The following is a 115,343-nucleotide window of genomic DNA, read 5'->3' on the forward strand; positions in this document are numbered from 1 at the left end:
AAAAACTCCTTGTTTATCCCAATTTCTTAATGTTTGCGTTGTTTTCCCTATCAATTTAGCAAATTCGCCTATTGAATAGTATTTCATTTACATCACCTCTTTGTTTTATTGTAAAACAAAGTTTATAATAAAATAAAGAGGTTTTATACACTTTTATAAACTAATTTTAACTGTTGTTTCACCCTCTGAAAAAAAGTAGAGGTCAGATTTATCCCCTTCTTTTCCTTCTATCTGAAAACATTTTGATAGACTATTTGCCATCTATCATAAAGAGAGTATTTCCAAGTGGAACCAAATTCGGGAAGGGTGATATATGTTTATAATAGATCAAAAAATCACTTTCCTTTGTTTTTTCTATTTTAAGCGTCCGGTACCTAAATACGTCCGCTACTTGCTTTCGTGATATAAATTAATATCGTATGTTTTTTTCATCATCTGAAAAATGCGATGGCGGTTTTTCCACGCTTCTCCCTTCCACAAATCCTTACTGCGGTCAATAATTTCACACCGCAGATCATGATATTCCTTTTCAGAGTCTTCACGCTTTTTATGTAAAATAGTTGTACCACTGAATAAAAAAATGGCTAAAAGCACGATTAATAAATATGATTTTTTATTTGTTAAGATAACAAGCATCTCTAATAATGAATATTGATATGGAGTCATAATAGAATAGTAAAATATATAAAAAAGCGCCAGCGTGTACAGGATGCTCGTCCATAACATGATTCGATGCGCTGCATGGTAGTAGTCCCACTTGCGTTTTTTTTCAATGACATATTGAAGCATTTGTTTCGTTGCTTGATCGGTATCACTGTTAAGTATCATAAGATTTACTTCCATAAGCGACTCCTCCTTCCATAACAATCTATTCAGTAGAAAGGTGGACTATGATCAATTCTCCGTTTTTAAAGCTTAACGATTAATAAGTAAATGGTGCGATTTTCGAGAATTTAAGTTTGACATCTATCAACATCTAAACACAGGTTCATATGTGCCGTGAAGTACATAAAAAAACAGACATCTATTATGTTATGTCTGTTCTTGTTTTCTCTTATGGCAAAGGAATCTTCAATACTTGTCCTACTTTTATATCATTTCCTGAGATTCCATTTGCTTGGCGAATCTTTTCAATTCCAGCTTGGGAATTGTAGTACTTCATTGATATTCTAAACAGCGTCTCCCCTTGCTGAACCGTGTGAGTAGTTGTTTTTCCTTCTTGTTTGTTTTCCGTTTTTTGTTCTTGCTGCGGTTGAACTGGTTTTTGCTCAGGCTGTTGTTTAGGAACTTCTTCTTTCACTGGCTCCGATTCCTTTACAGCTGGAGGCTGTTGAACTGGTGGAGGTGTAGTACTATTTTCTTTACTTGACGGTTCTTTTTCCTCTTGACTCTCCTCCTTCTGTTCGTCTTCGCTATCTTTTATAGATTCATCTTTAGCTTCTGGTTTTTTTGCTATATTATTTTCTTCCATTACGGTTACCTCTTCATTTGCCTTGGTCTCTTCTCCTTTTGCGCGATCACGATTCATATAGTTGGAGTAGAAACTATAGGCAACGATCGGCAATAATAGAAAGAATAGCAGTAGTACTTGCAATAATGGATTTTTTGTTCTTCTTCGTCTTAGCTGCTCTTGTTTTCGCTTGTGCTGGTGGATTTCACTTCTAGAAGGCAAGGATTTTTTAGTCGAAGCCTCTTTTGTATCTTCCTTATCCAGCTGACGATGTGTAAATTCTTCTTGATTTTCAGAAGGGCTCCTTTTCATGATCCATACCACCTTTACCTTTTTTAGAAAAATGTTTCTGACGAATGATCCATCCTAATAAGAAATCAATGATAAAATGCATGAAAATGGTAGCAAGCAAATTTTGATTTGATAATTGGTAGATAATTCCAATCCAGAAACTTAATACAATTATATTAACAATTAAAAACCAATGCCCCCAATAACGGATATGAACAAGTGCAAATATAACGCTTGCAGCAAAAAAGCCGAAGTGGGTTTGAATGACTCCTCTAAAAAGCAATTCTTCACAAATAGCAATAACCATAGCTAAAAAAGCAATTTCTGCAATGGAGCGATTGGAAAAAATTTTTTCGTTAATTCCGCCATCGTCATAATACTTCTCCGGCAGTATCTTCATCAGTACAACATCTATTAAAACAATGACGATACCACTGACAGCCCCTAAAGTGATAACGGAACGATCCATTCGAAAAAGATCAAAAAAAGATGCAAAATCTTTAAATAAAACAATACCAAAAATGACAAAAAGAATAAATAAGAGTAATTGAGTGACTAATAAATGAAAAGTCAGCTCTTTTGAAGACATTTTCAATATTAACTCTGCTTGTTTATTTTTTTTCATGTATGATCACTTTTTCAACAATAACTTTTGCAAGATACATTCCCACGACTCCCTCTCTTCTTTCCTAGAATGAGGAGCTATTGCCAAATAATAATCCTCTATGTTTATTTTACAATTGTCACAGCAAAAAGGAAGACTTTTCGTCATTTTTTCATCAAAATATGCCAATATATGCATTCTTCGGCAAGCAGTGTCTGAAATAAATCTTTTCATCTGGAATAATTTGTTTAATTTATGCTGTCTTCTTTCTGCTTTCGTCTTTTTTACAGCTTCAATCTCCTCTCTTTCCATTTTTGATTTAGATTGATGGAATTGCAGAAAACGAAACTGAATCTCCGTCAATTGTAACTTTTCCATTAGCAATGGAAGCTCCATTCTAGACACCGAACGATAGAAATATTCAATTTGTTCATCTGTTGGCAGTTCTGTTTCGATCATCTGCTGCGGAAGCAATTCATCACCTGCTGAATATAAGAGGAGTGCCAAAGCTTTTTCTCCATCTCTTCCAGCTCTGCCGATTTCTTGTAAATACCCCTCGATATGTTGTGGTAAATGGAAATGGATCACAAATCGAATATTCTCTTTATTAATCCCCATTCCAAAAGCATTTGTTGCACAAATCACTTGCAACTGTCCAAAAAGAAATTGCTGCTGAATTAACATTCTTTGCTCTTGTTCCATCCCGCCATGGTAGGCTGCTGTGGAAGAAATTCCTGCTTGCCATAACATCACAGCGATATCTTCTGCTGCCCGTTTACTAGAAAAATAAATAATTCCAGGCTTTTCTAGTTTTTGCACCAAGGATAGCAATCTATCAATTTTATCATGATAATGATCACATTGCTCTACTGCCATTGCAATATTAGGACGATCTATTGAGAATATCCATTCCTTCATTACTGATATTTTGAGTACTTCTTTAATGTCTTCTCGTACTTGCCTTGTAGCAGTTGCAGTTAAAGCAAGTGTTACTGGTTCATTTAATTGTTGCCTAATAGCTCCTAGCCTTAAATAATCAGGTCGAAAGTCAGGCCCCCATTGAGAAATGCAATGCGCTTCATCAATAACAAATAATGCAATTGATACTGTACGAAGTTTTTCTAGCACCTGTTCATTTGCCAGCATTTCCGGAGAAACAAAAATAAAGCGATAATTGGAAAGCATGCTTAAAGCAAGCTTCCGATCACGATAGCCTAAAAATGAATTTAACGCAATTACGCTTTTTTCACCACGAAAATGCATTTGTGCAACCTGATCCTGCATTAAAGAAAGCAAGGGAGAGACGATTACTACTGCTCCATCTAAAAGATAGCCTGGCAACTGATAGCATAAGGATTTTCCTGTTCCAGTTGGCAGCATTGCCAAAGTGTTTTGCTGCTCGAGCACCGAAGAAATGATGTCTTGTTGTCCTGTTCGGAAACAATCATAACCAAAGTATTTTTTTAAAGCACTATGTAATTCCATGTTTTACTCCTAATGCCGCCAAAACGAGGCGAATTTGAAAATAAGTAACGTTAGGAAGATGTTCTTTCAATGGCCGTAGTTTCTTCCCGCCAATCTGAGCTGCGATATTTATAATTTCTTGAGCAGTGTACTCATCAACATATGGAGTAAGTTGAAAATATGGATCACTTAATGCGATTTCGATTATATGATCTTCCACAGTGTTGATTTTTAACTTTCGATATACAGCTATATCTTGCAGCGAGTAATGCTTTTTTAGTAATCGATATGTTTGTTCCGCTGATTTAGTTAAATAAACCCCTTTGTTTAAATCAGCGAGCATCCCATATAAAAGTGGATATGTTTCTCGTTTTGAAATAATGGACTCTAACATAAAATGCAGCAAGTTTAAAAATCGGAACCAACATTCTGTTTTTTCTATGCCAAACAAATCAGCTGTTTGCTGAACTGTTTTTCCAATTTGTTCAACACCGGTAAGCTGTACAGCAATGATCCGAGGATCTTCTGGAGGATTATTCGAAAGAAGACTGAATAATTCATCATAGCAGCGTGCTGCCAATTGTTCTCTTGGCTGCTTTGCATTTGTAATAAACCGTTTCAGCCATTCTAGACGAACAGGATCGCGTTCAATCGGATAATATGCTCGCTCCTTTCTAATTAAATGCGACAACACTTGAATAAAGAAAGTAAACCTTCTCCAAAATATAGAAGCAATTTGTTGATATTGATAGCCATTCAAATATTTCGGAAAAGATATTTTTGTAAAATACTGTTTAATCGATTTTGCTCCTTCTTCCGTTACAACATAAATGGGGTGCCCCTCTGTTGTTAGGAGACCTTGCTGGAAGAGCAATTTAATTCGACGTTCATAGCTTTGCCGTTCAAAAGCAGGGAATGTTTGAAAAAAGGTTGTTAATTGATAGAAGTGAGCATCTTGTATAGTTTGCGAGGATTTTTTTCCTTTTAACAAATGATAGATGGAATAAATCGTTCTTTCACCTTTAATTTTATGTAAACAAGATAATATAACAGCATCAAGATAACAGTTCATTGATGATCACCTAAAGTCTATAATTCTTCTACGTAAACAGCTTTTAGATACTTTATTGTCTGTTAAATGTGGAATAAAATTCCGCACAACATCACCTTTAGTGTACCACATAAAGCTATCTTATTCTTGTTTTTTCGACTTATGCTTTCTTTCTCCTATAAACAACTAATGCTATTTCCAATTTGTTTCTAATTCCTTCATGTTGGTAAAAAAGTATAAGGTGAACTACTCACCACTTATCGACATTGCGGTCTGATTGAAGTGGGAGCTTCTTGGGAACTAGATACTTTTGTTAGCTATCTATATTTACCAAGCTATAAGGGTAGTCCCTATCCCTAGAGAAAATACCAACTACATGGCGAGTTTCAGCAAATTTTTACTTGCATTTACATCTCGGCTATTCTATAAACAAAACTTCCTACTAAAAAAGTTGAAATTGAGTAGAAGGAACGATAAAATAAAAAGGAAGCAACAATGTTTCAGCCATCTTTATAGGATCAATTGTGAGGAGGTACCACATGCCAAAATATACCATCGTTGATAAAGATACATGTATTGCTTGTGGCGCATGTGCTGCATCTGCTCCTGATGTCTTTGACTACGACGAAGAAGGATTAGCTTATGTCGTACTAGATGATAATCAAGGAACAGTAGAAATTCCAGAGATTTTAGAAGATGATTTGGAAGATGCATTTGAAGGTTGTCCAACGGAATCCATTAAGGTTGCTGACAATCCTTTTGATGGAGATCCTTTTAAATATGAAACACAAAAACCCTCTGTTTTAACAAAATAGAGGGTTTTCCTTTTATAAAAAGTCATTTTTTTCTATCCGTGATGCAGTAGAGGTTTTTTCAAACCTATGCATTCTTAAAGTTTGTTTGTTTATCAATCCATGCTTTCATTCTTGTGAAGAGTAGCATAAATAAACCGGTTATAATGATTCCCTTGAATATATTAAAAGGAAGAATGAGTGCAACCGCAAACTTGCGAATTTCCGCAGTTGTCATTGGATCCCAGCCAAGCAGAAAGATATATGCAGGAAGAATCGCAATATAATTTAAAAAGCTCATCAGAACAGCCATAAAGATTGTTCCAACAATAAGGGAAACAGTCATTCCCTTTTTTGTTTTTAACCGTTTATAGACAAAATAAGTTGGTAAGACAAATGAAATACCTGCTAAAAAATTCGCCAAGTTACCTATAGGAAGCCCTGCCTCACTGCCAATCATTAAATAATCGATCAGGTTTTTAATAAACTCGACAACAATAGCAGCAATTGGCCCAAATAACAAAGCAGCGATTAATGCAGGAATATCGCTAAAATCAACTGTTAAATATGCAGGAAAAGTTGGCAATGGAAATTTAATCAACATCAGTACGTAAGCTAAACTGCTCAGCATTCCTACTGCCACAAACGTCTTTAAATTCATTTTTTTCATGTTCCTCTCTCCTTTGGAGATTCATCTCTCGATTGAAGAGAGGTTAAGCCAACAGCATAAGCATAGAAACCCCAATAAAAATCCCTCAAGAAAATACTTGAGGGAGAAATAACGGGTATGCCTAAATAAGCGTTTTACATCCTGCAAATGTAAAACACTGGCCAACCTCCATCTTCTCCCATCCAGACTATACTGTCGGCTTTGGAATCTCACCAAATCCTGCCAATAACATTGGCTCGCGGGCTTAGAAATCTTGCATCATTTTCATTACCGCCGGTCGGGATTTTCACCCTGCCCCGAAGATGAACCATATGATGTTTTCAAATTACAACCAACATTATACGCAATGATGATATTTTTCGCAAATGTTTTGCCCCAAAAAGAGATGATCCAAGATTATGACGCGAGTTACGCCTTGGTTTTTCTGAACACGTTGCTATAATAAAAAAACGTTGCCCTGCGTTGGACCGTACGAAAAAGCGAATATCTTTTACTTACCTTTTAAAGGTGATAATCCACTCATGATAAAATGAATAGTTAATTCAATTTCAGCTTCATCATCCCATTCTAGGTCAGGGAAAATTAAAAATCGCATATAAAAAAAGCCGATTACTGTAGAGGCAACTATTCTAATGATCGAATAAACAGGAAGTTCAGCAATCTCACCTTTTTCTTGAAAGTATATGATGATGTCTTTTATTCGATTAAATAAGGGTTCCGCTATATACTTTTTATATTTATCTTGAAGCTCTGAATGGAATGCTATTTCTTGAACAAAAATTTTTAAAACAGGAAGATTTTTTTTCACGAATTCTATTCGGTTTTTCATGATTTCATATAGAAATTCTCTGAAGCTGTTATATGGTTTATCCAAAACTTCACCAACATCCTCCAAGATAAATGGAGCAATGAGTTTCATAATTGTAGGTGTAACAATTGATACTAAGAGTTCTTTTTTTGTTTTGTAGTGGCGGAAAATGGTTCCCTCTGCCACCCCGGCTCTTTTCGCTATTTCGCTTGTTGAAGAAGCAGCATATCCTTTTTCAGAAAAGATTTCTATAGCAGCTTGAATAATATTATTTTGTTTTTCGGTCATCTTCAAATGTGCTTCATTTAAGCGGGCAATTTCGTCAATAAGTTTTTTTTCTTGTTCAAACATTTTTTAGGTCTCCTAACAATACAATGTTCTTCTCTATTAACTAGAAAACGAGAAATATATAGTTAGTTTATCATCATTTATCATAAATGTAACTTCAACATCCCCTATTTTTCAAGGTAGGGTTTCTAAAAAACTAGGAACGCCTTTAAACCCTGTAATCATTTTTAATAGTGGTGATTTTCAGAAATCTTATGTTCTTTATATACCCTTTTATATTGAATAATAAAGTAAAGCAAACTGCCGATAATTGCAAGAACAAGGAATACAGACAACATTTTAACGGCATCCCACATAAACGGATAATCGCTGTTTGTCACAACCGCTCTAAATCCAGCTACAGAATGTGTCATTGGCAAAAATGGGCTCACCACCTGTAATGCGTCTGGAACCAACTGTGCAGGGAAAGTGCCGCCGCTTGATGTAATTTGTAAAATTAATAGAAGAATAATCAGAAAACGCCCTGCATTTCCAAGTAACGTCACAAACAGTTGAACAAGTGTTATAAAGACAATGCTAGTAAAAATACTAAAGAAAATAAAAGATGGTACACTTTCAACCTCTAATTTTAAACCCATCAAAAGGACTAAACCAGTGATTAAGGCTTGAAATACTGCAACAATCACTAGAATGGCAGATTTGCTGAAGAACCATCCAAACGCTGAACTTGGTCTTTTGGCAGGATCTCGTACAGGAAAGACAATGGCGACAATCATTGCTCCAATAAATAATCCAAGTGATAAAGAAAATGGTACAAAGCCGGAACCGTAGTTTGGAACTGCCGCAAATTTATCTTTTTCAATATTTATCGGATCAGCAAACATCCTATAAGTCTCATCATTATTGGGGTATTTTTCCAAAGCATCCCCTCCTATTTTTAAGCTCTTTACTAACTCATTTGATCCATTCGCCAGGGAATGTAGTGCTGATACCAATTGGCTCTTCTGTTCTTGAGTTACATTAGGATTAGATTCAATTACTTGTATTAATTGTGCATTTACGAGACTCGTTCCTTCGGCGTTTTTTTCAGCTCCTTCACTTAACTTTTTGATATTTTCACTTAGCATATGGATATTCTCAAAAACGGCTTTCGTATAACTTTCCGTAATACTTTTGGATATATTGCTCTCTATTTTTCCGATTGCATTTTCACCCACCATCCCAACTAAATAATTCAATCCTTCATTGGGAACAAAAAGAATTTTAGATTTAACTGGAGTTTTATCAAATACGGAAGCTACCTTTTCCGAAAAATCTTCTGGTATAACAATCATAAAAAAATATTTTCCATCTTTGAGACCTGCTTTTCCTGCTTTTTCTGAAACAAACTCCCAATTGAAGTTTTCATTATTTTTCAGATTATTGACAATATCATCTCCGATTTTCAATGACTCTCCCTGAAAATCTGTTCCTTTATCAAAATTAACAACCGCTGCTGGAAGCTGCCCCATCCTTTCATAAGGGTCCCAAAAAGCCCATAAAAATGTACCACAATACATGATCGGCATAAGAATCGCTACCATAATAGGAATAAAAAGCTTATTTTTTGGAATTGCGATTAACTCCTGCTTTAACTCTTGAAATCCCATTTTTTAAATCCTCCTGTCGACCTTAAATTTTTTTAACAAACCAAATCTAATCGACTACAACCACCTTTCTTCATTCATTAAACCAGCTTTAATTAGTATATTGGAAAGATTATAAATTGTAAAGTGATTAATCACTCATTTTTATTTGACGGAATTTTTGGAAATAAATGATGATTTTTGATGATTTTTCTTTTATTATGGATTAAAATAGTAGGTGTGACTAATCACTCACTATTCTAATCAAAAATTTACAGGAGGTTAGATTGATGTTTAAAGTAAAAATTTCAGGCATTGGTAAAGCAGTTGGTTCAAAAGTTGTAGAAAGCAAATCATTGGAAAAGCTAATGGATGTTAACCAAGGATGGATTAAAAAAGCTACTGGCATCTATTCACGTTATTATGTAGATTATGAAAATGGGGAAAATGCTTTAACTCTGGGAACAGAGGCAGCGAAAAAAGCAATTGAAAACAGTGATATATCCCTAGAAGACATCGATTGTATTATTGGCGCAAACGGGTCGCCAATGCAAGCACTTCCTTGCGCAGCCAGTCTATATCAAAGAGAAATAGGTTTATCTAAATCTGGTATCCCTTGTTTTGATGTTGATTCAACTTGCTATAGTTTTGGTAATGCATTAATCGTTGCTGCTAATTTAATAGATAAAGAAATTTACAAAAATATTTTAATTGTTAGTGCTGATGCTCCCAGCCGTACATTAGATCTCACTGATAACGAAGTTCGCGCGTTATTTGGAGATGGAGCTGCAGCAGCTGTTGTTACAAAAGCTTCGGAAAATGAAACAAGTAGAATCCATCATTTTAAAATGCATACTTACAGTGACGGAGCAGATCATACTTGTGTAAAAGGTTTAGGCTCTTTACGCTATCCCGAATATCCTGAGACAAGCCCAAAAGATTATACTTTTCAAATGAATGGAAAAGAAATTTTTAAATTTGCAGTACGTCTTTTACCTAAATTTTTTGAAGAGTTTTTCGCAGTGTCTCCGATTCAGAAAACCGATTTAAAATATATTATTCCTCATCAAACGAGTCGTCATGGGATTGATATATTTAGAAAGTATGGTTTTACAGATGAACAAATTGCATCTCATATTGAAACACACGGAAACTGCATCTCAGCCTCGATTCCTATGCTACTGCATGATGTAATTAAGGAAGAAAAAATAAAACGTGGTGATTCCATTCTTTTATTCGGTACATCAGCCGGTCTATCTTTAGGCTGTATTTCACTAACATATTAATTAATGGAGGAATAAAAAATGACTAAAGAAGAAATTTTTCAAATTGGAAAAGAAGTTATTTTAGAAAAATTAGCTATTAAAAATTCAGAAATACATTTAACCTCTTCTTTAAAAAATGATTTGGGGGCTGATTCATTGGATGTAGTAGAATTGGTAATGGAGTTAGAGGATAAATTTGAATTGGAAATTCCAGATGAAGATGCAAAAAGTTTTATTACGGTTGAAAATGTTATTGATTATATTCATCGAAACATTCAAGAAAAATCTGAAATTCCCACATAAATCAGCTAGCGAAAAACATTAAAACTTATAGATCATGGAGAAGCACTTGAGGTTTATGATCATGCGTTGCATGGTCAATTTTTTTGTCTTAACTTACTTGGCAATACAAAATGACTTATTGTGATGAGGAAATCAATTCCTATAACAGACACCATACTAAAGAAAGAATAAAAGCTAAATTGTTTCAAATGTTCCACTTGTTCTGTGAGTTTTTGGATATAGGTGAAATCCATTATAAAATAATGAAATTAGTGTATTTTTATCCATAAGATCATCCTTTACTATTGAATTGGACAGGAACCCCCTGACCATCCATTATAAAGGATTTTTTTGTTATATGGGTATTTACGTCTTCAATATTATTTGTATTTTTTAATTATCTGGTTAATCTCTTTTCCTTTATTTACTATGGAGGGATGAATACAATAAAAAAACAACTAATGAAGATTACTATAGAAAGCCATTTTTTCATCATCTACACCTTTTTCATTTATGCTTTTTCTCCTATCATTTTACAACAGATGCAAATAATATTTCATTGTTGGCTGCTTTCAAAGATTACAACTTACATTCCTTTATGATATGTAAACAAGTACTTGCATATATAATGAAGTATCGATAAAATGAATATACTTACCATGAAAGGAGAAAAATGCCATGAAATTAGTTACTTTTCAAACAAAAAATTCAACGGAAATGATGTTTGGATTTGTTTTTCGACAAAAATATGTTATCAGTTTCCATACAATGATATTAAAGACTGGCAATCCTATTCATTGTCTACATAATATGAATCTATATTTGCATCATCTTCCTATGAGCCATCAATATGCGGAAGAATTATACTCATACGCTGATGATTTCTTTGAGAATATCAACCAAGATGACATTCACTGTATTCATGATGTGAGACTGCTACCACCCATCCCTTCCGTACCAGCACTTCTTGACTTCGGTTTATCCCCCAGACATTTGAAGAATTCCGCTATCAATATGGTTCAGAAAGAGTATACTTGGCCTTTAAACGTCATTCTTAAAGCCTTTATGGCGAGAAAATTACGAGGAGAACACGCAAAGCCTAACTTCCGATATTATAAGTGCAACCATAACGCTATCATCGGGAATGGTGACACCATTCATTGGCCTTCCTTTACCTCTTATCTCGATATTGAGCCGGAGCTGGCGATTGTTATTGGGAAAGATTCCACTATTGCTGGCTATACCATTTTTAATGACAGTTCTGCACGGGATGTTCAGATAGCAGATTTTCTATCCTTAACGGGCCCAGCTAAATCTAAAGATTTCAATGCAAGTAAAGGTATTGGGCCGTACTTAGTTACTCCAGATGAGATTGACGATCCGCTAAAGTTAGAGGTGAAAGTACGTATTGGGAATCGTCTTCACTGGAAAGGAAGCACGTCTGAATATACTGCCCATCCTCTTGATGTGGTAGATTTTGTCCGTTCCATCTTCACCCCTTTGCCAGGGACGATTATTGGGATGGGGACAATCCCCGATTGCTGTGCAATTGAAACAGATGAATGGCTGCTACCTTCAGATCAGATTGAAATTTCGTTTTCCAAATTAGGGACCCTTACCCAGTATATACCTGATTGTATTGAAATAAAAAACAAAAGCCGTTGGCCAAACAGAGTGGATCTCATTAGCACTAAGAAGCGAGAGGAGATAGGCTCATGTCCATGAAATTGCCTGTTACATCGACAAATACGCCCAAATGTGACCTGACTGTTTTGAATGCAGGATTCTATCATGCATCTTTAGATGGTTTGAAGAAAGGTAGCCAGAAGGAAAAGATATGGGGACCGGCACTTTTTTACTTAATAAAGCATCCTAAACAAGGTTATTTCTTATTTGATACCGGATACTCCACCCGTTTTTTCGATGTGACTCGTTTTTTTCCGTATCGTCTCCTGCGGATTGTGACACCCGTACGAGTAACAGAAAAAGAAAATGCATCCGTTCAACTGAAAAATATGAATATTCATCCCGATGAAGTTACAGTCATTTTATCTCATATGCATGTCGATCATGTGGGAGGGATACATGATTTTCCTCGTTCTCGGATCATTGTAAGTAAAAGAGAATGGGAGTTTACCCGCCGTTCATCGTTAAGTCTAATCAAACATGGCTATATCAAAGCCCTTTTTAACCAAATAGATTCTAACAACATACAGACAATTGATTTTGAACAGTCGTCTCGGTACGGCCTTTTTCAACAGTCGAGAGATTTGTTAGGCGATGAGTCGTTGATCCTCGTTCCACTTCCGGGCCACTCCATCGGACAAATGGGATTGCTTATAAACGGCCCTGACCATAGATACTTTTTGGCAGCTGATGCCGTTTATGTGCGAGGGAACTATCGAGAGAATAAGGCAGGTAGTTGGGTAAGTAGATTCGCTCATTACAACCATATCCAATACGAAAATCTGTTTCCACTGCTTAACGGGTTAGAAAAGGAAAATAGTAATCTAATCATCTTGCCCTCGCATGATCTTGATATCTATCAACAATATGTGGAGAAAAGAAATTAGATGCATTGTATCCTTCAACTATTCCCTCTCCTGCAGGTACATTGTGCCATTCTATCATATCATCTGTATCCCAGTCATACCTTTGATATTTAGTATTGATTTCTTACTTTAATCAATTTAACGATCATTCTTGATACGATCTATAAATATAAAACGTCCTAAAGGTTTTCTTAGGACGAAATATTAATTTTCAAAATCTATTCCTTTTTAAGCGGATATATTATCATGATATGAAGCAAAACATCATTCCCTTTTTTGTTTTTAACCGTTTATAGACAAAATAAGTTGGTAAGACAAATGAAATACCTGCTAAAAAATTCGCCAAGTTACCTATAGGAAGCCCTGCTTCACTGCCAATCATTAAATAATCGATCAGGTTTTTAATAAACTCGACAACAATAGCAGCAATTGGCCCAAATAACAAAGCAGCGATTAATGCAGGAATATCGCTAAAATCAACTGTTAAATATGCAGGAAAAGTTGGCAATGGAAATTTAATCAGCATTAGTACGCAAGATTTGGATAAAAAGTTATCTTTTCTGTTTCGATCTCGTAAAATCACCTGATCTCTTTTTCGGCCTCTTCCTATGATGCTTTTTAGAGTCGAGCGAAGAGGAAGTAGTTTTTTTAAACTTAGAAGTACTATTTATTTTATTGTTATTTAGCTTTTTTGAATGCATAACAGAAGTAGATTTTTTCGGAATTTTCATATCAATTCCTTTTTCAATTATGTTCACATAATCTCTATCCTTCGGTGCTATGAAAGTGACTGCTAAACCATGTTCACCAGCACGGCCTGTTCGGCCGATTCGATGAATATAACTTTCTGCATCAAGAGGAACATCATAATTAAACACATGTGTTACACCGTCTACATCAAGTCCACGTGCAGCTACATCAGTAGCAATTAAATACTGCAACTCTGCTTTTCTAAAGCGTTCTAGTACTCGCTCACGCTTCGCTTGCGACAAGCCTCCATGCAATTCATCTACTAAAAATCCTTGCGATTGTAATGAATCATTCAATTTCGATACGCGACGCCTCGTTCGACAGAAGATCATTCCAAGAAAAGGCTGCTCTTCTAACAGCATGTGGCATAGTGTATCTTGCTTCGCCCGATCTGTCGTTTCTACAATAATCTGTTGAATTTCTTTCACAGTCACTTGCTCTGTTTTTATATAAATGTCTTTCGGATTGCTCATATACGCTCTTGCCAATCGGCGGATTTCCTTTGGCATTGTTGCTGAAAAAAGCATCGTTTGCCTGTTTTCCGAGGTTTGATGAATAATGTCCTCAACCTCTGATAAAAAACCGATATGCAGCATTTGATCTGCTTCATCTAACACAAGCATCGAAACGTTAGATAAATCGATTGTCCCTTGACGAAGATGATCCAACAATCTTCCAGGTGTTCCAATCGCAAGATGGATGTCATTTTTAAGTTTATTGATTTGTTTCACTACATCTTGTCCACCATAAATAGCTAAAACATTCGGGTCTAGCCGACCTTCTGTAAGCTTCTGAACTTCTTTTGTAATTTGCAAAGCAAGTTCACGAGTAGGTGTAATAATGAGACCTTGAATATGTAAAAGTGCAACATCGATTTTTTCTAACATCGGCAAAACAAACGCTAATGTCTTTCCCGTTCCGGTCTGCGCCTTTGCTACGATATCCTTCCCGTCTAGCACGAGCGGAATTGCTCTTGCTTGTATTTCTGTTGGCTTTTCAATTTGCATGGTAATTAATCGATCACATCGGCTTTTTGAAATTCCTAATTGTTGAAATGTCATTTACACATTCCTCTTTCTTCTTTTACTTGCCTTTCTTACTATAACCAATTTATTGAGTAATCATTGACTACGATCATAAGTATAAAACACCCTATCACATTTGAAAAAAGGTTTTTCTTAGAATGATATATATTATTTTTTTCAAATTCTATTTTCTTTTTTGTTTATCATATCTATCTGCTCATTGGATATTAACCCAAAACACCCTTTCGTCTAAATACCGCCTTCCTTCAATTCAGTGAATGAGTAGATGTAGGATAACCTCTATTTCTCCTTTTTGAACATTCATGTAATATGTATAGAAAATGTCATTGTTCTTTATAAGTATCTACTAGCATCTTATTATTTATAGGATATTGAAAATCCTTAAACATCCACTTTCAGCAATTAACTTTCTTCCTGTGTTTCTTTTATGATCAACCCTAATACTTTTGCAAAACCGATAGCTTGGTCTGGAGAAATGATACAGCCTTCTAACTTGTCAATTGATACAACTAAATTTTCGAATGAACACGTACTCAAGTCGATCCCTTTTAATGACAATCCTGCTAATTTAGCCTGATCAATATCGCAATGATTAAAAATAGCTTGTTTTAATTTTGCTTCATAGAAATCGGCTTCACGGAGGGAACAAGCATGAAACTGCAATTGCTTGCAGTTGGAGAAAACGAATGAAGCATAATTCGCTAAACAATGATCGAATATGACATTTCGGAGGGTAGAGCCTGAGAAATCAACACCTATCGCCTTACAAGTTTTCATTGCTACCCGATGAATAATGGCATCACTAAAATCAGTGTTAGATAAGTCACATTTCTCAAACAGACAATCTGTTAATTCAATGTTTTTAAATTCAACTTCTTGAAAAGAAACATTTTTAAAAACAACTTTTTCAAAGTGAACTTTTTCAGCGTAGATATCCCGTAATTCTATATTTTCTATTTTACCATGACTGATATATTGCTCATCCCCTATTGTTTCATCTAGATAGATAGTAGCTGCGTTTTTTGGAAGACGCGGCAACTGTATGTTTGACGTTTTTTTTATCATCGAGATCCCCCTTATCATTTAAGACAAAACACCAAGCTTCTTTCTGACCTATTACCAGTTAATGGAAGCCGCCCTCCATTGTTTCCTCAAGCATACCATAAGAACGATAAATGTTTATACAAACAATGATGTGCTGAGATACAATATTTTTGTGGTTCAACATCATATATTAAAAATTGTCCATCTTCCCGTTATAGTAAATTGATCGCTTTGTTGATTTCTTACGTTTATTCAACGTAACTGAATATGGAGCTTTCGTTAGTGAAATAATGGACATTACGATTGTGAATAACTGAAAACTAAATAATGTAAACTTATGTTGAAGGTAGGTTACATGGAGAAAATGCTAAATAACAAGTATGAAATACAACATTATTTAAAAAACCAAATTAAAAAAAATAGATATTTATTAGGTGTTGCTGCTGGCTCTGGAATGACAGCAAAATATGCAGAGCAAAGTGGTGCTGACCTCATTTTAGCTCTAAGTTCAGGGCGCTTCAGGCAAATGGGTGTAAGTTCATTAGCTGGTTTTTTACCTTATGCAAATAGTAATGAAGTTGTAATGGATTTTGCTTATAAAGAATTAATTCCTATGATTAAAAATATTCCTGTTTGTTTCGGTTTATGTGCAACAGATCCAACAATCAAGTTAGATAACTATATTGATTTAATTAAGGATAAAGGATTTGCTGGCATTAATAATTTTCCCAGTGTTGGTCTAGTAGATGGTCTTTTCAGAGAAGCTTTGGAGGAACAAGGAATTACATATAATAAAGAAATAGAAGCTATTCGCCTTGCTAATGAAAAAGAGTTATTTACCGTGGCCTTTGTATTTAATGAGGATCAAGCAATAAGTATGTTAGAAGCTGGTGCTGATGTTATTTGTGTTCATTTAGGTCTTACCAAAGGTGGCTCATTAGGAGCTAGAAAGATCTTATCTTTACAATCCGCTAAAAGAATGGCTGTGAACATTTTTAATCGATGTGATGAACTGAATCCAAATGCTATTAAAATGATTTATGGTGGCCCAGTTAATAAACCAATCGATGTTCAATTTATGTATGACGATACCAATATCATGGGTTACATCGGCGGTTCCGTTTTTGAAAGGATCCCTACTGAACAAGCTCTCGTGCATGTTACAAGATCATTTAAGCAAACAAATGATTTTCAGTTTGATGAATTGATCGTTAAAATAATTGATGGCATAGGAAGTCAAGATGATTATATAGATTTTATAAAAAAATATATCGCTTTACATTATATGGATGAAATAACATTAAACGAAATAGCAGAAATCTTAAATTTATCCCGCTCTTATTTAAGTACATTATTTAAAAAAGAGGTGGGTATTTCATTTACTCAATATCTTATTAATTTTCGACTTAATCGTGCAATCGAAATACTAAAATTAGAAAACTTGCCACTAAATAGCGTCGCTGAAATGGTAGGTTATCCCGACTATACTCAATTTAGTAAAATCTTTAAGAAATATAAAGGTGTATCACCTAAATATTATATAAAAAAATAACAAAAAGACAATTTTTCAAAACTTAAACACATTAACTCTCCTAAAAATAAACGTTATGATAAGGTCAAGAAACAAATGATAACGATTTCTTAAATAATGATACTAGGATAAAAAAACAAGAAGGGAGAGATTAGATTTGAAAACAATTACCTTAGCTGGAACATTTGATTCTAAAGGAAAAGAATTTTTATATGCAAAAGAGCTGATTGAATCACTAGGTTTAAATACTTTCACTATCCATACAGGTGTGTATGACCCAACATTTGAGCCAGATGTATCAAATGCTCAAGTAGCAGCTGCTGCTGGAGAAGATATGAAAGAGATTGCAGCAAAAAAAGACCGAGCAAATGCTACAGCAGTTCTTGCCAAAGGTATGGAAGTACTCTTGCCAAAATTGTATGAAGAAGGTAAATTTGATGGCGTATTATCATTTGGAGGTACTGGTGGTTCCTCTATCGTGACACCAGGAATGAGGGCATTGCCAATTGGTGTTCCTAAAGTAATGGTTTCAACAGTTGCTTCTGGTAATACAGAACCATATGTAGGTACGAGTGATATTATAATGATGCCATCGGTAGTTGACGTTGCTGGTTTAAATGTCATTTCTACTAAAATATTTACGAATGCAGTATTTGCGATTGTAGGTATGGTTAAATTTGAGAATAACACGACAGTGGAGAAAAAACCTTTAATTGCCGCAACGATGTTTGGTCTTACAACACCTTGTATCAATTATGCTAAAAGTTTTCTAGAAGATAGGGGATATGAAGTGTTAATTTTCCATGCAACTGGTGTAGGTGGTCGTACAATGGAAAGTTTAATATCTAATGGATTTATCGATGGTGTCCTTGACATAACGACTACTGAATGGGCAGATGAGTTAATGGGTGGTGTATTAGCAGCAGGACCACATCGTTTAGAAGCAGCATCAAAAAAGAAAATTCCTCAAGTTGTATCAGTTGGTGCATTAGATATGGTTAACTTTGGTCCATTTGATTCCGTCCCTAACCAATTTGAAGGACGAAAATTTTATAAACATAATCCAACTGTTACTTTAATGCGTACAACAGTTGAAGAGAACAAACGAATGGGTGAAATGATTGCTGAAAAATTATCTTTAGCTGTAGGCAACACTGCATTATTATTGCCATTAAAAGGTCTTTCAGGCCTCGATGTTGAGGGACAACCTTTCTACGGTCCAGAAGAAGACAAAATGTTATTTGATACATTAAGAGAAAATGTTGACCAAAGTAAGGTGGAAATGATCGAAATCAATGCAGATATAAATAGTCAAGCGTTTGCAATAGCTGCAGCAACGAAATTAATTGAATTATTAGATAATAAAGCGAGGGAGAATTAAAATGTTACAAAGACAAGAAATTTTAAATCGATTTAAAGAAGAAATTAATAAAGGAAATATTCTAGTAGGTGTTGGTGCTGGTACAGGAATTACAGCCAAAAGTAGTGAAAATGGCGGAGCAGACATGTTAATTGTCTATAATTCAGGTCGTTATAGAATGGCAGGTCGTGGTTCACTAGCTGGTTTACTATCATATGGTGATGCTAACCAAATCGTTGTTGAAATGGGTAGTGAAGTATTACCCGTTGTGAAAGATACCCCGGTACTAGCTGGTGTAAATGGAACAGATCCTTTTAAAGTGATGGAAGTTTTCTTAAAACAGCTAAAAGATCAAGGTTTTAGTGGTGTTCAAAATTTTCCAACAGTTGGTTTAATTGATGGTTTATTCCGTCAAAACTTAGAAGAAACAGGAATGGGCTATGATTTGGAAGTAGATATGATTAGAAAAGCGCATGAATTAGATATGTTAACGACTCCATATGTATTCAATGAAGAGCAAGCAAAGAAAATGGCTGAAGCTGGTGCCGATATTTTAGTTGCTCACATGGGATTAACAACAAAAGGAACGATTGGTGCACAAACTGCATTAACTTTAGACGACTGTGTTGATCGAATCCAAAGAATTATTAAGGCTGGCAAATCTGTAAATCCTGACATTTTAACTATTTGTCATGGAGGTCCTATTGCAGAACCAGAAGATGCTGCTTATATTATTGAAAAAGTAGATGGAATTGTTGGATTCTTTGGTGCATCTAGCATTGAAAGATTTGCAGCAGAAAAAGGGATTAGAGAGCAAACAGAGGCTTTCAAAAAAATTAAGTAATAGTATTTTCCCACAAGTATCTGAAAGTAAGCCCCCCCCCACCTCAAGATTTAGGTGGGGGTAACCTGAAAGTCAAATGTCTGATTGGTTCAGACCGACAGGATAAGGATAGCTTCTTGCATTAGCATCGCATGAAAAAGCGGTTTCCTTTTTCGAGGATGCTTGCGATTTTAGTCATGTTCTACTTCTTATCAGTGGGAGATGAGAGAAAATCCTACTTATGCAAGTTTCACATTATTTTAACCGCTCAATTATATAGATAATATGAAGAAATCCCAGTCTATTAAAGGAGGCAAACACATAGGTTAATCCATAAAATCTACCAACGGAAACGTTTGATTGGGGGAGCTATCATCAGTCTTGAAGATACTGATAGGTCGAGTGTTACCTTTGGAGAGGTAATTTTTCTTCCCGAGAAGGGGCATGATCGCCTTAACAATCCAAATTCTTAGGAGATTCTTTACGCCCTTTCTGATGAGGATAAGTAGATGGTCAACGATAAAGAAGTGGGTACTGTTCGTTATCATATTGCTGGGAACCAATAAGACTATTGGGTTACCTAATAGCAGCAATACAAAACAGTACTGCTGCTATTTACCTCGGCTTGCTTGGCCATATAAAATAGCTCACACTTATAAGCAAATCGATTCCTAATATAAGACACCATAATAAAGAGAAGGAATAAAGAGCCTCCGTTCGCTTCATATCTTGGATGATCACGATCACTAGCCAGAGAAGTCCTTGTCCAATTGCAAATGCCAATACATGCCTAAGCCAGCTTTGAAAATAATCCTTTGCATATGCCAGTCCGATCAATTTTTTAGGTTTCGGCCCCTTCAAAAAGTAATAATGAAAATAGCGATCAGCCCATTGAATCATTCGTTTTCCAAATGCAAGAGAAATACCTATATAAACCGCCGCAAGCGCATGAGGCACAGCAGCAGTTGCTCCCCCTAACAAATCAATAGATGCAGAGATTAATAAGATAAGATCTATCAATGGTGTTAGAGCAAAAAAAACAAGGCTTAAAGTTTCTTTTTTAAATACATATCGGCAAAGAAGTCCTGCGATTATAACGACCCAGAAGCCAATTTCACAGGCAATAATTAAATAAACGATATTGTTCATTCTTGTCGATTCCTTTCTTGTTTCTCATAAATATCATATGCATCATCTAAAAATTGAAGGATCTCCTGTCTGATTGGATATCCACCAAGTTTTGAAAAGCTTTGAGGTTGAGAAACCATGTCCCATACTTGATTGGCTTTTTGTTTATCGCCATTAAACAGCTCCATCGTTATCTCCGTAAGTTCATGACATATTTTTTGCATATTTGGCGAATCAGGTGGGGTTTTTGCTTCATACAGCTGTACGATCTGTTTAAAATAAGCAATCCACTGGGAGTTGACTGTTCTTAACTTCTCCATTATCTCTATTTCTTCTTTATAGTGCTTCTCTATATTACTTGCTTCATTATTTTGCATCAGATGAAAAAGCAGTTCCCACTGTAATCCTCCCTCTATCTCAATTGAAAATAATAACTGTTTAATATTACGCTTCATGTTTTTCAGTTGCTCCATTTGTTCATTCACATATTGCAGCTGATTGTGTAGGAGGCTTACCGGATCATTTTCTTGTTCTAGAAACAATTTAATGTCTTTTAGCCGCAAACCTATTGAGCGTAAAAATCTTATTTGCTGAAGCTTAATCATATTTTCTTTAGAGTAATATCTCATTCCAGCTTCATCTTTCGCTGCTGGAAGAATCAAGTTAATTTCTTCATAATAGCGCATTGTCCGTGTTGAAATTCCTGTCTTTTTCGATAATGCTTTTATCGAAATCATCCTCTCACCTCAAGAATCATTATACTAGTTGACGTTACGTCAATCACAAGTATTTTTAAATAGTCACAAAAATGGAAATATCATTCACGATCCCATTTTCAGCAATCCAGCAAAAGCCTACTTCTAAGGATTACGAAATAAAGTGAAACTTCCATGAGTGGGGGTTTTCTCTCATCCCCTACTGGACAAGAAGTAGAGCAAAGGCTAAGATCGCAACGTCCTGTTGCAACGCCTTTGTGACCTACGTCCTGTAGGCCCGAACCAATCGGACATTTACTGGCAGTTTCCCCCACCTAGACTCCTTCGATTCCTCTTACTCCCCGAGGTGGAGGTCTTACTGCCAGTTAGATGTGGGATAAAAAAACCCGAGAGAAGACGGATGTGGTTCCAGCATGCTCTCGAGTTTGATAAAAAAAAGGAACAAGAAAACTCATTCACTTTCTTTCTCTTTTTGTTTGTTTAATCTACCTGATTTTCTAGCATTTTCTCTTAATAGAAACTCTATATGCGAATTGACGCTTCTAAATTCGTCCTTTGCCCATCCCTCTAAAGCTTCGTACAAGTTAGGATCGATTCGGAGCAAAAAGCTTTTTTTCTTTGCCATTTTCTCTAATATAAACTTCCTGTATTGACAACTGGCTGAGCGCCGCGGTCAGAAATAATTGCAACCATTAAATTGTTAATCATAGCGACTTTTCGCTCTTCATCCAGATCAATTGTACCATTTTTTTCTAATTGTTCAATTGCCATTTGTGCCATTCCAACGGCGCCGTCTACTATCTTTTGGCGTGCAGATACAATAGCTGATGCTTGTTGGCGCTGCAGCATGGCACTTGCTATCTCTGTTGAATAAGCAAGATGAGTGAGACGGGCTTCCACAACATCTACACCTGCAACATTAAGTCTATCTTGTAATTCTTTTGTTATTTCATTCGATATTTCTTCAGCATTGCCACGCAACGTCATGCCAAGCTCATCTATATTGTCATAAGGATATTTCGTGGCAACATGCCTTAAGGCTGTTTCACTTTGAATCTCTACAAAATCTTCATAGTGGTCAACATCAAAAACGGCTTTTGCTGAGTCAATTACTTTAAAAACGACAACGGCTGCAATTTCAATAGGATTTCCCTCTACATCATTTACTTTTAACGTTTTACTGTTAAAATTCCGTACTCGCAAAGATACTTTTTTGCGGATACTTAATGGAACCGTTAAGAATAGACCACTTTCGCGAATTGAACCGACATATTTGCCAAAAAACGTGAGTACGTAAGCTTGATTCGGTTGGACCGTTGCAATACCTGTAATAAGCAGTGCGCCAATAACAAACAGGAACATGGCTACAAGTATATACCCTTTCATACCCATAAAGACACCTAAGCCAAGTAAACATACAATGAGTAAAATACCTAAATATCCGTTTATTTTCCAGGCTTTTTTTTCTTTCATGCCTATCCCTCCATGTATAACATCATTTCGTTATCATTATGATATCACTTTTTCATAATAATGTAAATAGGTACACAAACTTTTTTACTTGTTGTTTACTACTTCCTACTATAGTTTTGACGGAGTTGAGTTTTTTCGGGTTCTTAAATGCTGCGCTGCTCATAGCAGTGCCGCTGGGAAAAATGATCAATGGCGCAGTCTTAGAATTTGCCCAAGCGTATATCATCATGATCATCATCGGAGTTACAACGGCACTGACTTGTTTCATATCGTATTTAATCATAAAAAAAGAAGCCAAGAACTATCTTCACAAAAAAACAAGATGAATCTTTGAATTGGCTGCTGCCTAACATTGCCTCCCCTCTTATTAAGATTTTAAAACCAAGCATAAAAAGAGGGCAGGCAATAGGAACATTTATCGTCCTTTGATCCCCCTCTTTTCGTTTCATGAAGCTTTCTTATAGTTTCACCTCCTCTCTATTTTTAGCAGATAAACGCTGATCGCCATCTGGACGGCGCTTTTGCCAAAACCACATCGCTCCAATCATAACGATGCCAACAATATCAATTGCTTTTTGCGGTGTAATCAGCATGATCCCTGCTAAAAATAAAATAATTCGCTCGAACATATTCATGGTACGGACAAAAAACCCAATCATTGCACTGCTCACTGCCATCATTCCGATTAATGCAGTTGCGATTGCTATAATCAACGGTATTGGTGCAACATCTACTAAAACGAGAATAGGATTGTATACAAATATATATGGAATAATAAATGCAGCAATTGCCAGCTTGACAGCAATCACTCCCGTTTTAAATGGATTCGCTCTCGCAATCCCTGCTCCTGCGTAAGCAGCTAAACAAACTGGCGGTGTGATATCGGCTACAATTCCAAAATAGAAAACAAACATATGAACTGCAATTGCTGTTAAGCCAAATTCATTGATTAAAGCTGGTGCTGCAATCGTTGCTGTTACGACATAATTGGCTGTTGTAGGCAGTCCCATCCCAAGAACGATACAGGCAATCATCGTAAAGAACAATGCTAATATCAGTGTCTCCCCTGCTAAAGCGATGATTCCTGCCGCAAATTTTGAACCAAGTCCAGTCATACTAATAACACCTGCAATAATACCAGCAGTTGCAACAGCAGCAATGACTGGCAATGCCACTCTTGCCCCCTGCTCAAACATTTTCACTGTTTGCCTAAGATTAAGACGTGATTCTTTACGAACAAAGCTGACTAAATAGGCACTGCCAATTCCAAATAATGCTGCCCTTTGTGGTGTAAATCCGCTTAATAGCGTTACAATAATAATAATGAGCGGCAACAGCATATATCCGTAGCGAACCATTATTTTTTTTAATGGAGGTAATTGTGATTTTGGCAATCCAAAAATCCCTTGTTTCTTTGCTTCAAAATGGGTGCCCATAAAAATTCCTGTAAAATAAAGCAATGCCGGAATGAGAGCTGCGAGCATAATAGTAGAATAAGGAACGCCAATATACTCCATCATGATAAAGGCTGCTGCCCCCATTAATGGGGGCATAATTTGTCCGCCTGTTGATGCAGAAGCTTCCGTTGCAGCAGCAAATGCTGGTTTAAAACCCGCATTTTTCATCATCGGAATCGTGAACGATCCTGAAGCCACCGTATTTCCGACAGAACTTCCTGAGACCATTCCTTGTAAAGCACTTGCAGCTACTGCAGCCTTTGCCGTACCTCCAGTAAAACGGCCTGTTAAAGCGAACGCCAAATCATTAAAAAATTTTCCGATTCCAGTTTGTACGAGAACAACCCCAAAGAAAAGAAAGAGAAAAATAAATTTTGCAGAAATTTGTATAGGCGTTCCAAACACACCGCTCTCTCGATACCAAAGATAATTAGCAATTCTCTCAATAGCAAAACCTGGATGGGAAAGCAGCTGTGTCGGGATATATTTCCCAAAAATAGTATATAAGATTGCGATGCTGGCTACGATTATAATCGGGATGCCGACTGTCCTTCTCGTAGCCTCTAAAACAAGCAAGATACCAATAATGGAGACAATTGTATCGAAAAAACTATAGCCAGATATTCGATTTTGCAATAATTCATCAAAAAAGATGATTTTGTGATAAACGACATATAAAGCAATAAACGCTAACAGAATATCATACCATGGTACGGTTGTTTGCTTCCTATGCCAGCCTTTTCTCGCTGGAAATAACAAAAAGATGATGCCAAGTGCTGTTCCTAAATGAACTGCCCCTTGAATTTGTGTTTGAAACGTTCCAAAAAATCCTGTATATAGATGGAATAATGTAAGAGATACTCCTAAAAAAGCGACAATCCATCCCCATTTACCGAGTTTTTGACGGTAATGATATTCCTTATCATATTTTTCAAGCAATTCCTGTGTATTTATTTGCCGATCTTCATCCATTCCATCACCTCCATTTTCTAAATTATCAAAAAACGAACCCTTCCCCTCTAAAAAAGCTTGTTAGTTTCCTATTTCCTCTAAACTATTGATTCCCGATGCTTTGCGTGTAATAATCTGGACGACTTCGGGATAAATATGGCCAATAAATGCTAAATTCTCTACTTTGTTATCTTTAAAATCTCCTGTTCCATTTATTGCATTTAGTGCTGGAACATGGACAGTCATCCCAATATCTTGATAGCCATCACGAATACTTGCTAAGTTTTCTACGGACGCACCAGTCTCTGTATTCGTAACATTAAGCCCACTCATATACTTATTCCATAAATTCGCGATCTCGCCACCTAATGGATAATAAGTTCCACCTTGACTGCCAGTACCAAGTATAAATTCGCTCTTTCGTTTATCAGCATCAGCAGACAACTCTGCAAGAGTATTTTCAACTGTTAGCCCTTTTTCTTCATAATAGCGCTTTGCACCAGGGTGAATCGGGAGTCCTTCCGAGCCATTTAATGCATTCGCGAGTACGATATGAGCGGATTGACTATGTGTATTTTCCTCAGCATGTTCGATCATTACTTTAGCTAACTCATAGCCTAACTCTTCATCAATTGTATCCGTATTTGCCATTAAAATCGCATAGGCAGTCACCGTTTCGATATCTTTATTTAGGAATTCATATGATTCAGCTGATATTGTATATCTTCTATACTCACTATTTTTCTCAATAAATTCAATTGCTTTATTAGAAAGTTCTAGCATTTCTACATCTCCTGTTGAAGCTTGCAAACTTTCTATACTTCCAGTAGGGAGCCCTAAGATGCCAATAGAGATATCAATGTTTCCATCTTGAAGCAAATCAGCTGCATCACCAAAACCTTCTTGATATTTCTTATAATCACTATCTTTAATGCTATATGCTTCCATGATAAGCCTAGATATCGATTGCGTTTCACTTGCTGCTGGACCAATTGCTATATTCGTCTTTCCTCCTCCACAAGCCGTAAAAAATAATGCAGAAACGAACATGATTGCAAGTGGCCAAAACGATTTTCTTGTCATTTTCTTCTCCCCTTTTTTGGTAGCGCTTTCATTTGTAGTAACAGTCTTTTTCCACCAATATTTAAAGATAGCTGGATTTGATTGTTTATTCTGATAATTAAAGCGAAAGGATCTTTAATTATATATACATATGAATGACATATACTTCCTCCTTCCTTTTAAGGTAAAATGGTTCCTGAATCATCTTATTGTAGTATACGAATGTTTTTTTTGACTCTTCTATAATGTTATTCGCTGCCGAGAAATAAAATCCTTTTAAAAATATAATGAAGCCCCGATATTTAATATAGTATGAGGAGGAGATGCATCATGAGGCATCAAAATGTATATAAGAAAATTGCCAGCCAAATGCCAAACATGAGTAAATCACAAATCAAAATAGCGAATTATATGCTAAAGAACCCGTATTCTATGCCATTTTTAACAGTTAATAAATTAGCTAAAATGACTGAAGTAAGTGAGGCAACCATTATTCGTTTTGCTCATTTTTTAGGATTCTCAGGCTATCATGAGATGCAACAGCTGATGATTGTATCTGTTGAACAGCAACTAAACACTGTTGAACGGTTGGAACTGTCAAGGAAAGTATATAACAAGACAGAACAAAGCGTTTATGAGATTTTTCAAGACGATATGAAAAATATTCAAGCAACGATGGAAAATGTCAATATAGAAGATTTTAAACAGGCAGTTCAATATTTATTAGAAGCAAAAAAAATATATATTGTAGCTAACAGAAGCGTCGTATCTTTAGCAATCTTTCTTCAATATTATTTCGATATTATTTTTGGCAACAGCGAGCTGGTTCACACTACTGAATCTGCCTTTGAGCGAATCTACAATGTAAATAAGGGTGATGTTGTCATTGGCATTACTTTTGCTCGTTATACAAAAAGTACCATTGATGTTGTTTCTTACGCTCACCAAAGACAGGCAACGATTATTGCCATAACAGATAACCTACTCTCTCCTATCACATCCTATGCTGACATTTCACTTTTTTCTTCGAGTCAGATGCCCTCTTTCCTCGATTCTTTTGTTGCACCTTTAAGTTTAATCAATGCACTTATTGCCTATATCGGAAGAATAAAACACGCAGAAATTGATAAACGCTTAGAAAATTTAGAGGAAATTTGGGATCATTATGATGTATTTTACAAGAGAATGTAACGGAGCAGAACGTCTTCAGCGTTCTGCTAATCATCTTGACGTTGGAAGTGAACGGATACATTTATTTTATGAAATTTTTATTTCATTTATAACTTTATATGAAATATATAATTGCATTTTCAAATATTACCAGCATATAATGAAAGATGAAAACGGTTAAATTTTTAGTGAGGTGAAAAAAGTGAAAAATGAAGATGACGCTAGCTGGAAAAATCGAACAGAAGGATCTAGACAGTTTTTTAAAAAAGCTTGCAATGTTATTCCAGGGGGTGTCTCCGCAAATATAAAGTTTTTCCCACCTTATCCAATTGTGATGAAAAACGGCAGTGGAAGCAAGCTGATTGATGTCGATGGAAATGAGTACATTGATTATTTGCTTTGTTATGGAGCACTTATCACTGGACATGGACATCCCCGAATAATGGAAGCGGTTGAAAAACATTTCCGTCTTATTGGTACTACTATTCTAGGAACTCCACATGAGCTGGAAATAACGATGGCTGAAAAAATGATTCAGCTCTATCCTGGGATTGATATGGTTCGATTTACAAATTCCGGATTGGAGGCGGCATTATTAGCGATTAGAATGGCAACAGCATATACAAGCAAAGAAAAAATCGCTAAATTCGAAGGTCATTACCATGGCGGCTTTAATCATGTTCTCGTTAGTGTCAATCCAGACAAAAAGCTTGCAGGTGCAAAAGTTCAACCGAACGCTGTACCTGAGTCGAAGGGAATTACGAAAAGAGAACTAGATAATACAATCGTATTGCCTTTTAATGATTTGGAGGCGACGGAAACGTTGTTGCGAAATCATGCAGAACAGTTAGCTGCCGTTATCATAGAACCTGTGCAAGGCGGGTTTATTCCAGCTGATAAAGAGTTTATGATTGGATTGCGAAAAATAACAAAAGAGTTAAACATTCTGCTTATTTTTGATGAGGTAAAGACAGGGTTTAGAGCGGCTTTAGGCGGTGCCCAGAGCGTTTATGGGGTACATCCTGATTTAACTGCACTTGGAAAAGTGCTTGGCGGTGGTTATCCAATTGGTGCCGTCGGCGGGCAAAAAGATATCATGATGATAAGTGCACCGAAACTGCACAGTGATATTTTCTCAATCGGAGAGAAAAGTGCTGCTACAAATGACGTTGTTTTTCATAGTGGTACGTACAACGGCCATCCAATGGTGTTAGCGGCAGGCTTAGAAGCGATTTATCTATTAGAAGAAGCGAATACAATGAACGAAATAACATTACAAACAAATAAGCTGCGCACTGGCTTAGAAAAGATGTACAAAAGTTATGGCATTCAGATGCAAACCGTTGGCATGGGCAGCATCTTTAATATCATTTTTACTGATAAACCGATTCGGAACTATCGTGATATGTGGGAAGTAGATATTTCATTTCGTCAAGCAATTGACGAGGAACTGTTGAAATTAGGCATTTACCTGAAACCGATGAACCGCTATTCTCTATCAACCGTCCATCGTGAGGAAGATATCTTAAAAACGATTGCTGCCCATGAAAAAGCATTGAAAATAGTGTTACAGAAAAAACAAGATCACTAAATGACACGATAAAGAGGGCCCCTTTTTTTTGCATTCATTAAAACTCATACAAAGGAGACCCTCCTATTTCATAAAAAACAACCTATATTGTTAAATACTTTCGCTTGTATGCCTTGCAATACATGAATAATATTTTTATTTTTCTATCTTGTAAAGCTTTATCGTTCAAAGAAGATTTTTTTCATTCAACATTTTTTAGTACAAATGAAGTTCGCTTCAAACAAGCTTCTCTTATACTCCTCTTCCTTACTCACTTTCCACTAAAATCTTCATCGCTGTTCCAATTGGCGGCATGCTTTTCGTTGTCATTGGGCCATAGAATGCGTAGACTTTCATCCCTTTTTTCAGCTCTCCACTTCGAAGCGACTGATTTTCTTTTGTCCCAAGAATTTGTGTGTCTTTCGTCAAATTTAGAACAATCTGCTCGTAGCCTTCATTTGCTATCTTTTCGCCTTTAACAGTCACTTGCATTCCACCGTCTGATAAAGTTGTTACTTTCGTGATTTCACCAGCTGTGCCGAACATAGCTTGAGAGGAACTTTCTTTTACAATAATCTTTCTAGCATTTGTCATCGGCGGAATACTTAAAGTGGCAAATCGATCGGGCACCACTTTGATTGCCATTCCTGACATAAGATCAGAGGCTGTGAGATTGCAATTGTCCTCAGCAATGATTTCTGTTTCTTCCGTAATGTTAAGACGGAGACCGTAAATAAAGCCATTTAACTCTACTTGAGTGCCATGTTTATCTGTCGTGATATTCGTTATCGTTCCTTCTTTCATCGGTTCATCCATCTCTATGTTTTCTTGAGAAGAGATCATGACAGTTCCTGCTTCACTAATAGTGACGTTTTCCCCCATTACATCCTTGATAAATGATAACGGTACGTATGTTTTTTGATTTTGCAGCTCTGGCGCGGTTCCCAAAGTAATATACATTTTGCCAATGTTGTAGCGATTTTCGCCAATTTTGGCCATAAACCATTGATTTCCCTTAAAAAACTCAACCGTTTGTGTTCCTTCATCCCAAGTTAGTCGATAATCTAATTGTTCTGCAATCATTCGGGCTGCGATCATTATTTCATTTTGTGCATTTACGTATAGTTGATCTTTTGATAATCCATTACCGTTTACAACAAGCTGATACTCAAGTCCACCAACTGAACCAAGAGCTTGTACTTGATTTGGATTGCCCTGATTAGATGCCGCAGATACAGGATTCATCGTTGTTGCGAATATAGCAGTGAATAAGGCAGCGCTTCCTAATACTTTTGTCATTTTCATTGAAATCATTCTCCAATTTCTTTATTAAGTTTCGAGACTTTGACGGGCCGCTTAAGGAACTTTTTTCATCAATACTATTCATCTAGTAAAATAGATGAACATTTTCATTAAGATCATATACGGATAAATGGCGATTCCATATTAGAAAAAAAAGAACAGCAGCCCTTGAACTTCTCTTCTCATTTCTAGTCTATTTATTATATCATCTATTGATGCAAAGACTGCTTTTTTTGAAATGTTAAAAGCATTTCATTTGCTAAAATTGCCAGACAGCGTTAACGATACTTATCAATTGTGGGGATTTTCCCTATTTTCAACCATTATACAGATGACAAGCAACAAAATGATTCTTCTCGACCTCTCTCCATATTGGCTTTTGAAAAGCACATATGTCCATTGCTTCTGCACAACGAGTTCGGAATGCACATCCACTTGGCGGACTGATCGGACTCGGCATCTCTCCTTTTAAAATAATCCGCTCCCGTTTTTCTTCTATCTCTGGGTCTGGGATTGGAATTGCAGAAAGTAATGCTTGTGTATAAGGATGCAAAGGTTTTTTATATAGTAAATGACTTTCCGTTAGTTCAACTATATTACCTAAATACATAACGCCAATTCGATCACTAATATGTTTTACCATTGATAAGTCGTGTGCAATAAATAAGTAGGTTAACCTTTGTTCTTTTTGCAGTCTTTTCAGTAAATTAACGACCTGCGCCTGTACGGAGACATCTAAGGCTGATATTGGTTCATCAGCGATGATAAATTCCGGTTTAAGTGATAATGCGCGGGCGATTCCAATGCGCTGCCGCTGTCCGCCGCTGAATTCATGCGGGTAGCGATTAGCATGATCATGATTCAAGCCAACAATTTCTAACAGTTCATATATTCGCATTAATTGCTCTTGCTTTCTTGGATACAATGCATGTACTTCCATCGGCTCTCCTATGATTTCCCGAACCGTTGAACGCGGATTTAATGAGGCATATGGGTCTTGAAATATCATTTGCATTTTTCGATTATGGGCAAATTTTTCTTGAGCATTCATGTTGTGAACATTTTTCCCATTGTAAAGAACTTCTCCGTCTGTTGGCTGATATAAGCGCATCATTACGCGTCCTGTTGTTGATTTTCCACATCCTGACTCGCCAACGAGTCCAAATGTTTCCCCTCTATATATGTGAAACGTGACATCGTCAACTGCCTTCAATAATTTTCCTCTTCCAACTTCAAAATATTTTTTTAAGTTGTTCACTTCTAGTAATATATCTTTTTGCATCATTTAACCTCCGTCTATTGCCAATAACGTCGTACAGCACACTGTGTTTTCATGAATCGTACTTTCTAATTGATCAACCCTATCGTTTTCTAGATTTCAGCATATTGGTATCCTAATTAGCTTTTCTTATTTTGGCTAAGAAATAAGTAGAGCACCACAAACCTTTTACGTGGCACTCTGTATTCGCAGCGCTTTGCACGTTCATTACACGATTGTATATAAAATGCTTATGCTATACATCGATATCGGCCCATTTTAACTCGATATAGCCGACCGGATGACGAATGATTCCTTTTACCTTTTCATGTTGTAAATATGTTTGGTTGTAGAAGTGAACAGGAAAAATTGGCATATCTTCAAAGAGGATTTTTTCAGCTTCATGCATGATTTGAAAGCGTTTAGCTTCGTTTCCTTCTTTTTTTGCCTCGCGGATAAGCTGATCATATGTTGCATTGCTCCAGCCAGTTCGATTCATCGTGTGGCCAGTTTGAAAGTTTTCTAAGAAATTAATTGGATCTGCGTAATCAGCCAAGAAAGTTCCACGTGAGAGCTGAAGTTTTAAAGCTTTTTGTTCGTCGGTAAATACATTCCATTCCATATTAGCTAACTTGATGTCAACATCTAAAGCTGTGTTTATCATTTCTTGGAGCGTTTCTGCAATTTTCTTGTGCGCTTCACTCGTATTATACGTTAATATCATTTCAGGTAATTCCGTATAGCCCTCTTCTTTCATTCCTTTTTTTAATAGCGCTTTTGCTTCTTCTGCATCAAAAACGACAAGATCGCCTCCTACGTCACGGAATTCTTTCCCGCTTGGTTCTTGAAAACCATAGGATACAAAAGCATGAGCAGCTTTCTCCTTGCTTTTCGTAACATAATCAACAATTTGCTGCTGATTAATAGCCATTGCAAATGCTTTGCGAATCTTTCTATTTTGGAACGGTTCCATATTAACATTAAAACGATAAAAATATATGCCTGCCTGCTCTTCAAAACCAGCTTTCCCTTCTGCCAAAATTTGTTCACTTAAATCAGGCGGTATTGCCGCTGTATCCAATTCACCTCTTTGAAACATCTGATATTCTGTATTTGTTTCATCGATCATTCCCCAATGAATTTTATCTAATTTTACTTGATCAACATCCCAATATTGATCGTTTTTCTCCATTATAAAATGGCTGTCATGAACCCATTCTGTAAGCTTAAATGGACCGTTCGCAACAAATGTTTCTGCTTCGGCATACCATTGCGGATTGTTTTCCGCCGTCTTCTGATGAATTGGGAAAAAGCAAGGATTTGCAATCACACTCAAAAAGTAAGCTTGAGGACTCGTTAATGTCACGACCAATGTTTGATCGTTTACTGCCTTCACTTGAATATTATCTTTAGAACCTTCCCCATTGTAAAAATCCTCTGCACCTTCGATAAAGTAAGCTAGAAAAGCAGCTGGAGATGCAGTCTTAGGATCTAGCAATCGTTTCCAAGCAAACTCAAAGTCACCTGCAGTTACAGGCTCTCCATTTGACCATTTCGCACTTTCACGAATATAAAATGTATATGTCTTCCCATCATCTGAAACTTCCCATTTTGCAGCTGTTGCCGGCTGGGGCATATGATTCTCATCTAAACGCGTCAATCCTTCCATTATATTATTTAATGCTTGCCATGAAACTGAATCAAAACCTACCGGCGGATCAAATGAAGTTGGTTCGTTTCCATTGTTTAAGCGCAGCACTTTTTCATTCTTTTTGCTATTTTCATTGTTTTTATTATCACTATCTTCCTTTCCAGCATCCCTTGTCGTTGTACAGCCTGCAAGCGCTGCTGCAAGGAAGAGCATCGCTCCAATACGCAACAGTTTTTTCATTTTCTTCCCCCCCCATTATTTTAATGATGATGCTTAGATGCGTGCTTTCTTTGTTGTGCTCTTTCATCTTGAAGCCAGCAATCGACCTGATGTTGTAAAGAAAGTTGATTAGTGAAAGGATAAAGCCGATCACATATTTCCATTGTATAGGGACATCTAGCCGCAAACGGACAGCCTTCGGGTGGAGAAAATAAATCTGGCGGAGATCCAGGGATTGGGATTAGTTGTTCCTCTTCTAAATCAAGACGAGGCACTGAGTTTAAAAGCCCCTTCGTATATGGATGCTGAGGTTGATAAAAAATATCTTTTCTAGTTCCGATTTCCACTACTTTCCCCGCATACATAACAGCAATGCGATCCGCTGCTTGAGCAACAATACCAAGGTCATGGGTAATTAAAATAATCGATATGCCAATTTTTTGTTGAATTTCTTGAAAAAGCTCCAAAATTTGCGCTTGAATTGTCACATCTAAAGCAGTTGTCGGTTCATCCGCAATGATGATTTCTGGCTGACAAATAAGGGCCATTGCGATAACAATTCTTTGCCTCATTCCGCCGCTGAATTGGTGAGGATATTGATTTAAACGTTCTCGTGGATTAGAGATGCCAACTAGATCAAGCATGTTTACTACTTTTTGTTTTGCTTCTCGCTTAAATACAGTTTGATGTTGGATAATTGCTTCCATTAATTGATCCCCTATAGATAATGTGGGATTTAGAGCAGTCATAGGGTCTTGAAAAATCATCGATATTTCACGACCGCGGATTGACCGCATTTCTTTTTCAGATAGTTTTGTTAAATTTTTGCCCTTAAAAGTGACAGCCCCTTGCTTCACCTTTCCAGATTCCTTTGGGATGAGTCCCATAATACTTTGAGAAGTAACACTTTTTCCGCAGCCTGACTCTCCGACAATTGCTAGCGTCTCCCCCTTATATAATTTAAAATGAACGCCGCGTACTGCATGGACTTCCCCGCCATACGTAGCAAAAGAAACATGAAGATTTTCCACCTTTAACACCTCTTCCATTCCTTTCACCTCCTCCTCAACTTAGGATCAAGCGCATCCTGCAATCCATCACCTATGACATTAAAAGCAAACATTGTTAAAGAGATAAAAAAAGCTGGAAAAAATATTCGCCACCAATGTCCCGATAATATCGATGATAATCCATCATTTGCCATCACACCCCAGCTTGCAAATGGCGCTTGCACTCCTAAACCGAGAAAGCTTAAAAATGCCTCTGCAAAAATAGCGCTTGGAACGGTTAACGTCATTTGCACAATAATGGTTCCCATCAAATTAGGAAGCAAATTCTTTCGAATAATGCGAGCAGTACTCGTTCCAAATGTTTTGGAGGCTAATATAAACTCATCGTTTTTTATTTTCAGTACTTGACCGCGGACAATTCGCGCCATACCAACCCAACCTGTCACAGTTAACGCAACAATAATCGTCGTTAGTCCAGGACCCATGACAACCATTAATAGAATGACAACTAATAAATACGGCAATCCATACAACACTTCTACAATTCGCATCATGACACTATCAACTTTTCCGCCCTTGTAACCAGCTATGCCCCCATAGATTACACCAATGATAAAATCGATTAATGCGGCCATAAGACCAACGAAAAGTGATATTCTCGCACCATACCATGTTCTTGTAAAGACATCCCTTCCAAGATCGTCCGTTCCGAACCAATAGTCGCTAGATGGTGGAAGATTTTGATTGCTAAGTGTCAACTTCGTTGCATTGTGGCCTGATATAAATGGCCCAAACACAGCCATTATCACAAGAAGAATGAGAATAAATAGTCCACCCATCGCAAGTCTATTGTTTACTAATCTTCTCCAAACATCTTGCCAATAAGATAGGCTTGGACGCACGACAGCCTCTCTCTCTGATGCTGTTTTTTTCTTTGCTGCAAACCACTCATCTGGAATATGATGAAACTTAAACTCGTCCCGCTTAAAAGCCCCCAAACAGCTCACTCCTTCTTATGCAGCTTAATACGCGGATCTAGTACTCCGTATGCTAAATCAACTAAAAACAACATAAAAATTAAAAATGCACTATAAAAAACCGTCGTCCCCATGATAACAGGATAATCGCGATTATTAATGCTTTCTACGAAGTATTTTCCCATGCCAGGAATAGCAAAAATCCTTTCAATAACGAAGCTGCCAGTTAAGATGCCCGCCGTTAATGCACCTAGAATCGTGACAACTGGCATTAACGCATTTCGGAGCGCATGTTTTATGATAATTTTAGTTGGTGATAATCCTTTCGCTTTCGCTGTACGGATATAATCTTGTGTAAGAACTTCAAGCATACTCGATCTCGTTAAACGAGCAATAATAGCCATCGGTCCAGTTGCTAAGGCGACAGTCGGCAAAATCATATGCTTCACACTAGCCCATGTTGCAGTAGGAAAAATTCCCCATGTAACAGCGAATTGCTGTATCAACATCGTTGCCATAATAAAATTGGGGATCGATATTCCTAGCACTGCAATGGTCATCGCTAGATAATCGATCACACCGTTATGTCTTAAAGCTGCGATTACTCCGAGCGTTATACCCGAAATAACTGCAATGACAAGCGCAATCATTCCTAGCTCAAATGAAACAGGAAATCCTCTTCCGATCATGTCATTTACTGTTTGTGAAGGCTGCTTAATGGAAGGGCCAAAATCTAGCATGGCAATCGATTTTAAATAACGCAAATATTGAATATAAATGGGCTTATCAAGCTGATAATGCGACTCTAAGTTTTTTTGAACCGCGTCGCTCATATTGCCTTCTACATTAAATGGCGATCCTGGAACAGCGTGCATTAACATAAAAGTTAACGTCGCAATCACCCAGATTGTCATCATCATTGCCATAAATCGTTTGAAGATATAGGCAGCCATCCCCATACACATCCTAAAAATTTTTTGTTTTTTTGTTAATGATGTCCTGCTGGCTTATTCAAACAAATGATGATTGGAAAAATTCACTTTCTGTCTTGCAAGCCAAACCAATCAGATTATTTGACTTTCCATCCCAACCTAAACTCTTCGAAGCTTCTGACTATTAAAATGAGGTTCTTTTCAGTCAATTAGCTGTGGAATAAAATATAGTAGTCAAGCTTATTCTATGAATGATTTCCTCCGTACATGATCATTATTTTTTAATATTCAAACATTTACCCTGAAACATATATAATGGAGAAAGACATCACTTTTCATCTTTAGAAAATGTACCTCTCTATTCCTCATCCTTTTTACTTATTTTACTTATACTGTATAATTGAAAGTGGCTGATTTTTTTATATCTTATAAAAAATCTACCTATATCCAAATAAATAGATGTTACCCCGTCGATAATGAAAATGTGGTTATATTGTTGTAATCAGAGAAATGGAGAATCATAGTGAAATTAATTGCAAATTTACCGATTCGATGGAAAATAACTGGTTTGGCTTTTGGCATTGTTGCTTTTTCATTGATCATGATTGGGATCATCCTCTTAGGGTATGTAAAGGATGTTAAAGAAGAAGAATTATCGCAAAAAGCGATGCATACTGGTCAGCTCATCGCTCAAAATCAAATGGTGCAAATGAGCATTGAGCTCGATTATGCATCAGAAATATTACAGCCACTAGTAGAGCGTATACGGATGATCAATGGAAATGATTATATTGTCATTCTAAATATGAATCGTGAACGGCTGACACACCCGATTCCGGAACGGCTACATACAAAATTTACGGGCGGGGATGAAGATGCTGCCTTTTCTGAACATATTTATCTTTCTAAAGCAAATGCCGATAATACTCAAACTGTTCGTGCTTTTGTCCCAATACTCAATCAAAATCGTGAACAGATTGGAGTTGCAGTAGTTGGCAACGTACTTCCAAGTTTATCTAGCATTATCTATGAATTCCGCCATTCTGCTTTTGTCATCACATTGATTACAATATTATTTGGCGTCTGGGGAGCTTGGCTATTAGCAAGTCATATTAAGCGTCAAACTTTTGAAATGGAACCAGATGAGCTTGCCCGTACTCTCGTTGAACGAACAGCTACTTTTAACGCCATCCAGGAAGGGGTTGTCGCCATTGATGACCAAGAACGAATTACCGTTATAAATGAAGCAGCAAAAAAAATGTTAAATGTAAAAAAATATGCCATTGGCGAAAAAATTCAAGATGTAATACCTGATACAAGACTGCCTGAAATACTTCGTTTAGGAATGCCGCTTCTACAGCGCGAGTTTTACATTCAAAATCGTCCGATATTAAGCAACAGAATCCCTATTACAGATGGAGGAAAAACGTTAGGAGCTGTCGCCATTTTTCAAGACAAATCAGACGTAGACAGGCTAGCGCAAGAACTCACTGGTGTACAAGCATTTGTTGATGCATTGCGAGTACGCAACCATGAATATTCCAATACATTACATACGATTGCTGGACTGATCCAGCTTGATCAAAAGCAAAAAGCACTCAAATATATTTTTGATTGGACGGAAGAACAAACTGGACTTTCCCAGGAGTTAATGCAACAATTTAGAGATGATAGTCTCATTGGGTTGATACTAGGAAAAATTAGTCGAGGAAAAGAACTTGGCATCTCATTAATAGTTGATAAAACAAGTTCCTTTCTTCATTATCCTGAAGGAATTACAATTCATGATATCGTTGTCATTTTAGGAAATCTAATAGATAACAGCTTTGATGCACTCTCTACAACGAAGGTAATAGATGAAAAGAATGTTTATTTACTAGTCAAAGAGGAAAAAGAAGCGCTGCTGCTTCAAGTAAGTGATACTGGTTCAGGAATCCCCGCTGCTGTCCAAAAGCAAATGTTTACGAGAGGGTTTTCAACAAAAGCGAGTGAAGGTAGAGGCATTGGATTGTTCCTTGTTCAATCTATTGTTGACCGCGTTGAAGGCAGTCTGCATATCGATAGCAAGGAACAAGAAGGTACAACAATCTCTATTTCTTTGCCGATGACAAGGGGGATGAGTCCAAAACATGATGAAAAACAATCATCTTATTGAAATCGTATTAATTGAAGATGATCCAATGGTACAGGAAGTCAATCGCATGTTTATTGAAAAAGTAGATGGATTTGCTGTCACAGGCATCGCTGCAACAGGCGAACAGGGACTCGAAAAAATAATAGCGCTTAAACCAGATTTAGTGCTATTAGATATATTTATGCCGAAAAAAAACGGTCTAGACTTAATAAGACAATTGCGACAGGAACAGATAGATGTAGATATCATTGCCGTTACCGCTGCTAATGACATTCATACGATTAAAACATTGCTGCGAAACGGAGTAACTGATTATGTCATTAAACCGTTTACGTTTGAACGATTGCAAAAAGCATTAAATCAGTATAAAAATGTCTATCTTCAGTTCCATCAGGCAGAAGAAGTTTCCCAAGATAAACTAGATGAAGTCATGGCTAAAAATAAACAACAAAGAAAAGAAAGTCTTCCAAAAGGACTGCATACACATACGTTAAATCAAATCTACGCACACTTGGAGCAAATCGATATTGCAGAGTCAGCAGAAAAAATTGGATCTGAAGTTGGACTTGCCCGTGTAACAGTCCGACGATATTTAAACTATTTAGTTACGATTGACAAGGTTGAAATGGAATTATCTTATGGAACGATTGGGCGTCCGATTCAACGATATAAATTAAAAAAATAATATAGGTGAAGACAATGAAAGGAATCATCTCCATTATTTCATTTCTGCTTGTTGGAATCGCAACAGCTATCTATATAGGGTTCGGAAATACATACGCTCCCAAACCGATAGCAGTTGATCATGAATTGCAAGGTTTAAATGAAAAATACATACTAAAATTTAGTCATGTCGTTGCAGAAAATACACCAAAGGGCATTGCCGCTTCAAGGTTCGCACAATTAGTGAAGGAAAAAACAAACGGCTGGGTAGAAGTTCAAGTATTTCCAAACGGGGTACTTAATGATGCACAAGGGGAGTTTGAAGCGTTAAAAAAAAATGAAGTACAAATCATTGCTCCTGCCATTTCAGAAATTGCGGTGCATGATCCGAAATGGACTGTCATTGACTTGCCTTTTCTTTTTGAGAATGAAGAAATGGTAGAACGTGCATTCGACGGAAAGTTAGGAGAATTATTGTTTCAAAGTATTGCACAATATCACTATAAAGGAATCGCCTTTTGGGATAACAACTTTAAGCAATTTACAAATAATATTCGTCCCATAGTGACACCCGCTGATCTGCAAGGGCTAACCGTTCGCATCATGCCAAGCCCATTGTTAATTGACATGTATCAAACATTTGGAGCATATTCTCAAAGCTTTCCCTTTAATGAAATCTATGAATCATTAAGAAGGAAACACATTGACGGAATTGAAAATACACTTTCTAATATTTATTCTAAAGGGCTGTATCAACAACAAAAGTATATGACGGTTAGCAACCATAATTACCTTGGCTATGCTGTGTTAATGGATGATAAGGTTTGGGATACCCTTCCTGTTCATCATCAAAATAGCATCATGGAAGCGATGGAAGAAGTGACGGAATGGCTAAGGACTTATGCAAAAGAACACAACAAAGACATGTTATTGAAAGTGGAAAGCAGTGAAAGTTTGAATATACATTACCTTACTGAAAGTGAACGGAATCTTTGGAAAGAAGCGCTGTCGCCAATTTACGAAAAATATGAACCTATCATTGGAAAAGAAATCATGGCAGAAGTTTGGAAATTACAAGAAGCAATAAGGTGATGATCTGTGGAGGGGTTTTATCCCACATCTAAATGGCGCACTTCAAGGAATAAGAAGAATCAGAAGCGCTAAGTATGCTTAAATGAATTCACTCATGATCTTCAGACAAGCATCATGAGTGATTAGTACTTCTTTCTATCATTTTCTTAGATTTTCCAAATTTGAATCTAAGATTACTTTCTAAATGCATCTGGATAGACTTGCAAATCTATCCCCCATACAAGCGGCAGCAATAAGTAGACTGCACAAACAATGATGATAATCGCAATGATATTAATCCAAAACCCGATTCTAGCCATATCAACGATTCTTATTTTTCCTGAGGCAAAGACAACAGCATTTGGCGGTGTCGCAACAGGCAGCATAAATGCACAAGATGCTGCTACTGCAGCCGGAATCATTAATGCGTAAGGATGAATGTTAATCGCTAACGCTAAAGATGCCATAATTGGTAGAATCATTGTTGCCGTTGCTGTATTGGATGTAATTTCTGTTAAAAAAATGACAAGCGTCGTCACAATAGTAATAACAAAAATAAATTGAACACCTTGTACAATTGTTAATTGGTTGCCTATCCATTCTGCAAGCCCTGTTTTGCTAAATCCAGCAGCAATCGCCAAACCAGCGCCAAAAAGCAGTAAAATTCCCCATGGTACATTTTTAGCTGTTTGCCAATCTAATAAGCCTGTCCCACGTTGATTAATGGATGGAATAATAAAGAGGAGCACACCTGCTAAAATAGCTATCATCGTATCATCTAGTGCAATCCATTCCCAACTAGCAGGTACGAAAGGATAAAAAATCCATAAGGAAGCAGTTAAAAGAAAAATAGTTAAAACAGCCTTTTCTTCATAACTCGCCTTTCCTAATGCATTTTTTTGTTCCTTTATAATCTCTCCCCCACCAGGAATTTCCTTCCTTTTAAAAGGAAGTGCTTTTATTAAAAAGTACCAAGTTAATCCTAATAACACGATTGTAAGCGGCACACCAAACATCATCCAAGAAACAAAGGAAATTCTCACTCCGTAAATTTCTTGAATGACTCCCGCTAAAATTGCATTTGGAGGTGTTCCAATAATAGTAGCAAGACCGCCGATTGACGCTGCATATGCAATCCCAAGCATCAACGCTTTGCTAAAATTCTTATCCTCTTGAACAATGACATTTTTCTGGCCGCTCATAGAACTCGACATTTGATAAATGATTGCCGAACCGATAGGAACCATCATCAACGCTGTCGCTGTATTAGAAATCCACATCGATAAAAACCCCGTCGCTACCATAAATCCTAATACAATGCGTTGTGTACTCGTTCCAATCACTGCAATAATCGTTAATGCAATTCGTTTATGTAAGTTCCATCGTTCCATTGCAAGCGCAATTAAAAATCCTCCTAAAAATAAATAAATCGTCGTACCGCCATACGATGCTGTAACTTCACCGGTTCCTAAAACACCTGTCATTGGAAATAGAACGATCGGCAATAAAGAAGTGGCTGGTATGGGAATCGCTTCCGTAATCCACCAAGTTGCAATCCAAACAGTACTAGCTAAAACACTTTTAGCCTCAGAACTCATTCCTTCTGGAGAAAGAAAAAGCATGATAAAAGTAAATAGTGCAGGTCCTAAAATGAATCCGATGAGCTGTGGCTTTTTAAATATAGGCGGTTTTTGTTGAGGTGCCTCCACCTGTTTCTGCTCTTGTTGTTGCGCGCTAATAGAACTTTCTTTAGGCAGTGAAAAGGTTAAAATATGCTTTACTTTGGAATGTTGTTCCCATAAGTTCTTCCAAAGTGTTGTAAACACATGACCGCTCATTTCTATTTGTCCCCCTATTATATTTATACAATTCTAATTATAAAGCGCTATCATTTCTCATTAGTGATTTGGACATAATGGTCTTTTTGTACATTTTGGTCTTGGGAGGAACTTTGATTTTTTGGGTATTCGGATTATCGTGTGGAATACACCGTAAAATAAATATACATTAGACTACCGAACAAGATAGGTAAGGAAGCACAAATCATCGTACTATCCACTAAATTATTTTCCCGTATGTTGATAATCCTCCTTAAAATCACAACTCGGATAAGATACACAGCCTCTAAACTTTCCGTACTTCCCTGTTTTTGTTGCCATTTATTTTTGAATCATACACTAGACAGCGTTTGTGCATATCATGGCAACCATAAAATTCATCATCATGAGCAGTGTCCAATGTAACATCAACATGTAAATTTAACATTATTTACCAAAATAATCTCATCTTCACGTCATGGATCGATTGTGTAAAATTCTATTTAAACAAATATGATTAGAGTGAATTGAATTTTTTTCCGTATCTCTCGAATACCTTTAATAATTGACAAATATATAATTGTTAAGTAAACTTAACTTAACTATTCATGAATTAGGGGATGATAAATCTGTGCATGATTATTTAATAATGATAGACAAAATCAATCAAAAATTTGAGCAGTTCAAGTTGTTAGTTTTACAAGAAACCAAAGAGGTTGAGGAATTAGAGAACTTTCACTTAACTCCTCAACAAGAAATGATAATGTTTTATATCATTCGTAATAAGCCGGTAATTGCGAAAGATATTGCAAATCATTTTGGTATTTCAAATAGTGCGGTTAGCCAAGTAATTTCAAAGCTTGAAGAAATGAAAATGATATATCGTCAAGAGAATTCAATAAACCGTAGAGAGACCTTTATTTATCTTGGGGATAGGGGTCAAGAGTTTCATCAGCTTCTTAAAAAAATTGACGACATTCTTGTAGAAAAATATTACTCGAAAGTAAGCTTAACAGAGTTAAAAAATGTTCTTGATACATTAAATAAGATTGTCGGAACTTACATAAACAAAGGGAGTTAAGATAATGGGGAAAAATTTGAAACAACTAACCAATCGTATACATTATTTACCGCATGATCCTGAAACAGATCGACCAATACTGTCTGCCATATGTGGGATTCACCAATCTTTAATTGTAGATGCAGGAAATTCTGATGAACATGCTAAGTTATTTCTTGGTGAACTAGATCAATGTCAAATTACTAATTATCATTCTGTAGTATTAACACATTGGCATTGGGATCATAGCTTTGGAACAAATCAGATGAATATGTTAACCATAGCACATGAAAACACAAAAATGCATCTTGAAAAAATGATGGAATATGATTGGTCAGACGAAGCTTTAGATAATCGTGTAGAAAAAGGCTTAGAGAATCAGTTTTGTTCAGAAATGATAAAAAAAGAATTTGGAGTAGACAGAAATATCACCATCACTTTACCTAATATTACTTTTAAAGAAAAATTTGAGATTGATTTAGGTGGTATTCGGTGTGTAGTCAAACATGTAGGTGGAGATCATTCTGATGACTCATCACTCATTTTTGTAGAGGAAGAAAAAGTACTTTTCTTAGGTGACTGCTTGTATCCAAGTATTTACACACAACAACCACAATATAAGATTGATAATGTTAGACATCTCTTAGAAAATATTGAAATGTTTGATGCCGAAATCTATGTGCTTTCGCATGAACCTCCATTATTTAAAGATGATTTTATGGGTTATATAAGGTTATTGAAGTTAATTTGTGATTTAACAGAAAAACATCAAAGAAACCACTTGAGTTTGGTTAATGAGCTATCTACTCAACTAAATCGTAAATTAAGTCAGTTAGAAGAAGAAATTGTTGATTGTTTTATTAACGGATTATCATTTGGTTAAACTAGAGAACCATGAAACACCTAAAAAACGAGCTGAATATCGAAACAAAACATAGAAACAATATTCATTATTTCAATGTCTGAGAAGTGAAATGCTCAGGCGTTTTTTTATTTTTTATAAATCGGATATGTGTGGAAGCAAGATTAATCAACTGTAAAGATATCTTTACTTTAATTTGGAGGATCGATTAATGAGTAGAAAAGGCGAAAAAATGGGGAATTATTTTAACAAAGTGGACGACATTCTTTATAATTACTTGTAATTATGGTGCTGATTTTTCCACACTGACTAAGATAATGGAGGAGGGTTCTTTTTAACCCTCTTTTCACACGATAATCCGATTACTCGATTATTTTAAAATGAAAAAACCGATAGAAAAAATTATTTTCCATCGGTTTTTATTTGAGTTTTTCATTTTTGCTTCTGCACAACGGTCATCTTCACAACCTATTTAATTAGCATTTCTAATGGCAGGAACAAACAAAAACGTATAGACGCTAACAAAGATTACTGGAATAGAGCTAATCCAAATAATGGTTTGAATACTTAATCCAACCGTTATTAAAATACTTGTCAATCCGTATGACAGTGGAGTAAGTCCCATAGCTGCAACCATTAAGAAGCTCATCACTCTTCCTAGCATTTTTGTATCTGTATTTGCTTGAAGCAGTGTCATGAGTGGTGTATTTGTTAATGATATTAATAATCCTATACTTCCGATTAACCCAAGCATTACTGCAAGTGTACTCGTAAAACCAACAAAAAACAAACATATACCAGCACATGTAATCGCAATGAGCGACACTCTTCCTTTATGCTTATTAAGATTGAGAATACTTAAAGTAATCGCGCCTAATATCGTTCCACTAAGAAAAGTAGATTCCAACATGGAAAAGATAATTGTTTTACCGCCAAAAACTTGATCAGCAATAATTGGAATGCCCATCGTCATTGGTCCAGCAATAAAAAAATTAAGCAGGACAGCAAGCATAAACAATGCAACTAAGAACTTAGAGCTTTTTACGTATAAAAATCCTTCCTTCAATGAGGTGAAAAATGGTGCTTCTTTTCCGTTGCCATCCGTTGCCTTCACTTGTTCGTAGCGGATAAAAAAGGTTAAGAAAGCAGCAGTACCGGTTAGTATAATCATAAAAAGAAACGTTTGATAAAAACCGATTTGATGAATCGATAGGCCTGCCAAAAAAGCGCCTGCGATTCCAGCTCCTGAAGCATTTAAGGAGTAGATAGAATTCGCCCTTGTCAGTTGGGATTGGTCTACCAATAGCGGCAGCAGCGAAGTACGTGCTGGAATTTGCAATGCATCAGAAATTCCGAATATAAAAGCAACGATAACAAATACCCATATCGATTCAATCCCTAATCGAAGTGTTGTCATGATACTAAAAACAAGCATTACTTCGATCAGCATACAAAGAAAAATAATACGGGTTTTTTTCACCTTATCAGCAATGACACCGCCAAACACCATAAAGATAATTCTCGGCACGGAGGAAGCGATAAAAATAAAACCTAAACCAGCTTTAAAATGAAGCTGCTGTAAAACAAACCACGATTGCGTAAAAATAAACATTGAGAAACTAATACTAGCAAGGAAAGAAGTGATAATAAGTATGATAAAAGATGTTTGTTTTCTTAGTGGTACTAAAGCTTGATGATTTACTGCAACGGTTGTCGGCATATGATCAATCCTTCTTTCCTCTATTTTGATATGGAAATATTTCATATTGAATAACGTACTCTACTCCGTCTTCCTGCTCGTTAGCTTCGATATTTGCTAGCCATTCTTCTAGCTCATTTATTTTATTCATTAACTCATTTCGCTGTTCAATCGTTAAAACAATCTTCTTAAAATCAACTGCCTTTGGATATATGTCTCCCCCTTTAAATAATGCCGCATCTGCTTTTTCTAAATGTTTCATTAATTCTTTTGCTGGAAGAAGAAAACTTTCCAATTGGACGCTTTCTAGCTGTGTTTCCAGTTCTGGAGTTAAGAGACTTGAACTAACAGAGTAATTTTTTGCAATTGGTCGATAAAATTTTTGCATAATACCATTTTTTTCTTCCTCTCTCTCAATCATAATTAAACCGTTTTTTTCAAGTTCTCGTAGATGGTAATGGACTTTTGGTGCTGACAGACCAAGTTCAGTAGCAATCATTTTTCCTGTTTTCGCCTCATCAAAAATTGCCCAAATGATTTGTACTCTTAATGGATCAGCAATTGCCCTCACTTGTTCCAAATTTTCCAATTCAAATGCCTTTTTCATTTTTATTCTCCTTAACGTTAAAATTTTTTTTAATGTTTAAGAGAATAATAACACGAAGCTTGATAAAGTGCAATATCTTCTATTCATTATTTTTTCATCAAATAAAAATAATCAAAACTCCCCCCGATATTCCTGTTTTTAAACAAAAAAACAGCGGCTTGATTTTTAATCAAAACCGCTGTATGATGACTATCATCCACTGCCAATAATGAGATTTTTTTATGATGCCGCAGTTTTGGCAGCTCTCCTTTTGGTTGATATATAAGATGCTTAACATTATCTATCTTACTTTTTCCGAGATTAGGTACAGTAAAATATCTTTGCCAAATTTGATGGTAATAAGTTTAGTCTATTACAGCCGGGGAGTAGTTCACTAATCACCTATTGATTCAAATGCGATAGTGTTACTTCTCCTAGATCGCCTAGCCTCCATATTGCAATCTTGTTATATCCCGCTCGCTGTGAAGCGTCGATCCATTGAGACAAGGTGACATGATCGGCATACCAAACCGTATGTTTCGTCTCAGTATTATCCATATAATGAAAATAGATGCTGCCACTAGCGGCATCTCGGTTGGGAGCATCTAAGCTCAACTGCGACAACATTGCTGCCTGCCTTTCTGTCACTGCGTCAATTTTTCCCCCTTCCGTCCAGTCAAATCCTCCAGTTGAAAAGGCAATAAAATTGTCTCCAGGCACTAGATCCATTCTATGAGCTAATTCAACAATAAACGCATAATCGGCTTTCGGACCAGGATCACTATGGCTGCCATAAAGATTGTAAGCCATCATCACATAGACAGGTCCTTCTGGCAATGCAAGTTCCTCGATCGGAGTTCGGGGTTCCAGTACAATTCGAAGTGATTTTCCTAACGAATGAAGCCGTTGATACAATTCTCCATAAAACTTACATACATTGTTCCAATCGCCGTCGTTGATTTTCTCATAATCAATCTCCACTCCGTCAAAATCATACTTGGCAACCACATCCAATATATTATTTATATGCTTGTTTCGGCTTTCGTCAGTGGCCAAGAGTCTTGTAATCAATGCTGGATCTTTCTGAACCGCTGATCCGTCCTCGCCTATGCGGTCATTCACAACGGTTAAATCTACATGGACCTGACTGCTTTCTTTAGATGCGGCAATCATTTGGGGCATTGCCTCACGACTTGCGTCTGTCAAATAAAGATTATCTGTACTATCAAAATAAGCTGCAAACGCCTGCAAACTTGAAAGGCCTTCCGTTATTTTCTTAAAATCATCCATACCCGATTCCCACTGCCAGTCTACAATCCATGCTGATAACTCTACATTGTGTTCACCTTGTTCTTCCTTCTTTCCCTTGTCGAGATTATTCCATTTCTTCGCACCCCAAAAAAATAGTATGAAAAGGATTGTCATTGTCACAGCTATTGCAGCATGTTTACTCGTCACATTCACTTTTTAACACCTGCACTAATCTCCTTTAATTTGATTTAAAAAGCATCGATCGCCCAATCTATGGAAGCACTAATTACTTTTTCGATTTTGTTGACTAGTCCTTGAAATCCGGTCAATTTATTGCTGAATATCACGACATCAGTTTCATTTTCTTTTCCTAAAGATACAACTTCAACATCGTCGAATACACCATCGTATATATCGTCTTTTTTATTCTGTTTACTATACGATGATTCAAGTGCAATTCCCCCGCCGTTTGCATGATAGATAGTACGATTTTCGAGAATGGGTTCCTTATCTATCTTAATATTCAATTTATCGTCTTCTACCAATATTTCAATGTCCCGAGTATGTTGAATATTGAACGGATACTCCTCTTTGTTCGATTTTACGTCAGCTGCCGTTTGCTCCTTCGTATAGACGGTAGCCTTGTTAAAAGACAAATCTTCCGAATCCCATTGAATATCATTCAATTTTTTCATAAATATTTGCTCAACAGCTTGCCCTGGCTGTTTCTGATCAACAATTAGCTCGTTATCCTCAATTGTCATTCGAACAAACGAATGATTCTCTCGATCATAGCGAATATATATCGACTGTTTGCCAACAACATTCCCTGCTGCCTTTGCTGTTAACTTTATATCACCTAGGCCATCGCTATCTTTCAAATATAGCCTTCCAGCTCTAGCAGGAGGGGAAGTCAATACAATTCGATTATCTATGAACTGTGCTGCGCCGTTCATTTGCTTCCACTTATCGGCACGATGCTCATCTCCTTGTACGAATTGCATTTTTTGCCGAGTATCTTTCTGAAGCTTCATTAATAAGTGATTCGTATACCAATAAGGTTCAGGCTGAATTCTTGTCAGATCATACAGATCCTCTACACTAGAGTTGAAAGCCTTGCCTTCTCGGTTAAAATGCATCTCAAAAAGCTTCTGAATGTTTTTTGTATTTACATCCGAGACTAATGTATTCATTCCTTCATGAAGGGTATTCGCATGCATAATCATATAGACTTTCGGTACAAATCCCAAGCTCTCTGAATAAATATCCTTCATCGCCTCGTAGTCGCTATCAATACGGGCTTCCATCTCAGCGCTGTCTTCCGCTGGAATCATATTTTCGTCACGAATAAAATCCATCAAATAATGATTATAGTATTCGATATTCTTTTTATCAGGCAGTTTGTTTTCGTCCCTTACTCCAATATAACGGCCTTCTTTATCAAAGATATTAATATACGCAAGCCGATAGCCGTTGCTCCCCAACTCCCAATAACCGTTTTTCATCATCTTCAACATATCTTTAGGCTGGAGAAATTTATAGTCTTTATTCCCCATCTTGTTAGCATAAGAAAGAAAGGTTGCTTTAAAATTGTATTTCTCAAGAAGTGGTTGAGCAAATAAACTAGAGTCGTTGCGGCCATCCTCAAAAGATAGAAAGAGTGCTTTCTCTGGCAATGCCTTCCCTTTCTGATAAAAATCGAGAATATCTTGCTGTGAGATCGTTATATATCCCTGGTTATACAACGCCTTAAGCTGTTGATCCAGCTGCTTCTTATCTATCAATTTTGGGGTGCCTGATCGATCCACGCCAAAATAAGACAATGCGATAAAGCCTTTCTTATTTGTCCATCTCGTCTTATCTGGTTCATTGTATTTCTTCATATCGAATATCGTATGAACAAGTAATAAACCGATAACTAGTAAAATAATCACTTGACTGACCGTTTTCACGACTTTCACACGATTTTTTTTGCGATAATCAAGGACAGAACTTTGCTTTCCTTTCATCATCTCTGTGATCCTCACTCTATGAATCATTCTAAAGCTGCAAGTTAGAACGGCAGCCCGATTCTCTTTTTATTTTTTTTCCTTGCTTCTTTTCTACTCCTAGCTTCGATATCTTGAGGTGTTTCCCTTGTTCCCCAAGTCGACTTCCAGAAGGTCACCCAAGCAACAGGCATTTGCCACAAGAGGACAAGTTCATAAAACATACAAAATACCAGTCCAAAAACCCATAACCTACTCTTCCGAAATAACAAATGGGCAAGGCTCATGAGCATTGCCATTAGCAATAGCCCCAGTAAAAAAGTTCCGGGAAAAATACCGTAAACGAGCGGAACATAAACGAGGTTGTACAACACGATGATAGGCGCAGCAATGGGGACAATCAGACCAATATAGAAGAAAAGCGCCATAAAAGGTTCTTTCCGCCAAATAAACATTCCCGCTCTTAGTGATTCCCGCAGCCAGGAACGTTTCCACCGCATTTGCTGCTTTAAAAAAATATTCATATCTGAAGGTACTATTGTCGAACAAATCGCCTTATCCTGATACCCAGTACGATGAGTTCTCAATATAAAATTCGTCATGCTCCGGTCATCTCCAAATGTTGCTGGCTGTCCGAGAAATTTTTGATTCAACCACGCATCGGCATGTTCAATAATTAATTCCTTCCGGTAACATGACAAAGGTCCTGACAAACAAGTTACGCTATCAAAATAAGACTCAGCTGCTTTAATAATACGAAATGCGATGTAATAGCGTACAGTTTGCAATTTAGTAATCATGTTCGTGTATTTGTTCTCAACATCTGTTCGTCCAGCAACCCCGCCCATTTGTGGATCTTGGAATGGCTGCACGAGATGCTTAATTGCTGTAGGCTCTAAGAAGCTATCAGAATCAACAAACACAACCAAATCATGTTTGGCTATCTCTACACCTTTCACCAAAGCTTCCCGTTTGCCGCCATTTACCGGCATCACAATCATTTTCAGCCGCTCCTTGGCTAAATAACGTTCCGCCTCATGGTGAACTTTCGCTATTACTTTTTTCATTTTCTCAACGGATTTGTCCGTTGATTGATCATCAACGACGATAACTTCTAGTTTCTCAATCGGATAATCCTGATTTACACAACTTAATATCGTTCTATGAATCCATTCTTCTTCGTTGAAACAGGGGATGATAATGGATACACCAGGTGTGTAATCAGGATTAATAGGGACATCTCTATAAAGCGCTCCAAATAAATAACGTGTCAGCAAAAATCCTGCCGCAGAGAGACTATATAAATATAAAAAAATATTATATTTAAAATAAATAAAGCTTTCCATGCGCATGAGAATAATGAAAGAAACAGTTATAAACAACAATCCGCTTGCCGTGTAAACGGAATATCCCCATCGCTTCTTTTGAAAATACTCTGTAAGCGGCTGATCAAATTCAAAAGCCATCATTCGCTTTCCTTGTTCATCTTGCTTGCTAACATGTGACCTAACCACAGCAGCATCAATCTTTACCAATGACTCAAAGCCTTCAGGCATCGTGCCAGGAGGAATTTTCCCTCGAATCTTTACCTTATCCCCAACTTTAAAAATTTCCACGCTGCTATCAAACGCAACCAAGATGCCTGTTGAGGAAATATCTACTGCACGGGCTTTTATACTAGCTTTCTTCCTTTCTCCCTGAGCTGCAATCATGACCTCAAAATTAGCCTTATATCTTAAACCAAGCAGCCTCGACCTCTCAGCATCTACATTCCCATTGGCACTTGCTGCATCTTTTGTTCCTCTACGATCCACTGGTGCCCGAAGATTTTCAGGATCTGGCACATTGGATAACACTCGTCTATCTTCTTTTGGAACAGTCAGCACCTCTACTATTTTCTTTTTCTTACTATTCGTCACTGTTGCTGTCTCCAATCATTTTATTACAAGCTCCAGTAATAAAAACCGTTATTTTCAAAATCTAATTTCTTATAAATCCCTTTAATATCTATCATGATTTTTATTTGATCGCTGCCGTACAGCTTTTCAAAATCGAAGACATCCATTTTTGCAAATTGATGATGTGGAACTGCAACAACTACTGCATTTAAGTTTTTCAGCGAGTTCATGGAGGAAAGCTCTATATCATGTTCCTTGTATACCTCTTCTCTATCCGCTAATGGATCTACTACAAGAGGTGTAATTCCATACTCCTTTAACTCATGAATAATATCAGTTACCTTCGTATTTCGAATATCCGAACAATCTTCTTTGTACGTTAAACCTAAAAACCCGATACGAGCATTCTCAAGGTTCTGTTTCTTCCGAACTAATATTTTGATTATTTGCTGAGCAATATATTTTCCCATGCCATCGTTAATATGTCGTCCTGCGAGAATAATTTTGGAACGATACCCTGTATCCTCAGCCTTATAAGTTAAATAATACGGATCGATGCCAATGCAATGTCCGCCTACTAATCCTGGTGAAAAATCTAAAAAATTCCATTTGGTACTTGCCGCCTCCAGCACCGCCTTCGTATTAATCCCCATATTGTTAAATAGCATCGACAATTCGTTCATAAAAGCAATGTTAATATCTCTTTGGGCGTTCTCAATCACTTTAGCCGCTTCTGCAACTTTAATGCTTTCTGCCCTATATACGCCTGCTCCGATAATCATTTCATACAGCTTTGCAATTATCTCAACTGTATCGTCATCAATGCCTGATACAATTTTAACGATATTTTCGAGCCGATGAACCTTGTCTCCCGGATTAATCCGCTCAGGGGAATACCCAACCTTAAAATCTACTCCGCATGTTAATCCCGATTCTGCTTCCAGGATTGGAATACATATTTCCTCTGTGACTCCCGGATAAACTGTCGATTCGTAGACGACAATCGCACCTTTCGATAGCTTCTTGGCAATCATCCTGCTGGCGCTTTGCACATAGCCAAGATCAGGAACATTGCCGCTTTGAATGGGAGTAGGGACTGCGACAATAAAGAAAGGTACACCATTTAGCTTCTCTGCATCGCTCGTAAAATCAACCGAACAGTCTTTAATCATTACATCCCCGATATCCCCCGTCACATCGATGCCATTTTGGTAGTCTTTAATTTTTTGTCTATTAATATCGTAGCCAATGACATCTATTTTGTTCGAGAAAGCTATTGCTATAGGCAAGCCAACATAACCGAGGCCGACGACGGCAATTGGCTTTTGTCTATCGACAATTTCATCATAGATTCCAAATCCCGTATTCATTTTTTCCATCTCCATTTTCTAACTTTTAAGACCAATCATGTCTGACATTTTTACAAAGGAAAAACCTTGTTGCTTTAACCCTTCGATCACAGTCGGCAGCGCCTCAATTGTATTGATGTCATCCAATATATGAAGCAAGATGACGCTCCCGTTTTCTGTTTTCTTCATAACGCCATCTACAATATCAGCCGCACTATTGTTTACATCCCAATCAAGAGTTGTTACATCATACATCGCAATAACTGGATAACCGGCAGCGGCAACCACTTTTCCAGATTGGTCATCAATTTCACCTGTAGGCGGTCTATATAACATCGTCGGCTGTTGCTGAATTGCTTCTGTAATAACTTGATGTGCTTTTACTGTATCTTCCTGCAGTTCCTCCGGTGTTAATGTTGTAATGACTGAATGGCTGTAAGAATGATTGGCTACATCATGCCCGTCCTCAATCATTGCTCTCGCTAAATTTGGGTTGTTCTCTACACCATTTGCTCGGAGGAAAAACGTCGCTTTCACATCATTTTCTTCTAAAATATCCAATATTTTCGTTACCGTCTTGTCTCTTCCCCAATCATCGAAAGTTAAAGCTACTTGCTTTTCGTTTGTATCAGCTTTATTAACGAGCTGGTACGATGCTTCTTTCGTGTCAAGGTTGATCTTTGCGGCATCATATCCTGGAATTTGCTCTAATGGCTTGCGTTCACCACCATTTGACACCAAATCGCTAAGTGGTATAAGCGAATAGCCAATATCAGCAGCAGCTTTGGCAATGTGCTCAATGGAGGGGATGACCTCCGGATTCACATCTGTATTTAAGGAAATAATGCCGCCTCTTGATATATACTTTTCTACATACTCGCCGATAGCCTGAGCGTCCTTCATATCCCAATCCTTTGGGTTAATATTGTAGCTAATAACGGCATCCATGCCGAGTTGTGCCGCCACAAGACGAACGTCGTCATTATAATCGCCCGATTTTGTTCTGACATACCGCGGTGTGACACCTGTTTCTTTCTTAATAACCTCATTTGTCAATTGAATTTCCTTATAAATTTGCTCATAGCTAAGCTTATTTAATTCCAAACGATTCAACGTATTGTTTTCAATCTCATGACCTCTAGACATAATATCTTTGGCAATGTCCGGCTCTTCAGCCACTCTCATTCCCGGAAGAAAGAACGTAGCTTTAATCTGATATGTATCCAATTCATCCAACAAGCGCTTCATCGTTTTTTTGTCGCCCATTCCGTTAAAAGTTAGAGCCAATTCTTTTTTCGCTGTATATACATAAGAAATTGCGCTACTCTTCTCGCCTTTATATCGAACAATTTTTTGCACTGTTTCGTTTGTCCCGCTATCTTTTTCTGCTGAATGATCGTTTCCGCCGAATATCTCGCATCCTGTAAGCAGTGCCATCGTCAATAGCAACGTGATCATTTTAGGAAACAAGTTTGCACTTGCTGCACCTTTCAAGACTGCCATCTTCCTACTCCTTTTAAGAAGTCTTCATGAATGTCTTCTTTTAAAAATTTATTCTAATAACAGTTCATCCTGTCGCTATCATATAAAGATAACAACCCACCTTTCTAGCAATCGAATGTCTGTATTCCTTATAAACGAACTTATCATACCAATATAACCTGAACATTTTCTGGACATTTTCCTTAAAATGTATCGCCTCATGATTATATGTCTATAAACTTAGCTAATCAAGAACTTTTATAAATACGGAATTTTCAAGAAATATAATTCCTCGTTATAGGCACTAACCCTTAAGTCCTCCAAAAAAGTTCAATTAACTTCGGATCTCTGCGTCAGCTCGACTCGTCACATCCTCACGTACTTTTGTACGTTCCGGTGTTCCTCCTCTTCGCTTCCTTGACCTTTCTCGTTACTTGAACTTTTTACGTCTTGGAAAGGTAGGCTTTATTGTCTTACCTTATTCAAATGTCATTTAAATAACACGTAAATTTTATTAGTTAGAGGACAGTATTTAATTAAACCATAAGGTGGAAAAAAACAATAACAAAAATAAGCGTGGATATCTAGTTGATCATATCTACATTATCTCGTTCAAACAGATAGAGATGGGACATGCGGAAAAACATAGGATGTTCATTCATTTATCAGTCCCACGAACGTTTATCAATTATTTAAAAGTATGAAATATAAAAGTTGAATTTAATTGGGAGAGAGATTAGGAAGCAGCTGGCCTATATTACTGCAAAGAACTTTTATACATGAAGGAGGGTTAAATCTTTTTATAATAAATGCACCATGAAGTGAGCGAATAGATGTTATTAAATGGTTCTATGTATTATTTACGCCTAGGCTTAAAAGTAAAGAATTTCGTTAGGTTAAATGTGTTTTTAGGTGATAACATTAACTAAATCTATTAACTTTATTAAAGCTGCACTTTCATATACATTTTTTCGTCTTATGAACACAGTAATTACTTTCGAATCATTTTTTGGCAGTTTATAACAGCTTAAATCATGATGTTTTGGATCATTTTCTACAAGCGATCTCGTTAAAATAGCTGCTCCTAATCCCGCTTGAACACATCCAATAATAGACTCCAATGTACTTAATTCCATTCTCTTCTCAGGATATATACCTTCATCTTGAAGCCACTGTTCCAATCTTTTTTGATGAATACAATTTGGTCTGGCAAGCAATGTTCGCTTATTCATGTCTTTTAAAGAACGAATTGGCGGTTGCTTATTATGAGCAATGATTACTAATTCATCTTCAAATACAGCAATTTCTAATAGATCAGGATGGTTAACAGGACCAACAACGAATGCACCATCTAATTTATGATGAAGTACTAAGTGAATGAGATCTTTTGTTGTTCCAACATGTAAAGACAAATCAACTTTTGGAAATGAATTGGTATAAGCAGCCAATATATGTGGCAGTTTAACTAAAGCATTTGTTTCATTAGCACCGATATTTAATGGCCCAAGAGGAACTTCTGAATCCCTTATTGTTTTTTTTGCTTCATTCATTAAATGTAAAATTTTATCAGTATATTGTAAAAAAATCTTTCCTTTTGGGGTTAATCTTACTCCTCGGGCATGTCTATAAATTAAATCACTTCCTAATTCTGATTCTAACTTTTTTATTCTAGAAGTTACATTAGATTGAACATAATGAAGTTTTTTAGCTGTTTTTGTTATATTTAACTCCGTTGCAAGCGTTTTAAAAATGATTAAATCCTTTATATCCATTTTAACAACTCCCAGGTATCAATAATTTTGATGGAATAAATCTTATTTAATCATTTTATTTCGAATTATTCAAATGTTATCATCGAATTAGAAAAAACTAACTATTTTTGATTTCACTACAACAATAAAAGAGAGAGGATGATTAAATGGATAGTAATCACAAATACTATTCCATTACATCAAGATTATTAGAAGAAGAATTGTTAAATAATGAAATCAATCAAATTATATGGGAGTTTGCTTTAGAAAATCTAACAACTAATACAGCAAATATCGATCTGCTAGAAAATAAAAGCACAGAATTAATTGGAGAATGGTTAAAATGGAAAAAAATTTATGATCAAACAGAAAAAGTCGAAGACAAGTTCATATTAATAAATAAAATACTATCATTCTTTAATAAAATTATTAATCTATCTAGTAAAAAGGATGATTACTCATTTATTTTTTCTTGGATATCACGTGAAAGAAAAAAAAGTAAACTTCTAGCTTTGAATAAACAAGTATCAGTACTCGATGAAATCGAAACCTTCTTTTATCAGTTAAACAATTACAATTGTATTATATAGTTCAGGAGGAAAAATGATGCTATTTCAACCTAATAATGAAGAACTAAAATGGGTAGTTAAAGTGCGACAATTTTTAGAAGAAAATAATTTAGAAGAAGAATTAAAGAGTGAGTCAGAAAGATTGCCTTGGCATATTAGAAAAAAAGCTGGGGAAGCAAATCTAATAGGATTAGATATAGAAAAAAAATATGGTGGAGATGAAGTATCTGATTTAACTATGGGATTAATATATGAAGAATTAGGAAGGCATGGATTGAATGCAAGGGAAGTTGTAGGGGCAGGACATGGCAGACTAATTGGAAAATTCGGTAGTGAAAATCAAAAAAAGAAATATCTACCTGATTTACTAAAAGGTGACTTGTTAATTGGAGCAGCGCTGACGGAACCATCAGGAGGTTCTGATGTAATGTCCTTTCAAACTACCGCTGTTAAGGATGGAGATGATTATGTTATCACAGGAACTAAAGAACTAATTAATAGAGTGAATGAAGCTGATGTATTTATTGTTTTTGCAAACACTAATCCAAATTCTAGAAGTGATAAACTTAGCGCATTTATTGTTGAAATGAATAATCCAAATATAAGAAAATATGAATTTCAAACTTTAGGTTTAAAAGGATTTTCTTATGGTGGACTTGAATTCCAAGAAGTCAGGGTACCTGTAGAAAATCGCTTGGGTAAAGAAGGAGAAGGCTTTTCTATTATTAATAGACATTTTAATTTTTTGCGAAATTTAGTGGCACTCATTTCAATTGGCAGTGCTCAAAAGGCATTGGAACAAGCAATTAAATTCGCAAAAACACGCCAATCATTTGGAGGACCAATTGGACGTTTTCACTCCATAATGCACAAAATTTCTGAAGGAGAAACTTTATTAGAAGCTTCCCGATTGTTAGCATATAAATCATTATCATTATTAGATGAAGGAAAAGATAATTCTAAGGAAGCTTATATGGCTAAATGGTTTGGTACTACTTCAGCATATCAAGTGATTGATAGTGCATTGCAAATTCATGGTGCAAGAGGTTATCTGAAAGATTACGGACTTGAACAAAGACTTCGAGATGTAAGAGCTTTTTTAATCGCAGATGGTACTACTGAAGTTATGAAATCAGCAATAGGTAGAGAAATTTTAGGTAAAGACATTTATAACGCATCTTATGGAAGAAAAAAAGACTTAGGAGTAAATGTATAATGTTTTACTCAACTGACCTATCAGATGTGGTAGTAGCTCAAACAAAGTTATGCTTTATTGACAAGGATAAAGGAATTTTAAAATATAGAGGGTATCATGTAGAAGATCTAGCAAAGATGTGTCATTTTGAAGAAGTAGTTTATCTTTTGTTTTATGGTAAAAAACCAGATAATGATCAATTAATGAAGTTGAAAGAAAAAATGGCCTTTTATCGTTCTATTCCTTACTCCATAAAAAAGATAATTGATAACATTCCTAGAGAAGTTAGTATCTTAGAAGTATTAAGAACAGCTGTATCAGCACTAGGTAGCAAAGATCTGAAATTTTTAGCTCCCTTTGAACAGGTACTATATATTTGTACAAAAATACCTACAGTAATAGCTTACCGTTTTAATTTGATAAATGATAGAGAAATGATAGAACCAAGATCTGATTTAAGTCATGTAGAAAATTATCTATATATGTTATTTCACGAAGTTCCTGACAAAAATCATGTAAGAGCACTTGAATCATACTTAATTTTAACATTAGAACATGGGCTGAACCCCTCTACATTTGCAGCTAGAATTGTTTCTTCTACACATTCAGATATGGTTTCCAGCGTTTGCGCAGCTTTTGGAGCATTAAAAGGTCCGCTTCATGGAGGAGCCTTGGGTGAAATTATTAATATGATAAAAAAGATTGAAAAAGAAAAGGATGTATATAATTGGCTGGAAGAAAAGATAAAGAATAAAGAAAAATTAGCAGGATTTGGACATAGAATTTATAAATCAAGGGATCCTAGGGTCATTCCATTAAAAAATTTATCTTATGAGCTTTCAAACGAAAACAGTTTTTTGAACTTGGCAATGATGATTGAAGAACAAGCATCACTTATTTTTAAAATTTACAAGCCAGATAAAAATATTCCAATTAATATGGAATATTTTGCAGCGATTCTTCTTCACTTTATAGGGTTTTCTAATGAATTATTCATACCAACTTTTTCTGTAAGTCGGTCAATTGGATGGTGTCTTCATTCGATAGAAGCTTTTAAGGGTCCACTAATTTATCCACAATCAGAATTTCGACAGGAATTAACATGAACAAAGATATTATTGAGCATTTGTCCTTCAAAGTGAAGACTGGATAAATGCTCTCTTTATTTGAACAAAGGAGATCAAAATGAATATTACCCATATTTTACTTGTTTTAATAACAGGGTTTGTTGCAGGAATAATCAATACAATAGCAGCAGGAGGCTCCCTATTAACTTTGCCATTATTAATTTTTTTAGGATTGCCTGCAGCTGTAGCCAACGGTACAAATAGGGTAGCTATTATTGCCCAAAGTATCTCAGCAACCATATATTTTTATAGGAAAGGGCATTTGGAAAAAGGAATCGGACTAATATTAGGAATTCCTGCATGTCTAGGTGCTCTTATTGGAGCAAATATCGCGATATCTATATCTGACCATATTTTTAATTATATTCTTGCTGTAATGATGCTCGTTACAGTCATTTTTATTTCTATAAAACCCAAACATTACCATGCAGATAGGAATATCTTTGAATTTTCATTGCTTAAAAAAATATTAGGAAGTTTTCTTTTTTTTATAATAGGGTTGTATGGAGGCTTTATACAAGTTGGTGCGGGCTTTTTTATCATTAGCTCTCTGACGATATTATTTGGTTTTTCTTTGACCAAGTCGAATAGTGTTAAAGTATTTGTTGGAGGAATCTATATATTTGTGTCTCTTTTCGTTTTCATTATAAACAATCAAGTTAACTGGTCTCTAGGAATGACATTAGCTATCGGCAATGCGACAGGAGCTTGGGTCGGAAGTCGTTTAGCCATTTGGAAAGGAGATAAATTGATAAAGATTTTTCTTATTGTTACTGTAGTAATCATGGCCGCTCAACTTTTTGGGATCAACATCTTTTAAGAAAATTTTTAGATAAATTTTGGAAACACTTACGAACCGTTCTGGAATGTTGTTCTCTAGCTATGGTTCGTAAGTGTTTTTTATTTTTTGTTTCAGTCGCACATTGTTTCTTCATTGTAGATCGTTTCAAGTTTTTCTTGAATAGCTTTTTCAATCTTGCCTGCATATTCCTCAAAAACATCTTTGTCATAAGCGTATGGAGATAATACACAAGCACGTAGTATTGTGACTTTACCTTCACGATCCCATTCTTCTTTGCTAAATCCTAGGCTTTGAACATATGGCAATGGGCTGTTTCCATAGTCTGGAATCGCAAAATCAGTATGTGAAGTAATGAACTCATTGCAGTATAATCCACCTTTAACATAAGAAGCTTGTTCATAAAAATCATGGTTTAATTTATTCATTTTTCCTAAGTCAGTGTTTCCTTCTTCATTAAATACATAATCGACCATATTGAAGTCAGGCTTTGTTAGTGGATAAACATTGATCGTTTTATCGCCGACTTTAAATTGCTTTTCTTGCAAGAAGTGATAGAAACGGTAAGCTCCTTCAATACTTGCTCCGATTAATTTACCATAGCCTGTTACGTTTAATGGCAATACTTTATGTGCTGTCCAAACTGCTGCTGCAGTGGCGCCTGCTTTAGATCCTTCAAGCATATATGCACCTAGTAAAGCTGGTATGTCTGCACCTTTTTCAAATACATAAGTTGCAAAATAAGAGATAACGTCACGCATTCTAATGTCTTTAACGACAATACCACCAGCAGAATATGGGATGTAACCCATTTTATGTGGATCAATTGTAATGGTCTCTACTTCACTCATCGCTTTGAAAGAATGATAAATATCTTCTGTGAGCCATTCGTTTTTCTCAGTGAAAATATTCCATTTCTCATATACTTCCTCAATTTTATCGTAATCGATGAATTCATTGTTTTCATCTAAGAAGATAGCACGAGCATATCCACCATAAGCTGCATCTACATGAATGTAGAAGTAAATGCCTTCTTTAGCTAATTTTTCTCGTAGTGCTACCATTTTGTCGATACGGTCTACTTGACCTTCTTCAGTCGTCCCAATAACGCCAACCACACCAAGAACTGGAATGTTTTGCGCAGCCAATTCGCGAATTTTAGCTTCTAGCTTATCAATATCCATGCGGTAATGCTCGTCCACATCGATCGCTTCTACATTGTCAAGGCCTACACCGATAATATCGGCAGCTTTTAACCAAGAATAGTGTTTTGTTTGTGGGATTAACCATTTCCCTAATTCTTGAAGATGCTTACCGCTGCGTGCAGAGTGCGCTTTCACTTCATCAATTTTTTCAGGAATTTGATCTAATATGTCTAGAATTTCTTCTGTAGACATATTTAACAATTCCCATTCCGTTTTGCCTTCTACAAATTCAGGAGCTACTTCTTTAATCGCTAAAGGAAGAGACTTCATGTTTCGTGCATACCAAAGACCTTCAAAGTTGGCAATAGAACCATCTGCACAAATATGTCCCCAGCTTTCGCCTTTTTTATAGCCCATAAGCGCGGCAAATTCATGTCCAACCTCTTCTTCCATTTCTGAAGTGCCTGGTGAAGATTCATAAGCTACGTTATTACCGTTCCATAACATTGCAGCTGTATAAGCAATGATAGAAGGCATTAATGTTTCAGAGTTCATATGTCCCCAGAAACGGCCTGCTGTATGCCATGGGAGTGATTTTGCACGAAGTTTGGAAGATAACACATTAAATACACTACGTACATGATCAGCAGTATCATGGAAACTTTTTGAGCTTTTATCTTGCGGAGTAATAACTGGTAAATCTTGCGGCTGATAGTTTTGACGCCATCCCACATGTTCATCGATCATTTTTAATAATAATTCTTTAAATAAATCAACGTTTTCACCTTTACTTCCTAAAAATAAAGCTTTTAAATTTCTTTCTTGAAGTTCATTACTTATTTCTTTTTGCTCCATTAGCAGGTTCACCTTTCTTCCACTCTGGTTTTTTACATTTGTTAATAATGAGAGCGATACCAATCATCACGATTGTAGCCGCCACTTGAAAGATAATATAGCCAGTGTATTGACTTGGGTCTAAAATGTTTGGTGGTATCAGACTGACAATAAGTGTAATTACCACGCTAATCAAAGATAGCATCGAAACAAACCACATTAATCCATTTCCTCTATTACCTAATCTAAATGGCCTCTTAATTTCTGGCATTTTATATCGTAAGCGAATAGCTGAAATAGCAATTAAAGCATAAACAATACTATATAAAATAGTTGTTGTAATGGTCATAATTAAGAAGGCACTGTTCACATCTGGAACAACTACGTACAAGAAAGATACTAAAGAAATAACAATCGCTTGAATCAAAACAAATGTGATTGGAATGTTTTTTTCAGTTCTTTTTTGGAAGAATCTAGGCAAGTTTCCTTCATCAGCAACTTTGATCATCGCTTTACTTGGTCCAAGCACCCATGCACTTAGTTGTACTAACACCCCTATTAAAATCATTAAGGAAATGATATTAACGAAGATAGACGGAATACCTAAGTCTGCACAGAAAATCATGTATGGTTGTGTAATATTGGCTAGTTCTAAATTCCCTAACGGCACTGCGTTAGAAACAGATAACCCAGCCACGATATTAAATATTACCAATAAAATAACAGAAGCGATGACAGCAATTGGATAGTTGCGTTTAGGATTTTCAATATTGTTCGCATGCACGGATGAAATTTCTACCCCTGCGAAAATAAAGATAATTCCTGATAAATAAGTTAAACTGCCTAAGTCTTTAAAATTAGGAACTAGGTCGCTTGGTTTAAAATCTCCTAAGTAGCTATTTGGTTGAATGCCATTCTTGATCATATAGATGACACCTAGAATGACGAGAATAACGAATGGAATATAAACACCAATAACTGCTCCCCAATTACCGGCTACTTTAACCATGTCAAATTTAATATTTAGTATTGTGACACTCCAATAGGAGATTAAAATAACCGCAAAAATAAAGTAATTGTTGGAAGATAGTCCTGGTTGATTAATGACGTAACCAAATAGAACACCAACTGTTGAAGCAACCATTACCATACCAAAGAACATTTGAACCCATAATAACCATGAGGTAACAAATCCCCATTTTTGACCTAATGCACTTCTTACCCAAACTTGAGGTCCACCTTCTTCAGGCCATCCGGTAGAAAGTTCAGCTGACATTAATGCGATAGGCAGGGCAAATAGAACCGCGGCAATTAACATGTAGAAAATTTGAGTCCACCCTGTAATAGCAAGTGTTGGCACACTACGTACAGTACCAAAGAACGCCATCGTAATACCGATCAACCCAAAAAGTGTTAAACTTTTTGTTTTAGCCATAGATATATCCTTCTTCCCTTAGATGATCAATTTCTAAATACTGTTTCCCTCATTCTTGGCATAAGCTAAAAAGTTCGTATTTATTGTTACAAAAAATGAACTTTTATGTTGGAATAGTATTTACATCTTAAGGTTCTCTACGTAACGAATCTTATACATAAAAATATCATTGAATATATAGATATTACTTCCAGGTGATTTAAAAATAGTATTAACTTGGTTAGTAAAGAGTTTATTTAGTAAAGAGTAAAGAGTAAAGAATAATGAATAGGAAGAAAAAAGGAACATGATGGTGGTTGTTTATTTTAGGAGACACAAACAAAGTGGAATTTCCTTTCAACTTTATTGTCAGTTAAAAGAATGTTTATTTATGACAAATCTAGAAAGAACTTTAACCCTTCAAGCTAAATATCTATAATCCCATGTGATTTCTTTGAGGGGAATCGGTAATACTTCGTTCTTTATAAAGTTACATACATGAATCGCTAGTATGCTTCACTATATTTTCAATAAATGGTAAAAATTAAAAAATAAATTATTTTCGTAAGATTAAGAATTATAATTTTATAAAAAGTACATAGATAATAATATATAATAATTTTATATAGAGAAACTGATATTACGAAACTTAAACTTAACTGCAAGTAGTATAGGTTGTATTTTTTAGTGATTTAATATTAATCTCATTTTTTTATAAAATCTTAGAAGACGAAATGTTTGAATAAAAGTAGCATAAATTATCATAAACGACCTATGCATTGTAGATTATATATTTTTATATAATTTTTAGAATAATCAGTAATAAATCAATGTCAAGGAGGCACGGTATTTCAAAGCACCAGCTTGATTTGAAGTGAAATTAATAACCATGTCTAGCGAAGCCAAGTTTTAATAAGCTGGCATCCTGCTAGGAAGTCATACTCTACAGAGGCACCGTGTCAAGCAACATGGCCTTACCGTGTATCACCAAAAAAAACTAAAATAAGATACTGTGAAAACAAGTGAACTAGCTAGTTAACGTTAAAAATGTCTGTTTAATTACTATATAATAGAGGGTTGCTTTCATCAAACCTTACACCTGGGTGCCATTCTAACATACTTTCAAAGGCACAATTTGCAATTGAATCATCAGTACGTAAATTATCCATGTCAAGATAAAAGGATGTATTGGAGGGAAATTGATCTACTTCATCTTTTAATAGTCTGCTGTACCCTATTAATCTTCTTGATTCAATAATGGTATTATTTTTAGCAAGTCTTTTCCTTTCCGATACGTCAAAGATTGCTGACAACCCTTGTTCCATTTTCATCACAATAGAGTGATCATCATCTTTAGAGTGAATTACTTTCACTTTTACATATAGGTTATCTTTGGCACCTAATGCTTTACTCCATAAGGCTACCCAGTTATCATATTTTATATAATATCTACCCTGAAAATAACTTTTTATAGTTGGAAGTAGGATATGTATTCTAGGATGATACCTGTCATCCAATTTTAATATATCTAGCATCCGAAAATAACCTAATGTAGCTTGCTTTACACTCTTATACTTAAACAAACGATTAAATCCTATTAACATATTATCTAATACTTGGTTAATATTATCTTCAGCCACATTTTCTAAACCTAAATCTAATAATAGCCAATTAACTGGTTTGTTTTCATTAATTTTAGTTATGATATAGTGATTACTATATGCCAATTCTAATGATCTTTTCCAAGAAGTAAGCATCATTTAACCTCGCTTTCATCCATGATTCGATTATTTATAACAAAAAATTTTATTTAAATTGCTTTTAACTTTCTAAATATCCTTCAATTTTTTGCTCTTTAAAGGGTTCTTTGTTTGTCATTATTGATACAATATAGGCATTTAAGTATGCTGGTGCTTTACACAAAGTTTCTATCCGAAGACTTTATTTCTTCATTGTAAAATGGGGTGGATTCCCCGCCAAAAATTTGGTACTTCTTCATTTAAATTATTGATCGTATCATTTTTATTTGTTTGATATAGACACATCTTCCCTCCAGACTTTAGGAAGATGTGTCCTTGAACTATACAACCAATGTTCTTTAAAGTAATGATAATTGATTATTTTAATTTCACTAGACTGTAGTTCTTTTTACCTTTACGGATAATAATAAATCTTCCATCGAATGAGTTTTCGACTGTCACATCAGTATTTAAATCATTCACTCGTTCACCATTCATTGAAATGGCTCCGTTCGTAATATCTTCTCGAGCCTGACGTTTAGATGGTTCAATGCCTAAATCAACTAACCAATCAACGATATTTTTTGTTTCTTTGGAAGCATGGAAAGTAGGCATGTCTTTAAACCCTTGCTCTATTTCATCTGCTGTTAATGATTTAATATCCCCACTAAATAGAGCTTCAGTAATTTTTAGCGCCTGAGTAAATGCTTTCTCACCATGAACGAATTTTGTCATTTCTTCTGCCAGAACTTTTTGAGCTTCACGTTTATGCGGTTCTGTCTTCACTTTAACTTCTAATTCATCAATCACATCTTTAGTTAAGAATGTGAAGAATTTCAAGTATCTAATGACGTCAAGATCATCTGTATTAACCCAAAATTGGTAAAATTCAAACGGCGTTGTTTTCTCTGCGTCTAACCAAATTGCTCCACCTGCAGTTTTACCAAATTTTGTACCATCTGCTTTTAATAACAGTGGAATGGTTAATCCAAATACTTTTGCTTCTGGACCTTCTTTTTTACGAATTAAATCTAAACCACTTGTAATATTTCCCCACTGATCACTGCCACCAATTTGTAATTGAACGTCTTCTTCTTTGAATAAATGATGGAAGTCCATGGATTGTAGAATTTGGTATGAAAACTCTGTGAATGAGATCCCACTATCTAAACGGCTAGCTACAATATCTTTCGCCAACATGCTATTAACACTGAAGTTTTTACCGTAGTCACGTAAAAAATCTAAAATGCTGACGTTATGTGTCCAGTCGTAGTTGTTTACCATTTTAACTTCGTTATTGTTGCCAAAATCAAATAATTTTTTCATTTGAGCTGTTAGTTTATCAACATTATGCTGTACTTGTTCTAACGTTTGTAATTGCCGTTCTGTTTGGCGTCCACTTGGGTCACCAATTGTTCCAGTTGCTCCTCCAATTAAAATAACAGGATGATGACCTTGTAATTGAAAACGTTTCATCATCATAAATGGAATTAAATGCCCGATGTGCATACTGTCACCAGTTGGGTCAACCCCACAGTACAAGGAAATCTTTTTCTCTTCAACTAGTTTTCGTAATCCTTCAGCATCTGTTTGTTGATTAATGGCACCGCGCCATTCTAACTCATCAATAATATTCATACTTTTCCAACTCCTTTAGTTTTTAGTTTCCCATACTTTAAAATACGCTGGTAAATAAAAAAAACGCCCTATGTCTAATATAGACATAGGGACGATTTTTAACCGTGTTACCACCCAAATTGTATTAATAGTACTAAAAAAACTATTAATACCTCTCTCAGCAATAGTATCGATTGCTACTCCGCTTAGCGTTACCTAAGATACTCCAGAGTGTAATTCACAAGTTTGTTTGTGCTAGGTCACATCAACCCCTAGCTTTCTGGATAACAGTGACAACCTTGCTACTGGGCTCTTTCAACGTATATCTCGTATAAGATTAAGGTCATTATAGTGAATAAAAATATACTTGTCAATAGCTTTATAAAATTTTAGTACAATTTTTATTATATCCCTATAACTACTATATCTAAAAAACTTTATATTTCAACATTCTTTTTAAAATCATTTTGTACGGTTTCAAGTAAAAATTTATTTAGTCTAAGTTCCTCTTCGATACAAAAGATCGATTTATGTGTTTGATAAAATATTGAAAAAATGTCAAGGTGCATCTATAAAGTTTAATCATATAGCTATACTTCTTGTCCCCCTTACATTTTTTAATAAGGTTTCCTTATCTTTGAGACCCAAATCCAATCGAAAAAAAATCTCATTTATAGAAAGATCAGGGGGGATTTGACTCGCTAGTTAGATGTAAATAAAATAGAGAATACGATCATCTGACTTCTATTATTCATAAAACGAAGATATTTTCTAATAAATAGACGTACCTTTTTTTTCATAAAATGGGATATCTTTTTTTCTGGTTATCCCTATTGTTTTACAATTTCTCTTATTGAGTGACCAAATACTTCATAATTAAAACTGACAATCATAAAAAACTTAATATAAAGACGGCATTTAATGACTCGTGTGGTTACTTTATCTTACAGAAGCATTCATACGTTTTTTGCTCTCATTAGTCTTTCTTTTCCTTCATACGCTTAAAAATAATATCATACATATCATTTCCATGATATAGTGATCGTTTCGTACGAGAGATGGTTGCTGTACTTGCACCTGTCTCTGCTTCGATCTGACTATAGGTACTATCATTATAAAGCATTTTAGCTACTTTAAACCTTTGAAACATTGCTTTGATTTCATTTACTGTACATAAATCATCAAAAAAAGAATAACATTCTTCTACTGTTTCAAGTGTTAAAATTCCTTCAAAAAATTCATCTAACCCTTCTCCACGTATCTCATCTATAAGCATATGTCTACCTCCGTTACCCACAATTTCTTCCATCTTAATTAATTTAATACATAAAAGTATTAAAGCGTGATTATAAAAATTCCCTCTATAAAAGTATTTCAACAACAAGATAAACTTTAACTTTTACATATACTTTCTCCCTGTAAGCCTATTTTTATCCGTACTCACGATTAGTGAGCCAAGAAAGTATTGCGCTCTTTAGAAAGCTTTATTAAGGTAAATAATTGTTGTGTTTTCTTACCTTTAGTATTATATCATTATTGTCTTTTGTTGAATTTATCTATATATCGAAAATTATTGTCAAAATTTTGTCTTAAGGCAACTTAATCTTTTGTGTAAAATTTATATATCGTGAAGAAATAAACCAACGGAAAATATTCTTGGAGCAGTAATCGTTTCTTACTACTACCCCAAGCTAATACTTATATTGTGTTAGGTAGATTTTTTTTCTCTTCCAAAAAAACCAAGCAGCACATTCATGGTTGGAGCAACTAAACAGAAGATAGCAAAAGGCAAATATTCCAATGTAGAAACACCTAATGTACCTGTAATGAATACACCACTGACCCCCCATGGAATAAGTGGATTGACGGCTGCTCCAGCATCTGCCAATATTCCTGAAAGTTTTTTGGAATTTAACTTTATTGCCTCGAATTGAGATTTAAAAGCTTTACCCGGCAAAATAATGGATAGGTATTGTTCTCCAAGAAGAACATTAATACCAATAGAACTTAAACCAGTCATAAGGATTAATTTTCCCTTTGTACTGACAAATCCGAGGATTTTTGAGATTAACGTTTCAATAATTTTTAATTCTACTAACAGTCCTCCTAATGATAAAGCAAGAATGATAAGAGATACGGACCACATCATACTTTGCATCCCACCACGAGTAAGTAAGACATCTACACTTTCTACACCTGTATTAGAAACAAATCCATCTTGCATAAGATTAGCTATTTGAGCAAAGCTAGTGTGCGGATAAAATATATAATGAATTCCAATTGTAAAAATAATGCTTAGGAGAAGAGTTGGAATAGCAGGTACCTTTTTCCAAGCACATAAAAATAATACTAACACTGGTATTAATGTCACAATTGAAATGGTAAAAGAGGAATGCAGTGTATCTACTAATTCATTAATATTACTTCCAGTTGATACCACTTTTGTTTGTCCAATGAGTACAAAAAAGATTAGTGAAATAACGAAAGAAGGAATAGCAGTCCGCATCATATTTCTAATATGTTCAAATAAATCCACCTCTGCTATAGCAGAAGCTAAATTAGCTGTATCAGATAAAGGTGATATATTATTACCTAAGTAAGCACCTGACACGATAGCCCCGGCAGTCATGGCTAGGTTAAAACCCATGATATGCCCCATTCCTAAAAAAGCAATACCGATAGTTGAAATTGTTGTAAATGAACTACCTACTAAAATACCCACAATTGCACAAATAACAAAGATAGAAGGTAAAAAGAATTTTGCAGATAAAATTTTAAATCCGTAAATCATAATAGTTGGAATCGTTCCCGCTGAAATCCAAACACTTATTAAGACTCCAATGAGCATGAAAATAATGATAGGTATCAAACCAGGTATAATCCCATTTTGAATTCCCTTATGAACAGTATCCCAAGAAGCACCTTTAATCTTAGCAAATAATATAACAATACCGACCGAAATTAAAATAGGAATTTGAGGAGGCAGGTCTAAACCAATAATACTAATTCCTATAATTGTTAATAATATTACTAAAAGAAAGATGCTTTCTTTTAACGTTATATCTTTTTTCATTTTGGTAAACTCCTTATCATTATTAAATTATCTCACCAAATTTCTTGCGAGTTGGGGCTATAACGTCCATCGTCATAATGCCGATCTCTTTCACATTTGGAGGCATTAGCACGTTGGTTGATTAAAGTAAAAAAATGAAAAATGTCATGAGTTTATGACGATCATGTTACTATGGTACAAACAATATAGAAGAGGTGGTAAGTGTTAGAATTTCCACTTTGTTGTTAAACATACTCATTGTTATATATTTGGAAAAAATGTGTAGAAAAAAATTCTTGGACAAGGAAAAAACTGAAAAAACTAGATGCCATGTTCTAAGAACATGGCCAATTAAAGTGATTTACTGGTTTTACAGGATCATTTTGGAAATAATATATTTTTACACAAGTTTTTTTTATAGCAGCACACGAAATAAGCTGCTTTCACATAAAATTATTATTCCAAAAAAATATAAATGTTGCTTATAGGAAAAATAACTATTGTTTATAATCCACTTAGCGTTGATCCGCTTTATTGTATGCTCCGTGCCAAACTGGTCCAACGAATTTATTAAAAGCAAATCCATATTTAATTCCTTCGGTAGTAAAAGCTTTTGCTTTTGCTACTGCTTCTTTAACGGAAAATCCTTTTGCAAGTCCAGCTGTAATAGCAGCAGCAAACGTACATCCAGCACCGTGATTATAATTCGTATGAATCTTCTCTGCTTCATACAGAGTAAACTCAGATCCATCGTATAGTAAGTCAATCGCTTTATTATCTTCTAGTGTTTTTCCACCCTTAATAACAACATTTTGGGCACCAAGGTCAATCATTTTTTTCGCTGCTTCTTTCATGTCATCCACTGTACTTAACTTTTTCATATTAGATAATTGACCTGCTTCAAATAAATTAGGTGTTACAATAGTTGCTTTCGGTAAAAGAAGCTCACGAATAGCTAGTCCATTTTCTGGTTGCAATGGTTCATCTTCTCCTTTGCATACCATAACAGGATCTATTACGATATTCTTCATTTCATATTTATCAATGACGTCTCTTACAAGCTTTATAATATCAATAGTGCCCAGCATCCCTGTTTTCATTGCACTAAGTGGACCACCAGAGAAGATCGTTTCCAGTTGCTCACGAACAAGATCTGTATCAACAGGGTGTACATGGTGATTCCAGTTATTACTAGAGTCCATTGTTACGATAGTTGTAATGGCAGTAAAACCAAAAGTACCGTATTCTTCAAATGTTTTTAGATCTGCTTGTAGGCCTGCTCCACCACTTGAGTCGGAACCAGCAATTGTTAGTACCTTTTTTATAGTCATTTTTCACACTTCCTAAATTGTTCTTATCTATAGTATTAAATAATAATGACGTTTAAATTCATGTTTACTTAAAATAAATTGCATGATTATTTTTTATTTTCTGTAATAATACAAAACTATATGTTATGTTTTTCACAAACTTATGCATGTTGATAATCGATACTACTAAACTTTCGAATTAGATGAATAAGAATATTTAAAAGGAGTAATTATTCAAAGGCTTTTTCAATTAATGTCGATTTAACAGTTGAGTTTAGTATTCATTTAATACTATATAAAGATAGAGTCTAATTCTCTTTAAGGAACAAGTGTTGCACTTATCAAAACTGGTTGTCAAGGAACATAAATCATTACAGCTAGTGCAAGTTATCACAAGTGGTAATCTAAAATTTATCTATAAAGATGAAAACAATGTTTAATATGGAGTGGCGGGCATGATATCTCATAAAATACAAAACCTTTACTTTTCGGATCATACCCGCAAAGCTCCAACTATTAAATTATAGTATAGAACTAAATTATTTTACTATACCATAGATCGTTTCAAGTTTTTCTTGAATAGCTTTTTCAATCTTGCCTGCATATTCCTCAAAAACATCTTTGTCATAAGCATATGGAGACAATGCACAAGCACGTAGTATTGTGACTTTACCTTCACGATCCCATTCTTCTTTGCTAAATCCTAGGCTTTGAACATATGGCAATGGGCTGTTTCCATAGTCAGGAATTGCAAAGTCAGTATGTGAAGTAATGAACTCATTGCTGTATAACCCACCTTTAACGTAAGAAGCTTGGTTAAAGAATTCATTATTTAATTTATTCATTTTTTCTAAATCAGTATTTCCTTCTTCATTAAATACATAGTCAACCATATTGAAGTCAGGCTTTGTTAATGGGTAAACATTGATTGTTTTATCGCCAACTTTAAATTGCTTTCCTTGCAAGAAGTGATAGAAACGGTAAGCTCCTTCAATACTTGCTCCGATTAATTTACCATAGCCTGTTACGTTTAATGGCAATACTTTATGCGCTGTCCAAACTGCTGCTGCAGTGGCGCCTGCTTTAGATCCTTCAAGCATATATGCACCAAGTAAAGCTGGTATGTCTGCACCTTTTTCAAATACATAAGTTGCGAAATAAGAGATAACGTCACGCATTCTAATGTCTTTAACGACAATACCACCAGCAGAATATGGGATGTAACCCATTTTATGTGGATCAATTGTAATGGTCTCTACTTCACTCATCGCTTTGAAAGAATGATAAATATCTTCTGTGAGCCATTCGTTTTTCTCAGTGAAAATATTCCATTTCTCATATACTTCCTCAATTTTATCGTAATCGATGAATTCATTGTTTTCATCTAAGAAGATAGCACGAGCATATCCACCATAAGCTGCATCTACATGAATATAGAAATAAATCCCTTCTTTAGCTAATTTTTCTCGTAGTGCTACCATTTTGTCGATACGGTCTACTTGACCTTCTTCAGTCGTCCCAATGACCCCAACTACACCAAGAACTGGAATGTTTTGCGCAGCCAATTCGCGAATTTTAGCTTCTAGCTTATCGATATCCATGCGGTAATGCTCGTCCACATCGATCGCTTCTACACTGTCAAGGCCTACACCGATTATATCGGCAGCTTTTAACCAAGAATAGTGTTTTGTTTGCGGAATTAACCATTTCCCTAATTGTTGAAGGTGTTTACCGCTGCGTGCAGAGTGAGCTTTCACTTCATCAATTTTTTCAGGAATTTGATCTAATATATCTAGAATTTCTTCTGTAGACATATTTAACAATTCCCATTCCGTTTTGCCTTCTACAAATTCAGGAGCTACTTCTTTAATCGCTAAAGGAAGAGACTTCATGTTTCGTGCATACCAAAGACCTTCAAGGTTAGCGATAGAACCATCTGCACAAATATGTCCCCAGCTTTCGCCTTTTTTATAGCCCATAAGTGCAGCAAATTCATGTCCAACTTCTTCTTCCATTTGTGAAGTACCTGGTGAAGATTCATAAGCTACGTTATTACCGTTCCATAACATTGCAGTTGTATAAGCAATAATAGAAGGCATTAATGTTTCAGAGTTCATATGTCCCCAGAAACGGCCTGCTGTATGCCATGGAAGTGAGTTTGTACGAAGTTTAGAAGATAACACATTAAATACACTACGTACATGATCAGCAGTTTCATTGAAACTTTTTGAGCTTTTATCTTGTGGAGTAATAACTGGCAAATCTTGTGGCTGATAGTTTTGACGCCATCCCACATGTTCATCGATCATTTTTAATAATAATTCTTTAAATAAATCAACGTTTTCGCCTTTACTTCCTAAAAATAAAGCTTTTAAGTTACGTTCTTGAAGTTCATTTTTCATTCTCTATTCCTCCAATTATTATGCTAGATTGTCTTACTCAAGACAATCCTTCTCCCTAGTTGCATTTTTACTAAATGATTGATTATTAGTAGGTGCCTCTTTTTTCCACTCTGGTTTTTTACATTTGTTAATAATGAGAGCGATACCAATCATCACGATTGTTGCTACTACTTGATAGATAATATAGCCAGTGTATTGACTTGGGTCTAAAATGGATGGTGGTATCAGACTGACAATAAGTGTAATTACCACACTAATCAAAGATAGAATCGAAACAAACCACATTAATCCATTCCCTTTACTACCTAATCTAAATGGTCTCTTAATTTCTGGCATTTTATAACGCAAGCGAATAGCTGAAATAGCAATTAATGCATAAACAATACAATATAAAATAGTTGTTGTAATGGTAATAATTAAGAAGGCACTGTTCACATCTGGAACAACTACGTACAAGAAAGATACTAAAGAAATAACAATCGCTTGAATCAAAACAAATGTGATTGGAATGTCTTTTTCAGTTCTTTTTTGGAAGAATCTAGGCAAGTTTCCTTCATCAGCAACTTTGATCATTGATTTACTTGGTCCAAGCACCCATGCACTTAGTTGTACTAACACCCCTATTAAAATCATTAAGGAAATGATATTAACGAAGATAGACGGAATACCTAAGTCTTCACAGAAAATCATGTACGGTTGTGTAATATTAGCTAGTTCTAATTTCCCTAACGGCACTGCGTTAGAAACAGTTAATCCAGCAACAATATTAAATATTACCAATAAAATAACAGAAGCGATAACAGCAATTGGATAGTTGCGTTTAGGATTTTCAATATTGTTCGCATGCACGGATGAAATTTCTACCCCTGCGAAAATAAAGATAATTCCTGATAAATAAGTTAAACTGCCTAAGTCTTCAAAATTAGGAATTAAGTCGCTTGGTTTAAAATTCCCTAAATAGCTATTTGGTTGAATGCCATTCTTGATCAAATAGATGACACCTAGAATGACGAGAATAACGAATGGAATATAAACACCAATAACTGCTCCCCAATTACCAGCTATTTTAACCATGTCAAATTTAAGATTTAGTATTGTGACACTCCAATAGGAGATTAAAATAACCGCAAAAATAAAGTAATTGTTGGAAGATAGTCCTGGTTGATTAATGACGTAACCAAATAGAACACCAACTGTTGAAGCAACCATTACCATACCAAAGAACATTTGAACCCATAATAACCATGAGGTAACAAATCCCCATTTTTCACCTAACGCATTTTTCACCCAAACTTGAGGTCCACCTTCTTCAGGCCATCCGGTAGAAAGTTCAGCTGACATTAATGCGATAGGCAGGGCAAATAGAACCGCGGCAATTAACATGTAGAAAATTTGAGTCCATCCTGTAATAGCAAGTGTTGGCACACTACGTACAGTACCAAAGAACGCCATCGTAATACCGATCAACCCAAAAAGTGTTAGCCTTTTTGTTTTAGCCATAAATATATCCTTCTTCCCTTATTCAACTTTGAACTGAACTAATAGTCTAATTTTCAAGTAACTGTATACCTAGGATGTAGATCTTAAAAACTAGACAAACTTCTAATTGATGAATGTATACGTATTCATCCCTTTCTCTTAATAGCTAAATTTACTTGATAAATAGTCTTTGTTTAATATTTCACAAAAACATCAAAACCAAAACTATTTATAAGTAATTCACTCCACCATTCTTTAAATTTAATAAATAGAGAAATACAATATTTTATTATTATTTGTGAAAGCACTCACAAGTTAACTTGCAAGTTTAGTTTACGCCTGTATTTTTGTTTTGTCAATATCTAATTTTTTATTGATATTACAGACTTTAATAAGGTTTATTAAAATCTTATTATTCAACGGATTAACGCATTGTTTGATTTATTAATAAATCCATTAAACCTTTAATGCTTTTATAAATAAAAGCATTAACCTTTTAAAACCATCCTGTTTAGTATGTTTTAATAATTTAAAATTATATTAAACACATATATATACATACTTATATTTTTTTGAAATAGTTTTTATCGTTTTATTTTTTCATAAGAATTTGTATTTAATGACTAAAAACTCGAAAGTTTTGTCTTAGCGATTGGAATTTTAATTTTATTAAAATATCCATATCTGTATATAATATATATTATCTGAATAATGAGATGTATTAATTTGTGGTCAACTATCACTTGTGGAAAAAATAAAACGGAGACATACTCTTATAAACAATAGATTTATCCCCTACATTTTGGAAGTATTTAATGCTAAAAAAAAGACGAATATCTAATAGATATTCACCATGATTGACTTCATTATACCTTTTTTGATTTTTTAATCTCTTAACAGTCATATTTTAAAAGTTGCTCACTCGAAACCACTTGATAGGAGTTTTCGTTTAAATATGTTCTTTGTAACCTATTCGACAATTCGTTAAATTCCTCCTCGTATTTGTATTTTTATCATTCTCTTCGAAATTTTCGTACTCTTAGACATCTATGAATGAGTACAAATAAAAGTTCAAAGTTATAAAAAGGAAAATCAAGCCCTCAAGAGCCTTTCCCAAAAATAAACTTAAAGTTTTCATAAAAATTACAGGATAAAAACTACTCTCTCTATTTTCTTTACAAAATCATGTTTCATCATCTCTTCTCCTTTATTCATAGCTGTGTCAAAAAAGCTCTAAGCATAAAAAAATCGATATTAAATTTTTAGTTTATTATAAACACTTAGTAAAACTGTTCTATATCACTTATTTATCGAAAATTACATTTAAATAATCCCCATGTCCTCGAACTAAGTTGACTTGATCTTTATAAGAAATCCAAAAGTAACGAAATATTAAACCATCTTCGCTGCCGCCTCCAGTTGGATGATGTGTCCATTGATCCGCAACATTTTTCACATTAATTTTATAGAAGTAACGTTTATGAATAGTACCATCATCATATTCCCAAAGATCCTTTGCAATTAGTGACTCAACCTTAAAGTCTTTTAAACCTGTCTCCTCTTTCATTTCCCGAATAACAGCATGATAAGGATCCTCTTGATCCTCTACCGTGCCTTTTGGAATTTGTATTCCCGCTTCAGCTATTGGATGCTGAAATACTAATACTTGCACTTTTCCCTCTTCTAATCTTGTTACATATCCATATGCTTTTCTTACGTACTTCATCATTATCTCTCCATTCAATTTAAAGTTTATAATCATTCATTTTGTTATATAAAACAACTAATCATTTTTTATATTGAAGCGGAAGGCATTTAAAGAAAAAAGTGTAGAATGTAACCCTACTCTTTTAGAAAAGTTGATTATATTTAATGTGAAATTACTCCTTATTCTGAGATAGTTTAACAAGAAAAAGAACTTGAATCAGAAAAAAAGTAAAAAATGGTAATACACTTAAAGTCCATATCATCAGGAATCTTAGGCGTAAATCATTTATCGAATATTCGGTTCGAAAAAAACGACTAAATCCATGATTCGATCTAGTCGTTTTTTCTCATGCTTTTTTTTCTTTTTTTTCATTACGAATCGAATCGGTTAGCGGATTTCCGTGCAGTTTTTGTACTTGAAAAAACAACAACAGAACCCTTGGCATACATATTATAAACTGTTTTTTTGAATCAAATCTTGATACCAATAAAAACTTTTTTTGCGAATACGACGCATGTCTTTCAAATCAAATTCATCTCTATTAACATAGATAAAGCCATACCGTTTGTTGATTCCTTGATGAGTGCTTACCAAGTCAATTGCGGACCAAGGACAATATCCGAAAATTTCTATTCCATCGGTAATCGCCAATTGAATTTGTTCGATATGTTTTCTTAAAAACTCAATTCTGTAGTCATCATTTATCGTATCATTCTCTTCCAGCTTATCATATGCCCCCAGACCATTTTCTGTCACAATGAGCGGGAGATGGTAACGGTCATATACTTGGCGCAATACTGTTCGGAATCCAACAGGATCAATTTCCCAACCAAAATCAGTTCTTTGTAAATTATTGTTCACAGATCCGCGATAAAAACCTGGTTCTCCTACTGTTTCATGTTGATCGCCAGTGTGGGAATAATCCCTTTCATCTCCTAAACTTTCTGCTACTGTTTGGGAAGTATAGTAATTAAAAGCAATAAAATCCGGTTTTGCTTGTTTTAATATTTCCATGTCACCATCTTCCATTGTTGGAGTATATCCCTTCTCTTCTAAATAACTCCAAGCCACAGCTGGATACTTCCCATAAACTGCAACATCTAAATACAGCCAATTACGAATGGAAGCATATGTATCCGCCGCTAAAATATCTTCTGGTTTTGAAGTTGCAGGATAAATCGGAGCAACATTTGGCGCAGGTCCAATCTTTGCTTCTGGAAGCATTTCGTGGCAAAGTGCCATCGCCTTTGCTTGCGCAACTAACATATGGTGATTTTGTTGGTATAAATCCTTTTGCGGATTTTCTAAATCCGTAGCCTCCGTCCCAATTGAACTTCCATGTAAAATAATCATATTTTGCTCATTGATTGTTAACCAATATTTCACTCGATCGCCATAATGAGTGAACAATATTTTTGCATATTGTTCAAAAGCGTCAACTGTTTTGCGGTTAGACCATCCGCCTCTTTCCTGCAATGAATTCGGCAAATCGAAATGATACATGGTAACAATCGGTTCAATTCCATGAGATACCAGTTCATTGATGAGTCTATCATAAAATTCAATTCCTTTTTGATTTGCTTCCCCATCTCCATTTGAATAAATACGTGTCCAGGCAATCGAGAATCGATAGGTTTTGAACCCCATTTCTGCAAATAAAGCAATGTCTTCTTGATAACGATGGTAATGATCACTAGCAATTTTATAATCTGCTACGCCTTCTACATGATTCGCTACGTCAATGACAGATACTCCTTTTCCATCTTCATTCCAAGCTCCTTCCACTTGATAGGCAGAAGTTGAAGCTCCCCAGAAAAAATCTTTTGGAAAATCTTTTAATTTTTGATGTTTCATGTTCATTCCTCCATTTATTTAATGACTGTTAATGATATATCTTCTGTACTGATTTCAGGTAAATCTGTATCAATGACATCTAAATATTGATTTATATTGGTAATGATTATAGGAGTTGTTAACTTGTACCCGGCTGCTTTTATTTTTTCCATATCAAACTTTAGCAATATGTCTCCAAGTTTTATTTTATCTCCTGTTTTAATATAAGGGGTGAAGTGTTCTCCTTTTAACTCCACTGTATCCAATCCGACATGTATTAATATCTCTGTACCATTGTCAGATGTTATTCCAATGGCATGATTTGTTGGAAATAGTGAGGTAACAGTGCCATCAACCGGTGCCACTACTTGTCCTATTGTCGGCTCAACAGCAATTCCTTTCCCCATTGCTCCTGAAGCGAAAACCTCATCTTCAATTTCTGATAATTTCTTTATTTTTCCAGTCAAAGCGCTATAAATTTCTTCACTCTGCACAACTTTTGGTTGAAATTCAACTTTTACATCTGTTTCGCCCTTTGTTTCTTGTCCCACACTCTTGCTTTCAAAACCGAAGAAATAAACCAATGTTGACGCTAATCCAAAAGTGATAAGAATACTGATGACATAAGCTGGCAGCGGAGAATAAACTGGCAATGAGAAAATGTTATGGAATACATAGGCATTCATTGTCACTCCGAAAAATCCATTAATCGCTCCACCAATTGCTCCTGCTATAATTACCAGCGGAATTGTACGTTTGTATCGTAATATCAAACCATAAACAATCGGCTCTGTAACCCCTGCTAATATACCTGTTAAACTAACTGAACCAGCTAGTGTGCGTAAATTTTTGTCATTTTTCGCACGTAAGAAAATACCAAATGCGATTCCTATTTGAGCGAATACAGCAGCAGCTGCCATTCCTTCAATTGGGTCACCGCCCATCATCGTAAGATTTTCAAGGGTAATTGGAGTGAATCCCCAGTGTAATCCAAATATCACCATGAATGTCATTCCTCCACCAAGAACCATCCCTGCTAATATACTGCTTTTGGAAATAAGCCATGTTACGCCACTAGACAGTGCAGTTCCGACATACGTTCCGAATGGTCCGAATGCAATAACGGAAAGCGGAACCATGATCATCAAAGCCAGCATTGGTACCACAAATAATTGCAGATCTTTATGAATAATTTTTTTCAATAACTTGTCTACTAATGAATAAATCCCTATTGCAATGAAAATCGGGAACACACTGGCTGAGTAATCGACAAGAATCACTGGAATACCCAGAAAATCAGTTGATGCACCTGCATCTAAAAGAGATGTAAGATTAGGCTCTAATAAAGCTGCACCAATTACTCCACCAACATATGGATTCGCTCCTAATTTCATAGATAAGGTAATTCCTAAAAAGATTGGCAAGAAATAAAAAACCGCATTGGCTGCTGCCGATAATACTGCAAAGGTTCCGGATTCATAGCTCAATACGCCAAATTCTGTTAAGATAGTGAGTAGTGCCTTTAGCATACCTGACCCTGCTAAAGCTGGAATGAGCGGTGAAAAACCACCGGAAATGATTTCAAAAACCTTCGATAACAACGAAGATTGGTTATTTTCTTGTGAAGAATCTGACTCACCGGAAAACTTACCTAATTCCATCAGTTCACGGTAAATGTACGGAACTTCACTTCCTACTACAACTTGGAATTGTCCGCCGCTTTCCACAACGCTGAGTACGCCATTTATCTTTTTGATTTCTTCTTTCCTTGCTACTTTGTTGTCTCTTAGTTTAAATCGCAGTCTCGTAGCACAGTGCACCAAACTAATGACATTTTGTTCTCCACCTATCTTTTCGAGTATTTCTTCTGCTAATGCTGAACAATTCAATTTGATCCCTCCTGTATATGTAAATAGATTCTCAGCTTTTGCTAAGATATATAGAAACTCCTTATTTTTTAGGAAGTTTTTTCAAAGATGTTCATTGTAAAGGAAGGTTCTGTCCGGTTCATCGGGAATAAAAAAGACCTAAATAGATAAATAGACTATGAAATACACAATCTTATTTATCCATTTAGGTCACGCCTGCCGAACAGTAACGATCCTATTTGCTTAAGATAAAGTTCTTGATGTGACACGATGAATATGTAGTGTTAAATACAACATTTCATCTGATGACACGATCCATCTGTATTTTTCTTTTAAAAAGTCTTTGATGCGTAATGCACAAGCATAATCATTGTCATACTTTACTTTGACAGTATCTAATAAGACGTTATCGGTTTCCATCACATTCCCCGCCATCTGACGCTTCACAAAATAACGGAGATGGGTAATAAAGCGGGTGTAATTAAAAGAATCTTTTTCTATTTCAATTTGGTAATGATAAAACATGATATCTAAAATTTTTCCAATGATATCCGTACACAGAACTGTTTCTTCCATTCCGTCAGATTCTACCTGCGCATTCACAAAATGCAAAGCGATAGATGCCGCCTCTGATTTCAGGAAAGAAATACCAGTTTTCTCCTGAATAATTTTTAGCGCTTGTAAGCTAACCTGATACTCCTTCGGATAAAGCTGCTGAATTTCCCATTGAAGCGGACTTTTTAAAAAAGCATCATCTTTCGCTCGCTGGAGCATATAACTGATGTGATCCGACAGCGTTGCTAAAACATTTTGGTTTAGCTTCTGTTGCAACTCACTTTCGGCAAATTGGATTATTTCATCTGCTAATCGAATATCCTCCTCAGGGATATGCGAAAATAACTCAGAAAATTTCCCTATGTTGCCGTCTCCACTATTGAAATCAAATCGCTTCTCTATCAATGATTCATCAATTGCATCTTTTGGAAACTTTTGAAATCCGATTCCTTTTCCCATGAGAATCGACTCTATTCCCTGGCTGTCTACCACAAGCACAACATTGTTATTGAAAACTTTTTTTATGATCATACGTTATCACTTCACCTCTAAAAATTAATCAGAGTAGAAAAAAAGACCTAAAATAACTATCATAAAGACGACATAGTCCGCCTGTAAAATAGTTTATTTTAGGTCACGCCTGCTTACCAGTAACGATCCAGTTCCACTTTTCAATTAACTTTATGATAACCCTTTCTTATATTTGTGTCAATGGTTTTTTTATCACTATTGAAAAACATCATATGTTCAGTTCATCCGAAAGATTTCATCCATCGCGCTTACTTTCCTGTTAAAAAACATCCTATGTGTTGGTTCCTTTCAAAGAAAAAAATAAAACATATCCTAGTCGCTGTTGAGAAAATATTAAATTCGGTTGCAAAATCCTCCAAGCTTTGATAATCAGAACACAGCTTTGCACCTTTTTTCAATTTAAACCGCGATAGTTCCAATTCGTTTTCGCCTATTTCTGTTTTCTCATCCAAAAATAGTTCGGTTCGGTATCCAATAAAATCTAATTCCTCTTCTTTCTCCGTTGCCAATTAAATCTGTTTCATCTTGAGGAATTTTTGCACCGTAAGTCTCTGCTGCCTATTATTTGTCGGATTGCTGCCATATCTATTATATGAATCTTTCGCTGTCCACTTTGTTTAATATAGCCTTTCTGTTGAAATCCTGAGAGTTTACGGCTTAATGTTTCCTGAGTTGTCCCAAGATAGGAAGCTAGGTCTTTTTTACTCATCGGAAGCATGATCTCTGTTTTCCCATGAATATCAACAAGCTCCATTAAATAAGAGGCAACTCTAATCTCAGCATCTTGGGAGCTCAATTGTGACACTAGCTTTTCTGCAGACTCTAAGCGACTGCTCAACTCTTCCAGAACCTTTAGAGAAATAGCCGGAAATTGATATAAGAGTTTTTGAAAATCGTTTCTTTCAATAACACATATTTCTACGTCCGTCATTGCTTCTGCAAAACTGTTATGTTTATTTTTTGTGAAAAGTGAAAGCTCCCCTAGGAAATCACCTGATTCCATCGTTCGTATAAATTGCTCTTTTCCAGACTCAGTCAGTCGGAAGATTTTCACTTTTCCTTTATGGACAATATATAGATGGTTTTCAGATTCCCCAGATCGAAAAATGATCTCTCCTTTCTTATATTTCTTACTATTGCTTAATTCTACGATTTTTTTCATTTCCTCTTCTTCCAGATGATTGAAAATAGGAACGAGCGATACACACATCTTTTTAGATGAACTCATGATAAGCCTCCTTCGGAATTTGATTTTTTGTCGTCGACAGCTAACATGGGAACTTCTGATGCATTCAGCAATTTTTTATTTGCACACATCTAACCAGCAGCAAGTCTCCATCTAAAAATCAGAAGCGTTAAGTGGAAACTTGAGAGAACCTCCTACTGATAGAATTCTTACTTTATTATTTCTTTCGCTTTTTTATAACGAACTAACCTCATTGCATTTATAGTAACAAAGAGAACACTTAATTCATGAATCAACATACCAGAAGCAAGGAATACTTTTCTCATCATCACTCCGAATAAAAGCAATACGACAGTTCCAACTGCAAAAAACATATTTTGTTTCATGTTTCTAACAGCCGTTTTCGCGAGTGTGTAAGCATAAGGTATGCTACTTAATTTGTCAGCCATTAATACAACGTCCGAAGTCTCCATTGCTGCATCTGTTCCTGCACCGCCCATTGCAAAGCCAACATCTGCAATTGCGATTGCTGGTGCATCATTAATACCATCTCCAACCATTGCTATTCGATATCCTTGCTTTTTCAACTGTTTGATCTGATTCACTTTGTCCTCCGGCAACATTTCTGCGAACACTTGATCCACACTTAAACCTAATTGCTGCGCAACTTTCTCTGCTGCATGTTTATTATCGCCCGTCAATATATACAGCTGTTTGATTCCATTAGCTTTTAATTGTTTCAGTGTGTTCGCTGCTTCAGGTTGAATTTGATCAGCAATCGAAATGATTCCGGCTATTTGTTGATTAATCACGATAAAAATGGCTGTATTTCCTTTTTTCTCTTCATTAATGGCGTATTTTTCTGTTAGTTGATCGAGATGGATAGCGTTTTTGCTCAGTAATTTTCTATTCCCAATAATGAAGGCTTGGCGATTAACCATTGCATAAAGCCCTTGCCCTTTTGCAACCGTAAAAGTTTCAGGCTGATGTTCTAAAGATATCCCCCTATTTTGTGCCTCTTTTACGATCGCTTGTCCTAAATAATGTTCAGAAATTACTTCCGCTTCGGCTGTTAACTGTAAAAGCAAGTTTTCATCTATTCCGAATGATTTAATATTTGTTACTTCTGGCTTCCCTTTCGTCAAGGTTCCTGTTTTATCAAAAACAACAACATCGATTTTTGACAAGTTTTCTAAGATTTCGCCGCCTTTTATTAAGATGCCGTTTTTAGCACCATTCCCTATTCCGGCAACAATCGAAACCGGTGCAGAGATGACCAATGCCCCAGGACAGGCAATGACTAGAAACGTAAGCGTCAGTTCGATATCTCTTGTAAAGATATATACAATGATCGCTAAAACTAAAATGGCTGGTGTATAGATATTTGCGAATTTTTCAAGGAATTTTTGTGTTTTTGCTTTTGATTCTTGTGCTTCCTCCACTAATTCAATCATTTTGGCAAATGTCGTGTCTTCTCCAACCTTCTCCGCTTTGACTTCGATATAACCATGATCAATTATTGTTCCACTAAATACTTGATCATGTATCTTTTTATTGGCAGGTACAGATTCGCCCGTTATTGCAGCTTCGTTAATAAATGCCTGTCCAGTTACAATTTTTCCATCTATTGTAATTTTTTCACCAGAATGGATAACGATATGATCTCCTTCCTTTATTTCTTCTGCTGATGTAATCACTTTTTCCCCATTTTTTACAACAGTTGCTTCAAGAGGAGCCATATCCATCAAGGTTTTTAAGGAGGACCTCGTCTTTTTTAATGTACGAGCTTCAAGATACGCACCGAACAAGAATAAAAAAGTTACAGCCGCAGATTCTACATATTCACCGATTAGCAAAGCCCCAACTACGGCGATAGTAACAAGCAATTCAATACTGAATGCTCTCAATCGAAGCGATTGCATTGCTGTCTTTGCAATTGGGAAGCCTGCAATAAATGTTGCGATTATGAGAGCAGATTTTTTAAGCATTTCTAAATCGAATAAATTAAAAACAAATGAGGCGACTAATAATAATCCGACAACGAAAACGATTTGGAATTTTTTAATTTTACTCATTAATCTCTCCTCTCCTTCCCGCTTTCAAACAGACCTACTCATTTACTATTTTCGTGGCTAGTATTGAGAAGCCTAATTCCTCGATTGTTGTAGACAACTCTTTCAATGTTACCGCCCTTTCGTCATAGCATACTTTTACCTTACTTGAATGAAAAAGGACTTTTACTTCTTTCACTCCTTGCTGCCTATTTAAAGTCTTTTCAATTTTTTTTATACAAGACGGACAAGTTAGTTCTTCTAATTGAAATTTCGCTGTTTTCATTAAAATCTTCTCCTTTATCTTTATTCTATTTTGATTTTAAGATAGGAGTGAGATTGATTCCTTGACGTATGTCAACTTTCTGTCATTTCTTCTAGAGTAAAAATAGATAGCATTTCTTATCAACAGAGGTTTCAGAAATCATAAAGACCGTTCCTTTATGCATTGGGATTGATTTAACTGCAAAAAAAATATTGAATTAAACCATTCTTAAAGGATTTTTAAATAAGTGTAGAGAAACATACTTTAAGATCGTTTAAGGAGGAGAGGATACAGTGGTTAACATGATGGATACTTGGTTTACAGTGGAAGAAATAGATCATGCTACTTTCGCTATTAGCGAATACGGTCATTGGGAAAAAGTTCATTCCTATTTACTACTAGGGAACGAAAAGGCAGCGTTAATTGATACAGGTCTTGGTATAGATAATATTAGAAGAATAACGGACAAACTCACAGATTTACCTATTGTTGTTATTACTACGCATGTGCATGCTGATCATATAGGGAGCCATCATGAATTTGAAACAATTTATGTTCATGAAGCTGATGCCGATTGGTTAATTAATGGGATTAAGGGATTATCGCTAGAACAGATTAGAAATGACATAGCTCGCGATATAACTAAACCTACACCTGTTACATTTAATCCACAAACATATAAACCATACCAAGGAAAACCTACAGGTTTGTTAGCCGATGGAGATGTAATCGATATAGGAAATCGTAAACTAACTATTTATCATACCCCAGGTCATTCTCCTGGTCACATATCTATTCTAGACAATAAAAAAATGTATTTATTTACAGGCGACTTACTTTATTCCCAAACTCCGGTTTATGCGTTCTATCCCTCAACGAATCCTGTTGATTTGGTTAACTCTTTAGAAAAAATATCTAAAATCAAAGGAATTTCTAAAATCTTCGGAGGACATAATGATTTAGGACTTGAGCCTAGCATACTAGCAGAGGTAAAAAAAGCAGTTGCATTTCTTAGAGAACAAAATGTAGTAAGACACGGAACAGGAGTACATACATTCAACGGCTTCAGCATCAAGTTTTAACTCTATCAAGTAACGAGATAAAGATTAGATAGAAGGGAGTTTAAAACACCTCCCTCTATTTTTGTAAACCACATCACTAACTTACTGCTTTGCAGTAATAATTACGGTGAAACAATCATTTTTCTGCTTCGTGCATTGCAGCTTTAAAACGCATCATCTTGGGAAAATTGGGTTTTGAATATGATATTCAGTAGGTGGTTCTGTCTCCAATAGGTGTTTGACAAAATAATCCCAGCGGCGGCGAATAAAGTAAACATCAGCAGCAATACCATGATGACGATTAGGAATAAGTAAGAAATCAAAATCCTTATTCGCTTTTATGAGTGCATGTACCATACGTATCGTTGAAGCTGGGTGCACATTATCATCCATATCACCTGTTGCTAGAAGCAATTTCCCTTTTAAACGATCGACAAGACGAGTATTATCCTGCTCTTGATATAATTCTGAATCGAATTTTCCTTGGAATCGTTCTCCCCAAGAAGCTAAGTAGAAACGTTGGTCATGATTCCCACAGCCTGCTACTGCTGCCTTATACGTATCAGGATAAGCGAGTATCGCCCTAGCTGCTCCATAACCGCCTCCAGATTCACCATAAATGCCGACACGATCTCCATCTAGAAAAGAATAACGTTCCGTTAGCTGCTTAATGGCAGCCACATGATCTTCTAAACCTGCAGCTCGTTCCAGCCGCCCGTTGGAATAATCATGAAATGCTTTCTCTCGATAGGGGGTGCCTCTGCCATCCATTAAAATAACAGCAAAACCAAGCTGGGTAAACGTCTGTGCTCCACCTGTTAAATCGATTGGCTCAATATGCATTTCTCCACCCCAAGTAAATCTTTTCGGTGTTTGAATACGCTGAGGACCGCCATAAATATAATCTAAAATCGGATATTTAGTATCCGCTTCTACCATAGCTGGACGTATCAGAATACCATATAAATCTGTTATTCCATCTGCAGCCTTTACTGTGAAACGTTCTGGAATTTGGTATCCTTTTTTCAAAAGATGTTCAATGTCAGCCTTTTCTAAATGACGAACTAAACTTCCATCTGTTCTGCGCAGCACCGACATAGGCGGCAAGTCTACACGTGAAAAGGTGTCCACAAAATAGTGGTAATCCGGGGAAATAAACACATCGTGTTCAGCATCTTCAGGCGTCAAAAGCATTAGCTCTGTTCCATCTAGCCGCACTCGATAAAGATGTTGATAATAAGGATCACGTCCGGGCTCTTGACCTCCAGCAGTAAAGTAAACCCATCCTTTCTCTTCATCAACTGATATGAGGCGGCGAACAACTAATGAGCCAGAGGTAATCCGATTTATTAATGCTCCAGTACATCCATCATATAGATAGAGATGAGACCAACCATCTCGTTCAGAATGCCAAATGAAGTCATTTCTTTTACTTAACCATCGTATATTCATTTCACCAAAACCAAGATTATATAAGTCAGTAAACAGAAAGGTTTCGCTCTTTTCCTCAAGTAGTGTAAGTGCTTTGCCGGTATTGCTATCCACCACAACAAATTGTACAGACCGATAATCTCTGGACATTCTGATAAAATAGAAGCTGCTGCTGTCATCTGTCCAAAAAGCGGTCTGAAGCTCTGGGGTTAGTGGCGACATAAGTCCAGTAATAACAGGTTCCGTCTCTATCGGAATCATACATCCTTGTTCAATATCGAAAACCACAAATTTAACTTGAGGGAGGTACTTATCACCAGCTAATGGATAACGGTAAGCATGTACTTCGGGTGCCTTCGTTTCATCTAAAGGATGAGATTGAAGAAGATGCATAGTGCGAACTTTCCGCTGATCTAATCTATGTGTCAATAACTTTTTGGAATCAGGCGACCACAAAACTACTGGCGGTAAGTTTTGATGATACAATCTTTCAAAAATAGCACTTGTACGTACTTCTGGCTGCGTTCCATAATCGTAATAAGGTTCACCATCAACCGTGAGCGGTTTTATCTCTCCTGTTTTCACGCAGCGCAAATACAAATTATTTTCCTTAACAAAAACAGCCCAGCTTCCGTCTGGAGAACAGGACTCATGAGGTGGAATTTCTTTAGATGGTTTACCCTGTCTGCATTCATATTGGTCTAAATGACAAATCCAATTTGTTTCGTCTACTTTAAATTGAATGGCTCGCCCTTCGTTGACATAACTGTAAGAATCAAATGGAAGATGTTCAGGATGATATACATGTCCTGTTGCTTGTGAGAGACCATCTGACAGCTTCACATGATCAAATGCGGGTTCTTTAGTATTTCTCACCGGATCGACTACTACAAATTGCTTCCCCTTTTCATTCCCTTTGCGCACGTCTCTCCGATACCAAAAACGTCCTTCCTCCCCAAACCAATGCGGCATCAATTTGCCATTCAATACATCCTTCACTGTATTCCAAGCTAGCAACTGCTCGGCACATTCGTAATGTTTATGTGTGATTGTTGAGTACACTTTTATCACTCCTTCTAAAAATTAATATCGTTAACAACATTGTTAACGATATTAATGTTAAATCAAAATATATCCTTCGTCAACAATAAAATTGATTAAAAATAGTTCACTTTTACACAAACCCATGGGCTTTCTTGACATTATGGTTGTTCACATATATGATTAACAACATTAAATATCCTGTTAACGATAAGGAGGACTATGATGTCTGATCTCCAAAAGCTTCAAGATCAATTTAGTCAAGAAATGGATAGGTTAAGTGATGATGGAGGCAGTTTAATAACTGGACGCCTTTTTTCTCTTTTATTGTTTTCGCCTAAACCGTTAAGTTTGCAAGAAATGGCTGATCAGCTTGGCGTAACAAAAGCAGCAGTAAGTATTCGAATTCGAGAATTAGAGAAAAGTGGATTGTCTATGAAAATCTCTAGAATTAGTGATCGACGTGATTACTATCAGGTAGCGAATAATTTTAGCTTAGTTCTAATGAAAACATTCTTAGCAAAAATGAATCAATTTTTATCATGCACCCAACGAATTTTACAAGACTGGCCAAAAGAATCATCAATTTCTGAAGACCAGATTGAAACTTATCATGTATCTAAAAAAAGATTAGAGGATTTTAGGTTAATTTATGAACTGTTTTTTCAACGCTTAGCAGGAATAGACAAAGAATGGGAATTAAAAAGGAAAAAATTCCATGATAATTAAAAGGATATTTTAATTCAAGTTAGTATTTATAATATTGAACAAACATGCCAAGAGTAGCCTGATCATTTTCTTTAAGTTTGAGGTCTTATTATATTTTATGCAGCTTCGATTCATAATCCCTTCCCTTACCACTTAGCTCTGTCCTTCACAATCTTTGACATGTAAATTACTTGGATTTTATGATTAACTAGCATAAACTAGGAAATGTGAATGATTACATGACAACTCAAGACGGAGTTTCAACAAGAAAAGAGGGAATATGCTTGGATATGTTAAAGGAAATAAAAAATGTAAAACTTGAATTAACAAGATTTATGATGACATATAAATTTGCTTTAGACGAGATGAATACTAAAATTAACATTTTGAAAGAGGAATTTCAATATGTACATGATTACAATCCGATTGAACATGTAAAATCACGATTAAAAACACCTGAAAGCATTTTTAAAAAGGTGTATCGCAAAAACCTTGACGTATCGCTGGAATCTATCAAAGAAAATATAAAAGATATTGTAGGAATACGCATTATTTGCTCCTTTATTTCCGATATCTATAAGTTAAGCGAGATGCTTCAACAACAGAAAGATATCACCGTAATCGAATGCAAAGATTACATTCAAAGTCCAAAGCCTAACGGCTATCAAAGTCTCCATTTAATTTTAAAAATACCTGTTTTTATGTCCGACAGGGAAGAGCATGTATACGTTGAAGTTCAAATCCGAACAGTTGCCATGGATTTTTGGGCAAGTACGGAACACAAAATCTATTATAAATTTAATAAAGATGTGCCTGAAAGATTAACGAAAGAATTAAAAGATGCCGCAGTTCTAGCAGCTGATTTAGATCGAAGAATGGAACAACTTCATAAAGAGGTTAGTGAAATGAAGGAAAAAGAAACTTCTGAAAATGATCTAAATGTGCTTCAAATTAATAATGAGAAATTTCATTTGCCAATAGGATTATTAGATTCATTTATAAAGTGAAACTTCCATGAGTGGGGGTTTTCTCTTATCCCCCACTCATAGAAGTAGAACAAAGGCTAAGATCGCGGGCGTCCTCGAAAAAGGAACCCGCTTTTTCTTCATTGCGATGTATCGCTGCCCAAAGTATTCCTTATCCTGTTGTAACGTTTTTTGACCGATATCCTCGAAATATAGTTAGATGTGGGATAAAGTGAATCACCAGTGGGAATCTTCCTCCCTCCCCACGGAAAATAGCAACAATACCCATAACGATACATATAAATCCTATACTCGCTTTTGATTTTTTTCTGTAGCTAATAGCGTTTCTCCGTAAGATGACAAAAACTCTATACGATAATAAAGGAGAGATGATGAATGAGATATGAAGATTACAAAGATACACCCGGTCAAAGCAATCTTTATCAGGAATTTAATCCCTTAAAGACGTGTTTAACTGTTTTCTAATGTTTTTTTGTAATCATAACCTTCCGTCATAAAATAACAAAAAAGGACATTAGTGCTCCACTACTTGGCGGAAGATCCAAAAATATTCCATTTGTATTCAATTCAATTTTTATGTTTCAGTATACTCAGTGCGCAATTAGTAGTGATCGTAATCTGATCTGGAATCTCATTAATAGGAAACCACTCAACTTTCTGTAGCGCATGAGGTTCAAGGTTTTTAACTTCTCCATCCACGATTTTTGCGATAAAAGTAGGAGCAACCCAATGAACTGCTTCTGACTCCACAATATGATTGGTGACACATAAAAGTCTTTCAATTTTAATCTTTATTCCTAACTCTTCCTTGATCTCACGTACAACAGCATCTTCGATTGTTTCCATAAATTCAACTTTTCCTCCAGGCAAGCTCCAACAGCCAGCTTCTGGCGGTTTTTTACGAAGTACAAGCAAGATACGATGATGATCGTCTAAAATAACAGCTCCTACACCGACTCGCGGAATATTATCCATGCGGTTTTTCCCTCCATCTCTAAATCTCTTCGTCTATCAATACCAAAATTTATTCTACCATTTCAAGCAACTATCGGGTAGACTACCTGAAGAAACGATTCTGATGTCCCTTGTAATCTAGATTTTAAGGATGATATAGATCGATTTCCTTCATGAATATGAGGTCGATCATGTTACAATAAAAAAACTGCCTAATCAATAAGACAGCTCTAGTAGGTACATAAATAAAGCCAAATCAATGATTCTATAAACCAAACTCTTTTGCTTATAAGCCAAACTTTTGTTAAACAAATTTACGTTAAATCAAGGCTTGAAGACTGTTCTTTATTCTCCATTTCTGCTGGTGTTGCTCGGTGGACAAATAGCGAAAAGATAAGAGAAATAACAGCCAAGCCAAATGCAATAAGATACACAAGGTTCACACCCGCTACAAATGTTTCATTGAATATCGCTGCATCGATAGGAGGCGTGGTTTTTTTCAATAAATTATTTTGTCTCGCAGTCATAAGCCCGACAAATATCGATACCCCAACGGCACCTGCAACCGGCTGCAGCGTCGTCAAAACGGCCGTTCCGTGTGCATATAACTGTTTAGGCAATTGATTTAATGCATTGGTTTGTGTCGGCATCATAATTGCTGAAACGGAAATCATCAACAAAATATAACAGACAATAATCAACCAAACCGGCGTTTGTAAGCTTATCCTACTTAAAATGAACAACGTGGCACTTAAAATAAAAGCAGCAGGAATAAGTAATTTACGCGGTCCAAATTTATCAAATAGATTCCCCATGACCGGAGACATGATGCCATTTAATATACTTCCTGGCAATAATACCAGCCCTGCGGCGGCAGCTGATAATGCCAAAGGACCTTGCAAATACATCGGTAAAATAACTTCTGAAGACAACATCGCCATAATAATAATGATATAGATGACTACTCCTATTCTAAACATCGGAAACTTAAAAACCCTTAGATTGAGAATTGGTTCTTCAAGCTTAAATTGTCTTATTGAAAAGCAGATTATTGAGATCACTCCTATAGTGATGGACAGGTAAACAGTTGGATGAAGAAACCCAGCTTCACCAGCAGAACTAAAACCGAATACGACACATCCAAAGCCAATCGTTGAAAAAACGATTGATAAAATATCTATTTTTGGTCTTGTGACATCTGAAACATTTACTAAAAATTTATAAGCGAAAATGATTGAAAAACAGGCAAATGGAATAACAATGATAAATAAATAGCGCCAGCCTAAGTATTCTACAATGACACCTGACAATGTCGGCCCAATTGCCGGCGCAAACATAAAGACTAAACCAATTATCCCCATAATCGTTCCACGGCGCTGAGGCGGAAATAAGAGTAGAAAAATATGAAAAATAATTGGAGTTAAAAGTCCTGTTCCAACTGCTTGTAAAAACCGGCCAATTAACAAAATGGAAAAGGTTGGCGCACTAGCACAAATAACCGTTCCCAATGTGAAAACAATCATCGTACTCAAAAATAGCTGTCGAGTTGTAAACCACTGTAATAATAAAGCTGATATTGGAATGACAATTCCCATTACAAGCATAAATCCAGTTGCCATCCACTGGACAGTTGCAATGGAAATACTGAATTCTGTCATTAATGTTGTCAATGCTATATTTAATAACGTTTCATTTAATGTAGCAAAAAATGCACCAATGATTAATGAAAGAACAATCGGCATTACTTTAACAGTTGGATCTTCAGATAAGAATTCATATTTAGTTTGTTTTATATCGCTTGTCATTTCGTTCTCCTTTACGATTTTGTATAAAACACATATTCATATGCTTGGCGACGTTTTTTAACCAAGAAATATATATTTTTATTGAATCGTTTTATAACTTTACTTGTTTATTTATCATATTCATTCACTCCCTCCTTTTTGACCAAAGGGTTTTATTTTTGACCGATAGTTCTTGAAAATTGTAGCATAACAAAATGTTCAGTACAACAATTAATTTTCTAATCATTATTTGTTCAAATAATGATTAGAAGAAAGGGGCATCCTTTTTTTAGATGCCCCTTTTCTATACCAATATTAGATTCTTAATGTTTCCTAAACACAAAGAAATTAGTAGCAACCGTTCACTCTCTTTTGGACGGATGATTGATCGGCAGTGACGAAAACAGTTTTTTTGTATAAGGATGGTTTACTTTATAGAGAGGATTCTTGTTATCAATTACTTCAACGATTTTTCCTTTTTTCATGACAAGTACTCGATCACATAAGTAAGATACCGCTCTAATATCGTGAGAAATGAAGAGAATCGCCATGTTAAGCTCCCTATTTAACCGCTTCAATAACGCAAGAATAGAAGCCTCGATCGACACATCAAGACTTGAAACAATTTCATCGCATATAAGCAATTTCGGTTCAAGCAGGAGCGCTCGGCAAATATTTACTCTTTGCAGCTCTCCTCCGCTTAAACTTTTTGGAAATTTGTCCAACACCTTTCTATTAAGCTTTAACGATGCTGTCATTTCCGTTATTCTGCTTCTCTTTTCCTCCTTAGTAAGCCGATAATGATTGTTAAGAGGCTCACTAAGAATGTCTCTTATTCTCATAGATGGATTAAGAGCAGATAGGGAATCTTGAAAAATAATTTGGCATTCCTTGCGGCAGCGCTTCCATTCTTCCTTTCTTAATTGTAGAATATTCTCACCTTGAAAGGTAATGCTCCCTGCCGTCGCTTTTTCAAGTTTTACCAATAAACGAGAAAGCGTACTTTTTCCGCACCCGCTCTCGCCAACCAACCCGACAATTTCATTCTCTTTTATAAAAAAATGGACGCCATCAATGGCTTTTACTAACGCTTTATCTTTTCGAAAAAAAAGGAGGTTTTTGCGATAATACTTTTTTAAATCATGCACTTCCATCAACATATGGGTGTACTTCCTTTTCAAAGCTTGCTTGAAGCAAAGATTTTGTATATGGATGCTGTGGATGATCAAATATCTGGAAGACATTTCCCTTCTCCACAATCATTCCCTCGTTCATCACGATAACGTCATCAGCGATTTCTGCGACGACACCAAAATGATGAGTGATCAAAAAAATAGAAACACCGAATTGATCTCTCACTTTCTTTAATTGCTGCAGCACTCCCTTTTGTACAGCAGCATCAAGCGCTGTCGTTGGTTCATCAGCAATAATGACAGCAGGTTTCATATAGATCGCCATCGCCAAAACAATCCGTTGAAGCATCCCGCCACTTACTTGAAACGGATAGCTATTAAGAATCGAAACCGGATCAGTAAAGTTCAATGTTTCTAATATGCCAGCCATTTGTTCGTAGAAAATGTTTCTACTTTCCACACCATGGCTTTTTGCTAGTTGAAAAAGCTGCTTTCCCATTTTCACACTGAAATTAAAAGAATTCATCGGATGTTGAAAAATAGAAAAAATATGTTTTCCTCTTATTGCATTCATTTTTTGCTCCGAAATGTCAAGAAGATTTTCTCCGCGAAAAAGAATTTCGCCAGTGACATTCCCATCATTTGGAATCCTTCTTATAATTGAAAGAGCTGTCATACTCTTTCCACTGCCGCTTCTGCCAACAAGGCAAGTTATTTTTGACATTTCAAGATCAAAGCTTATATTGTTGACCGCTTTGAAACACCCTTTATCTCCATAAAAATCTACATTTAGATTTGTTGCTTGAAGGATGGTGTTCATCAACTCTACCCTCTTTGTATTCTCAATTTTTTATTCAATGACTCTCCCAGAAAATTAATAGATAAAAGGGAGATGACAATCATCATTCCTGGAAATACACCAATCCACCATGCACCAATCAATATATCATTCTGAGCATTGTAAAGCATATTCCCCCAAGATGGAACATGAGGAGGAATGCCAATACCAAGAAAACTGAGGGTAGCTTCCGTAAAAATAGCATTAGCGCAATTAAAAATAGCGACAATGACAATACTAGAGAGACTATTCTGAAGTAGATGATTGATAATAATCTTCCATGAAGGTGTACCAAGCACATGAGCCATCTTTACAAAGTTGGCTTCCTTAAGTTCGATAAACTGTGAACGAACAATTCTAGCTGTTGTCATCCAACTTGTTAGCCCAATAAGTACGATCATACTGAGAACACCTCCTCTAATCACAGCCTGAAGTGAGAGCATGATAATAAGAGTCGGTATCGCCAAAAGGGAATCGAGAAATCTCATCATAAGGCTATCAAGCCACCCTCTATAATAGCCGCTGATGCCTCCAAATAAGATGCCAAAAACTGTAGAAATAATGACAGATAATATGGAGACACTAAGTGATATTCTGCCTCCATATAAAAGGCGGGCAAACACATCTCTTCCCAAATTGTCAGTTCCGAGCAAATGGTTTATGTCCGGCGAAGCGAACGTTTCATTGGGAATAACTTCGAGTGGATCATAGCTGGATAACATCGGTGCAAAAATCGTTGCTAATACGATGAATGCTAATATGATGCTCCATAAAATCCACCCTTTGCTGCTATGAGTACGACTTTTGTTCATTTCAGAAAATCCCTCCTTAACATCGGATTTAAAACGAATGAAAGGAGGTCTGTTAATAAGATACAGACAATGACAACTGTACCGGTCATCATCGTACATCCCATAAGAAGAGGGTAATCTCTGGTCATCGCGGCTTTAACGGAAAGCTGCCCTAAACCAGCCCATGAAAATAACGATTCAATCACAATAGAGCCTCCAAAGAAAGATGGGATTGTCATTCCTAAATACTGAATGTATGGAAGCAAAGCATTTTTCAGCATCCCTCTGACAAGATAAGTTTCTTTCATACCGTTCGCTCTTGCTAGCTGAACGTAGTATTTTCTACTTTCTTCCTTCATTTGTTCTTGAATAAATCTCCCATAGATCCCTACGTGTACAACGGTCATGACGAAAACTGGGAGAATAAGATGCAACAATTTATCTAACCAGCCTCCCCCTTGAAGACTTTCTGTTCCCGAAGAAGGCAAAAGATGAAGATATACCGAAAAAAACATGATACAAAGAATGCCAAGCCAAAAGACAGGGATGGAGCTGAATACGATACTCGTTATTGAAAGCACCTTGCCCCAAAGAGAATTTTCTCGATGCCCTCCTATTATTCCTAGCAAGATTGAAAACAACGTGATGAGGACAATTGAACATGAAAAAAGCAGCAGCGTATTTGGAAGACGCTCCACCAAAATGTCGAACACCTTCCTGCCTTCTCTATAAGAAGTACCCATATCTCCTTTCAGCATTTGCCCTGCCCATTTCAAATACCGAATTGCTGCTGGCTGATCTACTCCGAATGTCTGATTAATTCTTTCTCGCTCCACATTCGTTAACTTTTGCGCATCATTGCCAAAAAGAGCCAATGCGGGATCACCTGGAGCTGCATTGATAATAGTGAAAGAAATCATGCTTACCAAAAACAGGACAAAAATCCCTTGGAAAAGCCTTTTGAACAAATAGAGACTACTCACGTATTGTCCATTCCTCTAAATTCCATAAAAATCCTGCCCCGTGGTGGCCAAGGGTTCTTTCCTTCATGCCAGCAAATTTTTTATTTACCCCGAAAACAGCAGGAATGTACGCAATAAAATTATAGGAAGGATCTTCTGAAAGAGCGACTTGAAATGCTTGATAAATTTGCTTTCTTTGCTCTTCATCAACAGTCGTTCTTCCTTTGAAAAGAAGTTCATCTATTTGAGCATTTGAGTAAGCGTTATAATTATTTTTACCGGTTTGGCTCGAATGAAAAATACTAAATGTATGATGATCAGCATCAAACGGACTTCCCCATCCCATTAGAAAGGCATCTGTTTCTTCAATTTTAATGACACTCCAATCTAAAGCATCTACTTTGACATCAGCCCCTATCTTCTTAAATGCTGAAACCAAATAATGCGCTAGGTTAACTCTTACTTCATCCGATGAAGGCGCCGTAATCGTAAAGGCTAGTTTTTTGCCTTCTTTTTCCCTTACGCCATCGCTGCCTTTTACCCATCCTACTTGATCGAGAAGCTGTTCGGCTTTTTCTAGATCATACTCGTATTTCTCGACATCTTCATAATTAAAGCTGTTCATCTGAAGCGGGGAATAAGCTTCAATGCCATTTCCTTTCAAAATACCATCGACTACATTCTTCCTATCAATTGCATAATTGAATGCCTTTCTTACAGAGACATCTTGCCATACATCTTTTGTCATGTTGTACATCATTGCTCGATAATCAGCTGTAGGAACTTCGAAGATGTTTATCGTTTCTGATTTTTTTAGTTTAGCAATCTGGCTAGGTTCAAGGTATGCTAAATCAATTTCTCCCGTTTCCAATTGAAGCGCTCTTATAGTACTGTCAGAAAGTATTTTAAAGATCACTGTTTTAATATTTGCTGCTTTTTTGTGATAATCTTCAAAAGCTTTAAGTGTGATACTTTTCCCTTTTTCCCATTTTTCTAATTTGTAAGGTCCAGTTCCGATTGGCTGCTGATTGAAATCTGCAGTATTGATATCTTGTCCATTAAACATATGTTTCGGTACAATACCGATCGTCAATTTGTCGAGAATAGGTGGAAAAGGATGTTTTAACGTTATCTGTACTGCATAATCATTGACAGCTTTGATAGAATGGATTTCTTCAAATTCTGATCTCACTTTCGATGCTACATTGTCATCCAATATGCTATTAACTGTAAATACGACGTCTTCGGCTTTTAGTTCCTTGCCGTCGTGGAATTTAACTCCTTCTCGAAGCTTGAAATCATACACTAGCCCATCATTTGACACATCGTATGAAAGAGCTAGATCTTTCTGTGGTTTGTTGTTCTCATCAAATCTCATTAAACCCCTGAAAATCATTTCATCGACACTTGTCGTATCTAAAATTGGATTGATCTTATCAGCATCAAATTCCGTTCCGTATATCAGCATATGATTCTCTTTTGAAGGTGCTGCACTTTGCGTTTTTGAGCAGCCTGTCAAAAATCCAGATATGAGCAGAAGGACTGCTAAACTAGTCGTTAAAAATGTTTTCATTTGATTTCTCCTTTATCCTCGTTGACAAATTCCTTTTTACTAAGCTGATCCCACACTTTCTCCATTTGTTCTTTTAATAACCATAAATCAGATGAAAGCCATCTAAACATAAGCCCTTTATCATCAATCTTTGTTACACTGGATTTAATCGTTTCTGAATGAAGGAGCTGTTCATTCATTTCCCTATGATTCATATGTTCCGCTTCGTGAGAAATAAAGAAAAGGGAACCGATATATAGAGAACGTTCAAGCATGCCAATTTGCCTTAGCTGGACGTTTTTAGGGAGAAAACGAAGAGTGTCATAAACAAGGCACTCTCCTTCTTTCCAAATTTGAAAACCGGTCTTCAACTCATCATAGGTAAAACATTCCCCCCGTTTTTCACGTCCTGGCGAAATGATTTCTCCCCATAGCAGTTCAGCATTTTGTTTCATTTGAACAATCGTCTCACCGCGAAATATAGCGTTTTCAAAAGGAATAATCACCTCAGGCCGCCATTCTAAACGGGCACCTTCATCCAATTTGATATTGATATACTGGGTAGAACTCAACCCATCCATTGATGGATATATTTTTAATGCTGATTGCTGAATCAAACATACACTTGTACGTTCCTGTAAATGAATATCGTATTCATTTCGATCTCCAGCAACCATTCCGCCGGAAGATTCCATTATATAGACAGTCGCTTTCTGGTCGTCATCTATGTACAGCTCGCGGCTTGCCTTTAAAGGCGGTTGTTGAAAACATGCGGTTAGCCGTGTTCTTTCCTTTCGTATTTGAAATTGTAATGAAAGCTTGCCATTATGATTTAATTTTGCCATTCGTCTATCATTCAGACTTTTCACCTTCTAATAATAGATCACATTTAATCCAATCGATAATATTGTCTAATCCGTCTTTATTTTTTAAGTTAGTAAAAACATACGGCTTTCCTGATCGCGTCTTTTTTACATCATTCGCCATTACTTCTAAATCGACATCCACATATGGAGCAAGATCCTTTTTGTTAATGACGAGAAAGTCAGAACGTGTTAATCCCGGTCCGCCTTTGCGGGGAATATCCTGCCCTTCAGCTACATCAATAACATAAATATAGGCATCAACAAGTTCTGGACTAAAAGTTGCTGATAAGTTGTCACCGCCGCTTTCAATGAAGATAATATCCAACTGATCAAATCGCTTATTCAATTCGGCAATTGCTTCGAAATTCATAGAAGCATCCTCTCTTATTGCCGTATGCGGGCATCCTCCTGTCTCAACCCCAATAATTCTTTCTGTTTCGAGTACACCATTTTTAATTAAAAACGCTGCATCTTCTCTCGTATAAATATCATTCGTAATAACACCAAGCTCATAATCGCCGCACATTTGTCGGGTCAGTCTTTCTACAAGGGATGTCTTGCCAGAACCAACAGGTCCTCCTACTCCTAAATATACTGGCCGTCTCATAAAGTCCTGCTCCTTTCCAACCATTATGAAATAAACAAGCGGGAATAAAGATACTCATGTTCCATTGACGACATTTCAATTCCCAATGTATTATTGCTGATATCATCAAGCGTGCAATTCATCACAACACCTGCTGCTTTTTCAATAGACGACAACAACTCATAAATCGCCTGCACTCCGCTATTTTGGCCAAGCGGTATTGCACGGACAGCGTTTTGTACAATCGCAGATATTGAAGCATATAAAAAAGTTAATATCATTGTTTTTTGATCAATGTTTAATCCAGATGCGTACAGTCCGTAAATCAGCGGATAATGCCCCTTCACTTCTTTTGCGTCTAATTTTTGCTTCCAGATCGTTAATGATTCAAGTTGAGAGATAAGCATAACAGTATGTAAAAATTGCCTGCCCATTTTCATGCTTGCTGCCCTGGATTCACTCGCTAATTTCATCCCATGACATAATTGCTCCAGATGAATTAATCGTTCCCAATCCTCCTCTTTTGCAGCTTCAAAAGCTGCTTTCACAACAATCCCATCTCCGTGTACCAGATTATAATCAAGAAACACTTGACAATAGTCGATTAATTGCTGCTTAGTCTTTATTCGATCTTGTTGAATGTAAGTCTCCATTCCAAACGACTGAGTGAACGAGCCGATCGGAAATGCGGAGTCATGGATTTGAAAAAGATGGAGTAAACGAAAATTAATGCTGATGTCCTCTATATTTAAACGGTTCTTTAAACCTTCTTTCCGAGCGTTCATAAGAAACACCCACCTCGTCTAACAATTTTTCTAATGTATGGTCATAGCGGACAATTATTTCATTCTCCTCAATTAAACAAGGTGTATGGCGATTCCCTATTTCAAACGCAGCTTTTCCCATCTCCTTCATTGTCTTCGGAGAAACAACAAAAACGTCTTCCAATTTTGTTCGCACCACAATTTGTACATTGTCATTTTCGTATAAAATATCACCATCATGTAAGGATTCGTCTTTTGCTAAAGATATTGCAATGTCTGTTCCTTTATCTGTCTTCTTGCGCAAAATGCGTTTATTCAACTCTTCCCATTCCAGCTCAACCCATTCCCGCTGTTTTTGTATTTCTACATCTTTTATATTGCCAATGATTTTTTCCACTTTCATCGTGTTTCCCCCACTTTTTTAATGGATGTTAAAATGTAAATGAAAAATCTTTAGGAACAAAGTACTGCTTAAGTTTCAATACAATACATTGCTCCTTAGAAACAAACTTTTACTTCTTCGTGAACTACTCACCACTTATCGACCTTGCGGTCTGATTGAAGTGGGAGCTTCTTGGGAACTAGATACTTTTGTTAGGCTATCTATGTTTACCAAGCTATAAGGGCAGTCCCTGCCCCTAGAGAAAATACAATATTTTGGCTTAAGGCCAACCGAAAATTCATCTCCCACTTTCATTGGGCTAAGCCCTTCCCCATTTAGAAGTGGGAGAATTCTTTTCGGAAGCCCAGTTAAAATAAGAAATATCTTTGTGCCATCGGCAACTCACTTAACGGTTCACATTGAATACATTCCCCGTCTACTTTTACTTCATATGTCTCTGGATTAACGTCGATCTCAGGAGTTTTATTATTTAACTTCATATGTGCTTTAGAAATATTTCTGCAATTTTTCACCATACTGATCCGTTTTTGTAAACTTAATTTTTGTGGAATAGCATTTTCAACAGCGATTTTCGGTAAAAAGGTAATGCTTGTCTGATGGCATGCTTTACCGAAAGCACCATACATCCGGCGAGCCATAATTGGCTGCGGTGTTGGGATGGATGCATTAGAATCTCCTACTTGGGCATAAACAGCCATTCCTCCTTTTAAGACGACCTCGGGTTTGACGCCAAAAAACATTGGATCCCAAAGAACAATATCAGCTAGTTTGCCAGTTTCAATCGATCCTATTTCATGGCTGACTCCTTGAGCAATTGCAGGATTAATTGTATATTTTGCCACAAACCTTTTTGCCCTGAAATTGTCCATGCCTTTTCCTTCATCCTCAGGCAAGGCACCTCTTTGTTTCTTCATTTTATCGGCTGTCTGCCATGTACGAATAATCACTTCTCCTACCCGTCCCATCGCTTGAGAGTCCGATGACATGATGCTTAATACACCAAGATCATGCAAAATATCTTCAGCCGCTATCGTTTCGGGGCGAATTCTTGAATCGGCAAATGCAATATCTTCGGGGACATTTTGCGACAAATGATGGCAAACCATCAGCATGTCCAAATGTTCGTCAATCGTGTTAATCGTAAACGGCTTTGTCGGATTCGTCGACGCTGGCAGCACATTTGCATAAGATGCCATTTTTAGCATATCTGGAGCATGCCCTCCACCTGCACCTTCGGTATGAAAAATATGAATAACCCGTCCATCGATTGCTTGCATCGTATTCTCAAGAAATCCTGCTTCATTTAATGTATCCGAATGAAGCGCGACTTGAATATCATATTGATCTGCTACAGTAAGGCTTTCATGAAGAGCCGAAGGTGTAGCTCCCCAATCTTCATGAATTTTTAATCCGATGGCTCCTGCCTTGATTTGCTCAATCAATGGCTCTTGACTAGAAGCGCTTCCTTTACCTAGTAAACCAATATTAATTGGCAATTCATCTGCAGCTTCCAACATTCTATAGATGCTCCATTCACCAGGAGTGACGCTTGTTGCTTTCGACCCTGCAGCCGGTCCCGATCCGCCCCCGATCATCGTTGTTGTACCTGACGAAAGGGCTACATCAACCTGATCAGGACTAATAAAGTGAATATGTGTATCAATCGCCCCAGCAGTTGCAATCAATCCTTCGCCGGCAAAGACTTCTGTTCCAACTCCAACAACCATGTTTGGATGAACACCGTCCATTGTAAGTGGGTTGCCGCCTTTGCCAATGCCGACAATTCTCCCATCTTTAATCCCGATATCAGCTTTTATAATTCCTGTATAATCCAAGATAATGACATTCGTGATAATAACATCTAAAACACCTTGATTGCGGCTTTTAGTACCATTTTGGCCCATGTCTACTCTAAGCGACTTGCCGCCGCCAAATACACATTCATCACCATAGTATGTATAGTCTTTTTCAACCTCAATCCATAGATCAGTATCTGCAAGCCGGATTTTATCTCCAACTGTAGGACCGTACATACTTGCATATCTTTTACGGGAAATTTTCATTCATTAACCAGCTCCCTAAAATGGTGATGATCCACTTTGTCTACTATTTTCTGCTTATCTAAATCGCTATTCATTTCTAGTTTGTAATCTTCGCCGCCAAATACAGTCAGTTCTATTTCCTTTTCCTCACCAGGTTCAAATCGAACAGCCGTGCCTGCAGGAATGTTTAAATGCATGCCGAATGTTGCTTCTCGATGAAAAACCAAGTATTGGTTTGCCTGAACAAAAGGATAATGAGAACCAATTTGAATCGGACGATCCCCTGTATTGCTAACACGAAGTCGTTTTGTCTTACGGCCAATATTCATTTCTATATCTCCATCAGCTACCTTGTATTCTCCAGGTATCAATACAGTTTCCTCCTTTAAGATGTATTATTGAATTGGAGAGTGAACTGTTACTAGCTTCGTGCCGTCAGGAAATGTAGCTTCTACTTGCACATCCAAAATCATTTCAGGAACACCTTCCATGACATCGTCTATTGTCAGCACATGCTTCCCTTCACTCATTAATTGGGCAACCGTTTTGCCTTCTCTTGCCCCTTCTAAAATAAAGCGGCTAATAAGGGCAACTGCTTCTGGATAATTCAATTTCAATCCTTTTTCTTTTCGTTGCATGGCTAACTCTCCAGCGAAATAAAGCAATAATTTTTCTCTTTCAACTGGATTTAACTTCAAGTTTCCCACCTCTTCAGAAATATGAGAATATTAAGTTTTATTTTTATTAATTTTTTACTATACATCTGTATGAAAAACGAATATAAAATACTATTACCGGTAATGGTGAACTACAGGGCTGTAGCATTGTGAGTTGAACTCATTTTATTTGGAGGAAGATGTCAAAATTGGGGAGACTTTATTTTGACAAGTAAAATATACCATGATTCTACATAAATTTACAATACAAAATTCAGAAAAAATTCTTACTTTTTTTTAAGACTTATTACTTATTCAGACTTAATATCCACTTATTCCTTTATTTTTTATTTAGTTTAAAAATTTTGTTATTTGTTTTTTAATGATATTTTATGACAGATTTTCCGAATAAGAAAGCTCATGAAGGGTGTTAACTCGTCTTTAGACTGGGATGAGAGTAAGGCAGATAACGGGGTAGCTTTACTACTTTCATTGTTTAAAATATGTCTCTGTTTTAGATAGGATAAAGATACATGTCCCTAAAATCCGTCATGTCAAAGACGTTAAAACATTTAGAACACTCGATAAGCTAACTCGTTTGGTAACAGAACGAGTGCCGTATCTGCTATATACACTAAATATAGAGTGGTGATAGCACAGCGCAATTTGGCACGTCAACTGTAGCAGAAATGCACTCGGTGTCTGGTAGCAAGAATCCCACAGACATTAGTCCACTGCGGTTTTAGCTGTGGGAGTTTCAAACAATCAAAGACTGTCCTTCTGTAAAAAAAGAACAGCCTTTAGAATCTTCGTCGTTTTTGATACAAATAAATTGTCAACAGAACAAGAAACTCTGACATTGGAATCGCTAGCCAAACACCGTTAACTCCAAAAAGAGGCGGTAGAATGAATAAAAAGACTATCATCATAAGAATTTCCCGCGATGCCGTTATCCACGTAGCCATCCGAACATGTCCAACAGATTGATAATATGTCATCATGACAAAATTTGTGCCCATAAACAGATAGGCAATAAAGAATAACTTTATCCCTGTTGCAGATAAATGCTTAATACTATCTGGAAAGTCTCCAAAAATCGCTACAATAGGTTTTGCGGCGAATTGTCCGATAAAGAAAAACAATACGCCTGCTCCAACCGCTGTCCAGACGGCAATCCTAATTGTTTGTTGTTTACGCTCGTGCCTTTTAGCGCCGTGATAATAACTTACTAATGGCTGAATCGCCGCTCCCATGCCAAGAAACATCATCAGCATCACACTATGAACATAATTTAGAACGGAAAAAGCGGCAACACCATCCGTACCGGCTATACGTTCTAAAGTAATATTATGTGCAATCGTAAAAACTGAGATGCCGACTTCGGCCAAAAAGCTTGGAAAGCCAATAATCATCGTCTGAACAAAAAGGCTCTTTTCAAACTTAAAGCGGACAAGGCGCAAATTACTCGATTTCTTAAAAAAATGAATAGAAAGCACGATGATGCCGAGAAATGCTGCCAAGATTGTACTAAAAGCTGCACCAGCAACACCTAGGTTTAATTTATACAGAAAAACATAGTTCAATGCAATATTGGAAAATGCTGTTATTATTAAGGCTAACATTGCAAGATTGGGATCGCCGTCATTTCTTACAAATACACTAAACGCATTTTCAATCGTGAACACAAAACCAAACAGAAGTAAAACATTCATATAACGAGATACAAAAGGATATGTCTCTTCATTTGCACCAAGCGCATATGCAAGTGGTTCACGGAATAGAAAAGCAATAAGACCAATGATTAACGTTGCCCCAAAAATAAAAACAAGTGAGTGTGTAAAAATGAACTGGGCCCGCTTTTTCTTTTTTGCCCCCATCGTTTGTGAGTACTGAGTTGCTGCACCAATCCCAATCCAAAGCGACATCGCTAAAAATATCGTGTAAACTGGTCCAGCGATTCCTACTCCAGCTAGCGCAATAGGGCCAAGCCTGTTGCCAACCATCACGCCGTCGACAACAAAATTTACTGCCATCAAAAGCATTCCAACTAGAGATGGAATTAAATACCTGACAAATGTACGTCCTACAGGTTGAGTATCAAGATGATTTATCTTTGCTTGTTGAACACCCATACTATCTTCTCCTAAATGAAACTAATGTGACTCATTTCAATATGAATAATCATGTTTTGGAGTATTCATTATCTTGATGTTAATCCTCTCCAAAAAATTTCCCAGGCTGCATCTGCTTTCGACTTTGCCCGTTCCTTGCCGCTATAGACCAGTTCGACACATACAGCATCTAGTACAGCCAAATATGCTAACGCCCCTGTTCGTGCATCGACAGCATGCACCACCCGTTCTTCTAGCGCCCTCTGAAAAATGGAAAGCACTAAGGGTTCCATTTGATCTTGAAGCTCGTATATCTTTTTCATAATCACTTCATGCAAGTGTTCTGGTGGGAAAAAGGACATACGCAGCCCAAATCTAAAACCTTCTTCTAAATCAAACCGCTCCATGTAGATATGCAAAAATTGAGAAAGTAAATCTTTAACAGGAACATTCCTTTTCTGGAGCCATTGCTTTGAAAAACGATATTCTTCTTCCAACGCTTCATCCAGCACCTTTAAAAACAAATCATCTTTTCCTTTATAATGAGAATAAATCGACTGTTTCTTTATTCCTACTTCCTCAGCTATTTGCGCAAGTGATGCGCCTTCAAATCCGTTGCGCGAAAAGAATTTCATTGCTTGTCTCCTAATTTCTGCTTTCATTTCTGTCCACCCTCCTAACGAACGTTCGTCAGTATAACTTTAACAGGATTTAAAAATAAGCTCAAGTATTAGTTAATTACAACTATTTGCAGATTTATCACCACCAAGGAAAAAGGACTGCCATGAACAGCAGTCCCACACTATCACAGATTTATTTGTCTAAATACAAGGCTGCTGCCTCATAAATCGATTGCGTTCCGTATTCTTTCAGCTTCTGTAGCATCTCTTCGTTAGAATGAAAAGGTATTGTTTCCTCTTGTCCATCTATCCATCTTCGATGAAATCGATTTTCTGTAATCGATACGGTACCATCCATCAAGATTTGAGCAAAAAGGAATTTTTCATTGAAAGGAGAATCCTGATGGCAGTGAATTAATTTCTTCATGCGGTTGATGTCTTCCCAGCCGATAGCATCTGGATAAAAAGCATAACGCAATTCCCAGCAAGCCTTCGTTAGATGTTCGAAGACGATCGATCCTCTTTCCGTTTTTTCAGTCCTTAGCCGATACGTACCTGAAGGAGATACAACCGGTTCTCCGTCCAATTGCAACGGCTGTAGACACAAGTTATTGCCGAATCCGCTGTCGATTAAATAAAGTTTGTGATCTTTTTTGTAAAGGTTGATTGCATGTGTCCGATCAATGACCCATTTTCCTTCCGACCAAATTGTAGCTGCTGCAAGAATGACATCAAATCCTAATTGTATTAATACGAGGTGAAGCAACCCGTTTAATTCATAACAAAGGCCTCCACGCTCTTTATTTAACATTTTCTCTATCAGAAATGATTCCGTTATCGACCGTTCATCACGAAGAAGAACATCTAGGTTTTCAAATGGGAACAGACGGGAAAATTGTTCCTGAATAAAACGTAAACGATCCAAATCATTTTCTAATTGAAAATAGCCTTCCTTCTCTAATAGTGGTTGCATTAAAATAGTCATTTTCTTCACCTTTCAATCATTTATTTACAGTAGTGTATCAATTATCTGAAATAAACGAAAGGCATATAATATTTCCTTTTTCGATTATGACCATGCTGTATATGCTTCACTTGACATGCCCCTGCGTAAAATATTGTTTTAGTCCGTTTACTATTGCCTGAGCTGTACGTACTTGCCCATCGCTATCCAACATCGCTGCTTCTTCTTTATTGTTCGTCAGATAACCAATTTCGGCTAAAACAGCTGGAACTTCACTATAAACAAGTACTTTCCAATCCTGCTTACGTACATTTCGATCCCGGAAACCCTGTGCTTTGATGAGATGTTCATGTAAGACATAAGCCAATTGCCTGCTGCTATTGGCATAATAATAGGTCTCGGTTCCACTTACTTCTGAATCGCTAAACGTATTTCCGTGGATAGATATAAAGGCGTCAGCGCCTAATTCATTGGCAAATTTTGCTCGATCCGCCAAAGCTACGTAAGTATCGTCAGCCCTTGTTAAATAGGGTTCAAACATTCGTTCTTGTTTAAGCAACTCGTATATTTTCTTGGAGAGAGCAAGCGTGTACTCCTTTTCCTCTTTACCGCTTGCCCCATTAGCCCCCGGATCCTTTCCTCCATGCCCGGCATCGATCACAATTTTGTAAATAGAGTTCGCTTTAACTGATGTACCCGTAGTCAATCCTACAAATAACGGAGAGTGTTTATATATTTCAATCGTTATAAAAGTAATGAAAAGCACACATAGTACTAATATAACAACGTTTTTTCTCCTTAAATGAATGGGTATTTTTTGTCTTTTCATGTCTGCTCCCTTTCCAACTAAAGCATTACATCTTTCATTATAAAACCACCTTATCGTTATCTTGTGCCACCTTTCACTTAAGTAGTCATGACCCTTTTCGTATATAAAAACTTCCATCAGTGGAAGTTTTCTCACACCATCTAACTAAAAATGTGATGTTTTGCAGCTTTCCTATACGATTGCCAATCCAATCAACCTTTATTTTAAGCTCCTTGCTTAAACAATTAAGTTTAGAAGCAAGGTTTCATTTTTGTTACGGATATAGGGTTAAAATCATTTGTTATTTCCATAACATGAAAAATGAGCAAATTTTCATTTGACTAAATACATCTATTTATGTAATATATAAATTACATTATGTAATATATATATTGCATAGGGGTGATTATTTGAAAAACAGAGTAAAGTTGGCGCGTGTTGAAAAATCGATTACGCAAGAGCAATTGGCTCTGCGGGTAAAAGCAACTAGGCAGACGATCGGATTAATTGAAAAAGGGAAATATAATCCAAGTCTTCAGCTTTGTATTGCCATTGCAAAAACGTTAGACAAAACACTTGACGATTTATTTTGGGAGGTCGAATAGGATGGAAAAATCATGGTTGTCTTTTCTCTTGCCAGATGATGAATATAAGGAACGAAAAGTTGTTTATTTTTTAGCAGAGGGTTCCATTATTCTACTCTCTGTGCTCGTAATCATGTTTAGCGTCAATCGAATATTGCCGCAATGGGGGCTAAGTGTGGAGTTCGTATTGGGGGTAAGTATCGTTGCTTTTCTATTTTACGTGTTCATAAGGTACTTGTTCTCAGGAATTGAATATACAAATGTTTCTACAGAACAAGAATTTTCAAAAGAAAAAGGTCATATCATCTTTAAATCCATTACATTTATGGTTATTTTTTCAATTGTGTATTTATTGTTTTTTGGTATCACCCGTACACAGAAAGAATGGTTTGAACTGATTATTCTTCTGCTGTTAGCTGGTTTTTTCATATTTTTAGTGGACTATATTTCACTAAAACGTTCATATAAGAAAAACAAAGAGCTATTAGATGACGAATAGTCATTGTATGAGGTGAGCTATAGAATGAAGCCTCCATCATCTAGTATTATTTTGTGACATCGATTCGAGAAGCTTTCCAAAAGGAATTTGGGAAAGCTTCTTCAAATTGTCCTTTTTTGATGTCGTTGACACTCATTTATACCTTCATTTCACCATTTTTAAAAAATAAGGTGAGAAGTCAGAGATGAGGAAGAAGCCTCCTTTCAATGACCTCGACTTCTTCGATTATTCAACTCTTAACCTAGAGGAGGCTTACGAAAGCGCAAGTTTGGTAACAGCACCAGGCTTCTATAACGTTTATACATCCTTTTTATTTCTAGAAAGATATAAAAAACTCATAATCGCAACAGCATGGCAAATAAGCATGACAACTCCCATCGGAACTGCTGTATCGTTCCCTGCTATTCCGACTAAAGGCGCTGCTAATGCACCTAAAACAAAAGGCAGCAGACCAAGCAGCGCAGATGCACTGCCTGCAGATTTTTCTTGGCTTTGCATTGCCAGCGAAAAGCTAGTTGTTGAAACGATTCCTACACTTGCGATTGCAATAAACAAAGGAATTAGAACAGGAATAAGACCAGCTTCAGTAATAATCATGATAAGCATTAGACCGCTTCCGAAAATAGCTAGAATGAGGCCAGCTGTCAACAGCTTCGTTTCACTGACTTTATCAACTAATTTTCCTGTCATTTGCGTAGCTAATATGATGCCAATGCCATTCACTGCAAAGACAATGCTAAACCCTTGAGGTGAAAGCCCAAAGATATCTTGAAGAACAAAAGGTGAACCTGAAATATATGCAAACATCGCAGCCATGACAAAACCTTGAGTAAGGCTATACCCGATAAAAACTTTATCGACTATTAAGCTTTTAAAAGTCAATAAAGTAGATTTGACCCCACCTTGCGATTTTCGTTCTTTTGGTAGTGTTTCAGGCAATCCAATCAGAACTGCAACATACATGATCAAGCCAATTATCGCCAACACACCAAAAACTCCATGCCAAGTGACATATTTAAGCAGCTGTCCTCCTGCTATCGGAGCAGCAATCGGTGCAACTCCATTTACCAGCATCAGCAAGGCGAAAAATTTTGTCAGTTCTTTTCCAGCATACAAGTCGCGAACAATTGCCCGTGAAATAACAATCCCTGCTGCTCCAGCAATTCCTTGCAGCAAACGCATCGCAATCAGACTCCAAATAGAGGGAATCAACATGCACAGAACAGAAGCGATCGTAAATATGACTAGGCCTATCATAAGCGGTTTTCGACGGCCGTATATATCACTAAGAGGCCCCATAATTAACTGTCCAAGTGCCAAACCAAGTAAACAAGCTGTTAAACTGAGCTGTGCAATCGATACAGTCGTTCCGAAATCATTTGCTAAAATTGGCAAAGACGGCAAATACATGTCAATGGACAAAGGGCCAAAGGCTGATAATGATCCAAGCAGTAAAGCCATAAATATACGGTTGGCATCACCTTTATTAGTAGGATAATATGCTTCTTTTGCTAATGTATTTTTCATTCATAAACCTCTTCCTAAAACAATTAATAAATCAAAACTATATTCTCTATATCAATATATCCCGCACTTACTAGAAAAAGAATTTATAAGATCAAAAATCTTATCTAAATATAAGTCAGTGTCACTTGCCACTTATATAGAATAAATAGATATTATACAGCACATTCTATTGTTATTCAAAAATTTGCACCAATTCCAATCGTGCAGCCTTTGGAATTGGTGCTCTATAACGCCAAAAACCCCGCAAAATAATTCAGTTATCAGCGGGCTACGTCTAACTTTTTTCTTTGCTGAGTCGATTATGGCTCAAATTTATCCTGTCAAAGCTTCCCTGGATGGATCTGCTACTCTCTTCATTTATCCAACGCAACTACACAATTGAATAAAGTTAAATAATGTTATCTGCGTAAGCTACGATGAGTTGTTCTCTTAATTGTTTGTTTTCATCTTCTAGAAAGCATCCTTGTTACTTTCATTCATTTCTCTTCACTTGTTTTGGACTGGGTACTTGCGATTGTTGATTTCTTAATATTTCAATTCTCGAAAGGAAGTCGTCGTTGCTGTATAACGTTGCTTTTGCAATGCCGGCTTCCTTTGACACACTGTTAAAATTAATGCTTTCAATTACTTTTAAAAGCCTTTTGATGCTATATCCCCTTTCAGAGCCGTATTTGCTTTACGGCTCTCATGGATTTTTTTCAATTGTTCTTTTCGGCAAACTATCTTATTTTATATTTTAAATTTCTTAACAAGCAATTCCAATTCATTGCTAGAATGACTCAGTTCTTCTGCCGATTGTGAAACAGTTTCTATTGCTTTTAATTGATCTTGAGTAGAGGCACTTACTTCTTCAGCAGCACCTGCCGACTCCTCCGTTATAGCAGAAAGATTCTCAATCGCATGTACAACTTCATCTTTTAATGACGACATCTCGTAAACTTCTTTCGACATTTCATTAATTGACCTAATTACTTCATACATTAAATCTTGAATCGTCATAAATGCCGTTTCTGTATCTTTTACAGCGCCATTTTGTTCTAACGTTATTTCTTTTGTTCTGCCCATCGCTTCAGTTGCCCGCGCGGCTTCTTCGACAATGCCTTGAATTGTTTGACGAATTTGATTTGCTGATGCCTTTGATTGCTCAGCAAGCTTCCGAACTTCCGTCGCTACGACAGAGAAGCCTTTTCCAGCCTCTCCGGCTCTTGCCGCCTCGATAGACGCATTTAAGGCGAGCAAATTTGTTTGTTCTGAAATGGTATTAATCGTCGCAACAATCGCTTGAATATCGTTTATTTTAGAAACAAGATGATTTAACACATTTTCAATAGATTGAATTTCACGATAGGAATCGTCAGAGCGTGTTTGTAAAACAGCTAATGTTTCTCTTCCGTTTATACTTGCCTGCTGTGTTTCGTTTGACTTCGCTTGCATTGTATTCATCGTTTCCTCAACAAGCGTAAATTGTGAAGCTAAATTACTTGTAACTCCCTGCATTTCATCTAACTTTGTCGCACTCTCTGTAGACCCTTGAGCGACATCGGAAATCGCATGGGCAATTTCTTCACTTGCTGCTTTCGTCTCCTCTGAAACAGCACTTAAACTTTCAGACGATGTGGAAACCTTTTCGGAAGCACCAATCACATGTGACAAAATGTCGCGCATCTGCTGCACCATTTGATTAAAATGGTTTGTTAATTGACCGATTTCGTCTTTTGATTTTGTTTCCCCTTGAATAGTCAAATCGCCTTCCGCCATGATTTGCACTTGTTTGGTTAACTCGATAATTGGCTTTGTAAAATAACGGGCAATAAAAAAGACAATAACGCTTGAAATAACGATCGCTGCTAACGTAATAATGAAATTTAGCTCCTGGATGCGATTAACAAACTTCAATAGTTCTGTTTCCTTATAAACAGCCCCTATTTTCCAACCAGTATTATCCAGTGTCGTATAATATAACATTTTCTTTGAATCTTTTTCATTGAACTGAATCTTGCCTTCCTCATTACTATACATTTTTTCTACATGAGGCTTGTCTCGTAAATTTTCACCAGTGGAATCTGGATGAACGACCGCATTCCCTTTAGAATCGAAAATAAAACCATACCCATTGTATCCGACGTTTGTTTCATTAATTTGCTCTGTAATCGTATTCAAATGTAAATCAAGAGACACAACACCAATTACTCGATCGCCTTGGACGATTGCTTTCGAAATAGCAACTTTTAACGCATTGCTGCTATCCAAATAAGGTTCAGTAAATTGCACTTCTCCACTATTTTCACTCGCTAATTTGTACCAAGGCCTCTCTGTTGGATCATAATTATCTGCATAGTTATTAGAAGAATTAGGATCGTACATTTTTCTTTTTGAGCTTCCCATATAAATACCAGCAACTTCAGAATTAATATTGACGTAATTCGCCATTTCATTGCGCATTTCAGGTGTTAACACTACTTCATCATTTTGTAGAATAGCCTTTAAACGTGGATCTTCACTAAAACGCAATAAATCTTTAGCATAGTTGTTGAGGCGTAATTCCGTAATTTGTGATAATGCTTTTGCTTGTTCCGTTCCCTTCATGTTTAATTCTTCTCTAAAATTTTTAGACATTTGTGTTCCTGTAACCAATTGCGAGATGACCATTACTATAATTAGTAATAACGCAAAGATGAGAATGAGTTTGTTCTGCAATTTGTTTAACAAGATCATGCTACCTCCTATGTATTGTAAATATTACAAAATAACTACTAAAATAGAGAAGAATGACGTTAACTCAGCTTTTATAGTCTCTATTTCCTAAGATTTTAGCACATATTTCTTATGTGAAAAGCAACATTTTTTTGAACCCAATTTCAAGAAAACTGGAATCATGTTTGAATGATCGTTTGAGATATTATTCTAAAAGAATCATTTTACACATCATAAAAACCCTAATATGAAAAATCCTATATGTGGATTCATTCATTACCATGTCTTATCAAAAAATAGTTCCATCGTTTACTAACCACCTTATTTATCAATTTTCCCATCTAAATATTTCCAAATTCCCTTTCTTTTAGGCTGTCCTTTTCTAGACTTTGATTTCATTAGAGTGAGTTCCATCCCCAACAGAATTATTTTAAAAAAGAAATAAACCTGAGCTCATATACGGTGAACTCAGGTTAGTTAACGAGACTTGTCTATTTGGCGTTTTTCCAGTCCACTTTAAGTGAAGAAAGAAATAGCGCAACTTTTTACCTTATCTATCTTATATTTTAAATTTCTTAACAAGCAATTCCAACTCGCTGCTAGAATGACTCAACTCTTCTGCTGATTGCGATACGGTTTCTATCGCTTTTAATTGATCCTGAGTAGAAGCACTTACTTCTTCAGCAGCACCTGCTGATTCTTCCGCAATAGCAGAAAGATTCTCAATCGCATGTACAACTTCATCTTTTAATGACGACATCTCGTAAACTTCTTTTGACATTTCATTGATTGACCTAATTACTTCATACATTAAATCTTGAATCGTTGTAAATGCCGTTTCGGTATCTTTTACAGCGCCATTTTGTTCTAATGTTATTTCTTTTGTTCTGCCCATCGCTTCAGTTGCCCGCGCAGCTTCTTCGACAATGCCTTGAATTGTTTGACGAATTTGATTTGCTGATGCCTTTGATTGCTCAGCAAGCTTCCGAACTTCCGTCGCTACGACAGAGAAGCCTTTTCCAGCCTCTCCGGCTCTTGCCGCCTCGATAGACGCATTTAAGGCGAGCAAATTGGTTTGTTCTGAAATTGCATTAATCGTCGCAACGATTGCTTGGATATCGTTTATTTTAGAAACTAACAGATTTAACACATTTTCAATAGATTGAATTTCACGATAAGAATCGTCTGAACGTGTTTGTAAAACAGCTAATGTTTCTCTCCCGTTTATACTTGCCTGCTGCGTTTCATTAGACTTCGCTTGCATTGTATTCATCGTTTCCTCAACAAGCGTAAATTGTGAGGCTAAATTATTAGTAACCCCTTGCATTTCATCTAACTTTGTTGCGCTTTCTGTAGACCCTTGAGCCACATCTGAAATCGCATGGGCAATCTCTTCACTTGCTGCCTTCGTCTCCTCTGAAACAGCACTTAAACTTTCAGACGATGTGGAAACCTTTTCGGAAGCACCAATCACATGTGACAAAATGTCGCGCATCTGCTGCACCATTTGATTGAAATGGTTTGTTAGTTGTCCTATTTCGTCTTTTGATTTTGTTTGTCCTTGAACAGTCAGATCGCCTTGCGCCATGATTTGCACTTGTTTGGTTAACTCGATAATTGGTTTTGTAAAGAAACGTGCGATAAAATAGATGATTATACTTGCAATAACGATTGCTGCTAACGTAATAATGAAATTCAACTCTTGAATGCGTTTAACAAACTTTAATAGTTCTGTTTCCTTATAAACAGCCCCTATTTTCCACCCTGTATTCTCCAGCGTAGAGTAATAAAGAATTTTCTTTGTATTTTTCTCGTTAAACTCAATCTTGCCTTTCTCATTACTGTACATTTTTTCTACATGAGGCTTGTCCCGTAAATTTTCTCCAGTGGAATCTGGATGAACGACAACATTCCCTTTAGAATCGAAAATAAAACCATATCCATTGTATCCGACGTCTGTTTCATTAATTTGCTCCGTAATCGTATTTAAATTTAAATCAAGAGACACAACACCAATTACTTGACCGCCTTGGACTATTGCTTTTGAGATGGAAACCATTAACTCATTGCTGATATCCAAATAAGGTTCAGTAAATTGCACTTCTCCACTATTTTCA

General features: G+C 36.2%; 95 protein-coding genes, 4 pseudogenes, 1 riboswitch and 1 other annotated feature (1 of these 101 running past the window's edge). Of the genes and pseudogenes, 24 read left to right on the forward strand and 75 right to left on the reverse strand.

The genetic code is table 11. From position 1 onward, the window contains the following. From J2S08_RS03170 to J2S08_RS03195, 6 genes are all read right to left on the reverse strand, one after another. Positions 1-87, reverse strand: an 87-nt coding sequence (locus J2S08_RS03170; RefSeq protein ID WP_307226956.1) for a MerR family DNA-binding transcriptional regulator, incomplete at its 3' end; no start/stop codon positions are given. A gap of 300 nt (positions 88-387) precedes the next feature. Then, positions 388-843 carry a YpbF family protein gene (locus J2S08_RS03175; protein ID WP_307226602.1) on the reverse strand — a complete coding sequence of 152 codons (456 nt, stop codon included), beginning with the start codon at positions 841-843 and terminating at the stop codon, positions 388-390. Positions 844-1,054: 211 nt separating this feature from the next. Further along, positions 1,055-1,762, reverse strand: a complete 708-nt coding sequence (locus tag J2S08_RS03180) for a LysM peptidoglycan-binding domain-containing protein (protein ID WP_307226605.1) — start codon at positions 1,760-1,762, stop codon at positions 1,055-1,057. Beyond that, positions 1,743-2,366 carry a CPBP family intramembrane glutamic endopeptidase gene (locus tag J2S08_RS03185; RefSeq protein ID WP_307226607.1) on the reverse strand — a complete coding sequence of 208 codons (624 nt, stop codon included), beginning with the start codon at positions 2,364-2,366 and terminating at the stop codon, positions 1,743-1,745. Before J2S08_RS03185 ends, J2S08_RS03180 begins: the two co-directional genes overlap by 20 nt. 6 nt (positions 2,367-2,372) lie before the next feature. Continuing rightward, complete coding sequence (locus tag J2S08_RS03190) at positions 2,373-3,830, reverse strand: RecQ family ATP-dependent DNA helicase (protein ID WP_307226609.1); 1,458 nt, start codon at positions 3,828-3,830, stop codon at positions 2,373-2,375. After that, on the reverse strand, positions 3,817-4,881 hold the full coding sequence (locus J2S08_RS03195) for a YpbB family protein (RefSeq protein WP_307226611.1): 1,065 nt from the start codon (positions 4,879-4,881) through the stop codon (positions 3,817-3,819). The genes J2S08_RS03190 and J2S08_RS03195 overlap by 14 nt, the downstream gene beginning before the upstream one ends. Before the next feature lie 518 nt (positions 4,882-5,399). On the opposite strand from J2S08_RS03195, the gene J2S08_RS03200 reads away from it, so the two are divergent. Then, positions 5,400-5,675, forward strand: coding sequence for a ferredoxin (locus tag J2S08_RS03200; RefSeq protein ID WP_307226612.1), 276 nt, complete (start codon positions 5,400-5,402; stop codon positions 5,673-5,675). Between the two features lie 64 nt (positions 5,676-5,739). Here J2S08_RS03200 and J2S08_RS03205 read toward each other — a convergent pair whose 3' ends face one another. The 3 genes from J2S08_RS03205 to J2S08_RS03215 form a co-directional block, all read right to left on the reverse strand. Beyond that, on the reverse strand, positions 5,740-6,321 hold the full coding sequence (locus J2S08_RS03205; protein ID WP_307226614.1) for an ECF transporter S component: 582 nt from the start codon (positions 6,319-6,321) through the stop codon (positions 5,740-5,742). A 166-nt stretch (positions 6,322-6,487) separates the two neighbouring features. Continuing rightward, a riboswitch (FMN riboswitch) is annotated at positions 6,488-6,629 on the reverse strand. Positions 6,630-6,811: 182 nt separating this feature from the next. Continuing rightward, complete coding sequence (locus J2S08_RS03210) at positions 6,812-7,480, reverse strand: TetR/AcrR family transcriptional regulator (RefSeq protein WP_307226617.1); 669 nt, start codon at positions 7,478-7,480, stop codon at positions 6,812-6,814. Positions 7,481-7,644: 164 nt separating this feature from the next. Then, positions 7,645-9,066, reverse strand: coding sequence for a YhgE/Pip family protein (locus J2S08_RS03215; protein WP_307226619.1), 1,422 nt, complete (start codon positions 9,064-9,066; stop codon positions 7,645-7,647). Positions 9,067-9,332: 266 nt separating this feature from the next. On the opposite strand from J2S08_RS03215, the gene J2S08_RS03220 reads away from it, so the two are divergent. From J2S08_RS03220 to J2S08_RS03235, 4 genes are all read left to right on the forward strand, one after another. Beyond that, the gene (locus J2S08_RS03220; RefSeq protein ID WP_307226621.1) at positions 9,333-10,328 is read left to right on the forward strand and encodes a beta-ketoacyl-ACP synthase 3; all 996 of its coding nucleotides are present in this window, start codon (positions 9,333-9,335) and stop codon (positions 10,326-10,328) included. Between the two features lie 18 nt (positions 10,329-10,346). Then, the gene (gene acpP / locus J2S08_RS03225; protein ID WP_307226622.1) at positions 10,347-10,610 is read left to right on the forward strand and encodes an acyl carrier protein; all 264 of its coding nucleotides are present in this window, start codon (positions 10,347-10,349) and stop codon (positions 10,608-10,610) included. A gap of 657 nt (positions 10,611-11,267) precedes the next feature. Continuing rightward, positions 11,268-12,314 carry a fumarylacetoacetate hydrolase family protein gene (locus J2S08_RS03230; protein ID WP_307226624.1) on the forward strand — a complete coding sequence of 349 codons (1,047 nt, stop codon included), beginning with the start codon at positions 11,268-11,270 and terminating at the stop codon, positions 12,312-12,314. Next, on the forward strand, positions 12,305-13,162 hold the full coding sequence (locus tag J2S08_RS03235; protein ID WP_307226626.1) for an MBL fold metallo-hydrolase: 858 nt from the start codon (positions 12,305-12,307) through the stop codon (positions 13,160-13,162). The genes J2S08_RS03230 and J2S08_RS03235 overlap by 10 nt, the downstream gene beginning before the upstream one ends. A gap of 241 nt (positions 13,163-13,403) precedes the next feature. Here the strand turns inward: J2S08_RS03235 and J2S08_RS03240 are convergent. The 3 genes and pseudogenes from J2S08_RS03240 to J2S08_RS03250 form a co-directional block, all read right to left on the reverse strand. Further along, positions 13,404-13,724, reverse strand: a pseudogene (locus J2S08_RS03240) (ECF transporter S component); the annotation flags it as partial. Beyond that, positions 13,693-14,952, reverse strand: coding sequence for a DEAD/DEAH box helicase (locus tag J2S08_RS03245; RefSeq protein ID WP_307226628.1), 1,260 nt, complete (start codon positions 14,950-14,952; stop codon positions 13,693-13,695). The pseudogene J2S08_RS03240 and the gene J2S08_RS03245, both read right to left, overlap by 32 nt. A gap of 387 nt (positions 14,953-15,339) precedes the next feature. Beyond that, positions 15,340-16,002, reverse strand: coding sequence for a pentapeptide repeat-containing protein (locus tag J2S08_RS03250; RefSeq protein WP_307226630.1), 663 nt, complete (start codon positions 16,000-16,002; stop codon positions 15,340-15,342). Positions 16,003-16,336: 334 nt separating this feature from the next. Here J2S08_RS03250 and J2S08_RS03255 point away from each other — a divergent pair, with 334 nt between their 5' ends. The 3 genes from J2S08_RS03255 (at position 16,337) to J2S08_RS03265 (ending at position 19,716) form a co-directional block, all read left to right on the forward strand. Then, positions 16,337-17,533, forward strand: a complete 1,197-nt coding sequence (locus tag J2S08_RS03255; RefSeq protein WP_307226632.1) for a phosphoenolpyruvate hydrolase family protein — start codon at positions 16,337-16,339, stop codon at positions 17,531-17,533. A gap of 136 nt (positions 17,534-17,669) precedes the next feature. Then, the gene (locus J2S08_RS03260; RefSeq protein ID WP_307226634.1) at positions 17,670-18,893 is read left to right on the forward strand and encodes a Tm-1-like ATP-binding domain-containing protein; all 1,224 of its coding nucleotides are present in this window, start codon (positions 17,670-17,672) and stop codon (positions 18,891-18,893) included. Between the two features lies 1 nt (position 18,894). Next, a complete protein-coding gene (locus J2S08_RS03265) occupies positions 18,895-19,716 on the forward strand; it encodes a phosphoenolpyruvate hydrolase family protein (RefSeq protein WP_307226635.1) in 822 nt (273 codons plus the stop codon). A gap of 594 nt (positions 19,717-20,310) precedes the next feature. Here J2S08_RS03265 and J2S08_RS03270 read toward each other — a convergent pair. The 6 genes from J2S08_RS03270 to J2S08_RS03295 all read right to left on the reverse strand — a co-directional run bounded on the left by J2S08_RS03270 (position 20,311) and on the right by J2S08_RS03295 (position 26,503). Continuing rightward, on the reverse strand, positions 20,311-20,844 hold the full coding sequence (locus tag J2S08_RS03270; RefSeq protein ID WP_307226637.1) for a hypothetical protein: 534 nt from the start codon (positions 20,842-20,844) through the stop codon (positions 20,311-20,313). Continuing rightward, the gene (locus J2S08_RS03275) at positions 20,841-21,560 is read right to left on the reverse strand and encodes a MerR family transcriptional regulator (RefSeq protein ID WP_307226639.1); all 720 of its coding nucleotides are present in this window, start codon (positions 21,558-21,560) and stop codon (positions 20,841-20,843) included. Before J2S08_RS03275 ends, J2S08_RS03270 begins: the two co-directional genes overlap by 4 nt. A 430-nt stretch (positions 21,561-21,990) precedes the next feature. Then, complete coding sequence (locus J2S08_RS03280; RefSeq protein WP_307226640.1) at positions 21,991-22,164, reverse strand: type II toxin-antitoxin system antitoxin; 174 nt, start codon at positions 22,162-22,164, stop codon at positions 21,991-21,993. 5 nt (positions 22,165-22,169) lie between these two features. Next, positions 22,170-23,012: an SPFH domain-containing protein gene (locus J2S08_RS03285; protein WP_307226642.1), complete on the reverse strand. Its 843-nt coding sequence runs from the start codon at positions 23,010-23,012 to the stop codon at positions 22,170-22,172. Positions 23,013-23,470: 458 nt separating this feature from the next. Next, positions 23,471-25,441: a TRAP transporter permease gene (locus J2S08_RS03290; protein ID WP_307226644.1), complete on the reverse strand. Its 1,971-nt coding sequence runs from the start codon at positions 25,439-25,441 to the stop codon at positions 23,471-23,473. Positions 25,442-25,501: 60 nt separating this feature from the next. Further along, a complete protein-coding gene (locus J2S08_RS03295) occupies positions 25,502-26,503 on the reverse strand; it encodes a TAXI family TRAP transporter solute-binding subunit (RefSeq protein ID WP_307226645.1) in 1,002 nt (333 codons plus the stop codon). Positions 26,504-26,812: 309 nt separating this feature from the next. Here J2S08_RS03295 and J2S08_RS03300 point away from each other — a divergent pair, with 309 nt between their 5' ends. Then, positions 26,813-27,673 carry a MurR/RpiR family transcriptional regulator gene (locus J2S08_RS03300; RefSeq protein WP_307226647.1) on the forward strand — a complete coding sequence of 287 codons (861 nt, stop codon included), beginning with the start codon at positions 26,813-26,815 and terminating at the stop codon, positions 27,671-27,673. A 181-nt stretch (positions 27,674-27,854) separates the two neighbouring features. Further along, a complete protein-coding gene (locus tag J2S08_RS03305) occupies positions 27,855-29,243 on the forward strand; it encodes an aspartate aminotransferase family protein (RefSeq protein WP_307226649.1) in 1,389 nt (462 codons plus the stop codon). Between the two features lie 246 nt (positions 29,244-29,489). Here J2S08_RS03305 and J2S08_RS03310 read toward each other — a convergent pair whose 3' ends face one another. The 6 genes from J2S08_RS03310 to J2S08_RS03335 form a co-directional block, all read right to left on the reverse strand. Continuing rightward, positions 29,490-30,527, reverse strand: coding sequence for a copper amine oxidase N-terminal domain-containing protein (locus J2S08_RS03310; RefSeq protein WP_307226650.1), 1,038 nt, complete (start codon positions 30,525-30,527; stop codon positions 29,490-29,492). Between the two features lie 313 nt (positions 30,528-30,840). Next, entirely contained in the window at positions 30,841-31,806 is a 966-nt protein-coding gene (locus J2S08_RS03315; protein WP_307226652.1) for an ABC transporter ATP-binding protein, read from the reverse strand. Positions 31,807-32,038: 232 nt separating this feature from the next. Beyond that, positions 32,039-33,673: a peptide ABC transporter substrate-binding protein gene (locus tag J2S08_RS03320; RefSeq protein ID WP_307226654.1), complete on the reverse strand. Its 1,635-nt coding sequence runs from the start codon at positions 33,671-33,673 to the stop codon at positions 32,039-32,041. A gap of 20 nt (positions 33,674-33,693) precedes the next feature. Next, positions 33,694-34,701, reverse strand: coding sequence for an ABC transporter ATP-binding protein (locus J2S08_RS03325; protein WP_307226656.1), 1,008 nt, complete (start codon positions 34,699-34,701; stop codon positions 33,694-33,696). A gap of 5 nt (positions 34,702-34,706) precedes the next feature. Next, complete coding sequence (locus J2S08_RS03330) at positions 34,707-35,660, reverse strand: ABC transporter permease (protein WP_307226658.1); 954 nt, start codon at positions 35,658-35,660, stop codon at positions 34,707-34,709. A gap of 5 nt (positions 35,661-35,665) precedes the next feature. After that, the gene (locus J2S08_RS03335) at positions 35,666-36,592 is read right to left on the reverse strand and encodes an ABC transporter permease (protein WP_307226660.1); all 927 of its coding nucleotides are present in this window, start codon (positions 36,590-36,592) and stop codon (positions 35,666-35,668) included. Between the two features lie 502 nt (positions 36,593-37,094). Between J2S08_RS03335 and J2S08_RS03340 the strand changes: the two genes are divergently transcribed. The 3 genes from J2S08_RS03340 to J2S08_RS03350 are packed head-to-tail and all read left to right on the forward strand — an operon-like array spanning position 37,095 to position 40,460. Then, positions 37,095-38,726, forward strand: a complete 1,632-nt coding sequence (locus tag J2S08_RS03340; protein ID WP_307226662.1) for an ATP-binding protein — start codon at positions 37,095-37,097, stop codon at positions 38,724-38,726. Beyond that, complete coding sequence (locus tag J2S08_RS03345) at positions 38,701-39,390, forward strand: response regulator (RefSeq protein ID WP_307226664.1); 690 nt, start codon at positions 38,701-38,703, stop codon at positions 39,388-39,390. The genes J2S08_RS03340 and J2S08_RS03345 overlap by 26 nt, the downstream gene beginning before the upstream one ends. A gap of 14 nt (positions 39,391-39,404) precedes the next feature. Further along, a complete protein-coding gene (locus tag J2S08_RS03350; protein WP_307226666.1) occupies positions 39,405-40,460 on the forward strand; it encodes a DctP family TRAP transporter solute-binding subunit in 1,056 nt (351 codons plus the stop codon). Between the two features lie 173 nt (positions 40,461-40,633). Here J2S08_RS03350 and J2S08_RS03355 read toward each other — a convergent pair whose 3' ends face one another. Both J2S08_RS03355 and J2S08_RS22390 read right to left on the reverse strand, forming a co-directional pair. Then, positions 40,634-42,277 (reverse strand): SLC13 family permease, encoded by a 1,644-nt coding sequence (locus J2S08_RS03355; RefSeq protein WP_307226668.1) that lies wholly within the window; start codon positions 42,275-42,277, stop codon positions 40,634-40,636. A gap of 225 nt (positions 42,278-42,502) precedes the next feature. Next, positions 42,503-42,598 carry a topoisomerase DNA-binding C4 zinc finger domain-containing protein gene (locus tag J2S08_RS22390; RefSeq protein WP_370875622.1) on the reverse strand — a complete coding sequence of 32 codons (96 nt, stop codon included), beginning with the start codon at positions 42,596-42,598 and terminating at the stop codon, positions 42,503-42,505. Positions 42,599-42,887: 289 nt separating this feature from the next. On the opposite strand from J2S08_RS22390, the gene J2S08_RS03360 reads away from it, so the two are divergent. Both J2S08_RS03360 and J2S08_RS03365 read left to right on the forward strand, forming a co-directional pair. After that, on the forward strand, positions 42,888-43,337 hold the full coding sequence (locus J2S08_RS03360; RefSeq protein ID WP_307226671.1) for a MarR family winged helix-turn-helix transcriptional regulator: 450 nt from the start codon (positions 42,888-42,890) through the stop codon (positions 43,335-43,337). 4 nt (positions 43,338-43,341) lie between these two features. Next, positions 43,342-44,199 carry an MBL fold metallo-hydrolase gene (locus J2S08_RS03365; protein WP_307226673.1) on the forward strand — a complete coding sequence of 286 codons (858 nt, stop codon included), beginning with the start codon at positions 43,342-43,344 and terminating at the stop codon, positions 44,197-44,199. Between the two features lie 451 nt (positions 44,200-44,650). Here the strand turns inward: J2S08_RS03365 and J2S08_RS03370 are convergent, their stop codons facing one another. From J2S08_RS03370 to J2S08_RS03405, 8 genes are all read right to left on the reverse strand, one after another. Next, positions 44,651-45,898, reverse strand: coding sequence for an MFS transporter (locus J2S08_RS03370; RefSeq protein ID WP_307226675.1), 1,248 nt, complete (start codon positions 45,896-45,898; stop codon positions 44,651-44,653). A 4-nt stretch (positions 45,899-45,902) separates the two neighbouring features. Then, a complete protein-coding gene (locus tag J2S08_RS03375; protein WP_307226677.1) occupies positions 45,903-46,484 on the reverse strand; it encodes an ArsR/SmtB family transcription factor in 582 nt (193 codons plus the stop codon). A gap of 381 nt (positions 46,485-46,865) precedes the next feature. Next, complete coding sequence (locus J2S08_RS03380) at positions 46,866-47,927, reverse strand: glycosyl hydrolase family 18 protein (RefSeq protein ID WP_307226679.1); 1,062 nt, start codon at positions 47,925-47,927, stop codon at positions 46,866-46,868. Positions 47,928-47,962: 35 nt separating this feature from the next. Next, positions 47,963-49,726 (reverse strand): polysaccharide deacetylase family protein, encoded by a 1,764-nt coding sequence (locus J2S08_RS03385; RefSeq protein WP_307226680.1) that lies wholly within the window; start codon positions 49,724-49,726, stop codon positions 47,963-47,965. Positions 49,727-49,767: 41 nt separating this feature from the next. Continuing rightward, complete coding sequence (locus tag J2S08_RS03390; RefSeq protein WP_307226682.1) at positions 49,768-51,621, reverse strand: glycosyltransferase family 2 protein; 1,854 nt, start codon at positions 51,619-51,621, stop codon at positions 49,768-49,770. Between the two features lie 23 nt (positions 51,622-51,644). Beyond that, entirely contained in the window at positions 51,645-52,970 is a 1,326-nt protein-coding gene (locus tag J2S08_RS03395) for a nucleotide sugar dehydrogenase (protein WP_307226684.1), read from the reverse strand. Positions 52,971-52,988: 18 nt separating this feature from the next. Further along, positions 52,989-54,452 carry a polysaccharide deacetylase family protein gene (locus J2S08_RS03400; RefSeq protein WP_307226685.1) on the reverse strand — a complete coding sequence of 488 codons (1,464 nt, stop codon included), beginning with the start codon at positions 54,450-54,452 and terminating at the stop codon, positions 52,989-52,991. Between the two features lie 887 nt (positions 54,453-55,339). Next, positions 55,340-56,203, reverse strand: coding sequence for a LysR family transcriptional regulator (locus tag J2S08_RS03405; protein ID WP_307226686.1), 864 nt, complete (start codon positions 56,201-56,203; stop codon positions 55,340-55,342). Between the two features lie 146 nt (positions 56,204-56,349). Here J2S08_RS03405 and J2S08_RS03410 point away from each other — a divergent pair, with 146 nt between their 5' ends. From J2S08_RS03410 to J2S08_RS03425, 4 genes are all read left to right on the forward strand, one after another. Then, the gene (locus J2S08_RS03410; protein WP_307226688.1) at positions 56,350-56,772 is read left to right on the forward strand and encodes a hypothetical protein; all 423 of its coding nucleotides are present in this window, start codon (positions 56,350-56,352) and stop codon (positions 56,770-56,772) included. A 16-nt stretch (positions 56,773-56,788) separates the two neighbouring features. After that, positions 56,789-57,967, forward strand: coding sequence for an acyl-CoA dehydrogenase family protein (locus J2S08_RS03415; protein WP_307226690.1), 1,179 nt, complete (start codon positions 56,789-56,791; stop codon positions 57,965-57,967). Then, positions 57,967-59,052, forward strand: coding sequence for a citrate/2-methylcitrate synthase (locus J2S08_RS03420; RefSeq protein WP_307226692.1), 1,086 nt, complete (start codon positions 57,967-57,969; stop codon positions 59,050-59,052). The genes J2S08_RS03415 and J2S08_RS03420 overlap by 1 nt, the downstream gene beginning before the upstream one ends. Before the next feature lie 79 nt (positions 59,053-59,131). Then, positions 59,132-59,893 (forward strand): sulfite exporter TauE/SafE family protein, encoded by a 762-nt coding sequence (locus J2S08_RS03425; RefSeq protein WP_307226693.1) that lies wholly within the window; start codon positions 59,132-59,134, stop codon positions 59,891-59,893. 92 nt (positions 59,894-59,985) lie between these two features. Here J2S08_RS03425 and tdc (J2S08_RS03430) read toward each other — a convergent pair whose 3' ends face one another. The 16 genes from tdc (J2S08_RS03430) to J2S08_RS03505 all read right to left on the reverse strand — a co-directional run bounded on the left by tdc (J2S08_RS03430) (position 59,986) and on the right by J2S08_RS03505 (position 84,882). After that, the gene (tdc, locus tag J2S08_RS03430) at positions 59,986-61,872 is read right to left on the reverse strand and encodes a tyrosine decarboxylase (protein ID WP_307226694.1); all 1,887 of its coding nucleotides are present in this window, start codon (positions 61,870-61,872) and stop codon (positions 59,986-59,988) included. Beyond that, a complete protein-coding gene (gene tyrP / locus J2S08_RS03435; protein WP_307226696.1) occupies positions 61,850-63,286 on the reverse strand; it encodes a tyrosine-tyramine antiporter in 1,437 nt (478 codons plus the stop codon). The genes tdc (J2S08_RS03430) and tyrP (J2S08_RS03435) overlap by 23 nt, the downstream gene beginning before the upstream one ends. A 1,034-nt stretch (positions 63,287-64,320) precedes the next feature. Next, positions 64,321-65,022, reverse strand: a complete 702-nt coding sequence (locus tag J2S08_RS03440; protein ID WP_307226697.1) for a protein rep — start codon at positions 65,020-65,022, stop codon at positions 64,321-64,323. Between the two features lie 360 nt (positions 65,023-65,382). Next, positions 65,383-66,642: a tyrosine--tRNA ligase gene (gene tyrS, locus J2S08_RS03445; protein WP_307226700.1), complete on the reverse strand. Its 1,260-nt coding sequence runs from the start codon at positions 66,640-66,642 to the stop codon at positions 65,383-65,385. 84 nt (positions 66,643-66,726) lie between these two features. Continuing rightward, positions 66,727-66,949: a binding site (T-box leader), on the reverse strand. Between the two features lie 648 nt (positions 66,950-67,597). Continuing rightward, entirely contained in the window at positions 67,598-67,897 is a 300-nt protein-coding gene (locus J2S08_RS03450; RefSeq protein ID WP_307226702.1) for a YerC/YecD family TrpR-related protein, read from the reverse strand. Positions 67,898-68,329: 432 nt separating this feature from the next. Then, complete coding sequence (gene nhaC, locus J2S08_RS03455) at positions 68,330-69,694, reverse strand: Na+/H+ antiporter NhaC (RefSeq protein ID WP_307226703.1); 1,365 nt, start codon at positions 69,692-69,694, stop codon at positions 68,330-68,332. A gap of 494 nt (positions 69,695-70,188) precedes the next feature. Then, complete coding sequence (gene pdxK, locus J2S08_RS03460) at positions 70,189-71,004, reverse strand: pyridoxine/pyridoxal/pyridoxamine kinase (RefSeq protein ID WP_307226705.1); 816 nt, start codon at positions 71,002-71,004, stop codon at positions 70,189-70,191. A 518-nt stretch (positions 71,005-71,522) separates the two neighbouring features. After that, positions 71,523-73,385 (reverse strand): tyrosine decarboxylase, encoded by a 1,863-nt coding sequence (tdc, locus tag J2S08_RS03465; protein ID WP_307226707.1) that lies wholly within the window; start codon positions 73,383-73,385, stop codon positions 71,523-71,525. Positions 73,386-73,418: 33 nt separating this feature from the next. Continuing rightward, positions 73,419-74,885, reverse strand: a complete 1,467-nt coding sequence (gene tyrP, locus J2S08_RS03470) for a tyrosine-tyramine antiporter (protein WP_307226708.1) — start codon at positions 74,883-74,885, stop codon at positions 73,419-73,421. Positions 74,886-76,167: 1,282 nt separating this feature from the next. Then, positions 76,168-76,590, reverse strand: a complete 423-nt coding sequence (locus J2S08_RS03475) for an NUDIX hydrolase (RefSeq protein ID WP_307226710.1) — start codon at positions 76,588-76,590, stop codon at positions 76,168-76,170. 432 nt (positions 76,591-77,022) lie between these two features. Next, the gene (locus tag J2S08_RS03480; RefSeq protein ID WP_307226712.1) at positions 77,023-78,426 is read right to left on the reverse strand and encodes a glycoside hydrolase family 1 protein; all 1,404 of its coding nucleotides are present in this window, start codon (positions 78,424-78,426) and stop codon (positions 77,023-77,025) included. 14 nt (positions 78,427-78,440) lie between these two features. Further along, the gene (locus tag J2S08_RS03485; protein WP_307226714.1) at positions 78,441-80,294 is read right to left on the reverse strand and encodes a beta-glucoside-specific PTS transporter subunit IIABC; all 1,854 of its coding nucleotides are present in this window, start codon (positions 80,292-80,294) and stop codon (positions 78,441-78,443) included. 222 nt (positions 80,295-80,516) lie between these two features. Further along, entirely contained in the window at positions 80,517-81,359 is an 843-nt protein-coding gene (gene licT, locus J2S08_RS03490) for a BglG family transcription antiterminator LicT (protein ID WP_307226716.1), read from the reverse strand. A 520-nt stretch (positions 81,360-81,879) separates the two neighbouring features. Continuing rightward, positions 81,880-82,587: a Crp/Fnr family transcriptional regulator gene (locus J2S08_RS03495; RefSeq protein ID WP_307226718.1), complete on the reverse strand. Its 708-nt coding sequence runs from the start codon at positions 82,585-82,587 to the stop codon at positions 81,880-81,882. Positions 82,588-82,754: 167 nt separating this feature from the next. Then, on the reverse strand, positions 82,755-84,620 hold the full coding sequence (locus tag J2S08_RS03500; RefSeq protein ID WP_307226720.1) for a heavy metal translocating P-type ATPase: 1,866 nt from the start codon (positions 84,618-84,620) through the stop codon (positions 82,755-82,757). A gap of 34 nt (positions 84,621-84,654) precedes the next feature. Further along, positions 84,655-84,882, reverse strand: a complete 228-nt coding sequence (locus tag J2S08_RS03505; RefSeq protein ID WP_307226723.1) for a heavy-metal-associated domain-containing protein — start codon at positions 84,880-84,882, stop codon at positions 84,655-84,657. Positions 84,883-85,163: 281 nt separating this feature from the next. On the opposite strand from J2S08_RS03505, the gene J2S08_RS03510 reads away from it, so the two are divergent. Further along, the gene (locus J2S08_RS03510) at positions 85,164-85,943 is read left to right on the forward strand and encodes an MBL fold metallo-hydrolase (protein WP_307226959.1); all 780 of its coding nucleotides are present in this window, start codon (positions 85,164-85,166) and stop codon (positions 85,941-85,943) included. A 153-nt stretch (positions 85,944-86,096) separates the two neighbouring features. Here the strand turns inward: J2S08_RS03510 and J2S08_RS03515 are convergent, their stop codons facing one another. Beyond that, positions 86,097-88,415 (reverse strand): S9 family peptidase, encoded by a 2,319-nt coding sequence (locus J2S08_RS03515; protein WP_307226724.1) that lies wholly within the window; start codon positions 88,413-88,415, stop codon positions 86,097-86,099. Between the two features lie 204 nt (positions 88,416-88,619). On the opposite strand from J2S08_RS03515, the gene J2S08_RS03520 reads away from it, so the two are divergent. Next, positions 88,620-89,123 (forward strand): GbsR/MarR family transcriptional regulator, encoded by a 504-nt coding sequence (locus J2S08_RS03520; protein ID WP_307226726.1) that lies wholly within the window; start codon positions 88,620-88,622, stop codon positions 89,121-89,123. A gap of 269 nt (positions 89,124-89,392) precedes the next feature. Continuing rightward, positions 89,393-90,109, forward strand: a complete 717-nt coding sequence (locus J2S08_RS03525; protein WP_307226960.1) for a GTP pyrophosphokinase — start codon at positions 89,393-89,395, stop codon at positions 90,107-90,109. Between the two features lie 546 nt (positions 90,110-90,655). Here the strand turns inward: J2S08_RS03525 and J2S08_RS03530 are convergent. From J2S08_RS03530 to J2S08_RS03615, 18 genes are all read right to left on the reverse strand, one after another. Continuing rightward, positions 90,656-91,063, reverse strand: coding sequence for an NUDIX domain-containing protein (locus J2S08_RS03530; RefSeq protein WP_307226728.1), 408 nt, complete (start codon positions 91,061-91,063; stop codon positions 90,656-90,658). A gap of 293 nt (positions 91,064-91,356) precedes the next feature. Beyond that, positions 91,357-92,847 carry an MDR family MFS transporter gene (locus J2S08_RS03535; protein WP_307226729.1) on the reverse strand — a complete coding sequence of 497 codons (1,491 nt, stop codon included), beginning with the start codon at positions 92,845-92,847 and terminating at the stop codon, positions 91,357-91,359. A 341-nt stretch (positions 92,848-93,188) separates the two neighbouring features. Further along, on the reverse strand, positions 93,189-93,986 hold the full coding sequence (locus J2S08_RS03540) for an ATP-binding cassette domain-containing protein (protein ID WP_307226732.1): 798 nt from the start codon (positions 93,984-93,986) through the stop codon (positions 93,189-93,191). Beyond that, positions 93,967-94,779, reverse strand: coding sequence for an ABC transporter ATP-binding protein (locus J2S08_RS03545; protein WP_307226733.1), 813 nt, complete (start codon positions 94,777-94,779; stop codon positions 93,967-93,969). The genes J2S08_RS03540 and J2S08_RS03545 overlap by 20 nt, the downstream gene beginning before the upstream one ends. A gap of 5 nt (positions 94,780-94,784) precedes the next feature. Then, positions 94,785-95,609 carry an ABC transporter permease gene (locus J2S08_RS03550; RefSeq protein WP_307226736.1) on the reverse strand — a complete coding sequence of 275 codons (825 nt, stop codon included), beginning with the start codon at positions 95,607-95,609 and terminating at the stop codon, positions 94,785-94,787. Next, a complete protein-coding gene (locus J2S08_RS03555; protein WP_307226737.1) occupies positions 95,606-96,571 on the reverse strand; it encodes an ABC transporter permease in 966 nt (321 codons plus the stop codon). The genes J2S08_RS03550 and J2S08_RS03555 overlap by 4 nt, the downstream gene beginning before the upstream one ends. After that, a complete protein-coding gene (locus J2S08_RS03560; protein ID WP_307226738.1) occupies positions 96,564-98,123 on the reverse strand; it encodes an ABC transporter substrate-binding protein in 1,560 nt (519 codons plus the stop codon). Before J2S08_RS03560 ends, J2S08_RS03555 begins: the two co-directional genes overlap by 8 nt. Beyond that, positions 98,120-98,947 carry an urease accessory protein UreD gene (locus J2S08_RS03565; RefSeq protein WP_307226740.1) on the reverse strand — a complete coding sequence of 276 codons (828 nt, stop codon included), beginning with the start codon at positions 98,945-98,947 and terminating at the stop codon, positions 98,120-98,122. Before J2S08_RS03565 ends, J2S08_RS03560 begins: the two co-directional genes overlap by 4 nt. 7 nt (positions 98,948-98,954) lie before the next feature. Next, on the reverse strand, positions 98,955-99,575 hold the full coding sequence (ureG, locus tag J2S08_RS03570; protein WP_307226742.1) for an urease accessory protein UreG: 621 nt from the start codon (positions 99,573-99,575) through the stop codon (positions 98,955-98,957). A 23-nt stretch (positions 99,576-99,598) separates the two neighbouring features. Beyond that, the gene (locus tag J2S08_RS03575) at positions 99,599-100,339 is read right to left on the reverse strand and encodes an urease accessory protein UreF (protein ID WP_307226744.1); all 741 of its coding nucleotides are present in this window, start codon (positions 100,337-100,339) and stop codon (positions 99,599-99,601) included. Beyond that, a complete protein-coding gene (locus J2S08_RS03580; protein ID WP_307226746.1) occupies positions 100,281-100,721 on the reverse strand; it encodes an urease accessory protein UreE in 441 nt (146 codons plus the stop codon). Before J2S08_RS03580 ends, J2S08_RS03575 begins: the two co-directional genes overlap by 59 nt. A 347-nt stretch (positions 100,722-101,068) precedes the next feature. Continuing rightward, positions 101,069-102,784 carry an urease subunit alpha gene (gene ureC, locus J2S08_RS03585; protein WP_307226748.1) on the reverse strand — a complete coding sequence of 572 codons (1,716 nt, stop codon included), beginning with the start codon at positions 102,782-102,784 and terminating at the stop codon, positions 101,069-101,071. Then, positions 102,781-103,134 carry an urease subunit beta gene (gene ureB / locus J2S08_RS03590; protein WP_307226750.1) on the reverse strand — a complete coding sequence of 118 codons (354 nt, stop codon included), beginning with the start codon at positions 103,132-103,134 and terminating at the stop codon, positions 102,781-102,783. The genes ureC and ureB overlap by 4 nt, the downstream gene beginning before the upstream one ends. Before the next feature lie 24 nt (positions 103,135-103,158). Then, positions 103,159-103,461, reverse strand: coding sequence for an urease subunit gamma (ureA, locus tag J2S08_RS03595; RefSeq protein ID WP_307226751.1), 303 nt, complete (start codon positions 103,459-103,461; stop codon positions 103,159-103,161). A 758-nt stretch (positions 103,462-104,219) separates the two neighbouring features. Next, positions 104,220-105,551 (reverse strand): MATE family efflux transporter, encoded by a 1,332-nt coding sequence (locus J2S08_RS03600; RefSeq protein WP_307226753.1) that lies wholly within the window; start codon positions 105,549-105,551, stop codon positions 104,220-104,222. Positions 105,552-105,619: 68 nt separating this feature from the next. Further along, positions 105,620-106,192, reverse strand: coding sequence for a TetR/AcrR family transcriptional regulator (locus tag J2S08_RS03605; protein WP_307226754.1), 573 nt, complete (start codon positions 106,190-106,192; stop codon positions 105,620-105,622). 151 nt (positions 106,193-106,343) lie between these two features. Continuing rightward, positions 106,344-107,135 carry an arylamine N-acetyltransferase family protein gene (locus J2S08_RS03610; RefSeq protein ID WP_307226756.1) on the reverse strand — a complete coding sequence of 264 codons (792 nt, stop codon included), beginning with the start codon at positions 107,133-107,135 and terminating at the stop codon, positions 106,344-106,346. Positions 107,136-107,241: 106 nt separating this feature from the next. Then, positions 107,242-107,943, reverse strand: coding sequence for an N-acetylmuramoyl-L-alanine amidase family protein (locus J2S08_RS03615; protein ID WP_307226758.1), 702 nt, complete (start codon positions 107,941-107,943; stop codon positions 107,242-107,244). 389 nt (positions 107,944-108,332) lie between these two features. Here J2S08_RS03615 and J2S08_RS03620 point away from each other — a divergent pair, with 389 nt between their 5' ends. Further along, on the forward strand, positions 108,333-108,527 hold the full coding sequence (locus J2S08_RS03620; protein WP_307226760.1) for a helix-turn-helix transcriptional regulator: 195 nt from the start codon (positions 108,333-108,335) through the stop codon (positions 108,525-108,527). 1 nt (position 108,528) lies between these two features. Beyond that, positions 108,529-109,005, forward strand: a complete 477-nt coding sequence (locus J2S08_RS03625) for a DUF3278 domain-containing protein (RefSeq protein ID WP_307226762.1) — start codon at positions 108,529-108,531, stop codon at positions 109,003-109,005. Positions 109,006-109,302: 297 nt separating this feature from the next. Here J2S08_RS03625 and J2S08_RS03630 read toward each other — a convergent pair whose 3' ends face one another. The 6 genes and pseudogenes from J2S08_RS03630 to J2S08_RS22410 form a co-directional block, all read right to left on the reverse strand. Beyond that, complete coding sequence (locus tag J2S08_RS03630; RefSeq protein ID WP_307226764.1) at positions 109,303-110,532, reverse strand: Bcr/CflA family multidrug efflux MFS transporter; 1,230 nt, start codon at positions 110,530-110,532, stop codon at positions 109,303-109,305. Between the two features lie 388 nt (positions 110,533-110,920). Continuing rightward, positions 110,921-111,255, reverse strand: a pseudogene (locus J2S08_RS03635) (DUF6262 family protein). Between the two features lie 6 nt (positions 111,256-111,261). Next, entirely contained in the window at positions 111,262-112,209 is a 948-nt protein-coding gene (locus J2S08_RS22395; protein ID WP_370875625.1) for a methyl-accepting chemotaxis protein, read from the reverse strand. Then, positions 112,201-113,247: pseudogene (locus J2S08_RS22400) on the reverse strand (HAMP domain-containing protein); the annotation flags it as partial. The gene J2S08_RS22395 and the pseudogene J2S08_RS22400, both read right to left, overlap by 9 nt. Before the next feature lie 538 nt (positions 113,248-113,785). Next, positions 113,786-114,733 (reverse strand): methyl-accepting chemotaxis protein, encoded by a 948-nt coding sequence (locus tag J2S08_RS22405; protein ID WP_370875626.1) that lies wholly within the window; start codon positions 114,731-114,733, stop codon positions 113,786-113,788. Next, positions 114,725-115,343: pseudogene (locus J2S08_RS22410) on the reverse strand (HAMP domain-containing protein); its annotated part runs 428 nt beyond the window's last position; the annotation flags it as partial. The gene J2S08_RS22405 and the pseudogene J2S08_RS22410, both read right to left, overlap by 9 nt.

The organism is Bacillus chungangensis, from assembly GCF_030812995.1.
In the GTDB taxonomy this organism is placed as follows: Bacteria; Bacillota; Bacilli; order Bacillales; family Bacillaceae_C; genus Bacillus_CF; species Bacillus_CF chungangensis.

Bases quoted from the DNA above. Each gene is read 5' to 3' on its own strand.
- J2S08_RS03175 (WP_307226602.1), bottom strand. From the start codon at position 843: ATGGAAGTAAATCTTATGATACTTAACAGTGATACCGATCAAGCAACG.
- J2S08_RS03180 (WP_307226605.1), bottom strand. From the start codon at position 1,762: ATGAAAAGGAGCCCTTCTGAAAATCAAGAAGAATTTACACATCGTCAG.
- J2S08_RS03185 (WP_307226607.1), bottom strand. From the start codon at position 2,366: ATGAAAAAAAATAAACAAGCAGAGTTAATATTGAAAATGTCTTCAAAA.
- J2S08_RS03190 (WP_307226609.1), bottom strand. From the start codon at position 3,830: ATGGAATTACATAGTGCTTTAAAAAAATACTTTGGTTATGATTGTTTC.
- J2S08_RS03195 (WP_307226611.1), bottom strand. From the start codon at position 4,881: ATGAACTGTTATCTTGATGCTGTTATATTATCTTGTTTACATAAAATT.
- J2S08_RS03200 (WP_307226612.1), top strand. From the start codon at position 5,400: ATGCCAAAATATACCATCGTTGATAAAGATACATGTATTGCTTGTGGC.
- J2S08_RS03205 (WP_307226614.1), bottom strand. From the start codon at position 6,321: ATGAAAAAAATGAATTTAAAGACGTTTGTGGCAGTAGGAATGCTGAGC.
- J2S08_RS03210 (WP_307226617.1), bottom strand. From the start codon at position 7,480: ATGTTTGAACAAGAAAAAAAACTTATTGACGAAATTGCCCGCTTAAAT.
- J2S08_RS03215 (WP_307226619.1), bottom strand. From the start codon at position 9,066: ATGGGATTTCAAGAGTTAAAGCAGGAGTTAATCGCAATTCCAAAAAAT.
- J2S08_RS03220 (WP_307226621.1), top strand. From the start codon at position 9,333: ATGTTTAAAGTAAAAATTTCAGGCATTGGTAAAGCAGTTGGTTCAAAA.
- acpP (WP_307226622.1), top strand. From the start codon at position 10,347: ATGACTAAAGAAGAAATTTTTCAAATTGGAAAAGAAGTTATTTTAGAA.
- J2S08_RS03230 (WP_307226624.1), top strand. From the start codon at position 11,268: ATGAAATTAGTTACTTTTCAAACAAAAAATTCAACGGAAATGATGTTT.
- J2S08_RS03235 (WP_307226626.1), top strand. From the start codon at position 12,305: ATGTCCATGAAATTGCCTGTTACATCGACAAATACGCCCAAATGTGAC.
- J2S08_RS03245 (WP_307226628.1), bottom strand. From the start codon at position 14,952: ATGACATTTCAACAATTAGGAATTTCAAAAAGCCGATGTGATCGATTA.
- J2S08_RS03250 (WP_307226630.1), bottom strand. From the start codon at position 16,002: ATGATAAAAAAAACGTCAAACATACAGTTGCCGCGTCTTCCAAAAAAC.
- J2S08_RS03255 (WP_307226632.1), top strand. From the start codon at position 16,337: ATGGAGAAAATGCTAAATAACAAGTATGAAATACAACATTATTTAAAA.
- J2S08_RS03265 (WP_307226635.1), top strand. From the start codon at position 18,895: ATGTTACAAAGACAAGAAATTTTAAATCGATTTAAAGAAGAAATTAAT.
- J2S08_RS03270 (WP_307226637.1), bottom strand. From the start codon at position 20,844: ATGAACAATATCGTTTATTTAATTATTGCCTGTGAAATTGGCTTCTGG.
- J2S08_RS03275 (WP_307226639.1), bottom strand. From the start codon at position 21,560: ATGATTTCGATAAAAGCATTATCGAAAAAGACAGGAATTTCAACACGG.
- J2S08_RS03280 (WP_307226640.1), bottom strand. From the start codon at position 22,164: ATGGCAAAGAAAAAAAGCTTTTTGCTCCGAATCGATCCTAACTTGTAC.
- J2S08_RS03285 (WP_307226642.1), bottom strand. From the start codon at position 23,012: ATGAAAGAAAAAAAAGCCTGGAAAATAAACGGATATTTAGGTATTTTA.
- J2S08_RS03290 (WP_307226644.1), bottom strand. From the start codon at position 25,441: ATGGATGAAGATCGGCAAATAAATACACAGGAATTGCTTGAAAAATAT.
- J2S08_RS03295 (WP_307226645.1), bottom strand. From the start codon at position 26,503: ATGACAAGAAAATCGTTTTGGCCACTTGCAATCATGTTCGTTTCTGCA.
- J2S08_RS03300 (WP_307226647.1), top strand. From the start codon at position 26,813: ATGAGGCATCAAAATGTATATAAGAAAATTGCCAGCCAAATGCCAAAC.
- J2S08_RS03310 (WP_307226650.1), bottom strand. From the start codon at position 30,527: ATGAAAATGACAAAAGTATTAGGAAGCGCTGCCTTATTCACTGCTATA.
- J2S08_RS03315 (WP_307226652.1), bottom strand. From the start codon at position 31,806: ATGCAAAAAGATATATTACTAGAAGTGAACAACTTAAAAAAATATTTT.
- J2S08_RS03320 (WP_307226654.1), bottom strand. From the start codon at position 33,673: ATGAAAAAACTGTTGCGTATTGGAGCGATGCTCTTCCTTGCAGCAGCG.
- J2S08_RS03325 (WP_307226656.1), bottom strand. From the start codon at position 34,701: ATGGAAGAGGTGTTAAAGGTGGAAAATCTTCATGTTTCTTTTGCTACG.
- J2S08_RS03335 (WP_307226660.1), bottom strand. From the start codon at position 36,592: ATGGCTGCCTATATCTTCAAACGATTTATGGCAATGATGATGACAATC.
- J2S08_RS03345 (WP_307226664.1), top strand. From the start codon at position 38,701: ATGATGAAAAACAATCATCTTATTGAAATCGTATTAATTGAAGATGAT.
- J2S08_RS03350 (WP_307226666.1), top strand. From the start codon at position 39,405: ATGAAAGGAATCATCTCCATTATTTCATTTCTGCTTGTTGGAATCGCA.
- J2S08_RS03355 (WP_307226668.1), bottom strand. From the start codon at position 42,277: ATGAGCGGTCATGTGTTTACAACACTTTGGAAGAACTTATGGGAACAA.
- J2S08_RS22390 (WP_370875622.1), bottom strand. From the start codon at position 42,598: ATGGCAACAAAAACAGGGAAGTACGGAAAGTTTAGAGGCTGTGTATCT.
- J2S08_RS03365 (WP_307226673.1), top strand. From the start codon at position 43,342: ATGGGGAAAAATTTGAAACAACTAACCAATCGTATACATTATTTACCG.
- J2S08_RS03370 (WP_307226675.1), bottom strand. From the start codon at position 45,898: ATGCCGACAACCGTTGCAGTAAATCATCAAGCTTTAGTACCACTAAGA.
- J2S08_RS03375 (WP_307226677.1), bottom strand. From the start codon at position 46,484: ATGAAAAAGGCATTTGAATTGGAAAATTTGGAACAAGTGAGGGCAATT.
- J2S08_RS03385 (WP_307226680.1), bottom strand. From the start codon at position 49,726: ATGATGAAAGGAAAGCAAAGTTCTGTCCTTGATTATCGCAAAAAAAAT.
- J2S08_RS03395 (WP_307226684.1), bottom strand. From the start codon at position 52,970: ATGAATACGGGATTTGGAATCTATGATGAAATTGTCGATAGACAAAAG.
- J2S08_RS03400 (WP_307226685.1), bottom strand. From the start codon at position 54,452: ATGGCAGTCTTGAAAGGTGCAGCAAGTGCAAACTTGTTTCCTAAAATG.
- J2S08_RS03405 (WP_307226686.1), bottom strand. From the start codon at position 56,203: ATGGATATAAAGGATTTAATCATTTTTAAAACGCTTGCAACGGAGTTA.
- J2S08_RS03410 (WP_307226688.1), top strand. From the start codon at position 56,350: ATGGATAGTAATCACAAATACTATTCCATTACATCAAGATTATTAGAA.
- J2S08_RS03415 (WP_307226690.1), top strand. From the start codon at position 56,789: ATGCTATTTCAACCTAATAATGAAGAACTAAAATGGGTAGTTAAAGTG.
- J2S08_RS03420 (WP_307226692.1), top strand. From the start codon at position 57,967: ATGTTTTACTCAACTGACCTATCAGATGTGGTAGTAGCTCAAACAAAG.
- J2S08_RS03425 (WP_307226693.1), top strand. From the start codon at position 59,132: ATGAATATTACCCATATTTTACTTGTTTTAATAACAGGGTTTGTTGCA.
- tdc (WP_307226694.1), bottom strand. From the start codon at position 61,872: ATGGAGCAAAAAGAAATAAGTAATGAACTTCAAGAAAGAAATTTAAAA.
- tyrP (WP_307226696.1), bottom strand. From the start codon at position 63,286: ATGGCTAAAACAAAAAGTTTAACACTTTTTGGGTTGATCGGTATTACG.
- J2S08_RS03440 (WP_307226697.1), bottom strand. From the start codon at position 65,022: ATGCTTACTTCTTGGAAAAGATCATTAGAATTGGCATATAGTAATCAC.
- tyrS (WP_307226700.1), bottom strand. From the start codon at position 66,642: ATGAATATTATTGATGAGTTAGAATGGCGCGGTGCCATTAATCAACAA.
- J2S08_RS03450 (WP_307226702.1), bottom strand. From the start codon at position 67,897: ATGCTTATAGATGAGATACGTGGAGAAGGGTTAGATGAATTTTTTGAA.
- nhaC (WP_307226703.1), bottom strand. From the start codon at position 69,694: ATGAAAAAAGATATAACGTTAAAAGAAAGCATCTTTCTTTTAGTAATA.
- pdxK (WP_307226705.1), bottom strand. From the start codon at position 71,004: ATGACTATAAAAAAGGTACTAACAATTGCTGGTTCCGACTCAAGTGGT.
- tdc (WP_307226707.1), bottom strand. From the start codon at position 73,385: ATGAAAAATGAACTTCAAGAACGTAACTTAAAAGCTTTATTTTTAGGA.
- tyrP (WP_307226708.1), bottom strand. From the start codon at position 74,885: ATGGCTAAAACAAAAAGGCTAACACTTTTTGGGTTGATCGGTATTACG.
- J2S08_RS03475 (WP_307226710.1), bottom strand. From the start codon at position 76,590: ATGAAGTACGTAAGAAAAGCATATGGATATGTAACAAGATTAGAAGAG.
- J2S08_RS03480 (WP_307226712.1), bottom strand. From the start codon at position 78,426: ATGAAACATCAAAAATTAAAAGATTTTCCAAAAGATTTTTTCTGGGGA.
- licT (WP_307226716.1), bottom strand. From the start codon at position 81,359: ATGATCATAAAAAAAGTTTTCAATAACAATGTTGTGCTTGTGGTAGAC.
- J2S08_RS03495 (WP_307226718.1), bottom strand. From the start codon at position 82,587: ATGAGTTCATCTAAAAAGATGTGTGTATCGCTCGTTCCTATTTTCAAT.
- J2S08_RS03500 (WP_307226720.1), bottom strand. From the start codon at position 84,620: ATGAGTAAAATTAAAAAATTCCAAATCGTTTTCGTTGTCGGATTATTA.
- J2S08_RS03505 (WP_307226723.1), bottom strand. From the start codon at position 84,882: ATGAAAACAGCGAAATTTCAATTAGAAGAACTAACTTGTCCGTCTTGT.
- J2S08_RS03510 (WP_307226959.1), top strand. From the start codon at position 85,164: ATGATGGATACTTGGTTTACAGTGGAAGAAATAGATCATGCTACTTTC.
- J2S08_RS03520 (WP_307226726.1), top strand. From the start codon at position 88,620: ATGTCTGATCTCCAAAAGCTTCAAGATCAATTTAGTCAAGAAATGGAT.
- J2S08_RS03525 (WP_307226960.1), top strand. From the start codon at position 89,393: ATGTTAAAGGAAATAAAAAATGTAAAACTTGAATTAACAAGATTTATG.
- J2S08_RS03530 (WP_307226728.1), bottom strand. From the start codon at position 91,063: ATGGATAATATTCCGCGAGTCGGTGTAGGAGCTGTTATTTTAGACGAT.
- J2S08_RS03535 (WP_307226729.1), bottom strand. From the start codon at position 92,847: ATGACAAGCGATATAAAACAAACTAAATATGAATTCTTATCTGAAGAT.
- J2S08_RS03540 (WP_307226732.1), bottom strand. From the start codon at position 93,986: ATGTTGATGGAAGTGCATGATTTAAAAAAGTATTATCGCAAAAACCTC.
- J2S08_RS03545 (WP_307226733.1), bottom strand. From the start codon at position 94,779: ATGAACACCATCCTTCAAGCAACAAATCTAAATGTAGATTTTTATGGA.
- J2S08_RS03550 (WP_307226736.1), bottom strand. From the start codon at position 95,609: ATGAACAAAAGTCGTACTCATAGCAGCAAAGGGTGGATTTTATGGAGC.
- J2S08_RS03560 (WP_307226738.1), bottom strand. From the start codon at position 98,123: ATGAAAACATTTTTAACGACTAGTTTAGCAGTCCTTCTGCTCATATCT.
- J2S08_RS03565 (WP_307226740.1), bottom strand. From the start codon at position 98,947: ATGGCAAAATTAAATCATAATGGCAAGCTTTCATTACAATTTCAAATA.
- ureG (WP_307226742.1), bottom strand. From the start codon at position 99,575: ATGAGACGGCCAGTATATTTAGGAGTAGGAGGACCTGTTGGTTCTGGC.
- J2S08_RS03575 (WP_307226744.1), bottom strand. From the start codon at position 100,339: ATGAACGCTCGGAAAGAAGGTTTAAAGAACCGTTTAAATATAGAGGAC.
- J2S08_RS03580 (WP_307226746.1), bottom strand. From the start codon at position 100,721: ATGAAAGTGGAAAAAATCATTGGCAATATAAAAGATGTAGAAATACAA.
- ureC (WP_307226748.1), bottom strand. From the start codon at position 102,784: ATGAAAATTTCCCGTAAAAGATATGCAAGTATGTACGGTCCTACAGTT.
- J2S08_RS03600 (WP_307226753.1), bottom strand. From the start codon at position 105,551: ATGGGTGTTCAACAAGCAAAGATAAATCATCTTGATACTCAACCTGTA.
- J2S08_RS03605 (WP_307226754.1), bottom strand. From the start codon at position 106,192: ATGAAAGCAGAAATTAGGAGACAAGCAATGAAATTCTTTTCGCGCAAC.
- J2S08_RS03610 (WP_307226756.1), bottom strand. From the start codon at position 107,135: ATGACTATTTTAATGCAACCACTATTAGAGAAGGAAGGCTATTTTCAA.
- J2S08_RS03615 (WP_307226758.1), bottom strand. From the start codon at position 107,943: ATGAAAAGACAAAAAATACCCATTCATTTAAGGAGAAAAAACGTTGTT.
- J2S08_RS03625 (WP_307226762.1), top strand. From the start codon at position 108,529: ATGGAAAAATCATGGTTGTCTTTTCTCTTGCCAGATGATGAATATAAG.
- J2S08_RS03630 (WP_307226764.1), bottom strand. From the start codon at position 110,532: ATGAAAAATACATTAGCAAAAGAAGCATATTATCCTACTAATAAAGGT.
- J2S08_RS22395 (WP_370875625.1), bottom strand. From the start codon at position 112,209: ATGGTGCAGCAGATGCGCGACATTTTGTCACATGTGATTGGTGCTTCC.
- J2S08_RS22405 (WP_370875626.1), bottom strand. From the start codon at position 114,733: ATGGTGCAGCAGATGCGCGACATTTTGTCACATGTGATTGGTGCTTCC.